Here is an 82,411-nt window from a genome sequence, read left to right as displayed (position 1 = left end):
ATCTGTGAAGTAAATTTAGGCATAGTCACCAGTTAACTAACATTTCAAATGTAAGTTAGCTTCAACGGCAAAGTAAGTTAACTTCATTGGCAAAGTAAGCTAACTTAAATGACCAAGTAAGTTAACTTCATAAATCCGGGTTGAAATCCGCAAACGACATACAACACGCGTCTACACTCCCAACACTATATAACCGCTATGGATATTTGGAGTATTGATAATAGGCGGTTTACTTCTGTTATCCGTAACTCCAACCTTATCAGTCAACAAGCCTTTCATTAAAAGATAAGCACATCATGATGGCACGACTGTGCCATCCCAATGGCACACCATTGCCATAAGGAAGGCACAGCTATGCCACGCTGATGGCACAGCCGTGCCACGATATGGAAAATGATTGGCACTGTGGAAGTCTGTTAACTAAACAGTTAAGGATGGATAAATAATTATTCCCCTAACTTATCAAGCAACTCATACGACGGAACGAAGAAAAGAGTTCCCGTTATCGGCGTGCTGAAGTCCAGCAGACGATCCGTATTGCCTACAGGATCACCGACGAACATATTCTCCAGCATTCGTCGGGTGGTGCTGAACGTGCTGGCATAGGCGATAAAATAGGTACCGTATTCACCTTTGGAGGTATGGGCGAATGGCATGTTAGCACGGACTATTTTCAGATCGTCTCCGATGTTCGTCACGGCGTTATGGGCGTTCTTCGGTTTTTCCTCATCTGATAGCTCAACATCGTTGAATTTACGGCGACCGATGACTTTCTCTTGCTCTTCCACTGGAAGCGCATTCCATGCCACCATATCATGAATGTATTTTTGCACAAATACATAACTTCCGCCCATAAACTCGGGGTCCTCATCGCCTATTACCGCGAAACGATAGGGGTCTTCATCCACGGCAGGATTCTCCGTACCGTCCACGAAACCGATAATCGCCTTACCGTCTCTATACCGAAAACCGTGGGTCTCATCGATCGATTCCACGACACCTCGCAGTTTCTGGTCTATAATGGAGGCGAACTCAAAGCACAGTCCCATCTGCTTACAGCGGATGTGGAATAGTAAATCCCCGGGGGTAGAAACAGCCGTAAGCTTAACTCCTTTGATCTCTTCAAACGGTTGCAATTCTTTGGGGTTTCCTTGCTCCGGAAAGAAACGTTTCCAAGCATCCGCCCCGAATCCTATCGTACAACTGAATTGCATATCAGGATAGCGATTGCGCATACTACGTATCAAAGCGGAGAAATTAGCGCACACGTCCTTTACCTTATCAATCGTGTCGGGGAGATCTTTTAGAGCATAGACAATGAAAACCGCATTCTCGCCCGGTTTTTGGGTAACATCTTGCGGATAGTTAGCGTTCAATGGATTTTGTAGAGAGTTCATAGCACATCTTTAATTATATTGTTATTATATGGATATAACTCTATAGATGCGCTCTTGTTCAAGGAAATGTAACGAAAAATGTCCTAGCGGTTATTTTTCAATATCTATTTGTAGAGACGGGGCGTGCCCCGTCTCATCCCTTCAAAATAGTAACTAAAGAATACTATCAGTCTGTGGGAGACGGGGCACTCCCCGTCTCTACAACTGGGTAGTTATTTCACCTCCACGCTGATTCTCTGCGTGATATCTGAGGCGGAGGCTCCTAGTTGGAGGATGAACTCGCCGGGTTCTACGACGAATTGGCTTTGTGCCTCACTATAGAAAGCTAAAGAGGATACGGGGATGTCCAACGTGATTCGCCGACTCTCACCGGGTTTAAGGAATACCTTCTTGAAGCCTTTTAACTCCTTGACCGGACGCATCACGGAGCAAACCGGATCGCTTACATACAATTGGGCCACCTCAGCTCCTTCACGGTCTCCGGTATTAGTTAGGGTGAAAGTCGCTTGGATCGTGTCCGCTTGATCATACGTCTTTTTATCCGTATTCAGATTGGAATAGTTGAATGTCGTATAGGATAAGCCGTAACCGAACGGATAAACGACCGGAAGCCCCTTCGTATCGAACCAGCGGTAACCTACCAAGATATCTTCCTCATAATTCACTTTCAGATCCCTGCCGGGGAAGTTGCCCAACGCATGCGCCGGAGATTGATCCAAGCTCACGGGAGTGGTGAACGGCATCTTACCGCTCGGATTCACCTTGCCGGATAATACGTCTACCAAGGCATTTCCTCCTTCCATACCGTTGAACCAAGCCCAAACGATAGCCGGGGAACAAATATCTACGGCGGCCATATTCAACGGCGATCCGGCGATCATGACCACGATCGTACGAGGATTCGCCTTTACCACCTCTTGAATCAACTCAACCTGCCCGTATGGGATATCCATATTCAGACGGTCGAACGACTCGGTATCATAATCATGGTTCAAACCACAAACCAAAAGGGCCACGTCACTCGTGCGGGCAACCTCTACCGCCTCTTTCAATAACGCGTCGCTTTCCTGTGTCTTGGAAGAGAAAGTACCAGAGCTTTGCCCATTATTGCTACCCTCCACGAAAGTAGATAACTTCTCATAACCTTGGGCAAAACGGATATCCACCTTATCGCCCCATTTCGCACGAAGCGCCTCTAATGGAGTTACCTCATAAACCGCCTTGATCTCGGAACTCAAGCCACCATTGGAATGTTTGCGGGTAGCGTTATCGCCAATTACCGCCAGACTCTTGATCGAGGAGAAATCCAACGGGAGAAGATTATTCTGGTTCTTCAATAAGACAATGGCTTCGGCAGCCGCGTCGTAAGTGGCTTGCTGATGCTCTTTCGTATTCATGGAGCCGGGGCCGAAACGCTTTTTCGGGTCCAAGACATTCGTCTTGATCATCACACGTAAGACATCGCCCACCTTCTCGTCCACCAAGCTCATAGGAATCTTACCAGATTTAACAGCCTCGATCAAGGGGTTGGCATAATACCAATCCTCATATTTATCGATCAGCGTGCCCATCTCCAGATCCAAGCCGGCCTCCATAGAAGGAACCGTGCTATGGGCGGCTCCCCAGTCGGTTACATATACGCCATCGAATCCCCATTCATTCCGAAGGATCTTGCGAACCAAGTAGTTATTCTCCGCGCAGAACTCCCCACGGAATTTATTATAAGCGGCCATTACCGTCAAGGCGCCTCCCTCCTGTACGGCCGCCTTGAAAGCGGGTAAATAAATCTCACGCAAGGCACGCTCGCTACATTCCACATCGACAGTCGTACGGTTTGTCTCTTGGTTATTCACGGCGAAATGCTTTACGCTGCAAGCCACGTCACGGCTCTGCAAGCCTTTGATATAAGCGACCGCCAATACGGAGTTCATATAAGGATCCTCGCTCATATACTCGAAGTTACGGCCACAAAGCGGGGAGCGAATGATATTCACGCCCGGGCCCAGCAATACGTCCTTCTTACGCCAGCGAGCCTCCTCGCCCAGCACCTCGCCCCGACGGTAAGCCAACTCCGGATTCCAAGTGGCGGCGAAAGCCGTGCCGGTCGGGAAATAAGAGGCGGAATCATTTGTCCAACCCGCATATGCCCAGTCGTGGCGATTGATCTCCGCACGTACCCCGTGAGGCCCGTCGCTCAAGCTCCACTCGGGAATCCCCAGACGCTCTACTCCGGCAACATAGAATTTTGAGTTACCATGCAATAATCCGACCTTTTCCTCCAAGGTCATCTTCTTAATCAGTTTCTCGATACGTTTCTCCATTTGTACCTTCTCTTTATCCGTGACCTGCGAGCTCGCAGCAGCCGTGTTCAAGAATAGCCCGCAAGCGATCACGCCTATTATCTTTTTCATTTCCTTTTTATTTATAGGTTTATTATTGCGCTTGAATCGTTACCGTCGCCTCGGGTAAGCCCTCGGCTATGGCTTTTAAGTGGATGTCGCCTTGTCCGCCCTTGTTCCGGATCACGACCAAGGCTTTTCCGTAGTAAGCTTGCCGTTTCGGTTTACGGAGGCTGTTCGGATCGTTCGGATCTCCGTTATCCGTTCCGGCGATCTCACCCGGGCCCTCCACGGAGAAACGGATCAACGGGGTAGCGTCGGGAACCCGGTTACCATCGATATCGCATACATCTACGGTTACAAACGATAGGTCCGAGCCATCCGCTTGGATGACACTACGATCCGGGGTCAAGACCAAACGGGCCGGCTCTCCTGCCGTATGGATCTCTTTCACCAAGACCTCCTTACCCCCTAAGCGGGAGACGGCTCTCAAGGTTCCGGGCGTAAAAGGCACACGCCAAGAGACATGATAGGTACTGTCCGTTTTTTGTCGTACGCCTAGGCTCTTTCCGTTTAGGTATAGTTCCACCTCATCGGCATTGTTATAATAGGCCCAGATATCCACCGGTTCGCCTTCTTTCCAGTTCCAATGCGGGAAAATGTGCAATACGGGTTCATCCGTCCACTCGCTTTTATACATATAATATACATCCTTCGGGAAACCCGCCAGATCCACGATACCGAAGAAGCTGCTCCGGCTGGGCCACCAATACGGGGTAGGCTCTCCCAAGTAATCGAAACCCGTCCAGACGAACAGGCCGGATACATGCGGAAGCGTCTTCACCAGATGCCAAGTCTTCTCGTGTGTAGAGCCCCAAGGTACATGGCAATTATCATAAGAGGAGCAAACATGCTCGGGAGCCTCGAAAGGCTTGTCCCACGATTCCGGACGGATATAAATATGATCGGACGGCATCTCATAATAGCCACGGGTCATCAAGGCCGAGGTAGATTCGCTCACGATCAGTTTCTTTCCGGGGAAATTCCGGAGAAACGGCTCGAAATATCGCTCATGGTAGTTGAAGCCCAGCACATCCAAGGCATCCGAGCGGAACAGATGATTCGCAGGGTTTACCTCGTTACAGCCGGCGGTAACGACCCGGGAGGTATCCAGCCGTTTCACGATAGCCGCCAGATGACGGGTGATCAAGGATTGACGACTAAGGGTCGTATCCTTCAGCAAAGCGGGATCGATGGCATGACCGGCATTCAAGATCAGGTTCGCCGCTTGCAGATCCAGCTCGGTAGCGTCGGCATGACTCCATTGCTCAAGTACCTCATTGCCTATACTCCACATGAAAACAGAGGCGTGATTCCGGTCACGCAAGATCTCGTCCGTCAAATCCCGCTCGTGCCACTCCGCGAAATACCGGGCGTAATCGTACGGAGACTTACGGCGTTCCCACATATCGAAAGACTCATCCTGTACCAGAAGGCCCATACGATCGCAAAGATCCAGCAACTCGGGTGCCGGGGCGTTATGGCTGGTACGGATCGCGTTCACACCCATCTCCTTCATGATCTGTAGCTGGCGCTCGATAGCCCGTGTATTCACGGTGGCACCCAGACAGCCTAAATCATGATGCAGGCAAACCCCTTTTATCTTCAAAGGCTTATCATTCAAATAAAAGCCGGTAGCGGAATCCCAACGGAACGTACGCAATCCGAATACCGTCTCATAACGGTCTACCACCTTGCCGGCCACTTTCACTTCCGTGACGGACGTGTAGAGCGAGGGAGAATCGGGACTCCAAAGTTTGGGATTTGGGATCGAGAACTGATGATCGACAGATGCCTCCCGCATACAGGCGTCGTAACAGGGCGTATACGGTACCCGTAACAGAGTTGTTACGGGTGCCGTAACAACTCTGTTACGGTCATCGTAAATAGAGGTAGAGACTTCGGCCTCCCTATCCGCCTCCGAGCTATTCCTTATTCTCACCTCCAAGGAGAAGGTAGCCTCCTCCGGTGAGATCCTCATATCATGCACGAAAGTACCCCAGTTGTCCACATGTACCGGATTCACCTTCACCAGCCATACGTTACGGTAGATACCGGAGCCTGAATACCAGCGGGAATTCGGCTGCTCGCTATTATCCGCCTTCACGACAATCACGTTCGGTTGGCTTCCATACCTCAAATAAGGCGTCAAGTCATAACGAAACGATACATAACCATTCGGGCGGAATCCCAGCGAATGACCATTGATCCAGACCTCGCTATTCCGGTAAACCCCGTCGAAATCAACATAAACAACCTTACCCCGATCCGTCTCCGGAAGGGTAAATGTCTTTCGATACCAACCAATCCCGCCCGGTAGCGCGCCGCCGCCCGGGGTAGACGGGTTATCGAGGGAGAAATCCCCCTCGATACTCCAATCATGCGGTAAAGATAAGATACGCCAAGTGGAATCATCGCTGTCCGGGGATGAATAATCCTGAACGCTATCCGACAAGGCAAACTTCCAATCGTCATTCCATGAGCTACGTTCACGCACCTGCTCCCCGGTGGGGGAACAGGCGGTGAGCAATAGGCCCAGAAGCCACGCAAGTGGCCGATTCATCAGTGGTATCATTAGTGATTATATAGTTTAATTGATACTACCCAGTTGTAGAGACGGGGCGTGCCCCGTCTCTACAACTAGAGGTTTACCTTGGTAAGATATTGTCACGTCCTTGCCAGCGGGGTTCTCCGGCGTGATGAGACGTACCGTGATCTGACGCTCGCGGATCATGCCCGGATAGTCGCCCTCCCGTGCGCCGATCGTGAGCGTTCGCCTCGCATCATCATAAACAAACGGGATGGTAGCGTAATTTCCTTTCTCGTAATCGTAGGTCACGCCATTATCCTCATATAAGGTGAAGGAGCCGTCGGCACCGGCGTAAACAGAGACGATTAAGTCTTTCTGTTCCTCTTTCGTAGACTGGATTACCTTTCCGGTCGGTACGATAGAGCCGGCTCTCACGAACAAAGGCATACGCTCATAAGGAGCATCCACATGTATTGTCGTCCCGCCTTGTATACGCTTGCCGTTGTAGTAATCGTACCAAATGCCTGACGGGAAATACACCTCACGGTCGCGAGCCTTATACTCATACACCGGGCATGCCATGAAGGCCGGGCCAAACATAAACTGGTCGTCTATATCGTAAGTCTTCTCATCGTCCGAATAATCCATCACCAAGGCACGCATGATCGTATAATCCTCAAAATGCGTCTTGGAGGCCAAGCTATAGATATACGGCATCAATTGATAGCGCAACTCGGTATAATACTTCATCGATTGGTACGTAGGCGATCCTTCCGGAGCGATATTATAGATCTCGCGGCAAGGATATTGCCCGTGGCTACGGAACAACGGACAGAAAGCTCCGAACTGATACCAACGGTTGTTCAACTCCCTCCATTCCCTCAAATCCTCGCTACCTTCCTTAGCGGCCATATAACGGTTCTCCACGCTGAAGCCACCGATATCCATCGTCCAGTAAGGAATACCGGACATGGCGAAGTTCAAGCCGGCGCTGATCTGCGCTTTCATATCTTCCCAGCGAGTACCGATATCGCCACTCCATGTAGCGGTAGAATAACGTTGCTGGCCGGCGAAACCGGAACGGGTCAATAGGAATACACGGTCATCCGGGTTTACGCTACGTTGTCCGTCGTAGATCGCCTCGGCGTTAGCCAAAGCGTAAGCGTTGAAGTATTTCGCAGAAGGGCCCAGATAAGTAGGTCCGCAAAGCGCCTTCCGGTATTCGATGTCCGTATTATCCTGTACGTTCGGCTCGGAAGCGTCCATCCACCAAGCGTCGATGCCCAAGGAATACAGATGCTCGTTCATCTGTCTCCAGAAAAGCTTGCGGGCCTCCGGGTTGTACGCGTCATAGAAAGAGCCGATATAACCCGGATAAATCCAGTCGCGGATACTATCCTTAATCGCCTGCTGATACATAGCACCCAGCGCATCCAACTCTTTATAATGCTCTGTCGTATAATAGAACTTCGGCCATACGGAGATCATGATACGGGCATCCTTATCGTGGATTTCCTGAATCATGCCTTTCGGGTCCGGGAAACGTTCCTTATCAAACTCGTGGCTACCCCATGCGTCTACCGGCCAATAGCTCCAATCCTGTACGATCACATCCAAGGGAACCTGCCGCCGGCGGTATTCGTTCAAGGCGGTCAATAGCTCCTCTTGCGTCTTATAACGCTCACGGCTCAACCAGAATCCCATCGCCCATCTCGGCATGATCTGGCTCTTGCCCGTAACCGTGCGGTAACCGCTGATCACCTTATCCATGGAAGACTCTCCGTTGATGAAGTAGTAATCGATATCATCCCCCATTTCCGACCAGAAAGCCAACCGCTCCCGCTCCTCCTCCGGTAGCGGAGATAATACCTTCAAGCCGATATAAGAGACATCGCCATCCGGCAACCATTCGATACGGATCGGATAGCGTTTGCCCTTTTCCAGATCGGCCGTAGCCTTGTAATCATTCGGGTTCCATGCCGCACGCCAACGTTCCGGGATGATCTCTTCATTATTCACAAATACCTTGGTATAACCGGCGTAATGTAGTTTGAAATGATAAGTACCCGTCTCTTTCGCCTCGATCTCGCCCTCCCAAGTAGCGGAAGCGCTCGGCTTCGGGAAGTCTGCCGGCAGGTTCTTGATGGTTTTCAGATTCTCATAATCTACCTTATCTTCATCCCGCTGGATTAAAACGGAATTCTTCGCCTTATCCGTATAGTAGGTAGCGGTCAACGCCCCTGCCCTCCCGTCTTTTCCGTATAGACCAAAGACATCGCCCAAATCGGCGTATGGACGCTTGTCGCCGAAACGGCTCAAGGAATAGTTATGCCAAAGTACACCATACCCTTTTGAGGAAACGATAAACGGCACGCTCACCTTCGTGTTATATTGGAAAAGCTCCTCGTTCTTGCCTTTGTAGTTGAACTCATCGCTCTGATGCTGTCCTAGGCCGTAAAGCCCTTCCTCGTCCTCGCTCTCAAATACCTGACGTAAGGTATAACCTTTGGTTCCTTCCACCTCGATCGGCGTAAATTCCTTGCCTCCGTTTGTCTTCTCACGAAGGATCGTGTGTCCGTTGGCGTCGGTAAAGCGAACCTCTCCGGTCTCCCGTGAAAGACGGGCCTGTGTGGTTTGCGTACTTACGATGATCGTATCCCCCGAGGTCGTTATCTGAAACGATGGGGCGGGTAACGATTTCGTGTCCTTGATCAAGTTCACTTGGTTGGAAAACTTACCATCCGGAGAGGCGATTACCCGGATAATATCATCAGAGATTACTTCCAATTTAACAGCCTTCGCCTGTCCGGAACGGATATCGGCGACCAAGCCATTCTCGACCTTCCGGTAAGCGGAATCAGTCATGCAGGAAGTCAGCAGGGAAAGCCCTAACGTGAATACCGCGATGTGTTGTTTCATATTCTATAGATTCTTTAATTATTTCCGATCAGCAATGAGTCCGAACAGGTTTTTCCATACAAGAAAAATGGTTCTTCATTCGTTGGCAAAATTAAAGGGTTCGCGGCGGACAGGAAGCCATAAATGTTTTGGGTTATGGGGAGAACCGTAAAAAGGTAGGGGAAGAATGTTTATTTTAAGGGGATATTTTGTTATATCCCCTAATTACGTGGCATTTATTTAGAAAAAGTTTATTTATGATAGTCAGAGGGAAGCCTTCCGAACTCATCCTTAAAATACTTCCGGAATAACTTCACATCATTGAAACCGCACTCCAGCGCGACCTCGTTGACCCGCATCTGGCTCTTCTCCAATAACTGCGCCGCACGCTTCAAGCGCACCGTACGGATCAACTCTACCGGAGTCTTACCCGTGATGGAAAGGCATTTCTTGTAGAAGTTCACACGACTCATGCCCATCTCCCGGCTCAACCGTTCTACAGACAACTCCGGATTGGCGATCTGCTCTTCGATATAGGCGATGGCCTTACGCATCAACTCCTCATCCATGGAGCTAGCTTGTACTTCCGTCAAGGCGATGCCCATGGTAGAGGACTGCATAAAGGCCTTTTGCATCTTCTTCTTCATCTCGATCAAATGCCGCACCTTCAAGAGAAGCATCTCCATATTGAATGGCTTGCTGATATAATCATCCGCACCGGCTTCCAGACCGACCAGTTGGCTATCTTTAGCGGACTTTGCCGTCAGTAGGATCACCGGGATGTGGGAAGTCCGGATGTCTCCCTTGATCCGGCGGCATAAAGTGATACCGTCGGTGATAGGCATCATCACGTCGCTGATCACCATATCCGGCAGCTCCTCCGGAATGAGTTTCCACGCATCTTCTCCATCCGCCGCCGTAAGTACCGAATAAACGCCACTCAAGCTTAACTTCATAAATTCCCGGAAATCCGTGTTATCGTCTACGACCAGCAACGTAGGTCTTTCCGCCGGAGACGCATCCTTATCAGCGATCTCCGCATGCTCCTCAACCGGAGGCAAGATATCCCCTTCGGCAATTCCTTCTGGAGCCGAGATAATATCTTGGTTGTCCAAGGGGATCACCGGCAGCGTAACCGTAAACGTACTACCCGCTCCCGGCTCGCTTTTCACGGTTATCGTCCCATGATGCATCCGCACGAATTCCCGGCATAGGTGCAGGCCGATACCCGTACCTACCACGGGATTTCCCTTATCCGGGGAAGACACCTGATAAAAGCGATCGAAGATAGCTCCTTGTTTATCCGCAGGAATACCGATACCGCTATCCGACACCTCGATAACCAGTTTGTTCTCTCCCTCCTTCTCCAACCGCAAGCTAAGCGTCACCGAGATAGTACCTCCCTCCGGCGTAAACTTAAAAGCGTTACTCAGTAGATTAGAGACGATCTTGAAGACCTTATCCGTGTCAAACTTCATTGGGAGAGACGTGAAGACCGAGGAGAAAGAGAAATGAATCCGCTTTTGCTCCGAAAGCTCCTTGAAGGAATAAGCCACGTCACGCACGAACGGGACAATATCGCCGGTAGACAAGACCAAGCTATCCCCTTGCATATCGATCTTGCGGAAATCCAATAACTGGTTCACCAATTTAAGCAACCGGTCGGCGTTCCGGTAGATCAACTTCAATATTTGCTGGGATTCCATGTCTTTCTCCGTTTTCATCAACTTCTCCAAAGGAGTCATGATCAATGTTAGCGGCGTACGGAACTCATGGCTTACGTTCGTAAAGAAACGAAGCTTCATCTCGTCCACCTCATGCTGCTGACGCACAGTAGCCCGTTCTTGCTCCTCCTCCAACTTCTTTTGCTGGATACGGAAAATAAAACGTATCACGCCATACGCCAATAATATACCAGCTATGATATACAACGCTATTGCCCATCCGGTAGCCCAGAACGGAGGCAAGATCGTGATCTGCAAGCTCGTGATCTCCTTGCTCCAAATCCGGTCGTTATTCATCGCCTTTACCTTGAAAGTGTAAGTTCCCGGGTTCAAGTTCGTATAGGTAATACGACGTTCCAAGGCGCTTACGGTAGTCCATTCCGAGTCGAAGCCCTCCATCTTAAAAGCATATTTATTCTTCAAAGGAAGGAAATAGCAACAAGAAGAGATGGTAAAGGAGAAATTACGTTCCGTATAATTCAGTTTCAATTGCTTGGTACAGGTGATATCTTTATCCAAAATCACATGCCCGTCATACGCCTCTCTCGCCGTTATCGGGACATTATTCACCATAAGTCCGGTTATCACCGCCGGTGGAGCATAGCTATTATAACGTATCCGGGCAGGATCAACGAAGGTAAGACCGTTTGTCCCGCCAAACGCCAACTCACCCGTTTCCAGTCCGCAAGCGCTATTCACGTTAAACACACGTCCTTGAACGCCCTCATTCTCATCATAGCTATTCCAATCGAACGTATAATTATTATCCGTATCCCGATTCGGAACGATATTCAATAAGCCGTTCTTCGTTCCCACCCAAACCGTATGATATTTATCCTCCAAGATAGACATGATGCTGTTATCCGGTAATCCGGAAGAATGGTTCAACCGATACATCTTATCATTCAACCTATCATATATATGTAGCCCATGATTACTCCCGATCCATACCCATTGGCGGCTATCACAAAATACGACATTGATGATTTGATCCTCAAACACGGAACGTCCATCCTTCGTGCCGTTAAAAGAAGTAACAGTCCCCGTCTCCGGGTTGATCCAGTTCACTCCTAAAGAAGTTCCAACGACAATATTCCCCTTCTCATCCCCGGAAAGGCTATATACGATATCCGAGTTAATCGCATTCTCCTTATCCCCCATACGATAATACGTCCATTTCCCGGTAGATTGATCCAAGCAATCCAGGCCGCCTTCCAACGTACCGATCCACAAACGATTCTTGGCATCGACATACAAACTATACACGCTATTATTGGATAAGCCGTCCTTACTGCCCGGGATATCCCGATAATGCTTGAAACGTTTCCCGTCAAAACCGGTCAACCCCTCCATATAAGTACCCAGCCATAACTTGCCATCCAAATCTTTCGCCATACTAATCACGACATCGCCGGAGATAGCGTTCTCGCTTTCCCGCCCCGCCCGGTAGCGGACATACTCCCCGGTTTCCCGATCGTAACGTAATAGGCCGTTTCCGCTAGTACCGATCCACAGATCCCCTTCTTTATCTTCTACGATACAATTAAAGTCATTGTTAAAGATATCCCGCATCAACTCCAAAGGGTACCGGATAGTCTGGAATTTAAAAATGCTCTCATGATAATAGTTGATGCCGTTTTTATAAGTGCCGGCCCACATAATCCCCGTATCATCCCGATACAAGCAGATCACGCTATTCTGGCTCAAACTCGTTTGGTTAAACGGGTTATTTCGTATATAACGCATCCGGTCCAGACGTTTATCCAAGATATTGATACCGCCATGATCGGTAGCGATCCAGATATTACCGTTCATATCCTCCGCCACGTCACGCACCATTATAGAGGATAAAGCGACCGGGGTTTCGGTCGTATAATGTTTCCACTCCTTGCTTTTGGGATTTAGGCGAAAGAGACCTCTACTATATCCGGGATTTAAGAAAAACCACAGATCCCCGTCACTATCGGCGAACACATAGAATAACTGGGCATTCGCATATTGAGTCAGATACTCATCCCGATAGACAGGTTCTCCGGATGCCTTATCGATCCCCTCTACCACTCCCGAGGTATGGACTACATATAGACGATCGCCCACGTCACTCATATCACAAACCCGGCCATCCTCTTTATTTAGCGGATACGAATAAATCTTTCCCCTCGCTTGATCATAACGGCAAAATTCATTCGTATAGGTAGCGAAATAGAGTTGTTTATCATTGTCGACAAATATCTTAGCGGGAGGATTCTCTAGACGTAAGCTATCTAATATTTCCTTCTCCGGAATAAAACGGTCATTATCGGGCTCATATACGCAAAGTTGGTTCGTATTATAGGTAATCCAAATACGCCCATCGGCGGTTTCTTGAAGCTCGGAGACATGCTCCTCCCTAAAAGGCAACCCGCTTTCCTTGTATTTATAATGCTTAAACTCATACCCATCAAAACGGTTCACCCCAGAAGTGGTACCCAACCACATAAACCCCTTCCGGTCTTTCAGGATACAAGTGATCTCATTGGAAGACAGACCGTCCTGTACTCCCAGACGGTTGAAAAGAATATCTTCCGCCGCTAGTCCGGATCCCAACATTCCCCAAGACAGGATCATTATGATACAGAGTAGAGTTTTCGTTTTCATACTTAGCAAATATAGATATTTCCCGAGAACGAACCAAACCAACCTGTATCTAATTCTGCTGCAACGCGGGTTGCAGTAAACATACACGTAAAGTATCTATATATAAGAACATGATTATTAAAAATTATCCCGTACATTTGTCTTTCGATTGGAATAGAAATGAATAAGGCGCAATGATTGTTGTAAGAGATTTTGACAGACTGAAAGGAAAGGAACTGGTGGCTACGATCGGATTTTTCGATGGTGTGCATCTAGGACACCGTTTCTTAATCGACGAGATGAAAGAGATTGCCAAAGCACGTAACCTGCCATCGGCCGTAATCACCTTCCCGGAACATCCCCGGGCCGTATTGCACGCGGATTACCAACCGAAGCTATTAAATTCTTTCGAGGAAAAGTTACAGCAATTAGAGACTACCGGAGTAGATTATTGCATCGTATTGGATTTTACGATCGAGCTATCCCGGCTCTCGGCCAAGGAATTCATTACCTCTATTTTAGCGAAGAGCCTGCATGTAAAGACCTTATTGATCGGATATGACCATCGTTTCGGGCACGATCGGACGGATGGCTTCGAGCAATATGTCGTTTATGGCACCGAATGTGGTATCGAGGTGCTGAAGGCATCTCCCTATGACGAAGGGAATACGGCCGTCAGCTCTTCCGAGATCCGGAAATTACTTCAAGCCGGAAATGTAGCGGAAGCCGCTTATTTACTGACCTATCCCTATCAATTGCTGGGCCATATCGTCAGCGGCTATAAAGTGGGACGCACGCTAGGATTTCCCACGGCGAATATACGGGTAGATGAGCCTTTTAAAGTCATTCCGGGTATTGGCGTATATGCCGTATGGGTGGAGGTGGAAGGCAAACGATATAAGGGAATGCTTTATATCGGTGACCGTCCGACACTCAATAATGGGAAGGACATATCCATGGAGGTCAACATTCTGGATTTCTCCGGAGATATCTACAATGATAGCATTCGTGTTTCATTCGTTCAATACGTACGCGGAGACATCAAATTCGATTCCTTAGAAGAATTGAAAGCCCAACTGGAGAAGGACAGATGCACCGTAAATAATTTATTATAATATGGAAAGATATTACGAAGCGATTGATTTATTAAAAGGCATGATCTCCCGTCCGTCTTTCAGCCGGGACGAGACCGCCGTAGCGGATTTCCTGCAAGCAGAATGGAAAAAGGCCGGACAAAAGGTGTTCCGCAAAGGCAACAACCTGTGGATCATCGCCCCGGATTTCGATTTCGGTAAACCGACCCTTTTACTCAACTCCCATATAGACACCGTCAAGCCCGCTTCCGGTTGGACCAAAGACCCGTTCACTCCCGAAGAGACCGAGGATGATCAATTATATGGACTGGGCAGTAACGATGCCGGGGCGAGCGTAGTCTCCCTCTATGAAGCCTTCTGCATCTTAAGCGAGAAAGAGCAACCTTATAATCTAATCTTCCTCGCGTCTTGTGAGGAAGAGGTATCCGGGAAGAATGGCATTGAAAGCGCATTGGCCGAGCTTCCTCCTATCTCCTTCGCTGTCGTAGGTGAACCCACGGGTATGCAACCCGCCGTAGCCGAGAAAGGGTTAATGGTACTGGATTGCACCGCTATCGGAAAGGCCGGACATGCCGCACGTAATGAGGGCATCAATGCCATCACTTTAGCGATGAAGGATATAGAATGGTTCAGCACCTATCAATTCCCGGAGAAAAGCGACTTCCTCGGACCGGTGAAAATGACTGTCACCATCATCCACGCCGGTACACAACACAATGTCGTTCCCGATAAATGCGAATTCACGGTAGATATCCGCACCAACGAATTTTATACGAACGAACAGTTATTCGAGCTAATCAAGGAAAAGGTTCATTGCGAGATCAAGGCCCGCAGCTTCCGCCTTAGCTCCACCCGCACGGATCTGGATCATCCTTTTGTGCGACGGGCGATCTTGATGGGAAAAGAGCCTTTCGGCTCTCCTACGCTTAGCGACCAAGCCTTGATGCGTTTCCCCTCCGTAAAGATAGGGCCGGGAAACTCGGCACGTTCCCATTCCGCGGACGAATACATCAAGGGACCGGAGATCCGGGAAGCGATCGATACCTATGTAAGGTTACTGAATGGATTACAACTATAGCTTATGTTAAAAAAGATACTGGGGACAATAGGCTCGCGTTATCTGATAGCTTTCCTTAACCTAGCGCTGATCTTCATCAACGCAAAGGTGCTGGGAATCGAGGGCGTGGGGATGATCGGGTTGATCGTGGCCTCGGTAAATATAGCGGTAATCGTCAATGGGATTTTATGCGGGAATACGATTGTCTATTTCATGAATCGTTACTCCATGCGGACAATTTTCCTTTCCGCATATCTGTGGACACCTATCGGCTCTTCCCTAGCTTGCGGCTTCATGTATCTTACCGGGCTTTTACCCACCGGCTATCGGCTGGATATCTTCTTGTTGGCGATCTTGAGCTCTACGGTAAACGCCAATGCCCGCTTCTTGTTGGGTAAAGACAATATCAAAGGGTTTAATCTCACGTTTATATTGCAAGGAGGACTGCTATTTTTCGTCTTACTCTATTTCTATTATATATTGAAGCGCCCGGACGTACGGTCGTATGTCTGGGGATTATATGTCACGAACGGCATAGCCTTTATTGCCAGCCTATCGATGCTTGTTCCTTATTTCTTAAAGGAGACATCCCGGTCTTCCGGCAAATCACTCTACGGTCTATTAAAAGAAATGTTTGCCTACGGCCTGTGGGCCGGTGCGGACGGGTTGGCGGAAACCTGTACTACCCGACTCAATTATTTCTTGATACAACGTTTCGCCGGGTTGGGAAGCGTAGGCTTGCTAGACGCTGGGACCAAGATCTCCGAGAGTGTATGGAATATTAGTCGCAGCGTAAGTTTCATCGAATACAGTAGCGTGGCCAAGACCTCAGAGGCAACGGAACAAAAACGTATTACCTTACAGCTTTTCAAATTGACCTTTTGCGCTTTAGCCCTCGTGATGGGATGTATCTTATTGGTACCGGAATGGATATATACGGATTATCTTTTCAGCGCCGAGTTCAAAGGCATACGTAAAGTGATAGGCGGATTATCGATCGGAATCGTAGCGTTAGGCTGCAACAGCATCATCAGCCATTATTTCATCGGCAGCGGAAAGATCCGGTACAGTACGGCAAGCTCGTGCGTAGGGCTTATTGCCTTATTAATCTCCGGCTTTCTACTCATCCCGTCTTACGGGGTCGTAGGTTCCGCTATCACGACCAGTATCGCCTTTACCTCTATGCTGGTTTTCTCATTGACGGTCTTCTCCCGGCAAACACTTACACGCTGGAATGAGTTCCTTCCGAACAAAAAAGACTTCCAAGCTTGCAGAATTCATATACAAAAATCCTTGTAATTCTATCACGAATTTTATCGATAACGCCATCAAGTTCACGGAAAAGGGGACAATTACGCTTGAAATGATTTCGTGCAAGGTACAGGTCTCGGGTTATCAAAACATGGACTGTACCTTATAAACAAACTCCATCCAAACCCAATAACGGATCGCTTTTCCTAAGAACATGGAGATCGCCACGACCCATATATTAGCCCGCAAGAAACCTAGAGCGACAGCGATAAAATCACCGATACCGGGAAGAAAAACAAAGAAGCCCATCCAAGAGCCTTTTCCCTTGATCCAATCCTGCACCTTCTGTAGTTTTACCGGATCGAGTTTGAGGTATTTCTCGATCCACTCTACCTTTCCCAGCATCCCCAACCAATAGCAGCTCATTCCACCTAAGAAATTACCAAGCGTAGCGGCGATCATACAAGGCCAATAAGCCGAACCCGCCAATAATACACCCGTCAATACGACCTCGCTGCTAAACGGCAAGATCGTAGCCGCTAAGAAAGAAGCGATAAACACCCCGATATACCCGTAGGCTATAAGAAATTCCATATACGTATCATTAATAATGCGATAAACATAACTACCGAGAAATGGAACAGCCAAAAGATATATTTCCCCCGGTTCACCGTAAAAAAATGGGCGATCAAGATAGACGCCGGTACACAGGCCATTTCCAGAAATTCCTCGGACGACTGCTCATAGATAAAGAACAATCCAAACGACCAAATGGCCATGACAATCAGAAAAGAAAGAAACTGACGAGTACGCAAATTATCCTCATACTCATGTGTAACGATGTTTAATGAGGCAATGATCGTTAATCCCGCCACTAAAACAATCTGTATCCAATCTATAATTCCCGTCCCTAGTACCGCAAGGAAACGGATCTTGAATAAGGAGGTGAAAGGTATGGTAAATGCCGTGAAATCCCATTCCCAGACACACCATCCGAAAACAAACCAATAAACCGTCAAGATTCCGAACAAGGAAGCGACAAAGGTCCGGATATTCAATGTCCTGAAATTATACATCCCCAGCCAAAACAGCGGCAAGAACCAAAGGATGTGTATCCACAACAGACTTCCGATACTGATAATCAAGGATGCGTTATAAGCCTTATCCGTAGCGTCCGGGTCATGATAAGAGGTAAATAACTGATAAAGGGCCAATATCAAACAAAACACCCCGACAGATGTTGATTTCAAGGGAAAGAAATCCGGGTTTGTACTTGTCAACAAGGCATAGAAGAGAAAGGGAAGCAATGTCTTCTCACGAATCAACATCAACGCATAGTTTACCCGATGCACCAGAAACGCACCACCGGCCATCAGCAAAAAACCGATCAAATAGGTAAACAACTTACCCGGAAGAACCAGACAAAGGGCATTCCATAAAGGAGGAGCCGTCACCTCTCCATACACGGGATAACCTACCGAATCCACATACCCCACGATCCAACAAAAAATACAAGCGCAAAGCATGTACAAATGGGTCATAGGTGTCGCTATAGTATATCTACGTCCGTAATATGAAGTTGTTCCTCTTGCCATATACCTTATTCTTTCATATTCACATCCTAAAGGAATGAAATAAGTGGCAAAGGTATGAAAATATTTCTATTTGTTCGTATGAGGATTCTATACGTTACGATATTGACGTTACGATTCTTTTTATATCTACTTCCTTTCTTTTTGATTCTTATTGACCATTAATCATGACAGGAACTGTTCGTGAATCGACCAAACTAGAAGGCGAGAACGGCGATAAAACGCTCTTTTGGATGAAAATATCCTCGTTTTCATGCACGAAAGGTGGCAAAAGCCTATACATATAGTACCGTCAGGCAACGTCTATACTGCCGTTGGGCATTATAAACAGTCATGAATAGGGTTGTTAGTAGTCGTGAATGGGCATCGTAACCCTGTTAGAACCCAGTCGTAACCCTATCGGATAGCCCAAAGAAGTCAATGGATATGAATTAGGATGAATTCTTTTCGCTAGAATGAAAGGCGGTTTTTCGGTATTATACTATCAATGAAAGGATTGCTGATTTTTTCTTGCGAATTTGGCGACGAGCCGCACTTGGGTAGGGAAAAATCGATTCTCCGGAGGTTTCGTTTACAGTTTGTCAAAATGACAAATCGCTTATCGGATAGAAAGCTATCAATAACATCTTGAGGGTGTCAAAAGTCCGGTTTATTAGATTTGACACCCCCAAGTATAAACTGTTTATTTAACGATCTGATACGAACCCGCACGATACTCGTGAGCTTGGCTTTCGCCCGGAAGTGTCACGAGAGCGACCGCTCCTTCGGGAATGGTGAAATCCCAAATCCACTGGTCTCCCTCATACTTCCAAGAGCTCTTGATAATCCCTGCCGCCGAATTGTACTCCGCGTTTACGAACTCCAGACGCTTATCGGGAATCGGCTTCATGATAATGCGCTTGAATCCTGGCTCCGACGTATCCGCAGAGATACCAGCCATGGTCTCCCACATCCATTCACATACACATCCATAGGCATAGTGATTAAAGCTGTTCATGCCTTGCGGTCCCATGCCTTTATCAAGCATATAGCTATTCCAACGCTCCCAAATCGTTGTCGCCCCATTATCTACCGAATACAGCCAACTCGGATTCTTGCGCTGGAAAAGAAGCTCGTAAGCGATATCACTCATTCCATTCTCCGTAAGCGTAGGCATCAGGATGGAAGTACCCAAGAAACCTGTCTGAAGGCAATTGCCATGCTCGGCGAAGTTGTCACGCAGTCGTTTCATCATGTTCTCCTTGGCTACCCCTTCGACCAGCTTGTTCTTCAAGGCGAATAGGGCAGGCGTCTGCATGGTATTGAATATCGCCGTCTTAAATTCTCCATCGGCATTCAAGAATTTATCCAATATATACTGTTTCGCTTGAGCAGCCATCGCTTCGTATTTCTCGGCATCCCGTCCCGTCGCACGAGCCATATCGCTCATCATTCCGGCATCTATAAGCCAGTAATTCGCACTTAGATAATTCCAATAATCATAGGCTTCCGGAAGCGTTCCGGATCCATCCTTCGCTGTATGTCTGCCGCTGCAACTCTCAAGCGGCTCGTAACTGAGCCAGTCGGCCCACTGGTAATTGCCATTCTCCGCGCTGAGGGCATGATGGTCATACTTGGTCTCGTTGATATGATTGAGATATTTCTCCATCGCCGCCCAGTTCTCATCGATAATCTGAGTGTCGCCAAATTGTTTCCAGACAACCCAAGGCACGATAACTCCCGCATCCGACCAGCCCAAGCGGTTCATATCAGTAGGAGACGCACCGTATTGAGCCAATGGAGCGACACCGGGATACGCACCGGTTGGTGATTGTGTGTCACGCATATCACGCATCCATTTATGAAAGAAATCAGCGGTATTGGCAAAGAAAGTACCAGTCTCAGCAAATACCTGCGTGTCGGCGGTCCATCCCAGCCGTTCGTTGCGCTGCGGACAGTCGGTAGGAACCGAGAGGTAGTTGGAACGTTGTCCCCATAGGGTATTTGAGATCAACTGATTGACTAGTTTGTTGCCGGTCGTTATTGATCCGGTCTCCATCTGTTGGGTAATCGAGGAGACAGGAATCGACTGGATCGACCGGATACGTACCTCCTGATCGGCCGTGATCGATACGAAGCGATAACCATAGAACGTGCGATGAGGGCGATAGGTCGTATAGTCCTTATGATCCGCAAAGGTATAGTCGAGTAACATCCCGGTATCCGGAGTGCGTAGATTCAAGCGATGGCAACTACCTTCAGGCCCATCCATTCCTCGGCTCTTCGCACCATTTCCATCGTTCAATATCTCAGAAGGACGACAATTTAGTTGGGTACCCTCCTTTGCCATGAACTCGAAAGCAGGAACCGCCGCGCAATTCTGGCCAAAGTCCACGACAAGTGTCTCGCCCGGATGAACTACCATTTCCTCGCCAGCCGCATATTCTTTCGTTATAACAACCTTTCCATAAGCATCTTCACTCTCTCCGGTGCCCCCTTTCCATAGATAGGCTTTTTGAGGAGAAAGCGCCAAATCTTCACGAAAATAGACCTCACCTCCATTTGAAGGAAGTATCTCTCCCTCAAATTCCGTATTCTTTTCCGGTGTCGAAAGCTTATCGAGCGTATCGTATCCCGGTAACTCACGGGCATCATATTCCTCACCATCAAAGATAGCGGCATGTTTGACCGGTCCGGCGATCCCGGCTTTCCAATCGCTCGTATTGGAACCTAAGTACGCCTTGCTACCATCCGCATAGGTAAGCTCAAGCACTCCACGGAAAGCGACCTTGGTACCCACCATTCCTTGCTGGCCACTGTATGTGATGATCTTATCGGCCCACCATCCCGGTGTCACCTGCACAGCGAAAACATTCTCCGCTCCCGCCTGTTTCGACAGGGCATTGCTTACCTCATACGTAAACGAACGCTTCGTCTTGTAGGGATGCGTAAAACCCGGTTTGAGAATCTCTTCTCCGATCAACTTCCCATTCACGTATAACTCGTATACACCCAAGCCCGTGGTCATCCAGCGTGCCGAGTTTATCTCTTTTTCATTCTTTACGACACTCACGAACCAAGCGGCACCATCGGCCGCACGCTCATTCGATCCGTTGATCTCACCCGTTATGACAGGAGCATTTGCCACGGATATCCATTCGGAATGGTTCCAAGCGGCATCATCCAATGCGAAGACACGCTTCCCCGATTCGTTCGTCTGATCAGTCGAACATGCATAGAGAGCCGCACAAACAACCCCTAAAAGCAATAGTTTTCGTTTTTTCATACGCATATTCTCTCTAATTGTCATTTACAGATCAAATCCGATATCCCGACGGAAATACTTCTTATCGAAATCGATCTGCTTAGCTCCGGCAAAAGATTGGGCCAAAGCCTCTTCCTTAGTAGCCCCATACGAACTGACCGCGATCACACGGCCGCCATTCGTCAGGATCTGGCCGTCTACCAGCTTCGTTCCGGCATGGAACACTATATTGTTCGAGGATACGCCATCCAATCCCGTGATTACCTTATTTTTCTCGTAAGCCTCCGGATAACCGCCGCTTACCAACATAACCGTAACCGCCGCGCGAGGGTCCTGTACCAATGTACGAGCCGCTAAATCGCCTTCCGCTACCCCTTCCAGCAAATCAACCAAATCGCTTTGGATACGAAGCATGACTACCTCTGTCTCCGGATCGCCCATACGACAATTGTATTCTATCACCATCGGCTCATTCTTCACATTGATCAGACCCAAGAAGATGAAACCTTTATAATCGATATGCTCCGCTTTCAATCCCTCTACGGTAGGACGGATAATACGCTCGTCCACCTTCGCCATAAAGACCTCATCCGCGAAAGGAACCGGGGAAACAGCTCCCATTCCACCGGTATTCAAGCCCGTATTGCCCTCGCCGATACGCTTATAATCTTTCGCTACCGGAAGCACCTTGTAATCGTTGCCATCCGTCAAGACGAATACGGAGCATTCGATACCATCCAAGAACTCCTCGATCACGACCGTCTTGCTCGCGTCACCAAACATTCCGCCCAGCATATCTCCCAACTCTTTCTTGGCCTCCTCCAAGTTATCGATAATCAGTACCCCTTTACCGGCAGCCAATCCATCCGCTTTCAATACATAAGGAGCGGAAAGAGATTCCAAGAACGCATAGCCTTCCTCTAAGTTTTCAGTGGAAATACTCTTATAACGAGCGGTCGGGATATGATGACGCATCATAAACGCCTTGGCGAAATCCTTGCTACCTTCCAATTGGGCACCTTCCCCACTCGGGCCGATCACGGGGATGGAGCTTAATGCCTCATCCTTCTTGAAATAATCATAAACACCCTTCACCAAAGGATCCTCGGGACCTACCACGACCATATTCACTTGGTTCGCCAACGCAAAATCCTTGATAGCGGCAAAATCATCCGCTTTAATATCCACGTTGGTTCCTACCAACGCTGTTCCCGCGTTACCGGGAGCGATAAATAACTTATCAACTTTCGGGCTTTGAGCGATCTTCCAAGCGATCGCATGCTCACGCCCACCAGAGCCTAATAACAATATATTCATATCTCTTCTAATTTTCAATTCTCAATTCTCCATTTTCAATACCCAAGGTAGTCATCGAAATACCTCGTAATCTTCTCATGCAAATGCGGACGGTCCTTACCGGTCACATTATGCTCATGGCGAGGATACACAAAGTAATCCGGATACGTATCAGCCTCTACGCAAGCCTTTAAGAAACCAAGGCTGTGTTGCCACACTACCACCGGATCGATATCCCCATGTATCATCAACAGATGGCCTTTCAGATTACCGGCCTTCAGTTTCAGGTTCGCGTTCTTATAACCTTCCGGATTATCCTGCGGGCGATCCATATAACGCTCGCCATACATAATCTCGTAATTGCTCCAGTCGATAACCGGCCCTCCGGCCACGCCCACCTTAAAGATCTCCGGATAAGTCAGCATCAAGTTCGTTGTCATAAAACCGCCATAACTCCAGCCATGTACCCCGATACGGTCGGCATCCACATAAGACAAAGATTTCAGGAACTCGACACCCTTCACTTGGTCCGCCATCTCATTGATACCCAAATTACGATGAATCACGCTCTCAAAAGCATGTCCACGATTTGCCGAGCCGCGGCTATCCACGGTAAACATCACATAACCTCTCTGTGCCATATAGAGGTCCCAACCACGAGCCCCGTTTTGCCAGTCGCCCGTAACAAGCTGGACTTTAGGGCCTCCATATACATAGACAATCGTAGGATACTTCTTCGTCTCATCCAAATCCGGCGGTAAAGTCAACCGGTAATTCAAGCGAGTCTTACCATCGGCAGCAAGGATATGTCCAACCTTGATCCGCGGCATCCGATACAATTTAAAGGGATCCGGAGCGGAAAGTAAGGTAGAAATCACCTTAGCGTCCTTTACACGGATTAAATCGATATCCCTCGGGGTAGAAGGAGAACTTACATAATCAATCGCATATTCGCCGGAGGGACTCAGCAACCAACGGTGCACGCCCACTTTCCAACTCAAGCAATTCATGATATCACCCGTTCTCAAATCCGTCTCCCAAATATAACGTTGCATCCCCGTTCCTTGCATATTCGGAGATACGGGATGAGGTGCCGTTCCCTCGAAAATCACCTTATTTCCGTCTTTGCTAAAGCCTAGCACCTTGGTAACCACCCATTCCCCACCGGTTAGCTTCCTTAATTCCTTTCCAGTCGTATCATACAGATATAGATGGTTATAGCCATCCGCCTCACTCTGCCAGATAAACTTATCCGGATCGTTCGGCAAGAAAAGCACGGGATGCTGCGGCTCCACATAACAACGATCCGTCTCGGTAAACAGATCAGCCTCTTTCTTTCCCGTCAAGGCAGAGTACCGCACCAAATGCATCTCGTTCTGCTCACGATTCAACTCAGCGATATAAATACTCTTCTCATCCGGACTCCAAGCGATATTTGTTAAATATTTCTCTTTCGGCAAGCCTGTCTCCAACCAAACCGTCTGCCCGGTAGCTACCTGATAGACACCCACCGTAACCTCATGGCTCTTCATTCCAGCCATCGGATATTTATGAGGAACCGGCGTAGCGCAACGAGTATCGATATTCACCAGCGGGTAAGCGGTCACCATACGCTCATCCATACGATAAAACGCTAGAGCCGAGCCTTTAGGAGACCAAAACATACCTTTCGTAATCCCGAACTCCCGTTGATGGACAGCCTGTCCGCATACGATTCCATCCTGTGTTTCACGTGTAACAATCGTATTTCGTCCATCCGGGGATAAAATATGCACATTGTTTCCCTCCGTAAAAGCTAAGTTATTCGTAGCCGGGCAAAAGTCATAATTCGCCCAGTTATTCTTCAAAGCATAATCAGCGACTACCTTATTTTTCTTATAGTCATAATGAATCCGGTGCTGTTTGCTAGTAAAAGCCAAGACCGAACCTCTTTCATAGGGTACCGAAAAGCTAGGCAAAGAACCAACCGTCTGCAGATTTGCCGCCGTCAAGGCCCCATTCAGTCTTTCCAACGAAAAAAGGACCTCTTCTTTTTTCCCCGGCTTAGCTCCTAACACGCTATCTCCCTTAACATATAAGTACTCGTCCCCGCACCATCGTAACTGTTTCAAGTCACGAGGTACGAAGCGGCTATACGTTTTTCCTCCCGGAATCAAGTCGTGCAAGGAGAGTTGCTTATCTTGGGCGGTAATCGACATCGTTAATAAAATCAGACAAAGGCTTGTGAATAGAGATGATTTAATCCTCATAATCATCATATCCTCTCCGTTTTATAGGCTTTATAGGTTTGCTAAATGGGCGCTTTCCATCCCGCTTATGATCGCCAAACCCTTTCTTACGGTCATCCTCATCCCGATAACGCATTTTCACAGGACGTTCTCCTTTTGGCTTGATCGGCTTACGAACCGGGGCATCCACGAATTTCTTGCGGACCGGACGGTCCTCTCCCCGATCCTCTCCAAAGATACGTTTCCCCGGAATGGAAGCGAAACGCTCCTCATCATCCTCGCTATGGGCAGCGGCGAAACGACGCTCCGGACGATCCACACGACCCGTACGGAAGTTTGGACGATCATTGCCTCTACGCTCGAAAGAGCCTTCCGATCTGTGCGGACGCTCCTCTCCATCCTCATTCAATGCCTTTTTGAAGTCCTTATTAGTTCCCTCAAATAACTCATAGCAACGGTATTCGCACTCCAAGGAACCGTTCATCAATTTGATCTTCTCGCTCGGGCGCAAGCCGATCTTATCGAAACATTCATCTTTATAGCTCAAAATCCAAGCCTTATATCCCATGAACACGTGTTTCAAACGCTCGCCGATCATATTATACAATCCCAATAGATCACGAGATGATATACGCTCTCCATAAGGTGGGTTCGTCACCAATATACCCGGCTTCGGAGCCTCTGTATATTGTTGGAACGGTTTCACCTTCAGATCGATATATTTCATCAAGCCAGCGCTACGGATATTCTCCAAGGCGATATCGATAGCGGCTTGGGAAATATCGGAGCCATAGCAATGGAAAGCGAACTCACGCTCCCCGCTCTCATCATTATAAATACGATCGAACAATTCCTCATCATAGTCCACCCATTTCTGGAAAGCGAACTCTTTCCGATGGATACCCGGAGCGATATTCAAGGCGATCATGGCAGCCTCGATCAACAATGTACCGGAACCACACATCGGATCTACGAAATTAGATTCTCCTTTCCAACCGGTTTTTAGGATCATGCCGGCAGCCAACACCTCATTTAACGGAGCTTCCGTTTGATCCACCCGATAACCACGCTTGTGCAAAGACTCGCCGGAGCTATCGATAGATAAGGTACAATCGTTATGCGAAATATGGATATTGATATATAAGTCCGGGTTATTGACACGAACGGACGGACGCTTCTTGAACTTCTCGATGAAATAATCCACGATAGCGTCTTTCGTACGGTAAGCGACAAACTTCGAGTGATTGAAATCCTCGGAATAGATCACCGAGTCGATCGCGAACGTCTTGTCCAGCGACAAATACTTCTCCCACTCTACCTTTTTCACCTCTTTATAAACGGTATCAGCATCTTTGGCCTTGAAATGATAAATCGGTTTCAGAATGCGCAGGGCAGTACGGCAGTGGAAATTCGCTTTATAAAGCAATTCCTTATCACCCGTAAAGGAAACCATACGACGACCGATCTGCAAGTCGTTGGCACCTAAAGCTAATAACTCCTCGGCCAAGATCTCTTCCAACCCGTATAGGGTTTTGGCCACCATTTCAAATGTCTCGCTCATTTTAATTGAAAATTGAGAATTGAGAATTGAAAATTATTCCCAATTGCGTATTACGTTGTTTATTATTAATTATTCTCATTTCGCTCTCTGACATGCTTCGATCTCCTTCCAGCTACCCTCTTGATAATTTTCAATTCTCAATTTTCAATTGTGTAACCGTACTCCCTGCCGGTACATCCTCCGCTATCCAGACGTTACCACATATCGTAGCCCCTCTGCCAATCCGGATTTTACCGATTAAGGTGGAATTAGAATATACTGTCACATGATCTTCCAAGATAGGATGACGGGCTACGCCACGGATAGCGTTACCGTTCTCATCGGGGGGAAGTTTCTCTCCCGCCAAGCTGACGCCCTGAAAGATTCGGACGTAATTGCCGATCACGCTCGTCTCGCCGATCACCGTACCCGTCCCGTGGTCTATCGAGAAATGATGACCGATCTTCGCGCCCGGATGGATATCGATACCGGTCTCGGAATGTGCCATCTCCGTAATCATACGAGGAATATAAGGAACCCCGAGCTTATACAATTGATGGGCGATCCGGTAATTACCGATCGCCCGGAAACCGGGATAACAAAATATGACCTCACCTAGATTTTGAGCGGCGGGATCGCCATTGAAAGTCGCCTCCACATCCGTAGCCAGCAGACCGCGAATCTCCGGAAGCGTAGAGATGAAAGCCTCCGAAATAGCCTCTGCCTCAGCGGAGATCTTTTCTTCCGGGCAAGTCACGCAAGATGTATCCGCGAAACAAAGTCCCGCATAAACCTGCTTGGATAATAAAGAATGAAGAGTCTCAACATTTACGCCCGTATGAAAACGGATCGTCTGTTTACTGATACGGGCATTCCCATAATAACCGGGGAACAGGATCGCACGGCATAGATCGATGATCTCTTTCAGCACCTCGCCCGAGGGCAGCGCCTCCTCATCCCTGTACGCATGGAACAATTGTTTATACGATGCCTCATCCGATAGCTTCTCCACCGTATCGCCCAATACGCTACTATGCCTCTGTATATCCATTATTTGCGGAATATTCTTTATAATGCGCAAAAATAGTATTTTATTTGAGAACACCTTCACGAAGAGGCATCAAAAATACAGCCAACGACTAATATTACGTTCTATAGCGCTAAATTCCACGCCAACCTTTATCAACTTACGCCCATCCGCCTGATAGGGAACCAAATAACCTTTCTCATCGATTTGCCATATGGCTTCCTCGGCGGTTCCGTTCAACTTGAACTCAAAGACGTAAATGTATTTTGGTGTTTTAACCACCGCATCCGCACGTCCTCTGGCACTTCGCACCTCCGCCTCAGTAAATTGCCCCATCAACTTAAAGACCAAATAGAAAACCACTTGATAATGACGTTCGGTCTTATCATTCAACTCATACGGGAAATCAGCGAAGAAAGCTTGGAGACGGGAAAGGAAAGCATCTATATCCTTTGTCCGTAATTCTTGTACAAATTTACCAATATAAAAACTCTGCTCTTCCTTGGAAATGGAGGTATAGTAAGGGACTAAGAAATTAATAAAACCATATTTTACTTCTTCGTTCGGAAATTCCAATAAATAATTACGAAATTCCCGATCATAATCCTTTATCGTCAAATATCCACTCTGATAAATCAACGGAATCGGATTATTGGTGTTTACTCGATATTCAGTGAATGAAGCAGCAGGCGCCTCGATACCATCTATCAAAAGCCGTAAATCATAATTACTTTTACGGAGGAGGCTCACCAAAAAGGTCGGCGTACCCGTCTGAAACCAATAACTCTCCAACTCCAGCTTATTGAACGCATTCAGTACACTGAACGGATTAAACACTCCCACTCCATCTTGATGAAAATGATACCCATCATAATTACGTTCCATCCGCTCTACCACCTCAACAAACGACCAATTATTCTTTTTCCCGAAGGCTTCTATCTCCGGTACAAAATTCGTCGCTAACTCTTCCCGTGTTATGCCACAAAGCGTTGCGAATTGCCAGTCCATGCTAATATCGTTCAACTGGTTCAAGTCACTAAACACGCTAACTTGAGAGAACTTTGTCACCCCGGTTAGGAATACAAAGCGCAAATAGCGATCCGCACTTTTCAACACCCCATAGAACGCTTTCAACATTAGGCGATACTCCTCTTGCAATTTCTCATTATCAAATGATTGCAAAAGAGGCTTATCATACTCATCCACTAAAACGACCACCCGTTTTCCTGTCTGTTCACAAATCAAGCGTAACAAGGTAAACAAACGGTCATCAATCGTCTCATCCGCATCACTAGAACCATATATAGCCTCGTAAACAAGCAACTGCCTATCCACAAGACGAATCAGATCCTCCCCTGTATCAAATTTCTTGGCATTCAAATCCAAATGGATCACCGGATACTCAATCCAATCCTGTTCCAACCGTTCGATAGCCAATCCCTTAAACAGATCTTTTCTTCCTTTAAAATAAGCCTCAAAAGTAGAAAGCAAAAGGCTCTTTCCAAACCTACGGGGACGACTTAGGAAAAACGGTGTCTCCAACGAGGCCATCCGCCACACCCATTCCGTCTTATCCACATATACATAATTCCCTTCCCTTATCTTCTCGAAGGTCTGTATACCTATCGGCAGTTTGCGTACGATACTGTTTGTCATTATCTTTTCACTTTTGTTCCAAAGATAATTACTATTCTTGTCTTCCACAAGTTATTTACATGTCCAAACTGAAACTAGCTTTCGAGAAAGCGGAGTTTCAGCCTGTCAAGAATATCATTTACAACAGGTATTTTACCACATCCAATACTCCACTTTCATCTTGGGCCAAGGCGACCAAAAAGCGGTCGGAGGAATCTACGGCGATCCTCTTTATTGAACGATCAAAATTCAATTGCTTCTTTAACTTGCCATCCCAAGAAAGAACCAGCAATGTGGATAAATTAGAAAAATCCACAGAACCATCGTACAAGCAATATACATACTGATCCGTACCGCATATATCGATAAAGCATTTCGTCGTTCCAAGAACATCCACTTGGGTGTCATTTTTCTTCAATAAAGGCACGATAGGCTCCTTCCCATACGTAAAGCTCCTTTGATAAGTTCCCTTCAAATCGTAAAAATCAATTCGATTAAAGAAGCGCAAGGCAGCAACCACACTGTTTTGCCGCTCATTCACACAAAGATTAGGCAAATAAGCGATGTGCTTACAAAAACGATATGTTCTTGCTACTTTTGGTGACTCCACCCAATAAATTCCCTCTTCCCGATTCGCATAGCAGAAAGGACCATAAACATTTTTCTCTACGATCGGAACCGCATAAATTTCTTTCGTAGTAACATTATAATGTGTAGAGGGAACAAGTTCTGGTATTAGTATATATTTCCGATCAAAACGCAAAGAATCCGCCAGCACCTGCATCTTATTAAATGTAAGTTGGTTATCCACAATCCAGAACTCGTCCTTTCTGGCGGTTTCTTTTGTATTTGACTTCATAAACTCCGGGTTAGAAAAATAAACGGCACCATATCCTTTCAGTGCGAACGCATGCAAATGCGACAAATCTTCTTTCTTAAACACTTGGATAATCGTATCACTTTTGCGGTCCAACAAGATCAGATACGAGTCGGTCAATCCCACTTCATCATACCATTTATCGGCTCTTCCTTCCAGCAATGTATTTCCTTTCAACAATACACTTTCTTTTCTTACATCAGAACAAGCAATCAGAAAAAACAAAATAATCCCCAAATATCCTTTCATAAATCCATACTTTTAATTATTAACATGCCCTACAACCCGTAACTTTATAAAGTTACCAATATTAGATTTTACGATAACTGTTTGTGAGAAAAAACCTATCTCTTTGGGCTTTACTGTTACCCTCACTTGTAAAGATCCACCAACTACAACCGGCTGTTTATCAAATGATATAGAAGCGCAATCACAAGTTGTGGAAACATTCTCTATGACCAATAATTCATCACTATTATTTTTCAACTCAAATATAGCCATTTTTTCTTCACCCAAACTCAAAGAACCTAAATTCACCTCCGCTGGATCAACAATTATTTTAGGATCTTCTTCTTTCTTTTGTTGATCCCGGACAAGTACATCCTCATATAAATCTTGAATAGCAGAACTATATACCGGATTGCCTATATATACCACTCTATTCTCTGAATTTAGAAGAAAAGTCTGAAATAATATATTATCGGGAAAATCATTTATCTTATCTAAAGAATTATCTATATCTATACAAACAGGTATATTAAATTTTGCATTCTTCAGCACATAACTCATCTCTTTAGGGTATCTTGTATGTATAAAAAATAAGTATTGACATGATTCATTTGCTACAGAATCCACATAAGAAATAAAGCGATTCCACTCCTCCAATTGCATCTTACAACTAGCACATCCTGTAGAATCCACGTATACAAGAATTTTATATCCTGTCCCGATCGAGAAATCTACCGGTTCTATGCCATAACGCATAAAAGATAGGCTATCAGGAAATATTATCTCTTTTCCTTCCCACTCTTCAACAATTCGCATCACATCATACTCCCTTCTCCCATTACAACTTAGCAATGAAAGAACTAAAGGGATGAGCAATAATACCAATTTATAGCCTACACAAACTATTTTTTTCATTTTCATTCCTCAAACTTGAACAAACAAAGAATAGGGTTATCATCTTCCTTTGCCTTATCTGAAAGTTCCTGCAAATTAGCGTGAGGTGTATAATTTCTTTTCAATACCCCAGGATCTATATATCCCACGAAGCAATCATTATGCGTCCCCGTCAAACCACGAAGGCCTGCCAGACCTGTAGCACGAATAAACTCTGGGAACTCATAGGTAAAAGTTATTTCATCATCTTTGTTATAGAATCCAAAATAAGTTGATTTTCCACACATAAAAGTAACTTGCAAATAATCCTCAAGTTCAGATAATTTATATGTGTAGACATAACCAGATTCAAATAATTCTCCCGTATAATTTTTTTGATCTTTTCCGATCTTCATCATATAATCAAGAGGAGGCATTTGCCTATTCCCAAAAGAGACCTCATAAGCTAGTAAAGAAGTATCTCTCTCTACTTTCCATACAGTTGCAGAAAATGGAAAATGAATAAAAGTATTTCCTTGATATTGATGGAAATGAGAGCTGGAGTTAATCACGTGGGGAGATACAAAATAAGTGGAATTCAACAATGAGATTGTCTCATTATCCCTATTCGTAATTTTCAAGTAATACCCTTTTCGCTTAGGTGTCATAAATCCTCTAGGCATATACCAAGCCCATCTATCATCGCCTAAAGGTACACAATCCGTATAAAAATCAAATTTATCACAAGAGAGATACTTATAAGTATCTAAATCATAATAACGTAAATAAGCACGATTGTAATCTGCCAATGTAAGAATTCGTTTCTCTTCGTCTATGAAAAAACTTGATAAGTAACTATATTCCGTAGGCCCCTCTCCAAAAGACGACACTTTAGTAATGAATCGTCCATCATCGCCAAACACACATAAAGTATTTGTCCGTTTGCTATCCAAAACAAATATTCGTTTATCAACAAATTTCACCACATCTATTCGACCTAATAATATGCTATCTGTAGATAAAGGTATGAATTGGCATTTTATCCTATCTAATAAACTCTCTTTACAATCGTTTCCAAAATTCACAACAGGGATGTCTATTGTCTCAACTTTATCTTGACATGCTATTAAGTAGAAAAAAGACAAAAGCAAAAAGGAATATCGCATTTTCATAAATACATTTTCTCTATTTATAACAAAGGGAAATCTAGTTATAGCTAAATTTCCCTTTGTTCCGATTATTTAATGACCACAAATTCCATCTCCCGTACATTTATATGTATGAACAGGTTCTCCATCCGGACCCGGTTCTACGTCATGATCAACAACACTCCCATTTGGCATTCTTGCATCTTGAGCTAAAGCCTTTACATTCGCATTTTTTACAGGAATAAATCCGAATCCTCCAACAAGCATAAAAGTTGCTAATGTTATAATACTAATAATTTTCTTGTTCATAATCTTATTTTTTATGTTAAACTAAAAATACCATATAAACATCTACTGTTATCGTTCAATATCAATAAGAACTCTCCGCCTACTACATCTAAATCTAAAACGACCTTATCTCCTCCGGTTATAGATAAGACATTAGAATATACAACCATTCCATTCATATCCTTCACTGTAACTCGCAATCCAACCAATGGTACCTCCGAATAAATATAGAGGATATCACCATCATGGCTAACGAAAGGACAATAGTTGATTGATCTATCACCCCTATTCCAGCTATCTGTACTTGGTTCTTCATCCATATCGATAGGTTCCTCATCCGCAAATAAAGGACAAGCTAAAAACAGGATCATCAGTAATAATATCCAACTTCTACTTTTCATGATACACTTCGTTTTTTTGCAAAGGTAGCCCTTTTAGCATACCTGTCAAGACCTTATATTTCACATCTATTTCACTTCCGCTAGTGAAATATTCACATTTCTGTGGTTAATAACTAAAACGAGCGTATCAACTTATCTAATTTACCGATTGTGCCAGAGTCTCCCAATATTTTCCGAGCAAGCCGCTTACGAGCCATAGAGATAGCGGAGGGAGAACGGAGTTGTAGAGAGGCTATATCTATAGGGGAGATACCGATTTTGATCAAATAGCACATGCACAGATCCATAGAATTAATCGAAGGACATGCATTGCGAAGGCGAATTGAGAAATTGTCAAACAAAGAGTCTATCAAATTACCTAAATCCACAAAATCTTTTGTAGAAGCCTTTTCTTTGGCTTGTACTTTCATCATAAAAGCATGATAAACATCTGTTCGCTCCAGCTGCTCCATTAATACGGCTTGTTTAGCTTTCTTTGCTTGGATAATATCATTCTGTTTCGCCAATACCTCTTTATCCGCATTCAATATTTTCTTTTGTAAATCATCTTTCTTAGAATTCAACGTCTTTAATTGCTCTTCCAAACCTAATATCTTTTGATCGTTTTCCAGTTTCGTTCGTTGACTTTTTTGCTCATACTCATTCAATATCTGTCCAATTTTCTCCTCTAATAATATTCGTTGCAATTTTCTTTTCTTGTAAAATAGATAACAAATAACAGAAACCGCTAACAATAAGATACCAACAACTCCAATCTCATAACGTAATTGGATATTTTCTCGTTTTAGCTTTTCTTGAAACAATTCCATTCTTTCCCTATTATAAAGAGCATGCATCTTACGAAGAGATTCTGTCTCGGTAAGCTTCCGGATAGAATCCACTTGTTTTACATACAATCGCATATAACGGTTAGCTTCCTTATAATTTTGTTTCTTATTTTCTATTAAATATAACTCTTTAGAGGCTTTCCGTTTTACATGTACATTACCTACCACCAACGATTTCTGATAAAAAAAGGCCATAGAATCCACTCTATTTGTCACTTTATAAAAATTCGCCCATATATTATATGTGAAAGCGGGGTCATCATCACTTTTTATATTTTTGATTTTTTCAAGGATAAAACGAACCTTATTAGTATCCTTATAATTTAAATAAGCATGTGCCATTTCTTGGGCGACAATCTTTTCCAATTCAGCCTCTTGAATATTTTGAGCCATATTCCAAGCTTTATTGAAATAGATAAAAGTACTATCCATCCGTTTCTTTACTTCATAGTATCGCCCCAGATCCCTCAAACCATAAACCAAACCGATGCTATCACCCGCCAACTGATTATACAGACAAGCCTTCCGGAAGAAAGGTAACGCCTCATCATAAAGTGCTTGAAACATATATAATGTGCCAATGCGAGAACATAGTAAGCCTTTAAACCGAAATTCGTCCGTCTTTTCTAAACGAGTTAATACTTTTTGGAAATATTCCAAAGACCTTATAGGATCTCCCATCTCCTCGTACACACTCCCTTTCAGATAATAAGCCTCGGTAAGCAAGTCTTCCGGCCCATGCTTTTCGTAATAATCTACAATTTCATTAATCAAGGAGTCTGATGTATGAGTGATATAGCACTTATCCTGTGCCTTGATCATTAACAGATTGAGGTACATTTGTGTAGATAAGTCATAATGTTTGGCGGTATCTTTATAATACGTCAATAAAGCTAATGCGCTATCCGCTTGGCGATTATTCAATAATTGATCTACTTCAAGCAATGTGTCCGGATATGGATATGTCCGATTACATCCTCCGAGAAGATGAAGCAATAATCCAGCTAAAATCATAAAGGTACTATATGTGCGTTTCATGTTTTTCATATTAGATTCAGGTCGCTAATATACGTAACTTCTTGAAATACGCCAACTGCGCAAGTACTACTTCCTTGGCCTATGAAGTATATCTCCTAGAGCAGTTGAAGTATATATTCTACAAAGGAAGGAGTAGTACTGGGAAAAAGGCCTGTTGGGATATAACCCTAAAAACTTTCGATAATTAGAAGGGGATACAGTGCTTATTTTCCACATAGTTATTGTACATTTTTCCAAATGCATTTAAAACCTCATTATCTGTTTCCCAAAACACGTACGTGTTTTCACAAATTCTCGTACGTGTTTCCGGAAAAACACGTACATATTTTTCCGGAAACATCATCAACTTTTTATCAGTCTGATTATAAAGACATTATCAATACGTATATTTTAAATACTTACTGTATTTTTCACTATCAACAAAATACCTTATGGTTATGATTTTTGAAGCCCCAAGAAGGCTTTATTTACGAGCTTATCGACTTCCTTATACAGCCGTTGTATTTCCTTTGTATCCAATCCATTTTGCTCCCACTCCGTCTTATGAGCGTCAAATAAATCGAAAATCCGGTTCTCTACTGCACGAAGCTGTTGGATATAACCAGATTGGTCATCATTCCATAACAGTTGCCAATGCAAATACTTTTGACCGTTGCCACGATGTATGGAGTAGACATTCTTCTGTAATTGAACGGAATACCAATCTAATAGGGCTGTTTTATAGGATGCGTCGTAAGTAACTAAAGCGCTTTGCTCCTTTCCAATTTTCACCCAAAGAGGAATAGCGACAGAGGTAGGAGGATATCCCAAGGCAGTCCACATCGTTGTCAATTCCGGATTCATGCCGGATCTCACGCCTTGGATTACGATAGAGGCCGTACTTTCCAGACGAGGGATGAAATCCTGCTCCACAAACCAACCCGTACGATTGTTCGGACTTTGCTCTTTGTCCATCAAATCGATATCCAGCAAGCTATTATAAAAAGAGCGGGAAGCCTGTTGAAAGATACGCTGAGGAGTAAATCCTCCGTCCCGCATTTCCTTAAAGATCTTTTTCGCGTTCTCATAACGTACATACCCTTTGCCTTCATCCGTACGCCCCTCGAAAGAGAAATTCGTATAAATCAAGTAACCTTCCGGCGCCAGATTCGGATCATTCGCGTCTTTCTTATAATATCGCTCATTATTCGTCTCATAATAAGCCGCGCCACCATAAGCATCGATCACTCCGAAATTAGCCTCCACACGCATCGGGCGAGGCAAGGTATCCAAGAAATGCTCGAAATCCTGCACCGTCTTACAGACTCTCAAGGCTTTTCGCATCAAGTTTCCCTCTTGATCCATCTCCTTTATATCATCGTCTTTCAAGTTATAAGAAGCCGTATTCATGATAGAGAAGCCCGTCTCATTGCTTCCGGTCCACACGGCTCCCTCCGGATCATCGCTATTTACCAGCCCCAGAAAACGATAGCCACCTTCGTCAAAATAACCGATATGGTTATACGGAGCGCCGGTATCCCGGTGTTTCCACATCAACGGACGCCCGTCGAGAGTAGCCTTTCCAGTGATTATAATGGAGGTACAAGCCTTGTCAACCACCGGAAAACAAAGACATAGAACGAATAAAAGAAGTAGTTTTTTCATATCATTTATTGATTTAATAAGATTTCTTATGAGGAGCGCCAAATTCCTTACAGCTGACCTCGTCTATATCTACCGTCCAAATCTTCACGTTACGGACCGCCGGATCGCTATAACGGAAAGTCTTATCGGAATATTGCTTCATGATAATATCCAAGGCTTCCACCTTCTTGTCGAAATCCTCTTCGTAAGCGACCTTTCCCCAAGCGATCACGCTCTTCGAACGCATACGGTAGCTACAAGCTACCTCCGGGTGCTGGAAAACCAAGGCATGGTCAATACTAAACGTAATACAGACTTTCGGATTACGTTCCAATATAGAGATGCTTCGTCCATCCTGCGCCGAGTGTAAATAAATCACGCCATCCTTATAACCGAAATTCATCGGTAATACATAAGGCGTTCCATCTGTATCCGCCATGCCCACAAAGCAAACATCGCTCTGACGGATAATCGATTCGATCTGTTCCTTGTCCGTGTGTATAAGTGTCTTCATATTCCTTTGTTTGATTCTTATCAAACACAAAATTATAAAAAAATCCTCTTATATTTGTAACGGCTTCTCTACTTTCACCGTCTAAACTAAAAAATCAAATTAGAATGACAAAAAACACAATCTTCTCCTTTTTACAGGCTTGCGAAGCCACCGTGATCAAGACCGCCAAAAAATCATGGAAAGGAGCAACTATAGGAGCATTGGCTACTTTTACCTTATACCTCGTAATTATCAGCCTATCTTATCTGAAAATCGGAATATCGCCTATATCGGATCTTAGTATCGCATTGATAACCGTGGGCATTCTATCAAGCCTGATCGCCTTACTAAGCACATGGGGCTTTAAGATCATAAGGTTATTCAATCCTTGGTTTGTCGGAATCTGTTTATCTACTTATATATTAGTCGGATTTCTTCCTTATCCGGATACTAGCCGGATGTTTATCGGATTCGAACTGCTTTGTGGTGCTCTAATAGGATACTCTGTTTACATCGGCATCAAGAAGAAAGTATCAATCACATTGATATTGATTGTATTAGGGCTAAACACATGCGTTGTTTATTTCTTGGCTAATGAAGGATCTGATCATACGACCCCGGTCTCGGAAAATTATTGGAACCAAAAAGCCCCTACATTCAACGCTCCTGATCCTACCATCGAAGGAACCTATACAGTAAAAACATTGACATATGGAAATGGGGATGATAAAAACAGGGATGAATACGCAAACTCATGCGATATAAAAACCTCCTCTGTAGATGCCACTCCCTTTTTCGACCAGACTTCCGGATTCGATAATTGGATAAGAGAATTTTTTTGGGGATTCGACGCCTCCAATTACCCGATCAACGGACAAGTATGGTATCCTGAGGGCCAAGGCCCTTTCCCGCTGGTTATATTCGTACACGGTAACCATCTTATACAAGAATATTCAGACCCCGGCTACGAATATATCGCCACTTTATTAGCAAGCAAAGGGTACATCGCCGCCTCGATAGACGAGAATTTCCTAAACAGCAATTGGAGTGGGGATTATAGCCATAATGAGATATTCACGAGAGCTTGGCTAATCCTAAAGCATCTGGAATGCTGGAGAGAATGGAACCAACAAGAAGACAACCCCTTTTACCAAACGGTTGATATGGATAATATAGCGCTTGTCGGACATTCCAGAGGAGGGCAAGCCGCTCCTCTAGCGACCGTGATCAACAAGCAAAAAAGATATTACAAGGATGCCTATCAGGATTTCAACTTCAATTTCTCCATCAAAGGAATCGTAGAGATCGCTCCAACCGCATTTTATAGCATGCACAAAGATAAGCCTTTGGAGCTGGAGAATATCGATTATCTACTTTTACAGGGAGGGTATGATCAAGATGTGTTTTCCATGGCAGGAAGCCGAAAATATAACAACCTTCACTTCACGGATACGAATTTCCATTTCAAGTCCGTATTATATATCTATGCGGCCAATCATGGACAATTCAACACCGTATGGGGGCGGAAAGATATGCCCTTCCCTTATTCGGCACTCCTCAATCTGACCCCTTTAATGGACGGTGAGGGTCAACGCAAGATCGCCCAAACCTATATATCCGCATTTCTCGACGCCTCATTAAAAGGCAAGAAAGAAAATCTATCGATCTTAAAAGATTACCGCCTAGCGAAAGCTATCATTCCCAAAGGATATTATTTCAACCAATACGAAGACTCCGGTTTTAAATATATAGCCGATTACGAAGAAGATCTGGATGTAACTACAGCTACATTGAAAGACTGTAGCATTCATGGGCAAAACTTAAAAACGTGGAAAGAAGAAGCCTTAATACTGAAAGACGATGAGAGCACATCCCAATTAACCTCCGCTGTTTATCTGGGATGGGAGAAAAAGGATACGAATTCCCTCCAACAGGCCGAATATACGCTTCAAATAGATTCAGCGGCCTTAGCCTCTTTGGATATCAACACGGTAAAGAATCTGTTCTTCTTTATCGGGAATAACTCGGATACAATCGATGCGGTAGATTTCACGCTTGAATTAACGTTTGGCGAGACAAGCGTAAAAAAAGATTTCTCTTCATTCTATGTGCTTCCTCCGTTATTAAAACCAGAGCTAACGAAATGTAGTACTTTACTCTCGCTGGGAAAAGAGAAGGTTTCTGAGAAAGTACTACAGTATGTAGAGATTCCGTTATCCTCCTTCAATCAAGGAGATAGCCTATCCATCGACCAACTGAAGGAAATCCGCTTTATCTTCAATAAAAAAGATAAAGGGGAAATCATTTTAGATAGAATCGGAATAAATTGATCCTTATTCGAAAAAAGTCCCTTATTTCTGCAACCCTTACAGATACTCGCTCGTCTATTAAGAAAAGAACCTAAAAAATTAAAGACGATGAAGACGAGAGTATCACTTTTTATATTCTGCATACAGATGATCGCAGTTTGCGGATTCGCCGCCGACCGACGTATCGATGGAAATGGAAATCCGGAAACCCGGGAGATAAAGATTAGCGATTACGACGAGATTACGTTCGTTGGCTCCGCTGATTTCGAGTATGAACAGTCGGATAAAGCGCCTTATCTATCCGTAACGATCGATGAGAACTTATTTGATTACCTCGTGACCGAAGTAGAAGGCGGTACGTTAAAGATCTATCCGAAATCTATCAAGAAAGGTTTTAATAATAACTCCTACGACTTGAGGCCGACCGTCTACAAGATAAAATCCAACTCCAAGGAACTAAAAGAGTTGAATACGGTAGGTTCCGGCAGTTTCATTATCAGCAAACCGACGAAAGTAAACCGGATGGAGATCAATATGGCCGGTAGTGGAAACGTTGAGTTGAGAGGCCCCGTAAAAGGTTACAAGCTTGAATGTAACATGGCCGGTAGCGGAAATATCATCGCCAAGGATATACAGCTGGACAACCTATCTTGCAGCCTCGCCAGCAGCGGGGAAATCGAGGTAATAGGAACCGTAGATCGTGCCTCATTCAATGTAGCGGGAAGTGGTGAGATTAAAGCCTTTGACTGCCAAGCACGTAAAGCAGAGTGTAATATCGCCAGCAGCGGCGAGATCAGCGTATATGCCACGCAAATCTTGGATGCTAATATCGTAGGTAGTGGCGAGATCCATTATAAAGGAGATCCGGAGATCAGTAAGTCTATCATGGGCTCCGGCTCGATCAACAAAGTCAAATAAACATTTAATACATACGAACGATGAAAACAAAATTAGTAGCGGTAATAGCCCTCATCTTTTGTGCCTTCATGGCAGAGGCTAGTAAAGTAGAAGGAAATGGGAATATAATTACGAAAGAGATATCGGTAGATAACTATAGCGAGATCGAACTGGGTGGAAATATCGAATATTCCGGCAATAATTTTTGGGGAAATAGAAGCAACAAGAAATTCCCGGTATTCAAATATACGCATGGACGAAGCGCTTCCTTGAAAATTACGATCGACGAGAATCTATTCCCACTCCTCTCGATCAAATCCAATAACGGACGGTTAGCTATCCGCATACAAGACGGGACCCGTATCAAACCGACCCAGTATGTAATCGAAGGAAGCTCGAAGACTCTGAAATACTTAAAGACTTCCGGCCCGATGGATTTTGAGGCGCAGAACGCTTTTTCCGAGGATCAACTGGAAATCAAGATTTCCGGCTCCAGCGACGTAAAGTTCCCACATAACGTGAAATTACGATTAGGTGAGTTCTCGGTATCCGGCTCCGGCGATCTGGTTTTTGAAGATTTGGACTGCAAGAATCTTACCAGCAAGGTTTCAGGCTCCGGAGACATCACCTTGAAAGGTAAGGCGGACGAGGCCCGCTATTCCGTATCGGGCAGTGGAGATATAAAAGCATACGACTTATCTGTCAATGATTTGAGTTGCTCGGTAAGCGGTAGCGGAGATGCCCGTGTTTATGCCAAAGATAACATGAACCTATCGGTTTCGGGCAGTGGAGACATCCGCTATAAAGGCCCAGCGAGCGTGCATAAATCAAAGTCCGGCTCTGGCTCCATCCAAGGTGCGAATTGATCGAACACACACATTATTTTAAAATACACACATTATCAAATTTAAAAAAGCTACTCGATGTGATATCCGGTAGCTTTTTCTTGCTATTTTTGTAACCAACTCTTTATTTATAGAGTCTAAATTAAAAAGTAGAATCACAAAAAACGATACTTATGAAAACAAAGGCTATCTTATTAATGGTATTTTTCCTAGGATGGGTCACTACCGGTTGGGCCGCAGATCATGTAAAAGGCGATGGTAAATTGACCTCGAAAAAGATTTCTGTCGCCGATTATAACGAGATTAAGGTGGATGGCGTAATTGATTTCAATTACGAGCAATCCGATGATCCTTCCACCGTGGAGGTTACCGTAGACCAGAATCTTCATCCCTATGTCAATATCGAGGTGAAGGATCGCGTCTTAACCATCGCTTTCAAAGGAGCGAAGGTAGATCATTTCACGAAGTTTATCGTAAAGACGAATTCTAAATGGCTTGCCGCCGCAAAAGTTTCCGGAAATGCCAACTTCATGGTAAACAGTCCGCTTACCGGAGACGAGACCGTTATTAAGGCGAACGCCAATAGCTTGGTGCAACTGAAAGAGACAGTTACGGTCGGTAAACTGGATTTGAATGTATCCGGTAGCGCAAATATGGTTGTCAATCATCTGGAAGCCGACAAGATCGAATGTGATATCGATGGCTCCGGCTCTATAACAATCAAGAAAGGTAACGCAAAAGAAGGAGACTACAGTATCGTCAGCAGTGGTGATATACACGCTTTTGGGTTAGCGGTTCCTCTGCTAAGTTGCAAAGTAACAGGCAATGGCTTAGCGGAAGTACATGCTACCGATAATTTAAAGGCCAACGTAATCGGTAAAGGAAATATCCGTTATAAAGGCCCGACAGCAGTTCAACAGAGAATAATCGGTAAAGGTACCGTAGAAGAAGTAAAAGAATGAAAACAAGAATTATATACCTATGTCTGCTGGTGATCTTTTCTACGACAGGCTGTATCCCTACACAAACCATAAAAGGAGACGGCAATATCACCACGGAAAACATCCCGGTTTCCGAGTATGACTGTCTTGAGTTAGAGGGAGGAGGCATGGTCGTGAATTACACGCAATCCGAAGCTCCTGAAGGTTTGGAAATAAAGACAGACCGGAATATCTTCGAGAAATATGAGTTTAATGTAGAGAACCATAAGCTTAAGATCCGTCCGAAAAAAGAATTCAGGAAACATACGAATTTCCGTCCGACCGAGTTCATGGTTACGGCCAACTCCCGCAATCTAAAGAAACTAGCGGCGGCAGGCAGTACCCATGTAAATATAAATTCCCCTCTACAAGCCGAGGAGTTCGAGGCAGGATTAGCCGGTAGCGGGATTATCCAATTCCACGACACGGCCTCTTTTACAAACCTAAAGATAGAGATCGCCGGTAGCGGAGATTTCGTTGGCCATAAAGTGTATTGTGAGGAATTAAACGGGGATATGGCCGGGTCTAACACGATCGTTCTAGGGGGAACCGTAGGCATAGCTGAATTCTCGATCGCCGGTAGCGGTACAGTACGTGCTTTCGATTGTAACATGGATGAGCTTGAGTGCAAGATTGCCGGTAGTGGAGACATAGAAGCCTCTGTCGTAAACAAAATCAAGGCAGAGATAGCCGGTAGCGGTTCCGTAAAATACAAAGGAGATCCCCAAGATATCCAAAAAAAGGTAATGGGCTCCGGTAAGATCGAGAAGGTGGAGTGATTCTTACAACCACCCCTCCTTTTTATACCATTCGATACTTTCTTCCAAGCCTTTACGTAAAGGATAGGCCGGGATAAAACCTAAATCATCTTGAAGAGGCGTGACATCGCAAATCCAGTTACGCTGCTTCAAGATGATGTATTTATCACTATTTAGCGTCATACTTTTCTTCAACAACTTACCGATCCATTCTGAACAGTGGCAAGCGATACGCACCAACCCCAGCGGTATACGGGCATGCAATACCCGCTTCTTTCCTAAGATATCTTGTATCATACGGGCAAAAGACTCATCCGTGTAGACATCTCCGTCGGCTACAAAATAATGCCGGTTCTTTATCTCCTCTTTCTCAAGGGAAAGGAAGGCCACGGTCGCTAAATCTTTTACATAGATAAACGTGATTCGCTGGGGAATAGCGCCTACGGCGAAATCGAGCCCCGACTTTACGCTTTGTATTTCCATGAAATAATCCTTCTCTCCCGGCCCGTATACTCCTGTAGGCCGCAAGATCACGTAAGGAAAATAGGTTTGTTTACGGATGTAGTTCTCCGCCTCTAGCTTACTTTGGCCATAAGCCGTGTCCGGCCGCTGCGGATCGTCCAAGCGTATCGGGCGGAAAGTCTTCTCGTCGCCTCGCCCATAGCTGCTTAGGCTGCTCATCAAGAGGAATTTCTTCGGTTTGCAACCGGCGGCGGCTAAAGCCTCGATAAATCGATGCGTATTCTCGGCGTTCACACGGAAAAAGTTTCGCTTATCCAATGTCTTCGTCAACCCGGCGTTATGGATCACATAATCCCATGCCCCATGCTCACGGGCAAAGTCTGAGAGTTGAGCCGTAAGCGCTTCCTGATCGCCATATTTCAAGTCGATGAAATGAATCCGCTTATCTTGCAGATGCGCTTTACTGCTACCCGCACGGATACCCGCCCACGTCTCATAGCCACGGCGAAGCGCCTCCTCTACCAAGAAACCGCCGATAAAACCACTCGCTCCGGTTATCAATATCTTTCTGTCCTTCATTTTTCTTTCATATAAAATGTATAATAATACCACAACAACCCGATCCAATTCAAGAACAGGATCGTCAGCATCCAAAGAATCTTTTGTTTCTTACTGATGAAAGGGTTTTGCGATACGGCCTTACATCCGAACAGGATTACGGCAATACCTACGATATAACCGATCTCCGGCAAGCTTATCCAGCAAATGATTTGTGGTATCATAAAAATAGAGTCATTCGTGAAAAAGAATTATTCGTGTTGGTGTTTCCTCAAGACTCGGTGCGGCAAGTCACCATGCCCCACCAACTCGATCGGACAAGCGTATTTCTCGCCCAACCATTCCTCGGAGACATTCGCTCCCGGGTGATAATGCAAAGTCTCGTTTACACAAGCGATATTTTTCACCATCGTCAAAACCGTACCGATATCATGGGAAACCAAGATGATAGCGCTCTCTTTATTGATCTCTTCCAAGAGCTGATAAAAACGAGACTCGAATCGTTTATCCACATACGAATTAGGCTCATCCAAGATCAATACCTGCGGACGGGAGACAATAGAACGCCCCAATAAGACCCGCTGCAACTGGCCGCCGGAAAGCTCACCGATGGCCCTGCCCGCCAACTCCTCCAATCCCATCTGTACGATCACCTCGTCTACACGCTCTCTCTGGGATCTATTGAATGGACGGAACAAAGGTTTCTCCGCGGATAAACCGGAAGAGATCACTTCCCGTACCGAGATCGGAAACTTCTTATCGATCTGGCTCATTTGGGGTAGATAACCGATCTTCAAGGAAGGAACCTCTACATTTTCATCGTAAAAACGAATCGTTCCGGAAATAGGAGGCAATAGACCTAGTATCACCTTTAAAAGCGTCGTTTTCCCGCCGCCATTCGGTCCGATAATTCCCAAGAAATCATTTTTCCACACATCCAGCGTTACGTTACGTAAGGCGATCTTATTACCGTATCCGGCGGTAACCTCTCTCAACTCAATCAGCTTGTCCATCGACTAACGATTTTGCGATATGAATCATTTCCTTACCCCAATCGTAATCCAGCGGATTGATCGGGATCAGACGGCAACCTGTTTCTTTCGCGATCAACTCGGCGTTCTTCTGGTCAAACTCCCGTTGGATAAACACGACTTTCGCATTATGTTCCCGTGCGGTCTCGACCAGTTCCTTTAATTGTGCGGGAGACGGTTCTTTTCCGTCCATCTCGATGCAAAGCTGGGTCAAGCCATATTCGTTGGCCAAATAGGTCAGGGCCGGATGGTAAATAATAAATGTCTTATTGTCAAGAGAATGTAACAAACTGGAAACGGTCTTTTCCGTTTCTCCGATTTCTTTCGTCAGTTGTTCATAATTCGCTTGGTAATATTCCTTATTCTCCGGGTCCAAAGACACAAAGGCATCCAAAGTGTTCTTGGCGATCACCTTCGCTCCAGAGATAGAGCTCCACGTATGCGGATCGACGCCTCCGGGATGATGATGGTGGTGGTGATCATGTTCCTCTTCTTCCTCGGGGCTTTTAAGTAAATCAATTCCTTCGGACAGGTCAAAAACCTTGAGTCCCGGATTATTATTCCGGATATTATCCATCCAAGCCTGTTCGAACCCGATCGATCCGATCCTTAAATAACCTTGGCTTTTACCCACCTGCACCATTTGCTGGGGCGTAGGATCATACGTCTCCGGACTTTGCCCCGCCGGAACCACACAATTAATCTTAAATTTATCTCCGGCTATCTTCTCCGCAAAATACCGTTGCGGCTCAATCGTCACGCTGACGATCCTCTCATCTGTCCGCTTATCGCCGCAGGCCATAAGTATCAAGACGAAAAGAGCCGATATCAATACCTTAAATTCTTTCATACCACATATATATTTTCGCAAAGGTAACGAATATCGGGTAATAAGGCAGCAAGGAGACGATTCAAAGTTATCAGGAACTAGCTTGACAACTTCCCCGGACAAGGCATTTGCGTAAACTATGTTTTACGAACATATAGCCATCGGTAAATGAATAGGAACAGTTAAACCGGTCCAGAAAAGCCGGGATTTGGACGACATCAGTTTCTTTATGATACGTACAGATCGCGAAATCCAAGTGATCCGCTTTCGCGAATAATTCCATACAGCCCTGTAAAGCCATACATTCCGCACCTTCTATATCCATTTTTAAGAAGATATCTTTTCGAGACTTGTCTTTCAAGAAATTATCCAAAGCAGCATTAACGTCATCGTCATGATCGCTGATATATTTCTTTACGATCATCGTTTTCTCTTTCCACGGCTCAAAAGTAGCCTGAAGCGCCTCGATCCATTTATCCTCATATTCAAAAAGATAAACAAAACGGGTAACCTCGATGGTATCCAGAGCGGTAAATCCCTCAGCGGAACCAATATCCAAGAGTGTCTTTCCCCTAAACTCCTCCACGGAATCCGCATAATGATGGGGATGCCTCACGTCTTGCTCGATCAACAAAGCCCGATAGCATTTCTCGATCTTAGATGTGCTATACTCTCTCGGAAAATATAATCGTTTACTTCCCCGGTGCATCACATAAGGCAATTCTTTCTCCTTATCCCACTGAACGGCAATCGACATCTCCAGATATTCCGCAGCGAAATCATAAGGATAACGTGTATATCCTCTTTTTCGAAAATAATCATAATACGCTAATTTAGGAGAAGAGGGCTCAAACACCTTGGTATAGTAAAAAGGTAACGTCCCATATAATATGCTTTTCAACTTCATCATCGAACCGGTAAACATTTCATCTAGTTTTTAATAGGGCGTAATATACGAGAAATATCTTAATATACATAACAAATCCCCGTATTACAACCGATAAGTAATAATACGGGGATTTATAGGGAAAAAATAGGCTACTCTATTTTTACTCGGCCAGCCATTTATTCATCTGTGTAAGGATCCGCTCCTTCATATCCTCCGGCATATTGCCGATACGGGCACGATGGCTACCTCGGGGCTGGATATAGATTTGCTCGTTCTTCTTGCCTTTGAAAGCGGGAACCATGGCTGCGCTCCACGGGTCGATCTCGCCATAGATGAAGATCATTTTCGGATCGTTGTCTTTCAAGAAGTTATAGATCTTGTGGTACAGAGCCGGACGGAAGTCTACTTTACCGACCAGTTCCTCGGGAAGCATGATACGGTTCAAGTATCCGTGGGCGCTATCGATCGTAAGGTATTTCTTGAAAGGTTTTACGTCATAGCCATAATAACCGAGCTCACGGGCGGCTTGTACGAAGAAAGAGATATTCGGCTGGTTCTCGGCGAAGTAATCAGGACCGCTGATTTCCATCAAATGATCGAAGAGCGCCTGATCGTCGGCAGACTTGGAAGGGATCGTACTTATCGAAGTTCCCCACTGCCAAAGAGCGAATGAATATTCCAGTACGCAATAATCCAATACCTCGGGCATCGGGATACGGAATGTCAAGTTCTTATTCTTACAATAGCTCTCCAATAAAGGGAGCATATCGGACTTACGTTTCAAGACTTCCAATTGAAAATCCTGTATCTTCTTGCGTTCCGCTTTCGTACCTACCTTACGTAAGAAAGGTTCGTGGCGGCCATCCTCTACGCCTTTACATAACGGACCGACATAAGGAACGGAGAAATCCACGTCGTCCGGGAAAAAGGCACGGTAAAGCATTGTAGTCTGTCCCCCCTTACTGATACCGGTACTGATCCATTTTTCCGGATAGATCTGCTTGAATGTATTGCGGACGTTATGTAAATCGTACGCAGAGTTCTCGGCGGTCAGATAATCCCAGTTTTTAGGTTCCGGCGTCGACTCCAAGAAATAACGGTACTCCACAAACACTAAGTTCGCGTTCAATAGTTTAGATAGTTCTTCCTGATATTTCGGATTGAGCGCATAAGCCGCTCCATATCCTTCGGTCACCATAATGGTAGGACGATCATAACCTACATGGCCTACGATAACCCGTTGCGTAAATGTTCCGGCGGCGGGGTCTTTTGGATCGACCTGCTGAGTAATACGTACTACATATTTCTCCGGATAATAATCGGATTGAAGTTTTTCAATGCCACTAATTCCTTTTAGGGAGGCAAGCTTCTCTTGTAAATCTCCGGGAGCGGCCATTACCGTCATCACCGACAGGAAGAAAAGAAGCAAGAAGTTAAATGTTCTTCTCATGGTAATTTAGTCTTTTAGATATTGTATTGTTCGTAATAATCCCTCATATTTGGCGCGTTTCACCGCCGAATGTGCAAAGATACGATTATAATCCTCACGGCTCAATGCCTTGAGGTCGTCTTTTTTAAGGGAGAGCAAAGAAGGGGTGGGATGAAAGGCTGCTACTGCCGTAGGCATAGCGAAGCGGTTCCAAGGACAAACGGCTTGGCAGGTGTCGCATCCATAGATACGGTTACCTAAAAGGACGGCTTGCTCAACAGGGATTTCTCCACGATGCTCGATCGTAAGATAAGAGATACATTTACGGGCATTCAAACGTTTCGGCCCTTCCAAGGCTCCGGTAGGACAAGCGTTCAAACAGCGGATGCAGGAACCGCAGTGATTCTTTTTGGGGGAATCATAGGTATCGACTACCAAAGTTGTCACGATCTCCCCAAGGAAAAAGAAAGAGCCTTTGCCCGGGATGATTAGATTCGTATTCTTTCCGATCCATCCTAAACCGGCTTTCCAAGCCCAATAACGTTCTAACAGAGGGGCGGAGTCCGTGAATACACGGGCCTCATTGTTGGAGGGATGATGCTCGGTTATCGCTTTCCATAATTGGCGAAGTTTATCCTTTACGACCCCGTGATAATCTTCTCCATACGCATAATACGAGATATAAGGTTCCGCCGGATTCCGGAGAACTTTCGGATAATAATTCAAGGCTACTGAGATAACTGATTTGGCACCTTCCACCAAGCCATCCGGATTGAGACGAATTTCCCGATGATTCTCCATGTATTTCATTCCAGCATGGTAGCCTTCCGCGATCCATTGGTCAAAATAAGCCTCCTCGCTCCCGGCCTTCGCTACTTCAGCGATACCGCAAGCGGAAAAGCCTAATTCCATAGCTTTATCTTTTATAAACTGGGAGATACCCATTATTCAAAAACTTTAAACTCGTAGCCTTCTTTTAAGAGCCATTCGACAGCCCGGGGCATTGCCTCACGCATATTGCGCTCGGCTTTCAAGGAATCGTGGAAGACGATAACAGAACCATTACGGGTATAGTTCTTTACCACGTTGAAGACACCGTTCGGAGTCATATGAGGGCTATAGTCACGGGTGACCACGTCCCACATCACGATATGATAATGACGGCGAAGCCATACTACCTGCGGAAAACGCATATGCCCATGAGGAGGCCGAAATAAATTGCTGGGAATATATTCGGCTGCCTTCTCCACATTCGCCAAATAATTCTTCGTCCAGAACTTGATACCTTGGATATGGTTGAACGTATGGTTACCGACACGGTGCCCACGATCTATCACCATCTGGAAGACCTCGGGATGCTTACGTACATTATCCCCTACCATAAAAAAGGTAGCCTTGATCCCATACGTATCCAATATATCTAAAACCCAAGGGGTAACCTCGGGAATCGGGCCGTCGTCGAAGGTGAGATACACACACTTCTTCTCTGCCGGTATTCGCCAAGTTACCCCCGGGAACAGTGCCCTGTAAAACCAAGGCGGTTGTTCTATAAACATACTTTGTTAGTCTTTTGCCACTGATCCGTACGCCATACGGTAATTATCAAATTCCTCTTGATAAGGCTTAGCGAACTCCGGATTGTATTGTTTGCTTACACGCAATACCTCTTGGAGAACCGCCAAGTTATGACCTAAATCACTCTCGACAGATGATAATTGCCCCGGACGCAAACGGAAATACCAGTTTATACTGCGCAACGCATTGTCCGCTATACCTTTATAAACCATCTCCGCCTTCTCCTTCTGGCCCAACTCGTAATACAGCTCACCTAAAGAAAGAGCGCTATAATCCAACGGAACATTCTCGGGAGGCAATACTTCCATCGCCTTATCCAATACGTTCAGTGCTTTCTCATTCTTGCCCTCAGCGACCAAAGCGGCAGCCAACTTACTGAACAACGCGATACGATAGCTCTTGCACATCCGCATTACAATCTCATCCAAGTACACACCCGGCGTATTGACACCACCCCATTTGAACTTATTCATCACGTTGTCATACATCTTCTCCGTATTGATCGAACGAACAGTTCCCTGTGTCTCCATCGGAACGATCTGATAAGCCATACCGGTCTGCTGGAAGTACGGATCCAATTTCACGAACTGATCCGGGCTTACGGTAATCGCGTAATAGATCGGACGGTTCCAGTCATTCGTCTGCAACATATCCAAGATAATCAACTCTTGCTTACCCAAGACATCCTTGCCTTTCAAGTCAATCTTCATCTCTTTCTGCAAATACGGCAAGTTAGCGGTATCGATCACGCCGGCAGCCATAACCGCAGCGGAATCTACCCCCATCGTCAATGTCTGCGCAGGAATATAATCTAATTCTTGATTGATACCCGGGATCTTCTTAAACTTCGGATCGTTGCTACGAACGAAATCAAGAGCGGTCTTCAGATCGATCGACTTATCCGTCATCGGGAATACATAAGCGGCATCACGAGTACCTTGCACATAATCCTCCGGTTGCCAAGAGATTGGAAGCGGATCGGACTCGTACGCTTGCTTCTTCATTTGGTTGATATACCAGTCGGTTTGCAAATAGCTCGTATTACATACACGTACATCCGTACGGATACCTTCCACCTCCTGTGCGTACCACAACGGGAACGTGTCATTATCACCATTCGTAAATATGACAGCGTTCGGCTCGCAAGATTCCAAATAGTTCGCACCAAAATCACGGCAAACATAACGGTTCGAGCGATCATGGTCGTCCCAGTTCTGCGCACCCATCTGGATAGGAACCAACAAGCACAGTACCGTAGCGACAGAACCCGCTATCACCGGAGATAACTTGCCATACTTCTGCAATCCTTTCGCCAAGGCCGCCACACCGAAACCGATCCATATACAGAACGCATAGAATGATCCGGCATACGCATAGTCTCGCTCACGAGGTTGATACGGCGTCTGGTTCAAGTAAAGCACGATCGCGATACCCGTCATAAAGAACAAGAAGAACGTGATCCAGAATCCCTGAATGCCCTTCTTTCCGGCATAAGCTTGGAATAGAAGCCCCAAGATACCCAATAGAAGCGGTAACATATAATATACGTTATGCCCCTTATTGTTGATAATATCGAACGGCATATCCTCTTGCGGGCCCACTAAAGCCTCATCAATAAACGGAATACCGGTTATCCAGTTACCATTCGAGACCTCACCGTTACCTTGTATATCGTTCTGCCGTCCGGAGAAGTTCCACATGAAATAACGCCAGTACATGAAATTCAGCTGATAAGCGAAGAAATAACGCAAATTCTCGGCAAATGTAGGTTTCATCACCGTCACCATCTCACCGCAACGGTTGAACTTCACCGGTGTACCTTTCACTTGTGCCCACTCCTTATAAGCAGCCACATGACGTCCGTCGCTACTATACATACGGGGGAAAAGCATACTCAACTCATCCACGTATTCGTATTCCGTATCGTAACGAGAGATATAATAATGATCCTTCTCGTTTTTATCTTTCTTAATGACACGGCTCCAAGTCGGCTCACCCTCTTTCGATACAGGTACGCAAGTACCGCCTTGGTTCTCACGCTTCACCTCAGAGACATAGGTCTGACCGTAGATCAACGGAGTCTTACCGTATTGCTCGCGAGCCAAATAAGTACGCAAGGTAAAGATATCTTGCGGAGCGTTTTGGTTCATAGGCGTATCGGCTGTCGCACGGATCAATGTCAAGGCATAGGATGAATAACCCACTACGATTACCATCAAGCAGACCAAGATCGTATTCAGCATCTTGATATTTACCTTCTTGCTCATGAACAAATAAGCCGTCAAGGCCGCCGTGAGGATCACGGCGATCACGTAACCGCTACCGATAAACGGAATACCCAACAATACGATCGAGAGGATAAAGGATATCTTCATCCGCACCGGATGGATCTCGTCTTGCATCGTCTCCCAGATCGCCCAGATCAAGGAAGCCGCCAAGATAATCACGAACGCATATACACCCGAGTTATACGGCATACCGAACGTATTGACAAACAACAGCTCGAAATAACCGCAAACCTCAACCAAGCCTTGTACGACACCATACATCATCAAGCCCACGATAGCGAACGACACCAATAAAGCGATCAGCGTACCCTTCATCGTAGGATTCGGGAATTTCTTATAATAATATACCAACACGATAGCCGGGATACACAATAAGTTCAGCAAATGGACACCGATACTCAGACCCATCAAATAAGCGATCAGCACGATCCAACGATCGGCATGCGGACGATCGGCGGCTTCTTCCCATTTCAAGATCAACCAGAATACCAAGGCGGTAAACAAGGAAGAATAAGCATATACCTCGCCCTCCACGGCGCTAAACCAGAATGTATCGCTAAACGTATAAGCCAAAGAACCTACCAAACCACAACCCATGATCGTAATCATCTGTCCCAGACACATCATCTTATCGTCTTCCACGATAATCTTACGAGCTAAATGAGTAATACTCCAGAAAAGGAATAAGATCGTCAGGCCGCTAAAAAGGGCGGACATCGTATTGACCATTACCGCCACCTTGGAAGGGTCCGAGGCGAACTGCGTAAATAAATTGGCTGTTAACATGAAGAAAGGAGCTCCGGGCGGATGGCCTACTTCCAATTTGTATGCCGAAGAGATAAACTCACCACAATCCCAGAAACTGGCGGTGGGTTCCATTGTCATCAGATAAACGGTAGAAGCGATCAAAAAAACGACCCACCCCAACACGTTGTTGATTAGTTTGTACTTTCCCATACTTTGTATAAGTGTGATAATTAATTGTTTCTACTTGCATACCCACACGGGCAGTCGGCCGCAAAGGTAATCATTTACGTTTAATACCTAACGTTCCATTCCCCTATAAATTATATAGAATAGATTAGAATTATATTAAACAAACCTTATCACTCAAGTGTTAATAGAATAGTTGAGTATTAAAATTATAGGGAGATGAAAGAAAATTATGAACTAATTGATAATGAAGAACGCCACCAATATGAATTTCATATAGAGCGATACGTTCCCAGAATAGAGTATATAAAAAATAAGGATGGGGTAATTTATCTCACCCACACTGAGGTTCCCATGGAGCTTGGAGGTAAAGGAATTGGTAGCCAATTGGTGGAGAAAGTGCTCTTGGATATCGAAAAGAAAGACTTACGTCTCGTTCCGTTATGTCCGTTCGTAGCTGGATATATCCAGAAGCATCCGGATTGGAAACGCATCGTAATGAGAGGTATACATGTTTAATATTTATAACAAAATTATATGGGAAAGAAGATCGAATATACGAATGGTGAACTCACCATTATCTGGCAACCGGAGTTATGTCAACATGCCGGTATCTGTGTAAAGACTCTTCCCGATGTCTATAAGCCGAAGGAGAGGCCCTGGATACAGATAGAGAACGCAACAACCGCGGAATTAATTGCCCAAATCAAGCAATGTCCGTCTGGCGCGTTGACATACCGAATGAATAAAGAGGTGAAATGAGGCACCCCCCGCTTGTTTCATCTTGATAGAAAGGAGTATTCCGCATCGGATACTCCTTTTTTCGCCATAAGGGCCTCTTTCTATGATTTTTTGCTAGTTTTGTGATCTAGATTCACTATCAATGAAACAAATATGATAAAAAGACATTCTATCTTAACGGCAATCCTGCTTTGTTTCGTCGCTTTCACACAAGTGATGGCACAAGAGATGCAGGAACCCGAACCACTTCCGATCGACCCAAAGGTTCGATACGGGAAATTGAGTAACGGATTGACCTACTACATCCGTCACAACGATCAGCCCAAAGACCGGGCAGACTTTTACATCGCCCAAAACGTAGGCTCCATCTTAGAGGAAGAGAATCAACGAGGTTTGGCTCACTTCTTGGAACATATGGCTTTCGACGGCAGTAGGAACTTCCCGAATAACGGGATGGACGAATATATCGAGAGTGTAGGTATGCGCAGCGGGGAAAACTTCAACGCCTATACCTCCTTTGATGAGACCGTCTACATGATTACCAACGCCCCTGTCAACAAAAGCGGCGTGGTTGATTCTTGCTTATTGATCCTTCACGATTGGTCCGGGTTCCTAGCCTTGACCGACTCGGCTATCCAGAAAGAACGTGGGGTCATCCGTGAGGAATGGCGTACCCGACAGGATGCCCAGACTCGTCTATGGGAGCAGCAACTACCCAAGATGTACCCGGGAAGCCGTTACGCGAACCGGATGCCGATCGGTTCGATCGACGTGATCGAGAACTTCAAGCCGGACGAGTTGCGGGCTTACTACAAAAAATGGTATCGTCCGGACTTGCAAGCGATTATCATCGTGGGAGACGTAAATGTAGATCAAGTGGAGGCAACGATCAAAAAGATGTTCGCCGATGTCCCTGCCCCGGTCAACCCGGCAAAACGGGAACAAGTATCGGTTCCCGACAATGATCTACCTCTGATCTCGATCGCCAAAGACAAGGAGGCATCCAATACGATCCTTTATATCTTCTATAAACACGATAAATTGCCCAACGACTTGAATCGTACGATTGCCGGATTGGTAAAGGACTATATCCAGCAAATATGCGCGTCGATCATGGACGAGCGTTTCGATGACATCTTGCATCAAGCGAATCCTCCGTTTATCTATGCGGAAGCCTACGACGATGATAATTTCATGATCGCGAAAAGCAAGGGAGCATGGATCGTAGCCGCTCTTGCCAAGGAAGGCGAGATCGATTCCACACTGACCACGCTTGTCAAAGAGACTCAACGGGTAAAACAATATGGCTTTACGCCATCCGAGTATGAACGGGCACGCATCAACGTGTTGAAACAATACGAGTCCGCTTACAACGAGCGGAATAACCAAAAGAACGACGCTTATGTCCGTGAATACGTGAACCATTTCACCAACGGCGGTTATATCCCGGGCATTGAGATGGAATACACGCTATTGAACCAGATCGCCCAGAATATCCCGGTAGAGCAAGTCAACCAATATATCCAAGATATGATCGGAGAGGATAATATCGTGATCGGGTTAACCGGACCGGATAAAGAAGGTATAAAATACCCGACCGAGGAGAACCTGCTCCGTACGTTCCTCAAAGCACGACAGATGCCGGTAGAGCCTTATAAGGAAACTGTCTCCAACGAGCCTTTAGTCCCGACCTTGCCGACCCCGGGCCAGATCACGGAGACAAAGACCGGCCAGCACTTCGGAGCGACAGTATTTACCTTAAGCAATGGTATCAAGGTGGTATTGAAGCCTACCGAATTCAAGAAGGACGAGATCATCATGACCGCTACCAGCCCGGGAGGAAGCACTTTATTCGGCACGAAGGATATTGATAACTTAAAAGTTTTCAATGACGTGATCGAGATCGGTGGATTGGGTAATTTCTCCGCCACGGATCTAAGTAAGCGTCTGGCCGGAAAGAAGGTATCTTGCGCCCTATCGCTCAGTCAAGATAGTGAGAACGTGAACGGAATGGCCGCTCCTTCCGATTTGCGAACCTTATTCGAGTTAATTTACCTTAGCTTCACGGCTCCCCGCATGGACGAGGAGGCCTACGCATCTTTCGAGACACGGACAAAAGCGCAATTGCAGAATATGGAGTTAAATCCGATGGTCGCTTTCAGCGACTCTTTGTCTAAAGCGGTTTACGGAGATAATCCTCGTGCGTCACGTCTTCGTCCACAAGATTTCGAACATATCAGTTATCCTCGTATCATGGAGATGCGCAAGGAACGCTTCTCGGATGCTTCCGGTTTCGTATTCACGTTTGTAGGTAATATCCAGATTGATAGTATCCGTCCGTATATAGAGCAGTATTTAGCGACATTGCCATCTCAAGGAAAAATTGAGAAGGGAAATCCGGCGGAGGTTCCATCGATGCGTAAGGGAGACTATATGAATCGATTCAACCGCTCCATGGAAATCCCGAAAGTAACGGTAGCCAACCTCTATACCGGACAGATGGAGTACAATCTGGAGAATATCATCACCGCTACCGCATTGAAACAAGTTATGGACTTGGTATATTACGAGAAGGTACGCGAGAAAGAAGGAGGAACGTATGGCGTCGGTGTATCCGCTAGAATCTCACCTTTCCCGGAAGGAAGAACGACATTACAGATATTCTTCGATACAGACCCGGCTAAGTGGGAGCAGATGAACACAATTGTCCGCAATGAGTTGAAACGGCTTTCCGAGGTAGGCCCTCGTCAAGAAGATTTCAAGAAAACACAGGATAACCTGCTGAAACGTCATGCGGAAGTCTTGCAGGAGAACAGCTATTGGTTGAACGTATTGGATGATTATTATTATAAAGGATTTGATACCGATACGGATTATGAGTTGATTGTTAAGGCGTTGACTCCCGAGAAGATAAAGGCATTCGCCCAAAAGCTTTTGGGACAGGGTAACCGGGTAGAAGTTATCATGCAACCCTAGTTACTATTTTGAGAGGATGAGACGGGGCGTGCCCCGTCTCTACTTTGATTTCTTTAGTTTAAAATGATCGAATCCTTCCCCATAAACCCCGATTACGGCGCTTTGGGATACAAAGGCGGTCGGATCAATATCATTAATGATACGGAAAATCGTAGTGGATTGCCGTTTTTTAGCGAGCACGAACATCATCTTCTGTTCTTGCCCCGTATATAACCCGGTAGCATCGATCACCGTAACCCCTCGGTGCAACGCATTAATCTCCTTACCAATCTCTTGATACTTCTTCGAGATGATAAAGAATTGCACGGACTGGCGGGCACTGTTCACGATCTGATCCAGCACGAAACTACAAACATATAACGTTACGAAACCATATACCACTTTCTCCCAATCCTTTAGCACGAAATAACTGGAGGTGATAATAATCATATCGCAGATCATCATGACCCGCCCCAGCGTTATATCCCGGTATTTATTGATGATAGCGGCAATAATATCCGTTCCACCCGTACTACCGTTCGAGGAGAAAGCGATACCGATACCACTTCCACAGAAGGAGGCTCCCAGCACACATGCCATAAACGGTTGATCTTGTAATAAATGCATCCCGGCTGTCAGCTCCTGGATAAGGGACAAGAAAAAAGTAAGCGTAAACACGGCGAAGATCGTCTTGATACTGAACTTAAAACCTAATATTTTCAAGGCAAGCATCAGCAAGACGGCATTAATGAGGAAGTAAGTGTACTGAACGGGAAATCCCGTAGCCCAGAAAACAATGGAAGCGATACCCGGCACTCCACCTGTCGTAATGTCATTCGGCAAAAGGAAAACGGTCCATCCGATGCCGTAAAGGATCATCCCCAACGCAATCATCAAGTAATCCTTCATCTCTCTGAACATTACTTGTCTGGAAGTCACTAATAAAGTAGGTTTCATCTTATTTGTATATTTTTGCGGGCGCAAAGGTAGTGAAAGTTATCGGACGTAGGTTATTTCCTTTTCCATATTCCCCATAAATATTCTCCCTAGTATCATCCCTTCAATAATATCTCTTTGGCAGCGAAATAAACGATAAAAAACCTTTTTGATCAACATAAGGCAAATATCATGACAAGTACTTCTGGCGAAAGTAGCGAAATAGCGGGAAGGAGAAGGCTATAAACGGCGTTTTTTGTTAAAAAGGACCACTTTTCACGCATGAATAGCCACGAAAGCCTATGCAATAGGCCGCATTAGGCGACGCGTATACTCACGTTAGGCATCATGAGTAGTCAAGAATAGCCTCGCAAGTACTCGTGAATAGGCATTCGTACCCTATTATAACCCTATCATTACCCTATTATTTCCCTTTTTTGGCCTCCAGATATGAGTTATGATGAATAAATTCCGCTAGAATAAAAGGCCGTTTTCAAGCATCTATCTACCAACCAAGCAATTGCTGATTTTTCCTTGCGTATTTAGGGACAAGCCGTACTCTTGTACGGAAAAAACGATTCTCCGGGACTTTAGTCTACAAAGTGTCAGATTGATATATGAGCTTGTTTCGAGATGATATAGAGAACGTATTCGCTTCGCTGAATGGTTACGACACCGGATAAAGTGTCCTAAACATTCTTAATGTACCCTTATTTGGATTGGGATATTCGCAAGCCGAGAAACAACACTTATCATAAAAACCTACAGCATTGTATTCTTGTGTATTCAAGGCCTCTACTGTAATAAATTGGCAACCCGCCAAATCCTGCTTTTGTGCTTTTTGGACAATAGCCTCCACAATGATCTTCCCTAAACCAGACTTATGGTAATTCTTGTCTACCGCTAAATAAGCAATTTCCAATGCGGGATAACGGGGTTTAGTCAAAAATATATCTTTGTAATTATCAGTAAATTCTGGAATATTTGTATTAGAGACTCCTGTTATAATTTCATTTCGATCATCAATATCTAAATCCAAGGAATCAAAACTCAAAGCAAACAATGCTAAGACTGTCGATTCTTTTAAACTCTCCTTAACGATATAAGCACTACAATAATGATTTGCGATACTAAGATCAAAACCATCTTGGATAAAACAATCCATAGGAATAACACCACAACAAAAGTCATGTAAACAAGATGTATCTGTTAAGCGCTCAAAAATATATTCCATGATCAAATATTATTTCCATAGAATGGAAACCTCTTTGGTAATCCGACGGTTTCTTTGGATCTCCTTTTTATCTCGTTCGTCCAAATCTCCAGTCTGAATACGAAGAGCTTTCTCTTTGATCTCTTTGGCGAATTTACCAGAGACAAGCGTCCTCTTTGAATTCATTCCTAACATAAAAAACTCCTATACTTTAGATGTATGGAACAAAGGTATAAATTTTTCAAATCTGTTCCTAATTAACGAGTAAGAAATTTCCTAGAATGGTATGAGACGTAACATAACGCTACGTCTCTACAAAATATTTCACTCTGTACCTAAAATACTCACATTATCGATCTCCTCTCCTCTTTCATTTCGCAGACATTGAATTTCCTTGATCTGGCGGTCGAAAAACATGAGCAAGTCATTGATGAGCCGTCCGTTCTGGGATAAAAGCAAAACCCCATCCATCAATTGCGTTGACAGGTAGCGAACTTTCATATTACTTACATGTTGATCGGGACGCTGCAGATAAACGGCCATACATCTGTACAAAATTGGTGCTATTTGTATCCACGGCAGTTTTAGACCTACCAACAGATTTTTCACGCTTTGCAACTGATGGTTCAGATAATCGAAATCATCCGCATCTCTCTCAAAACAGAAAGCTTCTTTCAAGCGTCGTGCCTCTTCCTTAAAAAATACATCACTCAACATTTCCATGTTCGAAACCGGAGCGTCTTGCTCTGAACCGACAGGTTCAGTTACGGAATAGATCTTTTCCTCTTCCATAATATATTAGTTGTAAGCAGGCGGAAAAAAGAACGGTCCCGCCTGACCCGTTGCTAAACACTTTACCAGAAAGCTGGAGGCACATTAATGCACTCCACGGGGGTACGGAACCGTCATATCGGATCGGTTACAGGCAAAAAAATGCCTGCAACCGAATAGAAGCAGGTATTCTACTCTGCTTTCTGGTTTTAAAATGTTTAGCATTGCAAATATACTTCTTTTTCCGGATATCCAACCTATAGAGGATAAATAATGTCTAGTAAGTAAAAAATCCGGAGATGATACCTCTGTTTTTACAAGCTATGCTGGAACATCCAAGCCAGATAATCCGGTTCGGCGAAAGCGTTATCCCAACTGTTATGGTCTACACCGGGAAATTCCTTATAACGGACATCAGCTCCTGCTTTCTTCAATGCTTCATTAGCGTCACGGGAGAATTGTACATCGACTACGCTATCGGAGCCGCCATGATAAATACTGAAAGCCGTCTTGCCCTTAAAGTTTGCCAAACGTTGCAAATTTGCTCCACCACAGATCGGGGTGGCAGCGGCAAACAGGTTCGGGTAACGCATCACGATATCGAACGTGCCCATACCTCCCATTGATAGGCCGGTTACGTAAATGCGTTTCGTATCGACCTTACCTTCCGCTATATAACTATCCAATAATTCCTTGACGGCGGCCATCGATTGTGTGGCCGGAGCATTCAACGGATAGAAACGCTTTCCTTCTTTTCCGGCGTTCAATCCCTTATATTCAGACCAAGTCTTCTCAGCCGGGCATTGAGGCGCTATGATGATAGCCGGATATTTGGTTTGATTCTCGAAAGAAGCGAACATATCACCACCATGTACTAATTGGGCCTCATTATCCGACCCTCGTTCGCCCGCTCCGTGCAGGAACAGGATTACCGGGTATTTCTGCGCCGGATTATAATCTCGGGGATACAGAACCCGATAATTCAATTGATAACCATCACGAGCCGTAAACTGCTTTTTCAAAAAACTAGCCTTATCACCAGCATATCCAGCAATGGAGAGAAGAAGGCAAAGAGACAGAAAAAAAATACTTCTAAGTGTTTTCATAATCATATATTCAAATGTAAATACTATCTACCTAGATCGATAACTTCCGCAAATATAATTAAATAGTCTGTTAAGGCGTTGTATAATATCAAGATTAAACCAACTATTAGGACGTGAGCGGATTCGTTGGGATGCTTTAGATGTAGATTTGAGCTTGTCTATCATAGCAAATCCAGATAAATACCCGTTAGTAAGTAAATAATCGAATATTGTATGTATTTTGTAGAGACAGATTGTCCTATCTCTACAAAATACATTTGAAAATGATACCGAAAGATTATTGGGCTTCCTGTATTTTTGTCGCTTCTGATACACCGTTCTCGTTGAATGCCTCGATGGTGAAATAATAAGGCTGGTCGGTGGACAGACTCTTTAATAGTAATTCATTCTTTCCGTATAGGAGCCATGAATTGTATAGTTTATCGGGAGCGATACCCCAACGGATGTTGTAGCCTTGGCTGTTCTTGACAGCGTCCCAGGTAATCATCGCGTCACGGCGATCCGCTTGGCGAACGACCTTGAAGTTCTTCACCGTCGCAGGCTTCTTGCCCTCACCGATACCGAACACACGCAAGTCCGAGATCGCCAGATGAGGCGTCGGGACCTCTATATTCTTATAACGGACATAACGGACACGAGCCGGATTATCCACTTGTACGTAATCGTTCGGGACATCCTTATAATTATTCCGGCGATCCACCAACGTTACCCAATCCTGCCCGTCCAAAGAGCCTTCCACCGCATAACGGTGGCGTAAACCGGGAATACGTCCATACATATTCGATTGATGATCGTGATAATTCACTTGCACGGCATATACCATAGCGGGAGCCTCCAGATCGATCTCTACCCATTCGGTATCTCCATTCGTGCGAGCCATCCAGAATGTCTTACATTCCTCATCCGTCAAGTTGGCCGGAAGGAAATTGGCGGAAGTCTTGGGACGGTTCGATTCCGTGAATCCTTGCGCGGCGGGAGCGGAACCCTCCGCATACGAGGAAGCTTTCACCGACTTTTTATAAGAGAGCAACATCCACCCCGTAAACTCTCCTTTCTTTCCCGGCTCGGCGGGAGCGTAATGCGGATAATCACCGAAGTTATTATCACAATACATAATGCCCTCCTTATCGAAGAAAGTAGGATACATGCAGAGGCGACGCTCCCAATTCACCGTAGCCGAGAGAGACATAGAGGCGAAATGCCAATAATTACCTCCCGGCCCCACCAAGGTACTTCCGTGTCCGGCACCATTCATGAAACCACCGGGCTTATAGCTTACCGGGTTATGCGATTGGTATTTATACGGACCTAATGGGGAGTCCGCCACATAAACACCATCGGCATATACGTTGAATTCCGTGCCGGGGGCGGCATACTGCATATAATATTTACCGTCGTGCTTGGTCAGCCAAGCACCTTCCATATAGCCCCCCAATACCGTATCGGTATGGTTCTCGCCAAAACGTTCCCAGCCGTGCTTCGGCATATCCAAGCCGAAAAGCTCGACCGTCTCGCCCTCGATCAAGAAACGGTCATCCTTATTCAGTTTCTTGCCCCGAAGCGGATAAACATTGGAAGAGCCCCAAAATAAATAAGCTTGTCCGTCATCATCGATGAATAAATCCGGGTCTTGTAGGTCGTGGAGTATAGCAGGAGTAGCGTTCCAATTACCGGATTTCGGATCATCGGTATAAAGAACGCTCATGGAGCCGGACGGATCACCCATCACATAAAGCACGGAATCCTTATAATTATGAGCGGCGGGAGCGTTGGAACCCTGAGGATACCAGTTTTTACCGGGAGTGATAAAATCCCAGTTCAACAAATCTTTCGAATGCCAGTAGCCATGCGAACGGGTTACGAACATATAATACTCGCCCCGGAATTCTACGACAGCGGGGTCCGCGCCCGAACGGTAAGACAGATTGTTCGATGAGTTATAAATCATATACGTATAATCCACATTAAGCGGATTACAATACGTATTCGCCCGCATGGATTGAGCGGTGGCGGAACCTCCGGAAGCAGCCAAGAACAGAGCCGAAAAGATATATTTTGATAATAGTTTCATGTTGATATGTATTAATTTTTACCGCAGAGAGAAAGAAGACTGATTCGTCTCGTCGGCAGAATTCAAGCCTATCCAAACCGTGAAATCACCCGGCTCGGCTTTCTTCTGCATATCGATACCATAGAAAGCCAGCAAAGCTTCGTCAATCGTGAAAGAGACTTGCTTCTTCTCGCCCGCTTTCAAAGCCACCTTCTCGAAACCTTTTAGCTCTTTAACCGGACGGGTCACGCTACCCGCCAAGTCGCGGATATACATCTGGACGACCGTCTCGCCATCCACCTTACCCGTATTCTCTACCTCAGCCGTTACCGTGATCTTACCCCCTTTCGTGAAAGAGTTCTGATCCAGCTTCATAGAGTTCACGGCGAAAGTCGTATAGCTCAAGCCATAACCGAACGGATACAACGGTGTGTTAGGCACATCCATATATCTGGATTTATAATCCGTATCCGGAGCTTCCGGAGGAACCGGGCGGCCTGTCGGTTTCTGATTGTAATACAGAGGCAATTGACCTACCGTACGAGGGAAAGACATCGTCAGGCGAGCGGACGGATTATAATCGCCACTGATCACATCGGCCATACCATGACCTGCCATCGTACCCAGATACCAAGCCTCCAAGATACCGTCGACATGCTGATCCTCCCAAGAAAGATCCAAAGGATGTCCGTTCACCAAGATCAAACCAAGAGGTTTACCCGTCTTTTTCAATTCTTTCAACAAGGCTTGTTGAGCGCCCGGCAATTTCAAGTCCGTACGGCAAGCCGCCTCGCCACTCCAGTTGAAATCCTCGCCCATAGCCGCCAATACGATATCCGCACGGCGAGCCGTAGCGATCGCCTCAGCGAATTTAGATGAATCATCAGTCAAGAGATCACATCCCTCGGCATAAATGAACTTCACGTTCGTACCGGCATATTTCTCGGTCAGACCCTCGAACAAAGAGATACTCTCCTCACGCTCACCCCGGCCAGCCCACTCGCCATTCTGGTTGATCTTATCTTTTACCATCGGGCCGATCAAGGCTACCGTAATATTCTTATCCTTCGAGATCGGGAAGAAGTTATTATCATTCTTCAAAAGGACGATCGAGCGAGCGGAAGTCTCACGAGCCTCTTGCAAAAACTCCGGCTTCATGATCGTATTCTTCTCACGCTCATTGTCCAAGTAACGATATGGATCATCGAACAAGCCCAAGAGGAACTTCATCTCCAAGATGCTCGCCACGGCACGGTCGATATTCTCTTCCGAGACCTTGCCCTCTTTCACGGATTGTACAAGATATTGGCTGTAGATGCCACCTGTCATATCCATATCGATACCGGCGTTCGCGGCCAGTTCTCCCGCCTCCTTATCATTTCGCACGATACTATGGGCTACCATCTCATTGATACCGGTATAATCGGTAACCACGAAACCATTGAAGCCCCAGTCCTTACGTAACAAATCGGTCATCAACCATTTATTACCCGTGCTGGGCACTCCGTTGATCTCATTGAAGGAGGCCATGAACGTAGCGACTCCCGCTTCCTTAGCCGCTAAATAAGGCGGCATATAATAATTCATCAATGTATTTTGCGACAACTCAGACGTATTATAATCACGTCCGGCCTCAGCGGCCCCATAAGCGGCAAAGTGCTTACAACAAGCCAAGACCGTATTTACGTCGGCCAACGAACGCCAATCGTTTCCTCCTTGGAAACCCTCGACACGGGCCTTCGCAATCAGACTTCCCAAATACGGGTCCTCACCGGCACCTTCCATTACACGTCCCCAACGGGCATCCCGGGAGATATCCACCATCGGGGCGAACGTCCAAGCGATACCGGAAGCGCTCGCCTCATCCGCCGCGATCGCCGCACTTTTACGCATCCGCTCCAAATCCCAAGAGCAGGATTCCGCCAACGGCATCGGGAAAATCGTACGATAGCCGTGCACGACATCATAACCAAACAATACGGGTATCTTCAAACGGCTCTCGGACAGAGCCATCTCTTGCATTTTACGTACGCCATCTACCGTATATACATTAAACAAGCTTCCTACAAGACCTTGTTTCAGCAAAGTCTCATAATCCCCCGTCATAACCGGGCCGGTCACATCCCAGTTACAGGAGTATTGGGCCATCTGCCCCACCTTTTCCTCCAAGGTCATCAAAGAGAGCACAGAATCTACACGGCGTTCAATATTTTTGTCGCCGCTGAAGCTTTTCCAACCGCTTACAGCGGGCTGCTGGCATCCCCCCAAGGTAGCGGCAACGGCCGCACCAGCGATAAAAGTCGTTAACCTTTTCATTATTCGTATTCGTATATGTATTATTTGTTCCAAGTTACCTGCGCCGATTTCACGTCCCGGGAGTTCGTACCTACGTAGATATTGAATAAGCCCGGTTCCCAGATGTATTCCAACGCGCTGTTATAAAATTTCAAGTCTTCCGGCGTAATCGTAAAAGAGACTTTTCGGCTCTCACCCGGTTTCAAGGAGATCTTCTGGAAGTTCTTCAACTCTTTCATCGGACGGGAGATGCTGGCAGCCGGATCGCCGATATATAACTGTACGACTTCCTCGCCCTCTAGCTTGCCTGTATTCGTCACTTGTACGCTGGCGGTCAATACACCGTTCTCTCCTTGCACACTCGTCTTATCCAACTGAAGATCACCGTAAGAGAAAGTCGTATAACTCAAGCCATAGCCAAACGGATACAAAGGATCGTTCGTGATATCCAGATATTTAGAAGTGAAATGATCATCCGGATTCATTGGGCGGCCTGTTTTCTTAGCATTGTAATACAAAGGAATCTGGCCTACGCTACGAGGGAATGTAGTCGTCAATTTACCGGAAGGATTCACGTCACCGAACAATACGTCCACCAATCCGCGAGCCGCAGCGGAACCTCCATGCCAAGCCTCAACGATCGCAGAGAATTGGCTATCCTCCCACTCTAAGGTCAACGGACGGCCATTCGCCAAGACCAACACCACCGGTTTACCGGTCTCCAACAAAGCTCTTAACAGCTCTTTCTGGCTCTCCGGCAAACTAATATCCGCACGACTGCAAGCCTCTCCGGACCAGTTATTCGGCTCACCCATTACGGCAATGATACGATCCGCATCTTTCACTTTCTCAACCGCTTCCTTCACCAAACGGGTATTCTCCACCGGATCAACCTTCAAGCCACTGGCTTTCGCCAACATCGGCTCGTCCGTCAAATTACATCCCTTGGCGAAAATCACACGGGCCTTATTGCCAACCATTTCCTTCACGGCCTGCACTACGGAAGCTGACTTCGCCGTATCGATACCACACCATGTCCCGAACAACTCAACCTTCTTATCCGCCAACGGGCCTATCACAGCGATCGTCCCTGTCTTTCGCAAAGGCAACAAACCCTTATCATTCTTCAACAAGACAATGGATTTGCCGGCGATATGGCGAGCCGTATTCATATGCTCATCCGTGAACGTATTCTTTTTCGCACGATCCGCGTCCAAGTAGCGATAAGGGTCCTCGAACAAGCCTAATTTATATTTCGCCTCCAATACACGGCGGCAAGCCTGATCGATATCCGCTTGAGACACACGGCCCTCTTCCAACGACTTCTTCAAGGTCGTGATATAACCATTTGTCATCATATCCATATCCAAGCCGGCATGCAAAGCCAAGGCCGATACGGTCTGCGTATCACCCAAACCATGATTGGTCATCTCGCCGATCGAATTATAATCGGAAACGACAAACCCATTGAATCCCCATTGATCACGAAGCAAATCGGTCAATAACCAACGGTTACCCGTAGCCGGAATCGCCTCCACCAAATTAAAGGAAGACATGGCCGTGGCACAACCAGCCTCTACAGCCGCTTTATAAGGCGGGAAATACTCATTAAACATCTTGATACGGCTCATATCCACCGTATTATAATCACGACCGGCCTCGGAAGCGCCATACAAGGCAAAGTGCTTCAAGCAAGACAAGATCGTGTTCTCTTTCGTCAAGTCATCTCCTTGATAACCTCTCACCATGGCGGCGGCGATCTTTCCACCCCACCAAGGGTCCTCTCCACTACCCTCGGCGATACGTCCCCAACGAGCGTCACGGGCGATATCCACCATCGGGGAATACGTCCATGTCACACCGTTTGAGCTGGCCTCGATAGCGGCGATACGGGCACTTTGCTCGATCAACGTCGTATCCCAGCTACAAGACAAAGCCAATGGGATCGGGAAGATCGTATGATATCCATGAATTACATCCAGTCCGAACAAAAGCGGAATTCCTAAGCGAGATTCCTTAACCGCTATCTCCTGCAATTTACGGAACGTCTCCAGCTCCGAGCCTCCCGTAGCACCCAGCCAGCCCCGACGAATCGTCTCGTCCGCACCTTCCGAGCCACTCAAGATGCCGGGAACACCACCACCGGACAAGTTCAGCTGTCCGATCTTCTCATCCAAAGTCATTTTACCCATCAACTGATCGATAAACGTATCCATCGCTCTCGTATCTTGAACGGGCTTTTGTCCGTATGCCGCAAGTGCCAAACAAGCGGCGAATGATAATATAATCTTTCTCATGTTATTTAAATATTAAGATTCTCTCGCATTATGGATCGTGAAACCCAATTTCTTCAAACCGTCCTGGATTTCCGGACAGCTCATAAACAAACGCCACAGAAGGCCCGTACGGTAATTCTCGATCATCGGGGTGATCGTACATTGGTCTATCGCCAGATAACGATGCGGATACCAATTCTCGCCTTCACTGAAAGCGTCGTAAAAACCATACTTACCCCAGATGCTATCTCCCAGATTGAAATAGAAATGCTTCAATGCCTTCGAGGATTCCTCCGGTGTATACGGATAACTGCTCAAGGCGGCTGTCGGCGTAATCACCCCATGATCGTTGGAAGGCATATGCGCGTTATAGCCTTTCACGGAATAGCTGGCGGTCAATCCCCAGCAAGCGTCGCTATATCCCTTGAAACCCTTCGGATTCTCCGCGCAATAACGGTAATCAATCAAGACGTGATTCCGGTTCAAGTCCCAGTAGTTAGCGTATCGATCCGACAAGCCGACCGGACATAGGCCGATATAAGAATAATGTGCCCAGAACAACGGACCGCCGTACTCCTCGGCATAATTATGTTTCAAGATCAAAGGTAAATCGTAAGCGACCGCATCGCTCTTGATCCCTCCTTTACGAGCCCATCCGTTATGATAAGCGGAAGCCGGGATCGGATACGTAGGCGAAGACGCCGCCAAAATATAAGTAATCAGACATTCATTGTAACCTTCCAAAGGAAAATTCATCTCCCATGCGTAATTCGGGCTCCAATGCCAATACAATACATCCTGCCCGTTCAAATACCATGTCCATTCCATCTCACGCCATAGCTGGTCAATCTTCGCGGCCAACGCTTTCTCGCTCTCATTACCATCCTTGAAATATTGGCGTACGCATAAGAGACCTTGCATTAAGAAAGCGCTCTCTACCAAATCGCCTCCGTTATCCTTCTGGCCGAAAGGCTTTACCTTACCCGTAGGTCCATGCATCCAGTGAGGCCAGACCCCGTGGAAACGATCGGCCTTCGCCAAGTAATCAGCGATTTGATGAAAACGGGCCACACCTTCCTCACGGGTGATAAAGCCACGCTCAATACCTACCAACAGCCCGGCGATGCCAAAACCACTACCTCCGGTGGTCACGATATCAGCGTCGTTCTCAGGATACACGCCATCCGTATGGATACGCTCACAGGCCAGTCCGGAGGTAGGCTCCGCACCTTCCCACATATAATTAAAGTGAGCCTTTTGTATATAGGTCAAGAATTCATCATCCGACTGAAAATCCAACTTACGCTCATTGGGCGTAGACTCTGCGGATGTGTCACTTTTCTTGGCCTCATGACAAGCGGTCAACGAAAAGCCAAGCAACAGGGTAACAACGCCTGTACGGAAATAGGTATTCATAGATATATACATTTAAAATAGTTATCGTCTCAATACTTTACTCATCGGTGAACGGCCGCTCTCTCCCAATGCCTCGATCGAGAAATAATAGTCCGTATCCTTATCCAAGCCCCTGAAATCGTACATCGTATCTCCCAGTACCGTGATACTGTTGTACAATTTATCCGGCGCTATACCATAATAGATATTGTAAGCGTACGCCTCTTTTACCGGCTCCCAAGTGATCATCGCATTCCGCTTATCCGCTTTTGAGCGTTCCACCTTTAAGTTCTTAACGGCGGCGGGAGCTTCTCCCAAACCATTTCCAAAAATACGAAATCCAGACATAGCGAAGTTGCCCGAAGGCACATGTTCGTTCACTATTTTCAAATAACGGGTTTTCAAAGGCTCACGCAACTCGATATAGTCGTGCGGAACGTCCTTGTCGTTATCGCTCTTATCGACTACCAATTCCCAATTTTGTCCATCTATAGAATGATAAATACGATATTGATGATACAAGTCCATCGCCTTATTATGCTGTACGGCTCTATGCTCGTAATAGTTCAACTGGATCGCACGTACCTCTTTCAATCCCTCTAAAGAGATCTGGAGCCATTCACCCGGCTCTCCCGAGCGGGCGGACCAGAAAGTACGCATGCTCTCATCCGTTACATTCTCTGGTACTAACGTACTATCCATGGAAGAGGCCATCACCGGTTTTCCATACGATAGCAACATCCAACCGGAAAACGTATTCGCGATATCATCGACCTTCCCTTTCGGCGTAAGCAAAGGATAGTCCCCGAAAGCGGTGTTCGAATACATCACGCCATCCTTATCGAATGCCGTAGGGTACAAACCAATACGACGCTCAAACTTATATTTCAAGGAAAGCATGCAAGTAGCCACATGCCAGTAATTGCCATACGCATCCTCGAAAGTACCACCATGACCGGCACCTTGTACGAAACCTCCCGGCTTATAGCTCATCGGGTTATGTTTCTGGTAGGTGAACGGGCCCATCGGCTTGTCGGATACATAGACACCATCCGCATAGACCTTGAACTCCGTTCCCGGCGCACCGTATTGGAAATAATATTTACCGTTATGCTTGGTCACGAAAGCTCCTTCCGTAAAAGGCGCTAAAGTCGTACTATCGTCATTGTTCATCCCGAAACGTTCCCATCCGTGTTCTTCCGGGCGCAGCATCATGATCTCTTGGATCTTGCTGATCGGGTGGAAATCACGGCGATCCAGTTCCACTCCCTTCAAAGCGAACTCATTACTTGAACCATAGTACATATACAAACGTCCGTCATCATCCAGCAAAAATGCCGGGTCCCAGCTAGGAAGAGCCGTTTTCTCCACATACCGCTTGAACTTTCCGCTTTTCGGGTTCGTACTATACCAAATAGGCAATCCCGCATAGGTAGAACCGGTATAGAACAAGGTATCTCCACTTACGAAAGCCGCCGGAGCGCACAAGTCGTCATCTTCCGGATAACGTTGGAAACCGGCGAATACAAACTCCCAATTGCTTAAATCCTTGGAATAATAGAATCCGGCTTGGTTCGTGGCGAAAAGGAAATATTCCCCTTTATACATGACCATCATCGGATCGGCCGTAGAGCGGAAAGAGCCATTCTTCACCAAATCCGGCAGATTCGCCCGGAAGCAGTAGCTCAAATTCATCGGGTTGCAATAGGTAGAGGGATGATCGGCCGTAGCGTCGAACCAGCGGGTGGCTTGCTGAGGAGCTTTTACCCGTACATCACGAGGATCCGCCTCCATCCGGATATCTATTTTCGTATCGTTATCGCCAAAGGTGCGATAAGCGTACTTCATCCCCGGATAATACACGAATAACTCATGATCGTAGCGACTTGCTTGTATCTTATAATAGCCTGTCGCATCGGTGGTATAATGAACCGGGCTAGCCGTGAACATCACCGTAGCGCCTTCCAAGGGCTTGCCGTCCGGTCCGGTAATCGTACCTTCCAGAAAATGTTTTTGGGATACGGTAATATAGTAATCGCTTACCTGCCCCTTGATCACGATCACGGAATCTCCCCGCTCGTTTACTTGAGCGTTTACGGTAGAGACCGCGAAGAAAGAGGCAAGGAGTGATACGAGCATACACTTATTGTAGGCTTTTAAGGAAGCGCTAGAAACTCCTACGTCTTTCCGGAAAAACATGTACGTGTTTTCCGAAAAAGACGTACATGTTTCCGAGAAAACACGTACATGTTTTTTCCAAGAAGCGATAGCCCTATTTATTCTATTACATGCCAGCATATTATGTTCAAGATAAGTTATTGTTGTTTTTTGTCGCATTATTATTTTATGGATTGAATCTTTTGGATACCTTTCTGGACATCCGGATGGCTCATGAAAAGGTTCCACAACAGATTCGTACGGTAATTCTCGACCATAACCGTTACAGGCGCTTGATTCAATCCCATAAATAAGGGAGATACCCAATTTACAGTCAAGTTGAAAGCATCCCGGAAACCGTACTCACCCCATAAGAAGCTGCCATGGTTACGATAATAATTCCGCAAGGCTTTCATGGAAGCGTCCGGCGTATAAGGGAAAGAAGCCAGAGCGCCCGTAGGTGCCATCGTTCCGTTATCCCTGTGCGGCATCGGCTCCTGAGCTTGATAGTTCCAAGCGAAATCGCTGGCGGTCAATCCCCAACAATCTTCTCCATAACCTACATACCCCCCTTGGTTCTCGATACAATACCGTTGATTGATCTTTGCCATTTTCTGGTTGTTCTCGAAATAATTCGTGTACTTATCCGTGAACTTATGTGGGTCCAGCCCGAGATAGGAGTAATGGATAAAGAAAAGAGGACCTCCATTAGAGACACCTACTTTCAAGTTCTCCCCATAATAAGTATTGCCATTCGTATACATCTTACCATCTTCTACACGCCCCCAATCGGCACGGTATTCTTGCGCATACTCCTCTTGGCTGGCCCAGCCGCTATAATACATCTCCGGAGAGATTCCGTATTTCGGCCCCATGATAGCCAACATATAGGTAATCATGGTCTCATTCCAGCCGATCAATTTATGATTGATCACCCACGCCTGATCTGGAGACCAGTGCCAATATAGATATGGGCTGTCCTTAAATTGCTTATACCAGCTCCATTCCACGTTTTTCCATAGATTATCGATGCTCTTACGGATTTGTTTCTCCTTGTCATTCTCTTGGTTGAAATATTGACGAGCCGTTAACAGTCCTTGGAATAAGAAAGAGGTCTCCACCAAATCACCTCCATTATCTTTCGGGCCGAAGAAAGCGACCGTCTTCCCGGTTGTCCCATCGATAAAGTGAGAGACCGCCCCATGGAATTTATCCGCTTTCTCCAAGAAAGAAGTGATTTTCAAGAAACGCTGTACGCCCTCTTCCCGGGTGATAAATCCCCGTTCGATACCCGCCACGATCGCCATGATACCGAAGCCGGAAGCCCCGGTAGCGATCATATCATTCCGTCCGGGAATATTCTCACGGGCAAGACCGCTATTTGGCTCCGCTCCCTCCCAATAGTAACGGAAGTTCGCTTCCTGTACCATATCCAGCAATTGCTCGTCCGTCATTGGATAGGTAGTGGCCGAGACTGTCTGGGAATCATTGGATTCATTCAGCGCATAATCCACGACCGTCACCTTATAATAAGCCTTTTTACCAACCTCTCCCAAGAAATCGGTATAACGATTCATCCAAGGGCGGCGGACAGCGACCGGCTGGTAAGTGATCCCGTCGAAAGAACGGTAAATGCGATAGTATTTTATATCCTCCTTTGATTGAGGAATCCATTTGATATCGATATGACGCTCATAAGCCTTAGCTTCCTGCAAGACCGGAGCGTTTAAGGTACTTACCGACGGAAGGGAAGCCGGCAAAAGCTCTATATCGTCCAGATAAATCGTATATTCGTTTCCATCGGCCGTACCGGGACGAAGGGCTACAGCCGCTAATTTCTTGATGTTCGTATCGTTCACGGCGTTTAATCCGAAATCCTTCAAAGGAATGGATACGGAATGCCATACGCCGGGACGTGTATCTTTCAGATAATTTCTCAGGTTTAGGTATTGGGTATACGTGCTGTCCGCATAACGAATAGCGATATTGGGAAGAGCGGCAGCATTCATGCTCTCTCTCAGTTGTACTTGTAAAGAGAGCGTAGAGGGCTCACGAAAGAAGTCATTGCCACGGACCGGGCAATATTGTATCTCGCTATACCAATCTCCACCGGGAGCGGATACATAGGTAAGCTCCAAGGAATTGCCGGGAGTAAAAGCGACAGAGCCGGCAACTGGAAGATGATGTCTCGCATTTTTAATCCAAGAAGGTGAGGTATATTTCGCTTGAGAATAAAAGTAATCCCCTTTCATCAAGCTATTCTCGAAGAAAACATAGTCGTAAGGTTTCTCCACCGCTTGCAAGCTGGCGGATAATAAGAGAGTAGTTAGTAATGCGATGTGTTTCATGATGCTGATATTTATATAAATAAAGATATGATTTGAGATAAAATAGGCGGTGCCAAACGGGTTGACACCGCCTTGCCAAACTACAAAGGTCTAGTAAATAATGAGAATCTTATATTACTCTGTTACTTCCGGCTCAAAAGGCACAGGCTCAGCTTCTAAGTTAGGATTCAAGTCAATTTGATCCTGTGGTATCGGATAATATTCGCTTTCTCCTTTCACAAAACCCGGAAGTTCTTGAGTGGCTCTGTCCGTACGGACTAAATCGAAGAAACGTTCGCCCCATTCCAATGCCAACTCAACTTGACGCTCTTCCAGAATTTGATCCAAAGTCGCATTTGCAATCGGAGCTAAACCAGCACGTTCGCGAACCAAGTTTAATGGAGCGTCTCCATTTTGTCCCTTACGAACTTTAGCCTCAGCGTTCATTAACAACACATCAGCATAACGGAATACACGGATATTATTATTATCGCCATATCCAGTACGTCCCGGAGTCATTTGATTAGCCGGTGTATAAGCCTTTCCATTATAAGCAGTCGGTTCACCCGGTTGAGCGACAGGAATATAATCACCGTCACGAGTAGTGGCATCCGTCATGAGGAACGTTGTTTCCGCACGAACCGCTTCACCACGTTTAGAGAATAAATTACGGATTTTCTCAGTCGGCTCAATAAATGCCCATCCAGAGATAGGAGCCTCTCCACGAGGACCTTGGAACGCAAACCAGTTGTCAGAAGAAACGATATCACCACTTCCATTTCCAAAGTCAGTAAATTGATACTCTAGCAAAGACTCATTACACAATTTTCCCGGAATCTTAAACAACTCATAGAAGTCATTATACAACTCAAACTTTCCGCTATTGACGATATCCTCGGTCAAGGCCAATACCTCATCCCATTCATTATCATACATCTTCTGTTTCGCTTTCAACATCTCAGCGGTATATTTTGTAACCGCTCCCGGATGCTCAGACTCATTCGGACGAATAGCCGGTAAGTTTGCTATACAATAATCCAACTCGTCATAAATGTACTTCTTTACATCCTCTTTCGTATTCTTGAATACATTCAGTTCTTGATTGTCTAACAAAAGAGGCACATCGCCAAACAAATTTACCAACTGGAAATAAGCATATGCTCGGAAAAAGCGAACTTCAGCAGCATATTGAGCGTTTAATTGCTTGTCTGACTCACTCGTCAAATGTTTAGCATAATTCTCTAAAGACTCCAATGCTGAATTAGAAGTAGAGACAACATAATAGCAGTTTCCCCAAAGGCCACTTAATGCCCAGAAAGTAGTCAAACGATCATACTGGAATTTACTAGCATACTCATACTCAATCTGGTCCGTAGGAGATCCTCCTTTATTCACATCGTCACCGCGAACTATGATACATCCATACGAGGACCAAGACCCCAGATAACCACGAGCGGTCGCATATACACCGGAAACAGGCATATACATATTCGATTTATTCGTATAATCAATACCCTCTACCTCTACAGTATTCTCTGGAAGCTTATCCAAGTAATCACTACAACTGGATGTCAGCAATGAAAAGGCTAAAGGGATAGCCCATAAAATCTGTTTTTTTAATATATTTTTCATATACTTCTGATTAGCATTTAAAGATTAATAAATAATACGAAGACCTAACGTATAAGAAGATGCTAAAGGATATACACGCTCATCAAATCCATAAGAAGAAGATGCTATCTCACCTTTCTCGTTCTTACTACCCAACTCTGGGCTGAAGCTGTTTGCCTTGAAAACAGTTAAAGGACGATCAGCAGTCAAGCTCAAACGAATGCTCGGCATCTTGAATTTTCCAAAGTCTTTCTTCGGGAATGTATAAGCAACTTGTACATTCTGAATACGGAAATAAGAACCATCTTCTACATAGAATGAGTTAAAGTTAGAGATATTCCAAGGTTTTACAGAACCTTTCGCAGACATATATTCGTTAGTAGAACCCTCACCTGTCCAACGATTCTCGAACTGATCTAAGTCATAGTTCAATTCAGAGTGCCAACGGCGGTCACCACGTTTACGGTTTACGATCTGGTTTCCAGCTACACCTTGCATAACCATAGAGAAATCGAAATTCTTGTAAGAGAATCCTAAGTTGATACCGTAATTGAAGTTCGGGATATAAGAACCCAATGTTACACGGTCTTTATTATCAATCTTACCATCCTTATTTTGGTCAACATACTTGAAATCTCCGGGCTCCAAACCATTTGCTACAGCAATCGGATCAGCAGCGACCTCTGCGGCATTCTGATAAACACCCTCAATATCATATCCATAGTAAGCATTCAACTCACCACCAACTTGAGAAATCGTACGGAACTCCGCAGAACCACCATATAAATAAGATAAACCATTCAAATCTTTTACCTCATTGTGCAAGGTTGTCAAGTTTGCTCCAATGTAGTAAGAGAAATCTTTACCGATCTTATCAGCCCAGTTAAAAGACAACTCAACACCTGTATTCAAAATCTCACCTCTGTTACCTAATAAGTTACCGGCACCCATTGGCAGAGGAGCGTCGATCACGGCATTTTGAGTCAAACGATAATACCAGTCTGCCTCTATTGTCAAACGGCTATTCAACGTACGAAAATCTAAACCGACGTTCGTCTCATTCACGACTTCCCAACCTAACCAACTAAAATAAACCAAGTTCGTATAACCAGGAACAGCGCTTCCTCCAAATATACCAGAGGTACCCATATCTTGCGTAATGGAAGCGAAACCATCACTAGCCGCAACCTTATCGTTACCTAACTTACCCCAGCTCGCACGTAATTTCAGATAATCAACCCATTTCTGATCTTTCATGAATCCTTCTTCTGAAATATTCCAAGCAGCACCTACAGAAGGGAAATAACCCCATTTCTCTTGGTATTTGGAAGAACCATCAGCACGCATTGTAGCAGACAATAAATATTTGCCTTTATAATCATAAGATACACGACCGAACCAAGAAACACCACGATAAGTCGTACCGTCATCGCCAGTTTTACGTCCATCCGCATTACCTTGATTCAAATAGTAATATTCCTCGTGTCCGCCCGGAACACCTGTAGCTTCTCCCCATAGGTTACGCCAGTTCTCTTCACGTACGGATTGACCCAACATCGCGGTTAAACCATGATCACCGAACGTATCTGTATAGGTCAATGTATTATCTAAAATCCAACTGTGATAAATATCATTCTTCTTATTCAAAAGGGGAGTCGAATTCAACTGAGTTCCACCAACCAAAAATTCTGGAGTATAAGCTCTTGTCTGAATAACATTGATATCTTGGCTATAAGCCGTTTTAAAGAATAACTTATTCTCCGGCAAGAAGTCGAATTGCGCATAGAAAGAAGGCATTACGCGCAACATTGAATTTTTAGAATCATAATACTCCGCTTGAGCAACCGGATTGTAGTAATACTCACTCAAACCGATTTGGGCAGGAGAACCATATTTCGTAGGATACGGATTCAAGGAGCTATTTTCATCATATACAGGAATAATACCCGGTGTACGGAAAGCTGCTAACCAAACCTCGCCGTTTGGCAAGTTTTGCGTAGAGTTGCTCAAAACAACGTTAGCTCCTACTTTCAACCAATCAAAAGCCTTATAATCCGCTTTCGTACGCAAATTGAAACGAGAGTAATCATTTTTAGAATCCAAGATACCATCTTGATACAAATAAGAGGTACCCACAGAATAAGTAGCTTTTTCAGTACCTCCAGAAATGTCTAAAGAATGGTTGTGAGTTAAAGCTGTATGTAAGATCTCATCATACCAGTTTGTATTCGGAAGTGTTCCCCAAACATTTTTAGCGTTATTTACAACAGCCTGTAAGGTTTCATTACCCATCTCACTGATCATAGTCGCATATTGCTCACTATTAGCCATTTTCAATACATTCGTAGCCTTTTGAAAGCCAACATAACCATCATAAGTAACCGTAGCAGGACGATTCAACGCACCTTTCTTTGTCGTAACCAAGACTACGCCATTCGCCGCACGTACACCATAAATAGAAGCGGCAGAAGCATCTTTCAAAATAGACAAATCTTGAATATCACTATTATTCAAGAAATCAATATTATCAAAGAACATTCCATCTACAACATACAAAGGTTGGCTATCCGTATTCATAGAACCGATACCACGAATACGTACGGAAGGACCGGAACCTGGCTGGCCACTATTCGTAATCTGCACACCCGGCACTTTTCCTTGCAAAGCACTCATCGGAGATGATGTCGCATGTTTCGTAATCTCATCAGCCTTGATCACGGCAATTGGAGCTGTCAAATCCTTAGCCTTACTCGTACCATAACCGATAACGACAACCTCTTCCAAGTTTTGCGTATCCTCACTCATAAGAACATTTACTACAGTCTGTCCGTTAACCGGAACTTCTTGTGTAGTCATACCTACATAACTAAATACTAAAGTCGCATTCTTGGGAACATTACTCAAAGTATAGTCTCCATCCATAGAGGTTATGGTACCGTTAGTCGTACCCTTAACCAAAACACTCACCCCGATAGCCGGGTATCCTGTGGCCTTTTCAGTTACCACACCAGTAACTGTCAGATTCTGCGCAAACATTGTTGTCGCGGCAAGTAACAGGCATAAACAAAGCATTAATTTAGCTTTCATTCATTCTAGTTTTAAAGTTGAACATTTGTTTTTACACTCATTATTAAATTTGAAGCAAATGAACACCCAAACCTAAAAAAGGGCAAATTTTTGTATACTTCAACACTACTGCAAGCCTTGCGCAAGCAGAAAATTACTACTTTTATACTACTGCAATACATATTAATTATCTTATTTTCAGTTATAATACATTTGTTAATTCAAAAGGAGAACATTATATGTTATTAAACACATCTCACTAAATATGGGAACACAAAAATGACAAGGAAAACTCATAGTTATGATTTTCTTATTTCATAGTTATGATATTTTTCATTCATAACTATGAAATTTCTTAGTGGAACTGGATCATGAAATCTACCAAGCTTTGCCCCTCCGGTAGATTTAGTTTTTTACGCAATCGATAGCGCGCCGCCTCGATACCACGTACGGAAAGATTTTGCATACGAGCCATATCCTTAGTTGGCATATTCAAACGTAATAAAGCGCATAATCGTAAATCGCCCGGAGTCAAATCGGGATACCGCTCTTTTAGATTCGTAAAGAACTTTTCGTGGATACGATCGAAATTAGTCTGGAAAATGGCCCATTCATCCTCGCCTGATATATTCTCTTCGATCATGCGGATGAGCTTATCGAAGAATCGTTTCGTATAACTTCCCGATAATTGTTGAGCTTGTATTTCCTTTTTTAGACCTTCAAGGAAATCATTATGAGAGATAACAGACAAAGTAGCACTGGCTAATTCCTTACTCTTATAAGTAAGGTCATTTTCTAATTTTTCATTCTCTAGCTTGACAATTAATTGCTCTTGCGCCCTCAATTGCTCTTCTTGCAATCTCTTTTGCTCCTCGTTAACTTTTTTCTCACGCATGACAATCCACATCGTATACATTCTCACTAATACGACCAGTATACATAAAAACAAAGCAAAATAGATGATCAGCGCCCACCAAGAGCTATAAAATGGACGTTCGATCTTGAATGGATAAGACAGAGAAGATAGCTCTTTTCCTCGATCGTCTTTCACAACCGCATGTAACACAAAATTACCATACGGTAAATTAGAATAAGTCCGTTGAAAATTACTGGTGCCTTCTATCCATTCATTATCAAACCCGTCCAGTTTATAATAGATCAGGAAACGGCGCCCCGTAAAATCCGGATACGAAAACTTAAAAAGAATCGTATTATAGCTATAACTCAATACGGACGCACCGGCTTCCGGTGCGTCCGCTCCCTTGCAAGGGAGCGGAGCGAACTCATTTTCATGCCGATTATAGGCCCTTACCTGCGACAAACTTAATGGAACTCGAGTCGTATCCACATAATTCCGGTATCTGTCATAACGAGCGATCCCCCCGTTTAGACAAAAATAAGACGTCCCGTCGGAAGCCACATAAATATTTCCCCTATCCTCTATGGTCGGATTATCAAACAAAGTAAAAGGAATACGCTGTTTTAACTGGAATCGCCCGGACTCATATCCTAACAATACATATTCCGAATTCCGGATAAACCAATATAAATCATTATTCAAGGAAACAACCCGATAGGTATCGCTTAACTCGGGAAAATCCTCATTCAACAAATCATAAGGAACGATCTTTCCAGTCAAATCCTCATAAGTATAAAACTTACTCCCATCCGAGAAAACAATACGTCCGCGTAATTTCATTACATTAATCGTACCACTCTCATTACCTTCCTCCAGTTTTCCGATATACTCCATCTCTTTCACGCTCCTCAAATCCTCATTCAAGCGAAGACGATAGATACCTTTATACATATGGCTAGCCCATATATTGCCGGTAGGGTCAACCTCAAACGATTTGATCAAATTAGAGAATCCTTCTACATTATGGCTAAATTTCCAACGATTAGTAACCATATCCCGGGTGAAAACACTGAGTGGACGGTAAGACATCTGGAGTAAAACTTCCTTTCCATGGATAATTGTCTTACGTAATGCGGTACCCCCTCCATTGGGCCCCGGTATCTGAGTAGCTTTTCGGCCCTCTAGCTGTAAGGTACCTGTATTATGTCCGGCAATCAGTTGATTTCCGACATCGGAGATATACCATGTCTGTTCTTGAGTACCGGGAATCAAGGTTGGATAACTATCATTCTCAGATAACGCATAAAGACCTTGGTTCGTAGCTAAATAAACAATACCCTTCTCTATCACCATATCATGCACCATACCAATCTGGGCCTCAAACGGTTCATAAAAATAAATCGGAGAATTCACATGTATCTGCGCGATACCATTATCCAATGTAACCCATAAATTATCCGAATTATCAGCAAATACTCTCAATACCGTATTATTAATCAAGCCATTCTCCCGGTTGATATGCCACAAAGTTTCCCCCTGCTTATTAATCGCTACAACCCCATTAGAAATCGTACCCACAATAAAAGTAGAATCTTTCATCATGACTCCCCGGTTTGCTATCCCTTCCTTTAATATTTCATTGGCTGGTGTATTCCACACGGACAATTTTTTACGTACCTCATCATAGATAAAACATCCACTACGAGCCGAGACCAATAATAGCTGATGATCAAACGGCAAGACCGAAACCACATCATCCTCCAAAACCTTTTTCGATAGTAACTCTGTAAACTGGCCGTCATCCATTCGACAAAAGCTTCCTCCCTCCATGAACTGAACGTATAGATGATCGTCCAATGTGAAAATATACAATGGAGACAGGTCGGATACACCTTTTCTTACTTTTTCCCCGTCATAAATAAAAAAGCTCCGGAATGATTGAAAATAAATCTCACCCTTATATTCATTAATCGTCCAGAACTCATCATTATTAAGATAGACGTTCATCTCAGACGAACTGAGTGAATGATAAATCAGATCATTCTCGTCATCCATCTCAAAATACCCGAACTCCTCGAAAGAGCCAACATAAATACGTCCGTCCTTCGATATATACAAAGCACGGACACCTAGATTATTCGGTAATTTCACAAGATCCCAGTGAATACCGTCAAAAACCAAAAGCCCCCGGTTATTCCCAATATACATCTTTCCTCCCGGACCTTGGGAGACGGCCCAATTCTGGTTTCCCGCTTTGTAATCGCTTACGGAATAATTGATGATTTTAGGAATATAGGGTACCTTCGCATTCCCCGTTATACAAAACAACAAGGCAATAACGCAACAAATCAACATACGAACCAACGTCCTCTTAAGTATCTCCTTCACTATATAGTACAGAATGTTATGTACCACAAAAGTAAATAAAAAAACATCACGTTACACCCTACTTCTTATAAACTCTCACATAATCAATCTCAAACACATGTGGAAAAAGAGAATCATCAATACCCTTTTGGCCTCCCCAATTCCCACCAATCGCCAGATTCAGCAAGATATGAAAGCGTTTATCGTAAGGCCAAACCTCATAGCCTATCCCCTCGTTCTTAAATGTAAAGTATAATTGATCATCTACATAAAGCCGGTACTCATCTTCCTCCCATTCCAAGGCATACACGTGAAACGCTTTATAACAATCCGGACACGCAATTTTAGCATTTTTTTGAGTTCCGATCGCATGATTATATTTTTCCGTATGCGAAGAACCTACGATCGTATCGGGATCATAGCCCACATTTTCCATAATATCTATTTCCCCGCTTTTTGGCCAATCCCCGTATTCCCAATCCGTTGGAAGCATCCAGATGGCCGGCCATGTCCCTCGTCCGGTCGGGAGTTTCGCCCGAATCTCAAAACGTCCGTACAACCAATCCCCTTTTCCTTTCGTAATCAGACGAGCCGATGTATATGAACGACCTTCCATCGGTTCTTTCAAGGCCGTAATCCTCAACACCCCATCCGAGACCCAAGCGTTCTCCTTTCTGCCGGATGTATAATATTGAGCCTCGTTATTTCCCCATTGATATACATTACCTTCCGTATCATAAGACCATTTTGTAGAATCAGGAAATCCCGTATAGTCAAACTCCTCACTCCATATCAATTTCCACCCGCCTTTATCCATGGGCGCAGACAAATCGATATCACTAGCATTCGCCAGACTGCTCAAGAAAACACGATATAGGATAAAACCAAACAAAAGAAATGAACGTGACATAACAATATAGATTTAAATCAGAATTTCCACAAATGTATAAAAAATAAATAAAAGTGTAGATGAAAAACACATCGCAAGGTTATCCCCGCAATTATACTGCGAATACCACAGGAGATATACTTCAAGCGGCAGAGAAGATATACTTCATGGCCAAAGTAAGTACTACCCCATTTTCCCTAGGGATTTATCGGATAAGCTATCTATACGAGAAAATGTCACAAAATAAAAAAGGGATGCCACAATTGACATCCCTCTCTCTGGATTGTTGA

The 82,411-nt window shown here is 45.1% G+C and carries 56 protein-coding genes; 11 read left to right on the top strand and 45 right to left on the bottom strand.

Annotated features, from left to right (window positions below; all coding sequences use genetic code 11):
* Positions 1–446 precede the first annotated feature (446 nt).
* From DWX84_RS05220 to DWX84_RS05200, 5 genes are all read right to left on the bottom strand, one after another.
* The gene (locus DWX84_RS05220; protein ID WP_005860205.1) at positions 447–1,397 is read right to left on the bottom strand and encodes a Dyp-type peroxidase; all 951 of its coding nucleotides are present in this window, start codon (positions 1,395–1,397) and stop codon (positions 447–449) included.
* Positions 1,398–1,609: 212 nt separating this feature from the next.
* Positions 1,610–3,808, bottom strand: coding sequence for a glycoside hydrolase family 3 C-terminal domain-containing protein (locus tag DWX84_RS05215; protein ID WP_048926990.1), 2,199 nt, complete (start codon positions 3,806–3,808; stop codon positions 1,610–1,612).
* A gap of 22 nt (positions 3,809–3,830) precedes the next feature.
* On the bottom strand, positions 3,831–6,359 hold the full coding sequence (locus tag DWX84_RS05210; RefSeq protein WP_048926989.1) for a sugar-binding domain-containing protein: 2,529 nt from the start codon (positions 6,357–6,359) through the stop codon (positions 3,831–3,833).
* Between the two features lie 27 nt (positions 6,360–6,386).
* Entirely contained in the window at positions 6,387–9,245 is a 2,859-nt protein-coding gene (locus tag DWX84_RS05205; RefSeq protein WP_048926988.1) for a TIM-barrel domain-containing protein, read from the bottom strand.
* A gap of 230 nt (positions 9,246–9,475) precedes the next feature.
* Positions 9,476–13,555 (bottom strand): two-component regulator propeller domain-containing protein, encoded by a 4,080-nt coding sequence (locus DWX84_RS05200; RefSeq protein ID WP_057317252.1) that lies wholly within the window; start codon positions 13,553–13,555, stop codon positions 9,476–9,478.
* A 203-nt stretch (positions 13,556–13,758) separates the two neighbouring features.
* Between DWX84_RS05200 and ribF the strand changes: the two genes are divergently transcribed.
* The 3 genes from ribF to DWX84_RS05185 are packed head-to-tail and all read left to right on the top strand — an operon-like array spanning position 13,759 to position 17,014.
* A complete protein-coding gene (gene ribF / locus DWX84_RS05195) occupies positions 13,759–14,679 on the top strand; it encodes a riboflavin biosynthesis protein RibF (protein WP_121960709.1) in 921 nt (306 codons plus the stop codon).
* Position 14,680: 1 nt separating this feature from the next.
* Positions 14,681–15,736, top strand: coding sequence for a M20 family metallo-hydrolase (locus DWX84_RS05190; RefSeq protein ID WP_057317251.1), 1,056 nt, complete (start codon positions 14,681–14,683; stop codon positions 15,734–15,736).
* Between the two features lie 3 nt (positions 15,737–15,739).
* Positions 15,740–17,014, top strand: coding sequence for a lipopolysaccharide biosynthesis protein (locus tag DWX84_RS05185; protein ID WP_121960710.1), 1,275 nt, complete (start codon positions 15,740–15,742; stop codon positions 17,012–17,014).
* A 96-nt stretch (positions 17,015–17,110) separates the two neighbouring features.
* Here DWX84_RS05185 and DWX84_RS05180 read toward each other — a convergent pair whose 3' ends face one another.
* From DWX84_RS05180 to DWX84_RS05105, 16 genes are all read right to left on the bottom strand, one after another.
* Positions 17,111–17,560: a YqaA family protein gene (locus tag DWX84_RS05180; RefSeq protein ID WP_005863579.1), complete on the bottom strand. Its 450-nt coding sequence runs from the start codon at positions 17,558–17,560 to the stop codon at positions 17,111–17,113.
* A complete protein-coding gene (locus DWX84_RS05175) occupies positions 17,545–18,561 on the bottom strand; it encodes a hypothetical protein (protein ID WP_005860222.1) in 1,017 nt (338 codons plus the stop codon). The genes DWX84_RS05180 and DWX84_RS05175 overlap by 16 nt, the downstream gene beginning before the upstream one ends.
* Before the next feature lie 679 nt (positions 18,562–19,240).
* Positions 19,241–21,823, bottom strand: a complete 2,583-nt coding sequence (locus tag DWX84_RS05170; protein WP_233573913.1) for a family 78 glycoside hydrolase catalytic domain — start codon at positions 21,821–21,823, stop codon at positions 19,241–19,243.
* Positions 21,824–21,847: 24 nt separating this feature from the next.
* Positions 21,848–23,119, bottom strand: coding sequence for a phosphoribosylamine--glycine ligase (gene purD, locus DWX84_RS05165; RefSeq protein ID WP_005863591.1), 1,272 nt, complete (start codon positions 23,117–23,119; stop codon positions 21,848–21,850).
* Between the two features lie 35 nt (positions 23,120–23,154).
* Positions 23,155–25,356, bottom strand: a complete 2,202-nt coding sequence (locus DWX84_RS05160) for a S9 family peptidase (protein ID WP_121960712.1) — start codon at positions 25,354–25,356, stop codon at positions 23,155–23,157.
* Positions 25,337–26,887: a class I SAM-dependent RNA methyltransferase gene (locus DWX84_RS05155; RefSeq protein ID WP_005863595.1), complete on the bottom strand. Its 1,551-nt coding sequence runs from the start codon at positions 26,885–26,887 to the stop codon at positions 25,337–25,339. The genes DWX84_RS05160 and DWX84_RS05155 overlap by 20 nt, the downstream gene beginning before the upstream one ends.
* 130 nt (positions 26,888–27,017) lie before the next feature.
* Complete coding sequence (locus DWX84_RS05150; RefSeq protein WP_005860231.1) at positions 27,018–27,917, bottom strand: serine O-acetyltransferase; 900 nt, start codon at positions 27,915–27,917, stop codon at positions 27,018–27,020.
* Between the two features lie 69 nt (positions 27,918–27,986).
* Entirely contained in the window at positions 27,987–29,549 is a 1,563-nt protein-coding gene (locus DWX84_RS05145; RefSeq protein ID WP_005863597.1) for an ATP-binding protein, read from the bottom strand.
* A 118-nt stretch (positions 29,550–29,667) separates the two neighbouring features.
* Positions 29,668–30,654: a BF3164 family lipoprotein gene (locus DWX84_RS05140; RefSeq protein ID WP_048926982.1), complete on the bottom strand. Its 987-nt coding sequence runs from the start codon at positions 30,652–30,654 to the stop codon at positions 29,668–29,670.
* 12 nt (positions 30,655–30,666) lie between these two features.
* Positions 30,667–31,554, bottom strand: coding sequence for a DUF1573 domain-containing protein (locus DWX84_RS05135; RefSeq protein ID WP_083434089.1), 888 nt, complete (start codon positions 31,552–31,554; stop codon positions 30,667–30,669).
* The gene (locus DWX84_RS05130; RefSeq protein ID WP_083434088.1) at positions 31,551–32,678 is read right to left on the bottom strand and encodes a 6-bladed beta-propeller; all 1,128 of its coding nucleotides are present in this window, start codon (positions 32,676–32,678) and stop codon (positions 31,551–31,553) included. The genes DWX84_RS05135 and DWX84_RS05130 overlap by 4 nt, the downstream gene beginning before the upstream one ends.
* 69 nt (positions 32,679–32,747) lie before the next feature.
* On the bottom strand, positions 32,748–32,963 hold the full coding sequence (locus DWX84_RS05125; RefSeq protein WP_008773128.1) for a hypothetical protein: 216 nt from the start codon (positions 32,961–32,963) through the stop codon (positions 32,748–32,750).
* An 11-nt stretch (positions 32,964–32,974) separates the two neighbouring features.
* Positions 32,975–33,343 carry a DUF3244 domain-containing protein gene (locus DWX84_RS05120; RefSeq protein ID WP_008773129.1) on the bottom strand — a complete coding sequence of 123 codons (369 nt, stop codon included), beginning with the start codon at positions 33,341–33,343 and terminating at the stop codon, positions 32,975–32,977.
* A 113-nt stretch (positions 33,344–33,456) separates the two neighbouring features.
* Complete coding sequence (locus DWX84_RS05115; RefSeq protein WP_048926979.1) at positions 33,457–35,208, bottom strand: tetratricopeptide repeat protein; 1,752 nt, start codon at positions 35,206–35,208, stop codon at positions 33,457–33,459.
* A gap of 435 nt (positions 35,209–35,643) precedes the next feature.
* Positions 35,644–36,852, bottom strand: a complete 1,209-nt coding sequence (locus tag DWX84_RS05110) for a hypothetical protein (RefSeq protein WP_048926978.1) — start codon at positions 36,850–36,852, stop codon at positions 35,644–35,646.
* Between the two features lie 13 nt (positions 36,853–36,865).
* On the bottom strand, positions 36,866–37,345 hold the full coding sequence (locus tag DWX84_RS05105; RefSeq protein WP_005860241.1) for a pyridoxamine 5'-phosphate oxidase family protein: 480 nt from the start codon (positions 37,343–37,345) through the stop codon (positions 36,866–36,868).
* Between the two features lie 104 nt (positions 37,346–37,449).
* Here DWX84_RS05105 and DWX84_RS05100 point away from each other — a divergent pair, with 104 nt between their 5' ends.
* From DWX84_RS05100 to DWX84_RS05075, 5 genes are all read left to right on the top strand, one after another.
* Positions 37,450–39,654 carry an alpha/beta hydrolase gene (locus DWX84_RS05100; RefSeq protein WP_048926977.1) on the top strand — a complete coding sequence of 735 codons (2,205 nt, stop codon included), beginning with the start codon at positions 37,450–37,452 and terminating at the stop codon, positions 39,652–39,654.
* An 87-nt stretch (positions 39,655–39,741) separates the two neighbouring features.
* Positions 39,742–40,551: a head GIN domain-containing protein gene (locus DWX84_RS05095; protein WP_008773133.1), complete on the top strand. Its 810-nt coding sequence runs from the start codon at positions 39,742–39,744 to the stop codon at positions 40,549–40,551.
* A 20-nt stretch (positions 40,552–40,571) separates the two neighbouring features.
* Positions 40,572–41,396: a head GIN domain-containing protein gene (locus DWX84_RS05090; RefSeq protein ID WP_022193049.1), complete on the top strand. Its 825-nt coding sequence runs from the start codon at positions 40,572–40,574 to the stop codon at positions 41,394–41,396.
* Positions 41,397–41,548: 152 nt separating this feature from the next.
* Positions 41,549–42,337, top strand: coding sequence for a head GIN domain-containing protein (locus DWX84_RS05080; RefSeq protein ID WP_048926976.1), 789 nt, complete (start codon positions 41,549–41,551; stop codon positions 42,335–42,337).
* The gene (locus DWX84_RS05075; protein WP_048926975.1) at positions 42,334–43,134 is read left to right on the top strand and encodes a head GIN domain-containing protein; all 801 of its coding nucleotides are present in this window, start codon (positions 42,334–42,336) and stop codon (positions 43,132–43,134) included. Before DWX84_RS05080 ends, DWX84_RS05075 begins: the two co-directional genes overlap by 4 nt.
* A 3-nt stretch (positions 43,135–43,137) precedes the next feature.
* Here DWX84_RS05075 and DWX84_RS05070 read toward each other — a convergent pair whose 3' ends face one another.
* The 9 genes from DWX84_RS05070 to DWX84_RS05030 all read right to left on the bottom strand — a co-directional run bounded on the left by DWX84_RS05070 (position 43,138) and on the right by DWX84_RS05030 (position 53,131).
* Positions 43,138–44,154, bottom strand: a complete 1,017-nt coding sequence (locus DWX84_RS05070; RefSeq protein WP_005863616.1) for an NAD(P)-dependent oxidoreductase — start codon at positions 44,152–44,154, stop codon at positions 43,138–43,140.
* Complete coding sequence (locus tag DWX84_RS05065; protein ID WP_005860253.1) at positions 44,151–44,357, bottom strand: hypothetical protein; 207 nt, start codon at positions 44,355–44,357, stop codon at positions 44,151–44,153. Before DWX84_RS05065 ends, DWX84_RS05070 begins: the two co-directional genes overlap by 4 nt.
* A gap of 27 nt (positions 44,358–44,384) precedes the next feature.
* Positions 44,385–45,146 (bottom strand): metal ABC transporter ATP-binding protein, encoded by a 762-nt coding sequence (locus DWX84_RS05060; protein ID WP_048926974.1) that lies wholly within the window; start codon positions 45,144–45,146, stop codon positions 44,385–44,387.
* Positions 45,130–46,014, bottom strand: coding sequence for a metal ABC transporter solute-binding protein, Zn/Mn family (locus DWX84_RS05055; protein WP_121960713.1), 885 nt, complete (start codon positions 46,012–46,014; stop codon positions 45,130–45,132). The genes DWX84_RS05060 and DWX84_RS05055 overlap by 17 nt, the downstream gene beginning before the upstream one ends.
* A 70-nt stretch (positions 46,015–46,084) precedes the next feature.
* Complete coding sequence (locus DWX84_RS05050; RefSeq protein ID WP_227154383.1) at positions 46,085–46,903, bottom strand: FkbM family methyltransferase; 819 nt, start codon at positions 46,901–46,903, stop codon at positions 46,085–46,087.
* Between the two features lie 139 nt (positions 46,904–47,042).
* Positions 47,043–48,332 carry a S28 family serine protease gene (locus DWX84_RS05045; protein ID WP_008778980.1) on the bottom strand — a complete coding sequence of 430 codons (1,290 nt, stop codon included), beginning with the start codon at positions 48,330–48,332 and terminating at the stop codon, positions 47,043–47,045.
* 6 nt (positions 48,333–48,338) lie between these two features.
* The gene (queG, locus tag DWX84_RS05040; RefSeq protein ID WP_008778979.1) at positions 48,339–49,256 is read right to left on the bottom strand and encodes a tRNA epoxyqueuosine(34) reductase QueG; all 918 of its coding nucleotides are present in this window, start codon (positions 49,254–49,256) and stop codon (positions 48,339–48,341) included.
* The gene (locus DWX84_RS05035) at positions 49,256–49,867 is read right to left on the bottom strand and encodes a polysaccharide deacetylase family protein (protein WP_005860262.1); all 612 of its coding nucleotides are present in this window, start codon (positions 49,865–49,867) and stop codon (positions 49,256–49,258) included. The genes queG and DWX84_RS05035 overlap by 1 nt, the downstream gene beginning before the upstream one ends.
* A gap of 6 nt (positions 49,868–49,873) precedes the next feature.
* Complete coding sequence (locus DWX84_RS05030) at positions 49,874–53,131, bottom strand: DUF2723 domain-containing protein (RefSeq protein WP_121960715.1); 3,258 nt, start codon at positions 53,129–53,131, stop codon at positions 49,874–49,876.
* Between the two features lie 195 nt (positions 53,132–53,326).
* On the opposite strand from DWX84_RS05030, the gene DWX84_RS05025 reads away from it, so the two are divergent.
* The 3 genes from DWX84_RS05025 (at position 53,327) to DWX84_RS05015 (ending at position 56,824) form a co-directional block, all read left to right on the top strand.
* A complete protein-coding gene (locus DWX84_RS05025; protein ID WP_036614495.1) occupies positions 53,327–53,626 on the top strand; it encodes a GNAT family N-acetyltransferase in 300 nt (99 codons plus the stop codon).
* Between the two features lie 18 nt (positions 53,627–53,644).
* On the top strand, positions 53,645–53,869 hold the full coding sequence (locus DWX84_RS05020; RefSeq protein ID WP_057317236.1) for a (4Fe-4S)-binding protein: 225 nt from the start codon (positions 53,645–53,647) through the stop codon (positions 53,867–53,869).
* Positions 53,870–54,001: 132 nt separating this feature from the next.
* Positions 54,002–56,824 (top strand): pitrilysin family protein, encoded by a 2,823-nt coding sequence (locus DWX84_RS05015; RefSeq protein ID WP_122377443.1) that lies wholly within the window; start codon positions 54,002–54,004, stop codon positions 56,822–56,824.
* Positions 56,825–56,863: 39 nt separating this feature from the next.
* Here the strand turns inward: DWX84_RS05015 and DWX84_RS05010 are convergent, their stop codons facing one another.
* The 15 genes from DWX84_RS05010 to DWX84_RS04940 all read right to left on the bottom strand — a co-directional run bounded on the left by DWX84_RS05010 (position 56,864) and on the right by DWX84_RS04940 (position 82,142).
* Positions 56,864–57,760 (bottom strand): YitT family protein, encoded by an 897-nt coding sequence (locus DWX84_RS05010; protein WP_087346180.1) that lies wholly within the window; start codon positions 57,758–57,760, stop codon positions 56,864–56,866.
* A 646-nt stretch (positions 57,761–58,406) separates the two neighbouring features.
* A complete protein-coding gene (locus DWX84_RS05005; protein WP_087346177.1) occupies positions 58,407–58,973 on the bottom strand; it encodes a GNAT family N-acetyltransferase in 567 nt (188 codons plus the stop codon).
* A 9-nt stretch (positions 58,974–58,982) separates the two neighbouring features.
* Positions 58,983–59,138: a hypothetical protein gene (locus tag DWX84_RS21455; RefSeq protein WP_154396191.1), complete on the bottom strand. Its 156-nt coding sequence runs from the start codon at positions 59,136–59,138 to the stop codon at positions 58,983–58,985.
* A 138-nt stretch (positions 59,139–59,276) separates the two neighbouring features.
* A complete protein-coding gene (locus tag DWX84_RS05000; RefSeq protein ID WP_087346173.1) occupies positions 59,277–59,744 on the bottom strand; it encodes a hypothetical protein in 468 nt (155 codons plus the stop codon).
* A gap of 293 nt (positions 59,745–60,037) precedes the next feature.
* Positions 60,038–60,835, bottom strand: a complete 798-nt coding sequence (locus DWX84_RS04995) for a prolyl oligopeptidase family serine peptidase (RefSeq protein WP_122144863.1) — start codon at positions 60,833–60,835, stop codon at positions 60,038–60,040.
* Between the two features lie 271 nt (positions 60,836–61,106).
* The gene (locus tag DWX84_RS04985; protein WP_122377442.1) at positions 61,107–62,900 is read right to left on the bottom strand and encodes a family 43 glycosylhydrolase; all 1,794 of its coding nucleotides are present in this window, start codon (positions 62,898–62,900) and stop codon (positions 61,107–61,109) included.
* Positions 62,901–62,918: 18 nt separating this feature from the next.
* Positions 62,919–65,195, bottom strand: a complete 2,277-nt coding sequence (gene bglX / locus DWX84_RS04980; protein ID WP_122377441.1) for a beta-glucosidase BglX — start codon at positions 65,193–65,195, stop codon at positions 62,919–62,921.
* Positions 65,196–65,215: 20 nt separating this feature from the next.
* On the bottom strand, positions 65,216–67,471 hold the full coding sequence (gene bglX / locus DWX84_RS04975; protein WP_048926966.1) for a beta-glucosidase BglX: 2,256 nt from the start codon (positions 67,469–67,471) through the stop codon (positions 65,216–65,218).
* A 12-nt stretch (positions 67,472–67,483) separates the two neighbouring features.
* The gene (locus tag DWX84_RS04970; protein WP_048926965.1) at positions 67,484–68,878 is read right to left on the bottom strand and encodes a glucoamylase family protein; all 1,395 of its coding nucleotides are present in this window, start codon (positions 68,876–68,878) and stop codon (positions 67,484–67,486) included.
* 9 nt (positions 68,879–68,887) lie between these two features.
* On the bottom strand, positions 68,888–71,044 hold the full coding sequence (locus DWX84_RS04965) for a family 43 glycosylhydrolase (protein ID WP_048927210.1): 2,157 nt from the start codon (positions 71,042–71,044) through the stop codon (positions 68,888–68,890).
* Between the two features lie 140 nt (positions 71,045–71,184).
* Positions 71,185–73,350: a glucoamylase family protein gene (locus tag DWX84_RS04960; RefSeq protein WP_048926964.1), complete on the bottom strand. Its 2,166-nt coding sequence runs from the start codon at positions 73,348–73,350 to the stop codon at positions 71,185–71,187.
* A gap of 114 nt (positions 73,351–73,464) precedes the next feature.
* Positions 73,465–74,961: a RagB/SusD family nutrient uptake outer membrane protein gene (locus DWX84_RS04955; protein ID WP_005860289.1), complete on the bottom strand. Its 1,497-nt coding sequence runs from the start codon at positions 74,959–74,961 to the stop codon at positions 73,465–73,467.
* Positions 74,962–74,985: 24 nt separating this feature from the next.
* Positions 74,986–78,027 (bottom strand): TonB-dependent receptor, encoded by a 3,042-nt coding sequence (locus DWX84_RS04950; RefSeq protein WP_048926963.1) that lies wholly within the window; start codon positions 78,025–78,027, stop codon positions 74,986–74,988.
* Between the two features lie 334 nt (positions 78,028–78,361).
* The gene (locus DWX84_RS04945; protein WP_122377440.1) at positions 78,362–81,220 is read right to left on the bottom strand and encodes a triple tyrosine motif-containing protein; all 2,859 of its coding nucleotides are present in this window, start codon (positions 81,218–81,220) and stop codon (positions 78,362–78,364) included.
* A gap of 91 nt (positions 81,221–81,311) precedes the next feature.
* Positions 81,312–82,142 carry a family 16 glycosylhydrolase gene (locus DWX84_RS04940; protein WP_122377439.1) on the bottom strand — a complete coding sequence of 277 codons (831 nt, stop codon included), beginning with the start codon at positions 82,140–82,142 and terminating at the stop codon, positions 81,312–81,314.
* Positions 82,143–82,411 lie beyond the last annotated feature (269 nt).

The organism is Parabacteroides sp. AF21-43 (assembly GCF_003635435.1).
Lineage (GTDB): Bacteria > Bacteroidota > Bacteroidia > Bacteroidales > Tannerellaceae > Parabacteroides > Parabacteroides distasonis.
The sequence above is the reverse complement of the archived record's forward strand: the minus strand, read 5'-3'. Positions and strand labels throughout refer to the sequence as shown.

What these genes read in the sequence shown, in the direction of transcription:
- DWX84_RS05220 (WP_005860205.1), bottom strand. Translation starts at nt 1,397, where the DNA reads ATGAACTCTCTACAAAATCCATTGAACGCTAACTATCCGCAAGATGTT.
- DWX84_RS05215 (WP_048926990.1), bottom strand. Translation starts at nt 3,808, where the DNA reads ATGAAAAAGATAATAGGCGTGATCGCTTGCGGGCTATTCTTGAACACG.
- DWX84_RS05210 (WP_048926989.1), bottom strand. Translation starts at nt 6,359, where the DNA reads ATGAATCGGCCACTTGCGTGGCTTCTGGGCCTATTGCTCACCGCCTGT.
- DWX84_RS05205 (WP_048926988.1), bottom strand. Translation starts at nt 9,245, where the DNA reads ATGAAACAACACATCGCGGTATTCACGTTAGGGCTTTCCCTGCTGACT.
- DWX84_RS05200 (WP_057317252.1), bottom strand. Translation starts at nt 13,555, where the DNA reads ATGATCCTGTCTTGGGGAATGTTGGGATCCGGACTAGCGGCGGAAGAT.
- ribF (WP_121960709.1), top strand. Translation starts at nt 13,759, where the DNA reads ATGATTGTTGTAAGAGATTTTGACAGACTGAAAGGAAAGGAACTGGTG.
- DWX84_RS05190 (WP_057317251.1), top strand. Translation starts at nt 14,681, where the DNA reads ATGGAAAGATATTACGAAGCGATTGATTTATTAAAAGGCATGATCTCC.
- DWX84_RS05185 (WP_121960710.1), top strand. Translation starts at nt 15,740, where the DNA reads ATGTTAAAAAAGATACTGGGGACAATAGGCTCGCGTTATCTGATAGCT.
- DWX84_RS05180 (WP_005863579.1), bottom strand. Translation starts at nt 17,560, where the DNA reads ATGGAATTTCTTATAGCCTACGGGTATATCGGGGTGTTTATCGCTTCT.
- DWX84_RS05175 (WP_005860222.1), bottom strand. Translation starts at nt 18,561, where the DNA reads ATGGCAAGAGGAACAACTTCATATTACGGACGTAGATATACTATAGCG.
- DWX84_RS05170 (WP_233573913.1), bottom strand. Translation starts at nt 21,823, where the DNA reads ATGAAAAAACGAAAACTATTGCTTTTAGGGGTTGTTTGTGCGGCTCTC.
- purD (WP_005863591.1), bottom strand. Translation starts at nt 23,119, where the DNA reads ATGAATATATTGTTATTAGGCTCTGGTGGGCGTGAGCATGCGATCGCT.
- DWX84_RS05160 (WP_121960712.1), bottom strand. Translation starts at nt 25,356, where the DNA reads ATGATGATTATGAGGATTAAATCATCTCTATTCACAAGCCTTTGTCTG.
- DWX84_RS05155 (WP_005863595.1), bottom strand. Translation starts at nt 26,887, where the DNA reads ATGAGCGAGACATTTGAAATGGTGGCCAAAACCCTATACGGGTTGGAA.
- DWX84_RS05150 (WP_005860231.1), bottom strand. Translation starts at nt 27,917, where the DNA reads ATGGATATACAGAGGCATAGTAGCGTATTGGGCGATACGGTGGAGAAG.
- DWX84_RS05145 (WP_005863597.1), bottom strand. Translation starts at nt 29,549, where the DNA reads ATGACAAACAGTATCGTACGCAAACTGCCGATAGGTATACAGACCTTC.
- DWX84_RS05140 (WP_048926982.1), bottom strand. Translation starts at nt 30,654, where the DNA reads ATGAAAGGATATTTGGGGATTATTTTGTTTTTTCTGATTGCTTGTTCT.
- DWX84_RS05135 (WP_083434089.1), bottom strand. Translation starts at nt 31,554, where the DNA reads ATGAAAATGAAAAAAATAGTTTGTGTAGGCTATAAATTGGTATTATTG.
- DWX84_RS05130 (WP_083434088.1), bottom strand. Translation starts at nt 32,678, where the DNA reads ATGAAAATGCGATATTCCTTTTTGCTTTTGTCTTTTTTCTACTTAATA.
- DWX84_RS05125 (WP_008773128.1), bottom strand. Translation starts at nt 32,963, where the DNA reads ATGAACAAGAAAATTATTAGTATTATAACATTAGCAACTTTTATGCTT.
- DWX84_RS05120 (WP_008773129.1), bottom strand. Translation starts at nt 33,343, where the DNA reads ATGAAAAGTAGAAGTTGGATATTATTACTGATGATCCTGTTTTTAGCT.
- DWX84_RS05115 (WP_048926979.1), bottom strand. Translation starts at nt 35,208, where the DNA reads ATGAAACGCACATATAGTACCTTTATGATTTTAGCTGGATTATTGCTT.
- DWX84_RS05110 (WP_048926978.1), bottom strand. Translation starts at nt 36,852, where the DNA reads ATGAAAAAACTACTTCTTTTATTCGTTCTATGTCTTTGTTTTCCGGTG.
- DWX84_RS05105 (WP_005860241.1), bottom strand. Translation starts at nt 37,345, where the DNA reads ATGAAGACACTTATACACACGGACAAGGAACAGATCGAATCGATTATC.
- DWX84_RS05100 (WP_048926977.1), top strand. Translation starts at nt 37,450, where the DNA reads ATGACAAAAAACACAATCTTCTCCTTTTTACAGGCTTGCGAAGCCACC.
- DWX84_RS05095 (WP_008773133.1), top strand. Translation starts at nt 39,742, where the DNA reads ATGAAGACGAGAGTATCACTTTTTATATTCTGCATACAGATGATCGCA.
- DWX84_RS05090 (WP_022193049.1), top strand. Translation starts at nt 40,572, where the DNA reads ATGAAAACAAAATTAGTAGCGGTAATAGCCCTCATCTTTTGTGCCTTC.
- DWX84_RS05080 (WP_048926976.1), top strand. Translation starts at nt 41,549, where the DNA reads ATGAAAACAAAGGCTATCTTATTAATGGTATTTTTCCTAGGATGGGTC.
- DWX84_RS05075 (WP_048926975.1), top strand. Translation starts at nt 42,334, where the DNA reads ATGAAAACAAGAATTATATACCTATGTCTGCTGGTGATCTTTTCTACG.
- DWX84_RS05070 (WP_005863616.1), bottom strand. Translation starts at nt 44,154, where the DNA reads ATGAAGGACAGAAAGATATTGATAACCGGAGCGAGTGGTTTTATCGGC.
- DWX84_RS05065 (WP_005860253.1), bottom strand. Translation starts at nt 44,357, where the DNA reads ATGATACCACAAATCATTTGCTGGATAAGCTTGCCGGAGATCGGTTAT.
- DWX84_RS05060 (WP_048926974.1), bottom strand. Translation starts at nt 45,146, where the DNA reads ATGGACAAGCTGATTGAGTTGAGAGAGGTTACCGCCGGATACGGTAAT.
- DWX84_RS05055 (WP_121960713.1), bottom strand. Translation starts at nt 46,014, where the DNA reads ATGAAAGAATTTAAGGTATTGATATCGGCTCTTTTCGTCTTGATACTT.
- DWX84_RS05050 (WP_227154383.1), bottom strand. Translation starts at nt 46,903, where the DNA reads ATGATGAAGTTGAAAAGCATATTATATGGGACGTTACCTTTTTACTAT.
- DWX84_RS05045 (WP_008778980.1), bottom strand. Translation starts at nt 48,332, where the DNA reads ATGAGAAGAACATTTAACTTCTTGCTTCTTTTCTTCCTGTCGGTGATG.
- queG (WP_008778979.1), bottom strand. Translation starts at nt 49,256, where the DNA reads ATGGGTATCTCCCAGTTTATAAAAGATAAAGCTATGGAATTAGGCTTT.
- DWX84_RS05035 (WP_005860262.1), bottom strand. Translation starts at nt 49,867, where the DNA reads ATGTTTATAGAACAACCGCCTTGGTTTTACAGGGCACTGTTCCCGGGG.
- DWX84_RS05030 (WP_121960715.1), bottom strand. Translation starts at nt 53,131, where the DNA reads ATGGGAAAGTACAAACTAATCAACAACGTGTTGGGGTGGGTCGTTTTT.
- DWX84_RS05025 (WP_036614495.1), top strand. Translation starts at nt 53,327, where the DNA reads ATGAAAGAAAATTATGAACTAATTGATAATGAAGAACGCCACCAATAT.
- DWX84_RS05020 (WP_057317236.1), top strand. Translation starts at nt 53,645, where the DNA reads ATGGGAAAGAAGATCGAATATACGAATGGTGAACTCACCATTATCTGG.
- DWX84_RS05015 (WP_122377443.1), top strand. Translation starts at nt 54,002, where the DNA reads ATGATAAAAAGACATTCTATCTTAACGGCAATCCTGCTTTGTTTCGTC.
- DWX84_RS05010 (WP_087346180.1), bottom strand. Translation starts at nt 57,760, where the DNA reads ATGAAACCTACTTTATTAGTGACTTCCAGACAAGTAATGTTCAGAGAG.
- DWX84_RS05005 (WP_087346177.1), bottom strand. Translation starts at nt 58,973, where the DNA reads ATGGAATATATTTTTGAGCGCTTAACAGATACATCTTGTTTACATGAC.
- DWX84_RS21455 (WP_154396191.1), bottom strand. Translation starts at nt 59,138, where the DNA reads ATGAATTCAAAGAGGACGCTTGTCTCTGGTAAATTCGCCAAAGAGATC.
- DWX84_RS05000 (WP_087346173.1), bottom strand. Translation starts at nt 59,744, where the DNA reads ATGGAAGAGGAAAAGATCTATTCCGTAACTGAACCTGTCGGTTCAGAG.
- DWX84_RS04995 (WP_122144863.1), bottom strand. Translation starts at nt 60,835, where the DNA reads ATGATTATGAAAACACTTAGAAGTATTTTTTTTCTGTCTCTTTGCCTT.
- DWX84_RS04985 (WP_122377442.1), bottom strand. Translation starts at nt 62,900, where the DNA reads ATGAAACTATTATCAAAATATATCTTTTCGGCTCTGTTCTTGGCTGCT.
- bglX (WP_122377441.1), bottom strand. Translation starts at nt 65,195, where the DNA reads ATGAAAAGGTTAACGACTTTTATCGCTGGTGCGGCCGTTGCCGCTACC.
- bglX (WP_048926966.1), bottom strand. Translation starts at nt 67,471, where the DNA reads ATGAGAAAGATTATATTATCATTCGCCGCTTGTTTGGCACTTGCGGCA.
- DWX84_RS04970 (WP_048926965.1), bottom strand. Translation starts at nt 68,878, where the DNA reads ATGTATATATCTATGAATACCTATTTCCGTACAGGCGTTGTTACCCTG.
- DWX84_RS04965 (WP_048927210.1), bottom strand. Translation starts at nt 71,044, where the DNA reads ATGTTTTTCCGGAAAGACGTAGGAGTTTCTAGCGCTTCCTTAAAAGCC.
- DWX84_RS04960 (WP_048926964.1), bottom strand. Translation starts at nt 73,350, where the DNA reads ATGAAACACATCGCATTACTAACTACTCTCTTATTATCCGCCAGCTTG.
- DWX84_RS04955 (WP_005860289.1), bottom strand. Translation starts at nt 74,961, where the DNA reads ATGAAAAATATATTAAAAAAACAGATTTTATGGGCTATCCCTTTAGCC.
- DWX84_RS04950 (WP_048926963.1), bottom strand. Translation starts at nt 78,027, where the DNA reads ATGAAAGCTAAATTAATGCTTTGTTTATGCCTGTTACTTGCCGCGACA.
- DWX84_RS04945 (WP_122377440.1), bottom strand. Translation starts at nt 81,220, where the DNA reads ATGTTGATTTGTTGCGTTATTGCCTTGTTGTTTTGTATAACGGGGAAT.
- DWX84_RS04940 (WP_122377439.1), bottom strand. Translation starts at nt 82,142, where the DNA reads ATGTCACGTTCATTTCTTTTGTTTGGTTTTATCCTATATCGTGTTTTC.